Below are 115,343 nucleotides of genomic sequence, written 5' to 3' on the forward strand. Positions count from 1 at the left end.
GTTTTTATCAAACATATTAAAGGTCCCCTATTCTTCGGCTCTACTAGCGACTTTCAACAACTGGCCGAGCAGATACCAGATACAGCATCCACAGTGGTTATCCGTTTGGATCGCATGCAGTATATGGATCAATCAGGATTATATGCAATGGAAGATGTTTTACAGGACCTCAACAAAAGGGATATCAAAGTACTGCTTGTTGGTCTTCTCGATCAACCTAAATATCTGATGGAAAGAATCGATATTATTCCAGACCTAATTCCAAGGGAGGATATTTTTGAGGATTTTCAACCCTGTTTAGACTGGATTACAGCTAACATTGAAGATTTACATTAAAGCCCAAACAAAATTGGGTGCTATGATAATCAACCTGGTGCCCAAAATCTTTTATTATTTCCTCCAATTTCTATCATAGTCCATATTCAAAGACAATTTGCTAAATTTGTCGGCCAATAGCGCAGCCGACCATGATAGAGACTATTAAAGAACACTTGGCAGAAGTTGAAAAATTTGTTTCAACCTCTAAAGAGGAAATAGAGACTTTCCGAATAAAATATTTAGGGAAAAAAGGACTTTTGAACACCTTTTTTGCCGAGTTCAAAAATGTTCCCAACGAGCAGAAAAAAGAATTCGGTCAAGTCATTAACCAATTGAAAGGGGCTGCGACCGAAAAGGTAAATGCTCTTAAAACCTCACTTGAAAACAGTACGGAAACCAAAGGAAAATATGGCGACTTAACCCGTCCCGGGGAACCTATTGGTCTTGGTGCAAGACACCCTATTTCTATTGTAAAGAATCAAATCATCGATATCTTTTCAAGAATAGGTTTCAACGTTTCGGAGGGGCCTGAAATTGAGGATGATTGGCATAATTTTACGGCCTTAAACCTCCCTGAATACCATCCGGCCAGGGATATGCAGGACACTTTTTTCATCCAAACGGATCCGGATATTCTTTTACGCACACATACCTCGTCCGTGCAGGTGAGATATATGGAAGAGAATAAACCTCCGATTCGGACAATTTCCCCGGGAAGAGTCTATCGAAACGAAGCAATTTCTGCTCGATCGCATTGCTTTTTCCATCAAGTGGAAGGACTTTATGTAGACAAGAACGTCTCTTTTGCCGATTTGAAACAAACACTTCAATATTTCACCTCTCAGATGTTTGGAAAGTCAAAGATTAGGCTCCGTCCATCTTATTTCCCGTTTACAGAACCCAGTGCAGAAGTAGATGTGTATTGGGGATTGGAAACAGAAGCTGACTATCGAATGACCAAAGGCACTGGTTGGCTGGAAATAATGGGTTGTGGAATGGTCGACCCCAATGTGCTTAAGAATTGTGATATCGACCCAGAAGTATATTCAGGATTTGCATTTGGTATGGGTATTGACCGAATTGCATTGCTATTGCACCAAATTTCAGATATCCGATTGTTGAGTGAAAATGATGTTCGGTTTTTAGAACAGTTCAAGTCCTCTTTTTAGGCATCCTTTTTCTGTTTATATTTAGGTCATCAGCTCAATTTATTGAAAAACTACTTGTATGACCTATCGTTTGTTAATCTTTCTTATTTCGGTTGGAATTGGTTTCGCCCATGCACAAAAACCTGCAATAAAAGTTAACCAAAACCGTCTCGAAAACAGCATTTTTGAACTTGCAAAATTTGGAATCCAAGAAAATGGTGAGACTGAAAGGGTTGCATTTAGTGATGCCGATATTGAAGCTCGACAATGGGTGATTCAAACATTAAAAAATCAAGGTTTAGACGTTTCCATAGACTTTGCAGGGAATATTGTTGCGTTAAGAAAAGGCAAGAAATCCAACCTTAAGGCTATATCTTTTGGGTCCCACATTGATAGAGTCCCTAACGGAGGAAATTATGATGGATGTGTAGGTTCAATGGCCGCTTTGGAGGTTATTGAAACTCTAAATGAAAACAATATTACCACAAAACATCCACTTGAGGTTATCATATTCTCCAATGAAGAAGGCGGGGTTATGGGCAGTAGGGCCATGTCGGGTCATTTAGGAAACAGTGCCTTGCAAGTGGTCAATTCTACAGGATTTTCTATGGGTGAAGGTGTCATGCGATTGGGTGGTGATACAACCAGGATAACGGATGTGCAAAGAAATAAAGGAGATATGGCAGCTTTTCTGGAATTGCATATTGAACAAGGCGGAATACTTGAAAAAGAAAAGCTTGATATTGGAATTGTTGAAGGTATCGTCGGATTAAAATGGTGGGACGTGGTTTTCACCGGATTCGCCAACCATGCTGGAACAACTCCAATGAATGCTCGTCAAGATGCCTTGCTGGCCGCCGCAAAATTTATAGTCGCAGTAAACGAGGTCACTAACAGTTTTGAAGGTTCACAAGTCGGAACTGTAGGTCGAATCAAGGCCGACCCTGGTGCTCCCAATGTAATTCCGGGCAAGGTGGTCACCAGTTTGGAAATTCGCGATTTGTCCTCAGCTGTAATCGAAAAAGTCTTTCAGGCCATTAAAACCAAAGGGGAAGTGATAGCGGCTGAATCCAATGTTGGTATTGAATTCAGGCCTTTGGACACCACTGCAGCTCCCGCATTGACCGATACTACAATTCAAAAAGAAATTGAAAACTCAACAACCACTCTTGGGTTGACCCATAAATATATGCCAAGTGGCGCAGGACACGACGCCCAAGATATGGCAACCATTGCACCCACCGGGATGATTTTTGTTCCCAGTAGGGGCGGAATTAGTCATTCACCAAAAGAGTTCACATCAGCAAAGGACATGGCCAATGGTGCCAATGTGCTACTTCAAACAATTCTTGCCCTTGACAAAAAGTTAGAGTAACGGATTATTACATTAACTCTTTTTTCTCAAGATTAAAAAGCTTGCATTTGCAATTAAGGAAATACTCAACCAGTATGTGATCAAAATAACTAAGCCAGACAATTTAAAAGTGGTTTTAAACTTATTTATTGCAATGATGGTGTCAGAGAACATAAAAAGTAATACCGCAATCCCAATTAAGCAATATACTTTTTGTTGTTGTTTCAAAAACAGCCCAGTTCCCTGCCAAGCCATAAAAACAATTACAATAACGTAAACGCCCACTGGTATTTCCATCGATCCCAAATCGGGCCGTAGCCAGATAAATAGTCCCCCTCCTATAGTCATAAGAATAAATAGCAACGCCCAATGAAATTGAAACCCTTCAAGTTTGATAAATCCTGTCGCAAACAGCAAATGACCTATTAGAAAGGACCCAAGTCCAAATACAAAATATTCTTCTTTGAGGAGTAACACATCTCCTATCAAACAAAAAATTAGTGCAGCAATTATTATGTTCTTGAACTGCCACATCCGATTATTTGTCACAAAAAACAACAAAGACAGAATTAGCACGGTAGTCAAGGGTTTACATATGGAATAGAGGAATGTTTGGCCTAAATAATCGAAAATTATCGCCGCTAGGGCTGAAATCATGCTCAGGACATTTATAGTCTTTCTTAGGTTGGAAATTTCCATTACCATGCATTAAATGGTGTTTTGCTTAGCTGGGAGTTGTAATATTTAATCTCTCCCGTAACCTCTTTTCCCAGCCATTCAGGTTTCTCAAATATCTCATCCTCATGATTCAGTTCAATCTCTGCTATGATCAAGCCCTTATTCTCTCCGAAAAACTCATCTACCTCATAAACATGATTTCCAATAGGAACATGATATCGATTTTTTTCCAGAATCACCGCTTCGCATAAATCAATAAGGTTAACCGCTTCAGAAGCTTTAATTTCAGTTTCCCATTCGAATCGGGTAGTACCTGATTTATTACTCAGCCCCTTAACGGTTAAAAAGGCTTTGTCCCCTTTTATCCGGACTCTAACTGTACGTTCTGGGTCCGTATTCAAGAACCCCTGAACAATGCGGACTTGAGTACTTGCACTTTGCTTGTACCTATCAGATTTGACCAAAAACTTTCGTTCAATTTCCAAGTGTTCCATCAAACTAAATATACCCTAAATTTGAGTATGGACTTTGATTTTCCCTTACGAAAAATCATTCATGTGGATATGGATGCATTTTATGCTTCTGTTGAACAACATGACAACCCTGAATTGAAGGGAAAACCTATTGCTGTCGGCGGAGGTTCAAAACGCGGCGTAGTCTCCGCCGCCAGTTATGAAGCCAGAAAGTTTGGGGTACGAAGTGCCATGGCTGGTTATATAGCCAGGAAAAACTGCCCAGAACTCATCTTCGTAAAACCACGTTATGACCGCTACCAAGAAGTTTCCAAACAAGTCCACCGCATTTTTTTTGAATATACTGATTTGGTAGAACCATTGTCTTTAGATGAGGCATATTTGGATGTGACTGAAAACAAAAAGGGAAACCCTTCCGCTACATTGATTGCCAAGGAAATTCGACAGAAAATTTTGGATGCCACAGGTTTAACTGCTTCGGCTGGAATCTCAATTAATAAATTTATTGCCAAGGTGGCAAGTGATTACAACAAACCCAATGGACAAAAAACGGTGAATCCAGAGGAGGTTACAGCTTTTCTTGAAGATCTTGATATTCGAAAATTTTATGGTGTCGGAAAAGTTACTGCTGAAAAAATGTACATGCTTGGCATCTTTACTGGCAAGGATTTGAAACAAAAACCCATAGAGTTTTTAGATGAGCACTTTGGCAAAAGCGGAAAATATTACTACCACGTTGTTCGCGGAATCCACAATAGCCAGGTAAAACCGCACCGGATTCCAAAATCGGTTGGTGCCGAACGTACTTTTTCCGAAAACCTCAGCAGTGAAATTTTTATGTTGGAAAAGCTTGAAAACATAGCCATCGAACTTGAAAGAAGACTTAAAAAGTCAAAAATTGCAGGAAAGACCATTACGTTAAAAATCAAGTATAGCGATTTTACCTTGCAGACAAGAAGCAAGACACTTCAATATTTTATAGCAGACAAAGAATTGATATTGGAAACAGCCAAAGAATTACTGTATCAATCATCGATGGAAAACTCGGTTCGTCTTTTGGGTATTTCCTTGGCAAACCTCAATACTGAAAAAAAAGAGGAAAAACCTCAAGATGAATCCGTAATGGTGCAGCTAAAGTTTGATTTTTGAAAAGTGCCAATTAAGAATTCTCTATATTTTGTTCATCGAAATGGAAACGGTCCATACGAAAACGGAAGAGATAAAAATACCAATGGTATTTGCCCAAAATGCTTTCTTTTTTTCAATTCGGAATAAGTAAGAGGCGATGCTGCCGGCATATACTCCTGTTCCTGGTAAAGGAATCATCACAAAAAGCATTAGGCCAAAAAACCCAAATTTTTCAATTTTCTTTCCCGAGCCAGATTTAGCTCGTTTAGCAATAAATACTGCTGACTTTTTATAAAATCTCCATTTAATAAGATGACGGTTAATATATTCAAGAAAAAACATCATCAACGGAAAGACTGCCACATTGGCCAAAAAACAAGCCAGAAAAACCACATAGCTGTTAAGACCTTTCACAATACCGTAGGGTATACCAACCTTGGCTTCGCCAAAAGGAGATAAACTCCAAAGTATAGAGGTCAATAGATCCAACATTGCAACTTTTTTAGTTTGCAAAACTACGTGAAAACGGCATCACCCACTGTTAAAAAGACTTATAACTTCAGGTATTAGAGAGAGCATGCACGTTTTGATCCAAAATAACCCAGACAGACCAGTCTTTTTTTATCTTTACCCCATGGAAAAACCTACACTTCGCGAAAAAATTGTTAGTACAGCTGGTAACCTCTTCTATGCCCAAGGGTATAACTCCACAGGAATCAACGAAATTATTGATAAATGCAGCATCGCCAAGGCTACATTATATAGTCATTTTAAGTCCAAAGAAGATATTTGCATAGCATATTTAACCCAACGGCATGAAGATTTTTTGACGTCATTGAGGAGTTATGTTTCCAAACGTAAAAATGGGAAAAATCAATTATTGGCCATCTTTGATTTTTTACGGGATATGTACCGTGACGAAAATTTTCACGGCTGCTGGGCCCTTAAGACCTTAGGTGAACTTTCCCCAAAACAAAAAAAACTCCTGGGAGTCATTCAAAAACAAAAAAAGGAATTGTTGCTGTATCTGGGCGAGGTGGTGAGTGAAAATATCATAAACATTTCCAAGGCCGAAACTGAAAAGATATCGGGTGGAATCTATCTTCTTTACGACAGTGCCATAACAGAAAGTTACTTATTTAAAAATGATTGGCCAATTTATATGTCGAGGAGCATTGCTCCATCGCTTTTTGCAAATTCCGAATTGGTTTAAACAAAAAGAGCCCCTTATACAAGGAGCTCTTCGCTAACAAATCCACTTTCTTACTTTACAACCAAAGTATTGTCGGTGGAAGTTGGGTTTAATGGACAGAAGTATACGTACTCCCCTTTTTCCAGCTTTGTAGGTTTGGAAGTTTGAGATGTACCGGTTTTAACCGGTTTGGTCACATATGCCGTTTGGATATGGTTTTCCGGCTTGCTAACATCCTGACCTTTTTTTACCAATACAAAACCAACATCATGTCCAACACCATTATTGGTAATATCGAAAACATAGGTTCCAGCGGAAACCGTGATTTGCTTTTGGGTAAACTCACCTGTTGTTTGTTCCAAAGCTAAGGTTTTCACTGGTGCGTCCTTCATCATCCTATCTTGTGCGCTAGCTGAAAATACAACGCCAACGGCCAATACTAAAATTGCAATTACTTTTTTCATTTTTACTTTTAATTATAAATTATTGGGTTACTATTTTTATTAAGCCTCAACAGCTTGTAGAGGTTGTGCAACAGGAAAATCTACCGGAATGTCTGTTGTATTGTTTATATAGTTGGAAATGGTTTTGTCACCAACTAGAACTATAGTGTCAATTAAATTTTCCTTGGTCCATCCAGCAGCAAAGAAATTTTCTACCACAGCAGCTTCAGTAGCTCCCCTGTTTTCGGTGATGTTCTTTGCCAATCTGGCCAAAGCATCCAACTTATTGTCAAATGAAGCTCTACCAGATCTTAGTTCCAAGATTTGGTCCTCTGAGAATCCGTTCATTTTACTAATTGCCGTATGTGCGGACAAACAGTATATACATCCGTTTACTTCACTAACCGCCAGGTTTACTGCCTCTTTCTCCTTTGTCTTCAATGAAGTTTTAGCGTTTGAAAGATTCAAATAATTGCCTAAGGCATTTTCTGAATGCGCATAGGTTGCAAAAAGGTTGGGAACAAAACCAACAGCTTTTTCCAAATTGTCAAATATTGCCTGGTTAGCTTCGCTAACTTCTTCTCTTTTGGGAACATTAAATGTGCTCATAATTCTAAATATTAAATGTGTTGTTATAAGGGTTAAAAATTCGTTACAAATGGTTTTTCTGCATCACAATAGAAATCATGATGATGTTTTTGCTCGCAATGTGCTTCAGATATGATGGGTTGCGGCGCTGGTCTTTTAACCGTTCTGAAAATCTCAATGAGATTGAAAATTGATTTTTCCTTTGCTTTCATCTTTATCTTGTTTTAATTATGGCACAAAGATGTTGCAAAAGGGAAGGGAAGTGTTAGCAGGAATTTCCCGATGGCTTGCCTAAATTTCCTTTAGGCCATTTCCAAAGTGTTTTCGCGGTATTCTGAAGGTGTCATTTGGGTCATTTTCTTAAAAAAACGACTAAAATGGGCTGGGTCATTGAACCCCAGATCGAAAGCGATTTCTTGGTTTTGCTTATCCGTAAAATGAATAAGACGCTTCGCTTCTAGTGCAAGTCGTTCCAAAATAACTTGTTGAGGAGGTTTTTGATTGTAAATGTAAAACAAGTTGGACAGTGTTTTTGGGGATTTGAACAACATCTCGGCATAATCACTCACTTTCCGCTTTGTTTTATAGTGCATGTCCACCAAATAATTGAACTTTCTGATTACATCTATTTGATCGTTCTTAAGTGTTTTTACGATCAATTGTTCCTTGGCCAGCCGAGTGCTCATGATAATCAATCGCTTCAACAACATTTGAAGCATATCACCTTGAATATTATCTGGAGTCGAGAACTCTTCCACAAAAACATCAAACCAAAGGTTGAATTTCTTCAGTTGATTGTCCGGAACGGAAATGATGGGTAAATCTTGTGTTCCAAAAAACAAAATCCCATTACAAGAAACCTCACTATCATGATCGGAGATACAATAAAATTCTCTGTTAAAAAGGATTGCTGAAAGGGGTAAATGCGTTTTGGAAAAAGAAACATGTTGCAAGTAGGTAACAGTTACCAATTGATTTGGGTCAAGTTGCAGTTCCAAATCATCCACAATAATTGTTAGGGGTTCTTCATTTCTGTTCCAAAGAAACTTAATGGTGTTGACTGTAGAGGAGAACCTTAGATTATCGTTTTTTATGTCATCCGTGAGGCCAAGTATCGATCCTAGTTTGGGGTCTTTATATTCGTATCTCATTGGCTAAATCTTTCTTGCGCTTTCTTAAAAAATGTCTGTTTTCCTCCTATTAGTCCAGATATTCTGTTGATACTTACATCTAGTTAACACCCTAATACCGAGACAATCTTTAAACAATACTGTTAATTTTTAAGTCAGATTTTATCACCTATCAGACTTTTTATAGTATTGGGTATGGAAAAGTTAAAATATTATGATGAGGCCGCCTATAATTTCTATTCAAATTCAGAAATAAAAGGCTTTACTATAAACTCGCTGGATTTTCATGCAAGCAATTTCGATAAGGTTTGCAAAAATCTAAATGACGTTAAAATTCTTAGTGACCTTGCTGAGAAGGGAAGATGGCATGGAGAGCTTTCTTTTCGAAGCCAAATTTTGAAGAATGAGCATGTTGTTGTAGTAACTGATCCACATCTTAACATCGTCTATGCTTCTCAGAATATGTACGGCATGAATGGTTATCAACCTGATGAAGTATTGGGGAAAAAGCCTAATATGTTTCAAGGTGTTAAAACCAGCGAAGAAACCAAAAAAGTAGTTTCAACAGCAATAAAGCAGCAAAAAGCTTTTGAAGTTGTTTTACTGAATTATAGAAAAGACGGCTCCACTTATAATTGTTGGATACAGGGTTCCCCGATTTTTGACAAAACTGGTAAAGTCGTGAATTTCATCGCCTTTGAAAAAGAGGTTGCTTAATAGTATACCTTTTTCCTACTAGAAGTTGCAGGTTTCTATTTCGGTAACTCGGAGCGTATTCACCATTCCTTTTTCCTTTATTGGCATTGCGGCAAGGCTAATTAGCATATCACCAACTTCCAAAAAGCCTTTTTTACAAGCAATTTGGTTCACGTCGTCAATTGTCTCATCTGTTGAAACATAGCGGTCATAATAGAACGCCTTAACTCCCCACAAGAGGTTTAATTGAGTAAGAATTCTTCTATTTGAAGTAAATACGAGAATATGGGCGCTTGGTCTCCATGCGGAAATCTGAAATGCAGTATACCCGCTGTTTGTCAATGTAGAAATAGCCTTTGCCTGAATCTCATTGGCCATAGTGGCCGCATGGTAACAAACCGACTTCGTAATATATCTTTTGGTTCGAATATGCGGCGGAGTTTGCGGAACACTAATTAAATTGGATCCTTCTACACTCTCCAAGATACTTGACATTTTTTCAATGACTTGAACAGGGTAATTTCCGACTGAAGTTTCACCTGATAGCATTACTGCATCCGCTCCGTCCATTACAGAGTTGGCCACATCGTTCACTTCCGCTCGTGTAGGTGTCAAACTAGTAATCATAGTTTCCATCATTTGGGTAGCTATAATTACAGGAATTCGAGCTTTTTTAGCTCTCAGTACCAATTGTTTCTGAATCAATGGCACTTCGTGGGCCGCAACCTCTACACCAAGGTCTCCCCTTGCAACCATTAATCCATCACAGTAAGCAACAATTTTATCAATATTTTCAACGGCTTCAGGTTTCTCAATTTTTGCAATGATAGGAATCTTGTGCTCCGTATGTTTGCTTATGAGGTTCTGAAGGTCCATGAGGTCTTCACTGTGTCGCACAAATGACAATGCCATCCAATCCACCTCTTGACTTATGGCAAAAATGGCGTCTTTGATATCTTTTTCGGTAAGGGCTGGTAAAGAAATATCTGTATTAGGAAGGTTCACGCCTTTTTTAGACTTTAAAGGTCCTCCCTGAATCACAGTAGCCCTAACCTCATCTTTTCCATTGGTCGATTTAACCTCAAAAATCAATTTTCCATCATCCAACAAAATACGCTCACCCGGCTTAACATCCCTTGGAAAATTGGAATAGTTCATGTACACTCTTTGGGCAGTTCCTTCAAATGGCTCTCCAGTGGCAAAAGCAATCTCGTCACCAGGTGCAACAACAGCTTCTCCTCCCATAACCCCTACTCTCAATTTTGGCCCTTGTAAGTCGGCAAGAATAGATGTATTTACCTCCATTTCTTCATTGAGCTCCCGAATCATTTGGATTCGTTTGGCAACATCATCATGGGAAGCGTGGGAAAAGTTTATACGGAAAACATCAACCCCGGCCTCGATCATCTTTTTAAGCACATCTTTAGTGCTTGTAGCGGGTCCTAATGTTGCTAATATCTTGGTCTTTTTTCTAGTTGGCATTACTTAAAAGATTAAGTTTCTTTTCGATTTTAAAGTTTGCGCATTAACCTGATAAGCGGTTATTACACTAGGTATTTTGTTTATTAATTCTACATATGAATCAATAATTAATTCACATCCTGCATCCACTTTCAAAAAATAATCCACTTCCCTTTTTTCCTTTATCAAATAATCTGTCCTAATAGAAGAAGTGCTGTTTTCGAATAGACCTGAAGATGGCATTATTTCCATGATTGCACATTTATTGGCAATAAGGGTCCAATAGTTGTCACTTAGCCCATCTTCCCATTCAAACATTGAAAATGAAAGGCTTTGATTCAATTCAAGGTCGCTTTTCATTCGTTTCAAACGCAATCCACAAATGAAGTTTATTGCATAACCCATCGCATAGTCTTCCAAACCACAATGAATGGCAATAAGCTGAAAATTATCATCGTAAAAATCAGCAGATATCTTGTGCGTTGTCAACATGTTTCAAAAGCGAACCGTAAATATAGTCTTAATACCTTTTCTAGCCTAGTTGAAAGAAAACAATACGTGACAAAACCGAACGAAAACGTTTGAGTTTACACTTATTTAATGCTGTGGATTTTCAATTTTACTCTGTAATGCAAAATATGCTCTTTTGGAAGCTTTTTCCTCAGCCTTCTTTTTGGAAGTTGCCCTGGCCTTTGCGGTTATCTTATCTCCAATGGATAATTTTACACCAAAATGCTTGAGTTCATCATTCCCGGTATCCTCATAAACATCATAGCGAAAGGTTTTCTTTTGTTTTTGGCACCATTCAATAACCAAACTTTTATAGCTTATGACCTTACCTTCCAATTGTTCAATATCAACATAGGGGTCTATCACTTTCGCGTTGATAAATTTTTCGCAATACTGGTATCCTCTGTCCAAATAAATAGCTCCTACCAGAGCTTCGAACACATTTCCATGGATGTTTTCACCAAAATGCGATTTAGGAATCCTACTTTCCACAAAACGTAATAGTTCCAAGTCCTTCCCTAGCTCATTTAAATGCTTTCGACTGACTATTTTGGAGCGCATTTTGGTAAGATAACCCTCATCTCCTTCTGGGACTTCATTGTACAAGTGTTTGGAAATAATTGTACCTAACATTGCATCTCCCAAAAACTCCAACCGTTCGTAGTTCATTGGATTTCCCTCTGCATCCCGCTTGTTCACGGATCGATGTAAAAAAGCCTTTTTGTATATGTCAATGTCCTTTGGTTTGAAACCAAGAATTTTTTTTATCCCCGAAAAAAAATTCCCATCCGTTTTCGGATGGGAATTGAATATTTTGGAGGAAAATTTCATCGCTTACAAAACTACCCTATTTTTCTAAATAGAACACATGCGTTATGACCGCCAAACCCAAAGGTGTTGCTCATGGCCACATTCACTTCTCGCTCTTGCGCCTTGTTAAGCGTAAGGTTTAAAGTAGAGTCTATATTCTCATCTACAACGCTGTGGTTAATAGTTGGGGGCACCAAACTGTGTTCCATTGCTAATATTGAGGCAATCGCCTCAATAGCGCCTGCTGCACCTAATAAGTGCCCAGTCATGGATTTGGTTGAATTGATGTTGATATTTGGGGCGTGAGCTCCAAATACCTTGGATATTGCCTTTAATTCCGCTACGTCACCGAGTGGCGTAGAGGTTCCATGTGTATTTATCGCGTCCACATCTTCAGGATTCAGACCTGCATTCTGCAAACAGTTTTCCATTACTTTAACCACTCCTATCCCTTCGGGATGCGGCGCGGTCATATGGTGGGCATCACTGGAAAGGCCTCCGCCCAAAACTTCAGCATATATTTTTGCTCCACGTGCTTTTGCATGCTCGTATTCTTCAAGAATAAGTGCTCCAGCGCCTTCTCCTAAAACAAAACCGTCCCTAGTAGCATCAAAAGGTCTTGATGCAGATTCTGGACTATCATTTCTGGTAGATAACGCATGCATGGCATTAAATCCACCCATACCAGCAATGGTAACGGCAGCTTCACTTCCACCAGTTACAATTACATCACAATGCCCAAGTCTAATATAGTTAAGGGCATCTATCATGGCATTTGCCGAAGATGCACAGGCAGATACTGTAGTATAGTTGGGGCCCATAAATCCATGTTTAATGGATATGTTTCCCGGTGCTATATCTGCAATCATTTTTGGGATAAAGAAAGGATTGAACCTTGGTGTTCCATCACCACCGGCATACCCGATCATTTCATTTTGAAAGGTTTCAAGCCCTCCAATTCCAGCTCCCCAAACAACGCCAACCCGGAACTTGTCAACTTTTTCTAAGTCTAGACCCGAGTTTATTATCGCCTCATCTGAAGAAACCAAGGCATATTGGGCGAACCTGTCCAGCTTCCTGGCTTCTTTTCTATCAAAAAAGTCTTGAGGCTCATAGCCTTTGAGTTCACAAGCAAACTTGGTCTTAAACTTTTCGGTATCGAAGTACGTAATGGGAGCGCAACCGCTCTTCCCATTCTTAAGTCCTTCCCAATAAGCCTCTAAATTGTTACCAATAGGTGTAAGTGCGCCCATTCCGGTAACCACTACTCGCTTTAACTGCATTGAACTATTTTTTACCCTTTAGAACCTAAATTATAAAAAAATTATCCATGTGATGATCATCACATGGATAATTTATAATCTTTAGTAAAATATCATATATATTACTTCGCTTCTTCTATATAGCTAATGGCTTGACCAACAGTTGCAATGTTTTCTGCTTGATCATCAGGGATTTGAATATCGAATTCTTTCTCAAACTCCATGATAAGCTCAACAGTATCCAAGGAATCCGCCCCTAAATCGTTGGTAAAGCTAGCCTCGGCTACTACTTCATTTTCATCTACACCTAGTTTATCAACGATGATAGCCTTTACTCTTGATGCAATGTCTGACATAATTATATCGGTTTTAAAAATTTAATCGGGGCAAAAATATAAAACTTTGGATTAAATACACCATTTGTCGATAAAATGTGCCTCAAATTAAACATCTTAGGTCCTAGTATATTACTTTAGCCTTGAAAAATCAGATTTAAATTGAATCAATTTTATTGAATGAAACGCATAGTAATCTTAGCCTCTGGCAGTGGTTCAAATGCCGAGAATATTGCTTCGTATTTTAAAGGAAGTAGTACTGTGGAAATTACGGCAATACTTACCAACAAAAAGAACGCCAAGGTTTTGGAGCGTGCCGATAGACTTGGCATTGCTGCTTTCTACTTTAATAGAGAAGCGTTTTCAAATGGTGAAAGTCTTGTAGAAATCCTTAAAAGTCTAAAACCTGACTTAATAGTATTGGCCGGGTTTTTATGGAAAATACCTTCTTCATTAATTTCTGCTTTCCCCAATAAGATGATTAACATTCACCCTGCATTATTGCCTAAATATGGTGGAAAAGGCATGTACGGTATGAAAGTGCACCAAGCCGTAAAAGAAAATTCTGAGCCCGAAACTGGCATCACAATTCATTATGTAAATGAGAATTATGATGAAGGTGCCATAATATTTCAGGCCAAAACTGCTGTCAAAACTTCCGATAGTGCGCATGACATTGCGGAAAAAGTGCATCAATTAGAATATGAACATTTTCCTAAAGTGATTGAAAAACTCTTGAAATAACATGGGTGCCAAAAAAAAGTTTTATGTAGTCTGGAAGGGCAAACACCCCGGCATTTACGAGACATGGGATGACTGCAAAGCACAAATTGAAGGTTTCAAAGGAGCTCAATACAAATCTTTCCCAGAATTCAAAGAAGCGAAAAAAGCCTTCAACGGTAATTATTTGGAGTACAAAGGAAAATCCAAAAAGAAAAAAGAACTGTCACCAGAAGCGCTTTTAAAAATTGGACAACCCAATTACACTTCGATTTCGGTAGATGCCGCCTCTAGTGGTAACCCTGGCAAAATGGAATATCAAGGAGTAGACACGAAATCAAAAAAAGTTCTTTTTAAGCAGGGACCTTTTGAACAAGGAACTAATAATATCGGAGAATTTTTGGCACTGGTTCATGGTCTTGCTTTTTTAAAGAGTAAAAACAGTAATCGTATTATTTACTCCGATTCCAGGATTGCGATTGGCTGGGTCCGTAAGAAAAAGTGTGGCACCAAATTGAAAAAGAATGCCAAAAATGCCAAGGTTTTTGAACTTATCGATAGAGCAGAAGACTGGCTCAAAAAAAACCGTTTTAACACCCCTATTGTGAAATGGGAGACTGGTGCTTGGGGAGAAATTCCTGCTGATTTTGGAAGAAAATAAGCCCAATGAACCTTGTTTTATCTCCTTTGTCTTAAAAAGACTTACAGTTGCTTTAAATGGTATTGCTAAAGTGTATATTTGCAACAAATTTCAGGAATGGGCAAATTGTTGATTGTTGGAAGTGTGGCCTTTGATGACATTGAGACACCTTTTGGCAAGAGCGATAAAATATTAGGCGGAGCAGGAACCTTTATAGGTTTGGCGGCCTCACAGTACAATTTAGAATCAGCAGTGGTTTCTGTAGTAGGTGATGATTTCCCAGAACGCTACATTGACCTTCTTGCCGAACGAAATATAGATGTTTCAGGAATTGAGATTGTAAAAGGAGGAAAGACCTTTTATTGGAAAGGAAGGTACCACAACGACCTAAACTCAAGGGATACTTTAATTACCGAACTAAATACCCTGGCCGATTTTAATCCTATTGTTCCCAATGGTTTTAAAGATGCCGACGTTGTCATGCTTGGTAATCTCCATCCGAATATTCAAATGGGTGTAATCGATCAAATGAAAGAACGACCAAAGCTCATTATTCTGGATACCATGAATTTTTGGATGGACAATACTTGGGATGAATTGGTAAAGGTCATCGAGCGAATAGATGTAATTACCATAAATGACGAAGAAGCACGGCAAATGACCAATGAATATTCCTTGGTCAAGGCTGCTGCCAAAATCCAAGAGATGGGTCCTAAATATGTGGTAATAAAAAAAGGGGAGCATGGTGCTCTCTTGTTTCATAAAGATCATATATTCTTTGCTCCGGCATTACCTCTGGAAGAGGTTTTTGACCCAACCGGTGCGGGTGATACCTTTGCTGGTGGATTTGCAGGGTATTTGACAGAGACCAAAAATATTTCGTTTGAAAGCATGAAAAATGCTATTATACATGGTTCCAACCTGGCATCTTTCTGTGTAGAAAAATTTGGCACAGAACGAATGCTGACACTGGAAAAGCAAGAAGTGGATAACCGCTTATTGCAATTTAAAGAATTGACACAATTCAATATAGAGTTAACATAAATACCTGCCCTGATATATCGGGGCTTTTTTATTTTGGTTTGTTATGAGTGATGCGATTAAGCACGAATGCGGAATATCACTGATCCGTTTGCTTAAACCTCTTGAATACTACAAGGAAAAGTACGGTACAGCTTTTTATGGCGTAAATAAAATGTACCTGATGATGGAAAAGCAGCACAACCGAGGTCAGGATGGTGCTGGTTTTGCAAGCATCAAAATCGATATGAATGCCGGGGAGCGGTACATGAGCAGGGTGCGGTCAGCCAAGCAACAGCCCATTCAGGATATTTTTGCCCAAATCAATGATCGTATCAACACGGCGTTCATGGAGAATCCTGAATATGAAAATGATGTTGCTCTGCAAAAAAAGCATATCCCGTATATAGGGGAACTGCTTATGGGCCATGTAAGATATGGTACGTTTGGGAAAAATAGTATTGAGAGTGTTCATCCATTTTTACGTCAGAACAATTGGATGCACCGTAATCTTATCGTTGCTGGGAACTTTAATCTAACCAATGTCCACGAGCTTTTTGATAATTTGGTGAACCTAGGCCAGCACCCTAAAGAATTGGCGGATACCGTGACCGTAATGGAAAAAATTGGTCATTTTCTGGATGACGCCGTTGCCAAACTCTATAAACAGATCAAAAAAGAAGGTTATAATAAAAGAGAAGCTTCACCATTGATTGCGGAACGATTGAATGTCGCAAAAATTCTGAGAAAATCCTCCAAAAATTGGGATGGTGGTTATACTATGGCTGGTTTATTGGGGCATGGCGACGCTTTCGTTGTAAGAGACCCGGCAGGTATACGTCCAGCCTACTACTATAAAGATGATGAAATAGTTGTGGTGGCTTCTGAGCGCCCAGCCATTCAAACCGTATTCAATGTGCACTATGAAGATGTCCAGGAATTAGACCCAGGGCACGCTTTGATCATAAAGAAAAATGGAGGTACCCTCTTAGAGCAAATCAAAGAACCTGTGGAACGCAAGGCCTGTTCTTTTGAGCGCATCTATTTTTCAAGAGGAAGTGACAAAGAGATTTATCAAGAAAGAAAGTTACTGGGCAAACTTGTATTTCCACAAATTTTGAAATCCATTGATGGAAATTTGAGCAATACGGTTTTCTCATATATCCCGAATACCGCCGAGACTTCTTTCTTTGGAATGGTAAAGGAAGCACAGAATTATCTGAACAAACTTAAGGAGGAACAAATTTTGGCGCTTGGTCCAAATATTACTGGTGAGGAACTACATCGGATTTTAGATGTACGTCCACGTATTGAAAAAGTAGCCATTAAAGATGCTAAGCTTAGAACGTTCATTACCCAAGACAGCAGCAGAGATGATCTTGTGACCCATGTCTATGACATTTCATATGGATCGGTCGAAGAAAATGATAACTTGGTCATTATAGACGACAGTATTGTAAGAGGGACTACCTTAAAAAAGAGTATTCTTAAAATTCTTGACCGACTCTCTCCTAAAAAAATCATAGTAGTTTCTTCCGCTCCACAGATTAGGTATCCAGATTGCTATGGAATAGATATGGCCAAACTGGAGGATTTTGTAGCTTTTAAAGCTGCCCAAGCTTTGCACGAAGAACATGGAACTACTCACATTATAAAGGAGATCTACGAAAAGTGCCTTACGCAAACCGAAACTGATGATGCAGAAGTGGTCAACTACGTAAAGGAATTTTATAAGCCCTTCACTGCTGATCAGATATCCAAGAAAATCGCTCAGATTTTGAGTCCCGAAGACATTAAGGCAGAAGTTGATATCATTTATCAAAGCATTGAAAGTTTGCATGAAGCTTGTCCTAAAAACCTTGGTGACTGGTATTTTACTGGCAACTATCCAACACCTGGAGGTAATCGGGTCGTCAATAGAGCTTTCATTAACTTTTATGAAGGTAAAAATCAAAGGGCCTATTAAGGAATCTCTTTAAGAGGAAAATCAATAGTGCATTTCATCGATGAAATAAGCAGGTTGTCGGCTTTTTGTACAATAGGCAAATGTCGCGCCTACTTTAGTATTGCCATAGCATAAGTAGGTTAAGTTCATGGTAAGATTTGGGGCAAAAAAGGTGGAAGCTATTCCACCTTTTTTATTTTAAAGTAATCCCACTTCGTCCTCTCGTAATCCTTTTCTTTAATATTAGTACTCCCCTCCGTCAAGGTTGGCAATTCAACCAAATAAAAGGGGTTTCGTCTAAAAGCTTTTCAAATAACCTAGGCCTTGGCGTACATTTGGAGGACCATAGCATAAGTAGGTTAAGTTCATGGTAAGATTTGGGGAAAGAAGGCGGAGGCAACTCCGCCTTCTTTATGTTTGACTCCCAACCATTTATCAAATTTCCACTATCAATATCCACTTTACATTTGCTCTTAAAAGCAAAAATTTCCTCAAAAACTTTTGTTATTTCTCACAATACCAGTAATTTAGTTTTGCCATAGCATAAGTAGGTTAAGTTTATGGTAAGATTTGGGACGAAAAGGGTGAGGGCTTCCTCGCCCTTTTCTATTATATAAGTTTTATAAAACAAAAAGGCCGGGCTCCAAATGGAGCCCGGCCTTTTATACTATCAATTGGTGATTAACTATTTATTGGAAGCGTAGTTATCGGAAACTTTGTCCCAGTTGATTACATTAAAGAAAGCAGAAACATAGTCAGGCCTTCTGTTCTGATAATTCAAATAGTAAGCATGTTCCCATACATCCAACCCTAAAATTGGGTGACCAGTGCACCCTATTCCTGGCATAATTGGGTTATCCTGATTTGGAGTGGAGCAAATCTCTAACTTTCCACCTTTGTGAACACACAACCAAGCCCATCCTGATCCAAATCTTGTTCCGGCAGCGGCGCTAAATTGTTCCTTGAATGCATCAAAGGAGCCAAAAGCTTCGTCTATCGCTGCGGCCAAATCCCCGCTAGGGGCTCCGCCGCCATTTGGAGACATCACTTCCCAAAACAGGCAGTGATTATAAAATCCTCCTCCATTATTTCGAACGGCGCCATTGGACATATCCAAACCAGAAAGAATGTCCATAATCCCTTTTCCTTCTAGGTCGGTCCCTGCAATTGCTCCATTAAGTTTAGTGGTATATCCGTTATGATGCTTTGTATGGTGTATTTCCATAGTTCTAGCATCTATATGTGGCTCCAAAGCATCATATGCATAGGGCAATTTTGGTAATTCAAAAGCCATAATTATTTTGTTTTTAAGTTATTAATCGTTCTGTAAAAATACGCTTTTAAGCCATATATTCCTTCAAATACTTATTAAGTTCAGCAAGGTAATCCGTAATTTGCCAGAAAAACTTTTTGGAGGTTTCCAACTTTAAAATATACAATGCTTCTGCAGGTTCTGGAAAGACATATACCTTATCCAAAGCTTACCTGAAATTGCTATTGTCAGATGGTTCGCCTGCAAAGTTCAGACAGATTCTTGCCATAACCTTTACGAATAAGGCCGTTGCTGAAATGAAGAGTCGTATTCTTCAAAGTCTACATGACTTTAGCCAGATAGGTGGTTTCGAAAACCGAAGTAGTTTATTCCATGACCTGTGCAAAGAGTTGTCAATTGAACCAGCCCTACTTAAACAGCGCGCCAAGTTGGTGCTTAAAAGAATTTTACATAATTATTCGTTTTTTGAGATTTCTACCATTGACAAGTTCAATCACAAAATCATAAAAACCTTCGCTCGAGACCTTCAGTTGGCGCAGAATTTTGAAGTGGAATTGGACACGGAACTTTTGCTCGAGCAGGCAGTCGGGCAATTACTTGAAAGAGCAGGAAGTGACCAAGAACTCACCAACGTCTTAATTGCTTTTTCTCTTGAAAAAATTGACGATGACAAAAGCTGGAGCATTAATTATGATCTTGTTGAAATTGGAAAATTGCTCTTTCAGGAAAATCACTCCTCGCACATCAATAAATTGCGTTCAAAATCCATCAGTGAACTAAAGGATGTTCAAAAGAATATTCTTGAGCAAATCCAACAAATTGAAAAAAATACAGTTGAAAGGGCGACAGCCGTTCTTGGCGAAATTCAAAATTTAGGCTTTGCTCCTGAAGATTTTCCAAGACAAACATTGCCAAACCATTTTAAAAAGATTGCCGACAAGGAATTCAATATAAGAACGCTTTACAGTAATAAACTTGAACAAAACCTAAAAGAAGGTAAAATTTTAAAATCCAGCGATTCAAGAGATTCCGCTGAACTATCCAAATCGACCCTTTTTGGATATCTAGAAATTAAGAAAAGTCTATATCATCGCGCCTATCTCAAAAATATTTACGGGAATATTGTACCGTTGACTGTGCTAAATGAAATAGCAAAAGAGATAAAAAACATTGAGCTTGAACGAGACATTATTCCTATTTCAGCAATGAACGTCCTCCTTTCAAATGAGATAAAAAATCAACCCGTGCCCTTTATTTATGAAAGACTTGGAGAAAAATATCGCCATTATTTTATTGACGAGTTCCAGGACACCTCACAAATGCAATGGGAAAATCTGATTCCATTAATTGGCAACGCACTTGAAAGTGAGAACGAAAAAAAAGAGTACGGTACGCTTTTTTTGGTAGGAGATGTAAAGCAAGCCATTTATCGCTGGCGAGGCGGCAAGGCCGAACAGTTTTTGGACTTATTGAATCAAAAAGAACATCCTTTTGCTGTGCGACCAAATGTTAGTTCGTTGGACACAAATTGGAGGAGTCACAGCGAAATTGTCAAATTCAACAACAGCTTTTTTACATCGATAGCGCCCTTTCTAAAAAATCCAGACTATCAAAATCTGTTTTTGAAAAGCGGACAGCAAAACGCTAACAACAAAGAGGGGGGGTATGTTGAATTGTCGTTCATTGATTACACAGCAGAGAATAAATTGGAGGAATATTGCTCGCAAGTTCTGAATGCCATAGAAGAGGTGAAGTCCAAAAACTATACCTATTCGGACATCTGCATATTGGTGAGAAAAAACGACCATGGAATGCTTTTAGCCAATTTTCTTTCTGAAAACAACATTCCCATAGTATCCTCTGAATCCTTATTGCTAAAAAATAGTGATGTTGTTTCTTTTCTCATATCCATATTGAGGGTTATCGAGAATGAAATGGACAAGGAAGCTACCTATGAAGTGCTTGTGTTTTTGGGAAAGGATGCATCCAATATGCATGACTTCATTGGCCAATACATCAACAATGTAAAGGATATCCTTTCTGAGAATTACCAGTTTGATATTCATCGCATGAAAAGTCAACCGGTTTTGACCATTCTTGAAGCTGCGATTATTCAGTTTGATTTGGCGCAAATAGCCACTGCACATATCAATTTTTTAATGGATGAAGTATTGGAAGTTGAAAAAAGGCATGGCCCTGGAGTGCATTACTTTTTAAAACATTGGGAGCAAAAAAAGAAAGCCTTTCGCTAACCGCTCCTGAAGCCATGAATGCCGTAAAAATCATGACCGTTCATAAAGCCAAGGGATTGGAATTTCCGATTGTGATATTTCCGTTTGCCAATATGTTGATTGATGATAAACGCAAAAAGAAAAAATCTTGGGTAACCAAAACAAATGAAGAGGAAGATTTACATCTGGACGAATTTTTGGTCAATAACAATAAAGACATGTTGGAGTTTAACGAAAGAACTTCTTCAACTTATTTGGAAGAGGTGTCCAAAACAGAACTAGATGCTGCCAACGTACTTTATGTTGCGTTGACCCGCGCAGAAAAAGGAATGTACATTATTTCAGAAACCACACGAAGCACTCAACCCATTGAAAATGCAAGTTCCTATTCGGATTTATTTCAGCACTATTTGAAGGCGCATGGGGTTTCAGAGAACTCAAATGGAGCGTACACTTTTGGAGCACTTTTGGAGCAGGATTCCAATGCTTCATCCACTGCCCTAAAAAACCTTCCCATTCCATATACCACGAGGCAAAAAAATGAAAAAGGTTTTGTCATTTCAACAAAGTCCAGTGCATTGTGGGATGATGAGAAGAGAGAGGCAATTGAAGCCGGAAATTTGATTCATTTTGCAATGAGTTTGGTCAACTTTGTAGATGATGTTCCAAGTATTCTTGAAAAATTAAAATCGGAAGGACATGTTACCGAAAATCAAACGACCAACGTCTCAAACAAAATGGAGGCTATCGTAAAGCACCCTAGTTTAAAGCAATATTATTCATCTGACTGTAAAGTCATGAACGAACAGGAAATCCTAACTATAGAAGGCAAATCCATGAGACCGGATAGATTGGTGATTTTGAATAATGAGATTACAATTATTGATTATAAATCAGGAAAACCTAGCTATACACATAAGGAGCAGATTTTATCTTATTCCAAAGTCTTACAAGACATGGATTTCATCATAAAAGACACGATAATTGTCTACATTGAACCCGAAATAAAACCCCTTTTTCTTTAAACAAATACTATGTACGGAAAAATCAAAGAACATCTCGCACAAGAACTTCAGGCCATTCAAGAGGCTGGTCTGTTTAAAAAAGAACGGATTATTACCTCGCCCCAAGACGCAGTCATTAAAATTTCAACGGGACAGGAGGTCATTAATTTTTGTGCAAACAATTATCTGGGGCTTTCGTCACATCCAAAGGTAATCAGAGCAGCCAAAGATGCATTGGACTCCCATGGTTTTGGAATGTCATCCGTTCGATTTATATGCGGTACCCAGGATATCCACAAAGAATTGGAGCAAAAAATTGCGAAATTTTATGGGACAGAGGACACCATACTCTATGCAGCAGCTTTTGATGCCAATGGTGGGGTATTTGAACCTCTTTTGACAGCTGAAGACGCCATAATCTCCGATTCGTTGAATCACGCCTCGATCATAGATGGTGTAAGACTTTGCAAGGCAAAAAGGTATCGTTATGCCAATAATGACATGGACGACTTGGAAAAACAGTTGAAACAAAGCAAAGAAGATGGTGCTCGTTTCAGCATAATTGTTACCGATGGTGTATTTTCCATGGATGGTCTTTTAGCTCCTCTTGATAAAATTTGTGATTTAGCAGATCAATATGATGCCCTGGTTATGATTGATGAATGCCATTCCGCAGGATTCATAGGTGAAACAGGAAGGGGCACTTTGGAGGAGAAGGGAGTGATGGACCGTATTGACATCATTACCGGCACCCTAGGGAAAGCACTTGGTGGGGCAATGGGTGGATATACCACTGGAAAAAAGGAAATCATAGAAATGCTTCGTCAACGATCTCGTCCATATTTATTTTCCAACTCCTTAGCTCCAGCAATTGTTGGTGCTTCTATAAAAGTGTTTGAAATGCTGGACTCGGATACTTCACTTCGTGACAAACTTCAGCAAAACACAGAATATTTTAAAAAAGGAATGAAAAAAGCAGGTTTCGATATCATCGATGGAGATTCCGCAATCGTTCCAGTAATGTTGTACGATGCCAAGCTTTCGCAACAAATGGCCGATTTACTTTTGGAAGAAGGTATTTATGTCATCGGGTTCTTTTATCCAGTGGTACCAAAGGGTAAAGCTCGCATCAGGGTACAGCTATCAGCTGCCCATGAAAAACACCATTTAGACCAAGCTATAAACGCCTTTATCAAGGTAGGTAAAGTCCTCAAAATCGTTGAAATGCAATAAAAATCCCATGTAATGCACCAAAAAAAAAGAAAAATTGATTTTGTTAATAAGTCTTAACAACTTACATTTGCTGCTGATAAACACTTAAACTTAAAATTTTGAGCATGAAACATCTTAGCAAATTATTAGTTGTTGCCCTTGTTTTTGTGGGTTTTAACAATATACAAGCGCAAGACGAGAATAATCCATGGCAAGTTAGTTTCGGGGTAAACGCGATTGACTTTTATCCTACAAATGATGCTGACAACATTGCCTCAAGTACTACTTTATTTGATGAGTACTTCAATGTTTCTGATCACTGGAACATTTTGCCTTCTGTTTCTTACGTAGCCGTATCCAAGTACATTGGTGACGGTTTCTCTTTTGGAGCAAGAGGTTCTTTGAACAGGATAGAAAACAATGGAGATTTGTCTGTTGACGATCTTTCTCACTACGCTGTAGATGGTACTTTAAAGTACAACTTCCTTAAAAATACTACTATAGATCCTTTCGCTGAGATAGGTGGTGGTTATACTTGGGTTGATGAAATCGGTGCAGGTACCGTTAATGGAGGTATCGGTGTTAACATCTGGTTCTCAGAAAACATCGGTCTTACATTACAGACCCAATACAAGCATGCTTTCGAAGACTTCTTGATGCAACACTTCCAGCACATGGCTGGTATCAGTATCAAATTTGGTGGAACTGATACCGATGGTGACGGAATCTATGACAAAGACGATGCTTGTCCAGAGGTTGCTGGTTTGGAAGCTTTCAATGGTTGTCCTGATGCTGATGGTGATGGTATTGAAGACAGCAAAGATAGCTGCCCTAACGAAGCTGGTTCTAAAGAAATGAATGGTTGTCCTGATGCTGACGGTGACGGTATTGCCGATAAAGATGATGCATGTCCTAGCGAAGCTGGTATTGCTGCATTGAACGGTTGTCCTGATGCTGACGGTGACGGTGTAGCTGACAAAGATGATCAGTGTCCTAACGAAGCTGGTCCTGCTGAGAACAACGGATGCCCTTGGCCTGATGCTGATGGTGACAGTGTTCTTGACAAAGACGATCAGTGTCCTCAAGTAGCTGGTACTGTTGCCAACAACGGATGTCCAGAAGTAACTGAAGAAGTTCAAAAACAATTGAACGACTACGCTAGAACAATCTTGTTCGATACAGGTAGATCTTCTATCAAAGCTGAGTCTACTTCAGTAATGGTTGATATCATCCAAATCTTGAATGAGTATCCTAACGCTAAGTTTACTGTTGAAGGTCACACTGACAGCGTAGGTAGCGCTAAATTGAACCAGTCGCTTTCTGAAAAAAGAGCTAACGCGGTAAGAGATTTCTTGATTGACAAAGGAATCGGTGCTGCAAGATTGACTGCCATCGGTTACGGTGAAGACAAGCCAATCGCTACCAACAATACAAGAGCTGGTAGAACTCAAAACAGAAGAGTTGAAATCAACTTGATAAAATAATTAGAAAACAAACTGTTTTCTTTTCAAAAAAAGGCTCTGCAAATGCAGAGCCTTTTTTATTTTTAGTCCATGCATCAGCAGAGTTTTCTAGAATACGTATTGGATGATCTGAAAAAGAAGGAAATGCAAATTGAGCATTGCACCTTCATACTTCCAAGTAAACGCTCTGGAACCTTTTTAAAAAAATATATTTCCGAAAGGATTTCCAAAAACATTTTCGCACCAAAAATTTTGTCCATAGAAGACTTTATAGCAGATATTGCTGGTCTTTCTACCACTACTTCCATTGACTTATTACTGATTCTCTTTAAATCATATAAGCAGACCAAACTCAAAACTCACGACGACTTTAATTCCTTTTTAAAATGGGGTCAAACTTTAATCCAAGATTTCAATGAGATAGATCGCTATCTTATCCCAGCACATGATATCCTAAATTACCTTTCGGCCATTAAAGACATAAGTCACTGGTCCTTAAAACAAGAAAAAACCGAATTAGTCCAAAACTATTTAGCGTTGTGGAATCAATTGGAATCCCTTTATAATACGTTTACCACATCACTTTTACAACAGAACAAAGGATATCAGGGCTTGGTTTATAAAACGGCAGTGAAGCATTTAGACAGCTATACCGTAAATCGTGAAGATGGACCCCTTGTTTTTATTGGATTCAATGCACTTAATACAGCTGAATCCAGAATAATTCAACACCTACTGGAACAACCAAACACGGAAATCTATTGGGATATTGATTCACACTTTCTTGATGATAAAATCCATGATGCCGGGCTATTCATTCGAGATTATCAAAATGAATGGCCTTTTTACAAGCAAAACAAATTGCAAGGTGTTCACAATGATTTTTTATCATCAAAAAACATAACGATTACCGGAGTTCCTAAAAGTGCATCCCAAGCCAAATATGTGGGGAACCTGGTGGATGTTCAAACAAGCGAGATACATGAAGGGATTAAGAAAACGGCCCTCGTACTAGCTGATGAAGCTTTGCTCAACCCAATTCTAAAAGCCATTCCTTCCCACATAGAAGAAGCCAACATAACCATGGGGCTTCCACTAAACAATACAGTTCTTTATTCCTTTTTTGCTTCCTTTCTTGAACTCAGTATTGCACATTCCGATAAAGGTTGGTTTTATAACGATGTTCTTCAATTTGTTTCCAATCCATATTGTAAAAGTCTTGCACAATCCAAAGAATTCTCTTTTTTACAAAATCTGGATACCGACATCAAGAAAAACAATTGGATATACCTTAATCCTGCAATTATTTTAAAACATTATCCTTCGGCAGATAAGATTGACCTAGCATTCCCGGAGAAAACGATTTCTCCTTCACAATGGATTGATAATTGCTTGGCTCTGATCCAACTGTTGAAGTCCCATTTTCAAACCATGGACAACGCCATGGAGCTTGAATATTTGTACCGTTTCTATTCCCTATTCAATCAGCTACATTCCCAGCTGTCCGAAGTCGATTTTATAAAAGACTTAAAAACCCTAAGAAGCTTTTTCAAACAGTTAACGGCCAGTGAAACATTGGATTTTATAGGGGAACCTCTTTCTGGGCTTCAAATAATGGGAATGCTGGAAAGTAGAAATCTAGATTTTGAGACCGTAATAATAACCTCCGTCAATGAAGGTATTCTTCCCTCTGGAAAGTCAAACAACTCTTTTATTCCCTTCGATGTAAAGCGAGAATATGGCCTTCCGACCTATAAAGAAAAAGATGCCATTTATACCTACCATTTCTATCGTCTGATACAAAGAGCTAAGAACATTCATATCATTTATAACACAGAGCCCGATGTTCTGGAAGGAGGTGAAAAAAGTAGATTGATTTCTCAATTGCTTACTGATGATGCAATTTCTAAATATGTATCCCACCAAATAGCATCCCCCGAGGTCAAAATTAAACCCTCGAAGCAAATAGAAATAACCAAAACTCCCCTGCTTCAATCGGACATCAAAAACTTGGCCCAGAATGGGTTCTCACCAACTTCATTGACCAATTATATTAGAAATCCCATAGATTTTTATAAAAGAAATATTCTAAGAATAAACGATATCCAGGAGGTAGAGGAAAATATCGCAGCCAACACCTTTGGGACTATTATACATGATAGCCTTGAGCAGCTTTACAATCCGTATCTAGGACAATTCTTGACTGTTGAAAGACTTTCTGAAACCATTCAATCTGTTCCGAAAGTGGTCCGACAACATTTCAAAAAGCTATTGCCTGGGGCGAACCTGGAAAAGGGTAAGTTTCTTTTGGTTTTTAATGTGCTTGTAAAATATCTAGAAAAATTCATAGAACTGGAGAAGGGAATGTTGTCAAGACATCAGATTCGCATCTTGGAACTGGAAAAAAAGCATTCGATTGAATTGCATATTAAAGGATTGCCATATCCCATCAAACTTAAGGGAACCATTGATCGTGTTGATGAAGTCGACGGTGTAACAAGAATTGTAGATTATAAAACCGGAAGGGTAGATCCAAAAAACGTGAAAATTCCTCACTGGGATGAATTGATTGCGGATTATGACAAAAGCAAAGCTTTTCAATTACTTTGCTATGCGCTACTTTTTACTAAAGAAAAGAATGTGCAAAATCTGAACGCGGGTATTTATTCCTTTAAAAATCTTGGTCAGGGGTTTTTACCCTTTACCTCTGAAGGCACTTTGATAACCCCTGAAACTCTTGACAATTTTAAAACGTATTTGGAAAAACTCATTTTGGAAATCTGTAATCCAAACATTCCATTCACCGAAAAGGAACTCTAGTCTACTTTAAATCAGGTCGCGTAGGACGTACTTCTATTTTACTGGGCAATGTTCTAGGATGCATCTGCAATAAGTCGACTACAAGCTTTCCTATGTCTTCTGCTTGTATTTTCCATGCATCTTTCTCCGATGGTTCGTTTCCATTAAAATGTGTTGCTACAGAACCGGGCATTATGGTGGTGACTTTAACATTGTATTTTCTCAAATCCAGCATAGCCGCTTGGGTAAATCCAACCACCCCAAACTTAGTGGCATTATATCCCGCTCCCTGGGCAAAAAAATTGGTTCCTGCCAAACTGGCCAAGGTCATATAGTAACCTTCTGAAGATTTTAGGGCTTCAACCGAGGCTTTCAACGTATGGAACACCCCATTCAAATTGGTATTGATCATCTGGTTCCATTTATCAGCTTCCATTTCATCAACGGGTGCAAAATGGCCAACTCCGGCATTTGCTAGCACCACATCCAAACGACCCCATTTATCCAATATCTGTTGCACAGCACTTTCTTCATCTTCTAAAACGGTGACATCTGAACAAAGGCCTAACACATTTTCATTCCCTAAAGTTTTCATCGTAGCTTCGACACTTTCTATACTTCTTCCGCTAATTGCAACTTTCATTCCTTGTTGCAGCAATGATACTACAACTCCCAGTCCAATTCCTTTTGTGCCTCCGGTGATGTAGGCGACTTTATCTTTTAAATCCATCCAGTTTGTTTTAAAATCCAAAAATCGGTAACATTCGTCTGTAAACCAAAAAAACGAAGGGTCCATGTCCTTTGCAACCTATTGATTTTGAAATTTGAAAAAAAGTCACATCGCCTCAGACATTTTGTTTTAAAAACTATCTTGCAGATTACATAAAATAGTTAGGCTTGTTTCTGATAGATGAACATATATCCTTTAGTATCCTTGAAAATTTTCTAAGAGATAAAAATTGGTTGCAGGAAAACGAGCAAATTACATCTATTTCCAAAGCCGGGGAAGGCAATATGAATGTAGTACTTAGGGTCAAAACCAATATACGGAGCTTCATTGCAAAACAATCCAGACCCTTTGTTCAAAAATACCAACAGGTTCCGGCACCCTTGCATCGAATTGAAGTTGAGCAAAAATTTTACAAAGCCATACAAAAACCATCTCTACAGCAGCACTTGCCAAAAGTTATTGGATATGACACCAACTCATATATGTTGGTTTTGGAAGACTTGGGCCAATGCGAAGATATGAGCACAATCTATCAAGCTCGTTCCATTTCTGGTAACGTTCTCAAAAAACTAATTACGATAGTACAAGAGATTCACCAGGCCGAAGTTCCGAAAGGATTCCCTTCAAACCTTGAAATGCGGAACCTAAACCATCAACATATTTTTGAACTACCCTTCATATCGGAGAATGGATTTTCTTTGGACGATATTCAGGAAGGTTTACAAGAACTTTCTGAACCCTATAAAAAAGACCTCTCTCTAAAAAAGGAAATTGATAAAATAGGAGTCCGTTACTTAGAGCAAGGAGATACACTCCTTCATGGTGATTATTACCCCGGTAGTTGGATGACGACAGAAGAAAATCTATATGTCATCGATCCCGAATTTGGGTTTGTTGGGTTTCCTGAATTTGATTTAGGTGTAATGGCAGCTCATTTAATTATGGCCACTGGCAAACAACACTATTTGAACGAAGTAATAACTGCTTATACTAACGCGGTAGATGCCAAATTAACTGCACAAATAACTGGAATTGAAATCATGCGCAGAATTATAGGGTTAGCACAGCTTCCTTTGGAACGGACTTTGGACGAAAAAGAATATCTTTTACAATTAGGGCATCAACTTATTTTATCATGAGAACATTTTTTACAGTCTTAATTTTCGGAATACTGATGACGGGCTGCAAGCCCAAAAGTCAAAAAATTGATATCCCAGCGCCTAAAAACCAAGCCTACGTAGAGGACTTCTTGAATTTAAATGACACCGTTTACTATGATAAGGTCATGGGAGCTTTGGTAGGTTCGGCAATAGGAGATGCTATGGGCGCCTCAACTGAAATGTGGCACAGGAAAGACATCCAACTGCAATATGGATACATTAATGGCCTTACACCGCTTGTGCGTGATCAATCACCGGAAGGTCCATGGGCACATAATCTTTTGGCAGGCGCTACAACCGATGATACTCGATGGAAATATCTTATGGGCAAATACTTTCAAAGCCATAAAGAAGATCTATCAGCTTCAAATTTCGCCGCATTCATAAGTTCCTATCATAGCTCGTTGACCAATGAACTTGGAGAGAAGAGCATTCAAAAAAATCCAGATTCATTGGATGCACAAATTGAAAAAATCGACTGGATCAAGGAATGGGCTAAGGTTGCCACAGCTTTTCAAAAGGATAGCAAAACCTATGTGGAGGCGCAAAACAGATTTTATGGGGGTGAAATGTCATGTGCCGGACAATTGTACACCTCAATGTTTGGATTAATTGCCAAAAGTCCTTCTGAGGCTTATGAGCTAGCTTATCAGCATAGTCTTTTTGACATTGGCTATGCCAAGGACATCTCTAGTTTAGTATCTGTTTTGACTCACATGGCAATGCGTACCCAAAGCATGGATTCTATTCTTAATACCGTTGCTTTTGTCGATCCCAAGAGATATCAAGATAGCAGATTGATTGGTAGAATTCCTTATGCCTTGTTGGACAATGCGCAAAAAAGTGTACGTAGCATTAAACAGCAACTATTGGTAGATTCATTAATTGTCCAGGATTCAATCACATTCAAAATTCCCAAAGGATTTGAAGGTAGCCCAACTAACTGGGCAAGACAGGAGATGGTTTATCAAATGTTGGAAAAGGAACAAAGGGCCATTGCTTTCCATTCGGCAGAAATCTGGCAAATTCTGGTAACAGCCTTGGAATTTGGTCAAGGTGATTTTGAAAAAACTATGCAATTTATAGTCAATTATGGCAGGGATAATGATACAGTTGCCGCTATTGCCGGTATGATTCTCGGTGCAAAAGTTGGTTATCACAACCTTCCAGATGATCTAAAAGAAGAAGTGCTTCGGGTTAATAAAGAAAATCTTGGAATTGATTTAGAAGCTTTGGCCAGGGAAATAGCCTCGATAGAAAAATAAAAAAGCTCCCAATTTCTTGAGAGTCGTTCTTTTTTAAATCCGGAGAAGAACCCCAGAATCAAATCGGTGACCTCTTTTCCAATTGAAATGACTGTCTCAATATTTTTAAATCTAACCCTATTTAATCTATAGGTAATTTAAAGCTTGGCCATTTTGTATAAATATCGCCGATATTTTTATTTGTAGAGTCCTTCAAATATTGAAGCTTAGCTTTCTTTTGAGTATCGCTAATGATTAAATCATCTTTAACCGACCGAAGTTGATACATGTAATGATATATATATGATGCATATGCTTCAATAAGGTCAGGGTCATTTTTTCCTTTAAAATATCTCTTGGCTAATGCAAAAGCTGCAATAGCAAAGGCACAAATAATCGGAAAAACTTGAAAACCTGGCATGTTCAATGTAATTAGCTTCAAATTGTTAAGCGATAATAATATAGCGGCCGATAATCCAACCACTATTGTAACTGAATCAATTATAAGCTGCCAGCCTTTTAACTTCTCTTTTCTTTTACCAAGTAACCACCCTAATCTTTCACACTCATCAGCAAGTTCGGAGATTTTACAATGACTCTTCAAATCACTAATCTGTCCATTGAATTCTTTTCTGTTTTCCCCATTCTCATGCATCCTATCCCGATACTTAATGGCGGTTCCATTTTCTAATATTTTTTTTCCCATTTCTTTACTATTTATACATTCCAGGATTTCCTATTGAATCTATCCAGGTACACATGCAATAAAGAACACCCAACAAGACTAATTGCATAATTAAACGACTATGGTCTTGATGTCCAATATATCCCGCGTAAGAATTAAAAACTGGTATGAGGTAAAAGAAAAGGCACGTAATGATATAAGCAGCCTTAATTTTAAAGCTGGCTGAAGTGATGAGCTTTTTTAATCTTTTTTTCTGCCAAATAGAAAAAGAACCAAGGATCAAGAACGCGGCACAGGATTGCCAATCTAATCCAAAGTCAGATCTTAGTTTGTAGGTTAGATGTAAAGACCCTTCAATGGTAAAAAAATACTGTATTAATGATGGCCAAGTTTTGGGATGAAGAACGTAGTAAAGGATTTTTGATTTCATCTCGGTGTATTTTTAATACAGCCTTGACAAATCCACCCTATTTAAACGAGAAAGGCAATCTTCTCAATGGGGTTAGATCTAGCTTTTGGCTGTTGGTTAATCAATTCTTTTTGGGTCAATTGTAAATTCTCCTTTTCAGATAGCATTTCTGTTGTCAAATAATTAGTTTCTCGCTTCGATTTGAAATTCCAATCTTGATATTTCGGAATTTCTTGGGTTCTAGTAATTACCATAATAATATGATTGTTAAAATGTTATTTGTTTCAATATACGAAAAAGTTATATAACTTGTAACATTAATACTAAATATGAGTTAATAAATTATAATTATTAGCTATAACATTTAATAGAATTATGTTATTTTCATCGAATATTTATGTTAATTAACTATACGAAAACGTTTTCGTAAAGTTTTTTGCTTAATTTTAGAGCAGTAAGATCCAAACTAACCAATCACCAAAAAAAAAATTTATAATGACGCCCAAATACTTTTTATTCACCAAAATCCATTCCCATTTCGATGACAAACTGTTCAATGGTCAAACAGAGCTTGTTTCTTGTATCTTAGATGAAGAAGGAGTAATTAACGAACAAGAAAGGGCAGACAGAACTAAGAGTTTATATGTTATCCTAAACAGCGTGATTAATGGAAAAAGGAAACTTGGCAAAAAATTAGAACGCCCTTTCAGACGTGTTTTAGAATCTAAGTTTACTTCTCACCCTCAAGGCCAATCCAACATAGACCGTATTTTTACTTCTTTAGAAAAGGCTTATCAAGAAAATTCTGTTAAAGGCAAAAACGCTGAGAAGGATAAGGTCCTAAAATCTCTCGGCACATTTTGTGAAGCGGCAAATAATGCCTCTGAGATATTCATTGCAATTTCGCAACCCATTGAAACAACTGGCACCAAAATAGGTGCCAAATTTATTGAGTGCATATCGGAGAATTTAGCATTATACGATGATTCTGGCAATCCCAAGAAATATACTTATATCGTACCGCAACTTGAAAATGGCACCCATAAACAAGCTATCAATCTTTGGGGGGCTATTTATGAGGCCAATAAGGATATTGTCTCCTCTTTATATGACAAACTCAATAACTCTAATAACAAAGAGTATATAAGGGTTTTCTCTATTCCATTTGAGGAAAAAGCTTTTATGCTCCCCGCAGTCTGTTTTGATATGGATTCATTCCACGAACAGGCATGTACCGTCTATTTGGAAAATGGCCAGTTAGATATTACCAAGATGCATAATGAAACATTAGAAGTATGGAAGAGCAGCATACATGAGATTACATCGAGAAATTCTTATGAAAATTATGAATGTAAATTCGATGAAGCGTTTGAAACCTTATATGCCAAAGACCTGGCATATGCTTAAAGTTTTTTACTCCCCTGCTTCTCTATGACTACTTATATACATCTTTTGTTTAGGGTATTGGTCGAGAAATTCTATTTTTTGGGAGAAATAAAAAACGCCTCAGAAACGAAACTCCTCTGAGGCATCTTTTATATTAGTGGAGAATACCGGAGTCGAACCGGTGACCTCTTGCCTGCCAGGCAAGCGCTCTAGCCAGCTGAGCTAATCCCCCATAGAGCCCCGCAAAGGAAAGACATTTTTATAAAGTTTCAAAATCGAAGCTTCTTATCTTCTTGCTATTTTTTTACGCTCAATACCAAAACTGGAATAGGAACAAAAAATTCGGATTTTAACACGGTATTCTTTTCCCAAAGCTTTTTGAAAAAGCCTCGTTTTCTTCTAAAAACACACAATAGATCGGGTTGTTGTTTTTGAAAATGTTCCAACACTCCCAAATACGTTGTGCCCTGTTCAGTAATGATCAGCTGTTCACTAATATCCAAAAGTGCCGTGTTTACCTGAAGATCCTCCTCAGAATAGCCAGGCCTCTTCACCAATAACAGGTTTATTTTTGCCCTAAATTTATCCTTAATAGCAGCCAAAGGATTCAACACCCTATTTCTTTTAAGAATTCCAGACCCAAAAGCCGTCAATATACTTTTAATAGGTTTGAATATTGTGCCTTTTGGAACAATCAATGTTGGAATGTTGGTTTGTTTCACAATTCTTCCAGTGGTATTGCCTAGATAAAGCTCTTCCTTAATACCGTTACTTCGAGGTGCTATAATAATTAAATCAATGCCGAGCTCATTGTTTATATCGTTCAAACCATCAATAATATCACCGTTATATGTAGCTATCTTAAGTTCTACATTATTGGCGTTTACCTCATCTATAAGTTCTTTGATATGTTCCTTACTACTTTTAGCTACCTTTTCTTTGACATTTGCCAAACTGCCCGCGGATGAAGTAACTGAAAACACGTCCATAACAAAAACCTTTGCTCCAAAATTGGATGCAAAATCAATAGCATATTGAAGTGTCTCATTTGCGTTCGGTGACGTGCCTATGGGTACCAGTATATTATTCATTGTTTGGTGGTTATGATTATAGTTTAAATTTACAATTTAATTGAAACCAATCCATGATTAGATATGCAAAGATATCCGAAATCGATGATATCATGACCATTACACGTGCTTGCGCAGATAAAATGATTCAAAACGGTATTTACCAATGGAATGAGCATTACCCCACCAAAAGTGCGTTTTTGAAAGATTTGGAAAGAAAAGAGCTTTATGTAAAACAATATGAAGGTAAAGTCATCGGAGCAATAGTAATTTCCACACATATGGATGATGAGTATATGCCGATTGAATGGCTCACACCAAATGGAAATAGCACCTACATCCATCGCGTCTGCATCCATCCTGATTTTCAGGGAATGGGATATGCCCAAGAGCTTATGGATTATGCAGAAGCATATTCTCGCGAAAACAACTTCAAATCAGTTCGTCTGGATACCTTTTCCCAAAACAAACGAAATCAACGGTTTTACGAACAACGAGGGTATCAACGATTGGGTGATATTTTCTTTCCAAAACAAAGTACTCATCCTTTTCATTGTTATGAATTAGTGCTGTAACTTGCACCGACTTTGAAGACCGTAGTTAACTTTAAATCCATAAACCAGCTTGCAATTCCGGCAACAATTTCTGGTATTGCGGAACCCATTCTTTCCATTACCGATACGGCAATTGTCGGGAATATTCCAGTAGATGGACTTGAGTCCTTGGCCGCAGCTGGAATTGTAGGTTCTTTTCTATCCATGCTCATATGGGTTTTGGGACAAACACGAAGTTCTATCTCGGCAATAATTTCCCAATATCTGGGAGCTGGAAAGTTGGAAGAAGTAAAAAATCTACCCGCCCAAGCCATTTTTTTCAACATCTTATTAAGTATTGTGCTATTGCTGTCCACAATTTTTATTGTCGAAGAAATTTTTAGTCTGTTCGAAGCAAGCGGGAAAATTTTGCAATACTGTATCTCCTACTATTCCATTCGAGTATGGGGGTTCCCTCTCACGCTGTTCACTTTTGCCATTTTCGGTATTTTCAGAGGACTCCAAAACACTTTTTACCCCATGGTTATCGCCATTTTGGGTGCAGTTCTAAATATTATCTTGGATTTCATCCTTGTTTATGGTGTTGATGGACTTATTCCAGCTATGTACTTGGATGGAGCTGCATGGGCAAGCTTGATAGCCCAGGCAATAATGGCCATTCTAGCCTTTATTCTATTGTTAAAGAAAACGGACATCAGTCTAAAGCTTGTTTTTCCTCTAAACAAAGAGCTTAAACGATTGGTCTTTATGAGTCTTAACCTGTTTGTCCGGGCATTGGCTCTAAATGCGGCTTTGATCATTGCCGTCAGAGAGGCGACTGCCTTAGGCGATAAATTTATCGGAGCCCATACCATTGCAATCAACCTATGGCTGTTCGCCGCTTTTTTTATTGATGGATATGGAGCCGCAGGAAATAGCATGGGAGGCAAATTGTTGGGAGCAGGTGATTACAAAGGACTTTGGAAGTTGGCTAAGAAAATCATCACTTATGGCATGATTGTAAGTCTTATTTTAATGCTTTTCGGATTTGTCTTTTATAGGCCTATCGGGCACATTTTTTCAAATGAGACGATTGTTTTGAATACGTTTTATGGAATCTTCTTCATTGTCATTCTAGGACTTCCCATGAATACCCTTGCCTTTGTTTTTGACGGCCTTTTTAAAGGATTGGGCGAGATGAAATATTTAAGAAACGTACTACTTACTGCCACTTTTTTGGGCTTTATCCCAACCTTGTATGTTGGCAAATATTTTGGTTGGGGATTTTATGCCATTTGGATTGCATTTGTAGTTTGGATGATGATTCGAGGACTGGCTTTGGTGTGGAAATTCAGAAGAAAGTTCAAACCCTTGGTACAAAACAGTTAATTTAGTGTTTTAAAGAATTGATAACCACAACTAATGCCTACGGACAGAACTAACGGAAGCCTCTATACCAAAATCGAAAATCGAATTGCATTTGTTGAGTTTGGGCATCCGGCCAGCAACTCATTCGTTTCAGAATTATTGGCTCGTTTGGCCAATGAATTTGATAAACTATCCGAAGACAAAGAGGTTTCATTGATTGTATTGAAATCTGAAGGAGAGCGTGCTTTTTGCGCAGGAGCATCCTTTGATGAATTAGTGGCTATTTCTAATCTTGAGGAAGGAACTGCCTTTTTCAGTGGCTTTGCCAATGTAATCAATGCTATGCGAAGATGCAGTAAACCAATTTTTGGAAGAGTTCAGGGCAAAGCAGTAGGTGGAGGAGTCGGATTGGCTTCGGCTTGCGATTATGTATACGCCACAGAGGCGGCATCCATTAAGCTATCCGAAATTTCTATCGGTATTGCACCCCTGGTCATTGCACCTTCCGTGGAGCGAAAAATTGGAAAGGCAGGATTGGCAGAACTCTCTTTAGCCCCAACGGAATGGAAAAATGCCTATTGGGCAAAAGAAAAAGGATTGTTTTCCAAGGTATTTGATTCCATAGCAGAAATGGATAAAGAGCTAGACTTCCATGTCCAAAAATTAGCGTCAAATAATCCAGAAGCTCTCATCAAAATGAAAAGAGTGCTCTGGGAAGGAACCGAGCATTGGGATTCCTTGTTGGTGGAACGCGCTGAGGCTTCAGGTAGACTTGCTTTATCCCCAAATACTAAAAATGCCCTTGAAAAATTTAAGAAGTAATATTTATGGACATACTTTCTTTGTTAAACAGTGATATTGTTTTTCCATTATTGGCCCTTTTGGTCATCGTAGTTTATATTGTTACAAGAATCAGAAACCGCAGAAGGTTTAAAAGATAAAACAGTGTCAGTTTCCAACATCAATCTTCCAATTAACAAAAAGGTCTACTTTGCCAGTGATAATCATTTGGGCGCACCTACTTCAAAAGATAGTTTGCCAAGGGAAAAGAAGTTTGTAGCTTGGTTAGATGCTATAAAAGAGGATGCAGCAGCCATTTTTTTGATGGGTGATCTTTTTGATTTTTGGTTTGAATATAAAACTGTCGTCCCCAAAGGGTTTACTCGAACATTGGGCAAGCTTGCGGAGCTATCCGACATGGGTATCCAGATTACTTATTTTGTGGGCAACCACGATTTATGGATGAACGGTTATTTTGAAGAAGAGCTCAATATTCCAGTGTATCATAAACCGCAACAATTTACCATCAATAACACTTCATTCTTTATTGGACATGGTGATGGTCTTGGGCCAGGAGACAAAGGTTTTAAACGAATGAAAAGAGTTTTCACCAATCCATTGTCCAAATGGTTGTTTAAATGGTTGCATCCTGATTTAGGAGTGCGTTTGGGGCAATATTTGTCCGTAAACAATAAAATTATTTCCGGAGATGCGGATGCCTCTTTTTTAGGAGAGGATAAGGAGTGGTTGATTCTTTACGCCAAACGAAAACTGGAAACCCAGCATTACGATCATTTCATATTTGGACATCGACATCTTCCCATGGAAATAAAACTCAATGAGACATCTACCTATACCAATTTAGGGGATTGGATTTCCTATTTTACTTATGCCGTTTTTGACGGAGAGAAACTATCCTTGCAAAAACTGGAAGACTAGTCTTTTTCATGTTCCTCAATATCTTTTTGTAAATCCAACTTTCTGAATTTGGGTGATGCCAATGCAGTTGCTCCCACCGTTAACAAGGTCATACACCCTCCAAAAACCACAGCCGGAACTGTTCCCAAAATTTTAGCGGCCAATCCACTTTCAAAAGCACCCAATTCATTGGAAGACCCTACAAAAATCGAGTTCACTGAAGCCACCCTTCCTCTCATATTGTCGGGCGTCTTTAGCTGTAAAATCGTCTGACGAATAATCATAGAAACACCATCCACAGCCCCACTTAAAAACAGCGCAGCTACCGAGACCCAGAACAAGGTGGAAACCCCAAAAACAATAATACAAATACCAAAAGCGAAAACCGCCAACAATAATTTTTTACCAGCTTTCTTATGCAATGGAAATCTTGTGGATCCCAACATGGTTATGGATGCCCCTACCGCAGGTGCCGCACGCAAAATACCGAACCCTTCGGAACCTACATGCAAAATATCTTGGGCATAAATTGGCAATAGTGCAACAGCTCCTCCAAATAACACTGCAATCATATCCAAGGTTAGGGCACCAAGAATAGCGTTGCTGCTAAACACAAACTTTAGACCATCTTTCAAACTTTTTAAGACAGGTTCCCCTATGTTTGGATTCAGGATTGGTTTCCTTGAAATCTTTAAAAGAAAGAGCAACGCCATGAGCGAAAATGCAAAAATGACGCACATAGACCAATGCACCCCAATCCAACTAATCAAAAATCCTGCACATGCTGGACCTACTACCGACGCCAACTGCCATGTGGAACTACTCCATGTCGCTGCGTTTGGATAAATTTTCTTGGGTACAATCAATGCAATCAATGAAAAAATTGTTGGACCGATAAATGCTCGAACCAATCCACCTAAAAACACTAAAAAATAGATACTGTACAATATGGTCGACTGACTGACGGAGGCTTCCAAATCGGGGTCGCTTATCAAAAACAGCCCAAGACTTATCACAGAGAATCCTAAAATACATTTGATCAATAGGTTTCGTTTTTCTTTTTGGTCCACCACATGTCCCGCAAAAAGGGCCATTCCAACAGCCGGAATTATCTCCATCAATCCAATGATTCCTAATGACAAAGGGTCTTTGGTCATGGAATACACCTGCCACTCTATCACAATAAATTGCATGGACCATGCAAAGACCATGGCAAAACGAACCACTAAAAAAATATTGAACTCTTTATAACGTAAAGCTGCGTATGGATCCATGAATGACTATCGAATATCTCTGAGTTTAAGTTGCAAATTTACTTGTCCGTTCCATTCATTTTCATCCAAGGAAAAAACAGCATCAAACGAATTTTTGTTTTTGATTTTGTCCAATTTTCCTCCTAAATTAAAACCAATGGCCCCAATGGCGGTAGATCCTTTTTGAAAAGCAGACAATTTTAAATGTTTTTCATCCTCCCCTACACCCTTGGCGTACCCCGTATCCTGAATTTTCTCAGCCATAAATATTGGTGTCATATTTCCAGGACCGAAAGGTGCAAACTGTTTTATGATTCGCATAAGCTTATCATCAATTTGGGGTAGCTCAATCTGTGCATCAATGGAAAGTTCTGGTTCCAACAGTTTTGGATCTATAGTTTCGGAAACCACCTTTTCAAACTTGGCCTTAAAATTTTCATATTGTTCTTCGGCCAATGTCAATCCTGCTGCATATTTATGTCCTCCAAACTGCTCCAAAAAATCGGAACATCTTTCTAAAGCATTGTAAACATCGAATCCTTTTACTGATCTGGCGGAAGCGGCCAACTTATCTCCACTTTTGGTAAATACGAGTGTTGGGCGATAGAAGGTTTCAGTAAGTCGAGAAGCCACAATTCCAATGACACCTTTGTGCCAGTTTTCATTGTATACTACGGAAGTAAATCGGTCTTCCTCTCCATTTTCCTGGATTTGTTGTAACGCTTCCTCAGTTATTTCTTTATCCAGGTTCTTCCGATCTGCATTAAACTGTTCTATTTCTGAAGCAAACTGTTGTGCGACTGCTAGATCTGTTTCTTTCAAAAGGTTTACAGCGTGTTGTCCATGTTTCATTCTTCCGGCAGCATTAATCCTTGGAGCAATAATAAAAACGACATCTGTTATGGTAAGTCTATTTTTTTTGATTTGATCTATAATGGACTTAAATCCAATTCGTGGGTTGCTGTTGATTACTTGCATGCCATAATATGCTAGAACGCGGTTTTCGCCAGTAATCGGAACAATGTCTGCTCCAATGGCCGTGGCCACCAAATCTAGATATGACGCTAAATCTTCTATGGTTTTCCCACTTTTTGAAGCTAAGGCTTGAATCAGCTTAAATCCTACTCCGCAACCACAAAGTTCTTTATAGGGGTACTCACAATCCTCTCGTTTAGGGTCGAGAATTGCCACAGCTTCTGGCAATGTTCCCCCAGGTCTATGATGATCGCAAATTATAAAGTCTATCACCTTTTCTTTGGCATAAGCTACCTGTTCAATAGCCTTTACGCCGCAGTCCAAAGCGATAATCAAAGAAAAATCGTTGTCCGAAGCAAAGTCAATACCTTTCAAGGATACTCCATACCCTTCAGTATAGCGGTCGGGAATATACGTGGCAACATTGGGATAATTTTCTTCCAGAAAAGAGGATAAAAGCGCAACGGCGGTGGTACCATCCACATCATAATCGCCGTACACCAAAATATTCTCGTTGTTCGCAATAGCAGCATCAATCCGCTCCACTGCTTTATCCATGTCCTTCATCAAAAAGGGGTCATGTAGATGTGAAAGTTCAGGACGGAAAAAGTTTTTGGCTTCTTCGTATGTGGTTATTCCACGTTGTAACAACAATTGAACCACTGTGCTATCAACCTTCAGTTCAGCTGAAAGTCGGTTAATATTCTCTTGGGCAGGTTTGGGTTTTATGGTCCATCGCATGGTATTTTCTGATTTGGATAAACGTCAGTTCGAGTGTTTCGAACTTGCTTCGAAATGTATCGAGAACAAGTTATCGAAATTTCTTTTTAGCTAGGTTTGGGAGTGAATTATAATTTTCTTGAATCAAAGCTTCCTTTTTCGCTCTTGACCATTTCTTTAGTTGCTTTTCCTTTTCAATGGCCATTCTGATATCACTAAATTCAGCATAAAACACCAATTTAACAGGTCGTCTTGAATAGGTATAGCTCTTTACGTGTGTTCCAGTTTTATGTTCTTGAATCCGCTTTTCAAGATTGGAGGTAACTCCAGTATAATACGTGTGGTCGGAGCATCTGAGCATATAGACATAAGAAACTTTCATTCTATGTCTCAAAAACTTCTCGATACAATTCTGACCATATCAGAATCACTCGAAGTGACATTAGCGATGTTAACTGAAAAATCCGAAGGGAATCCCTTGCAAAATAAAGCGATACTAGCTACCAACTCAACAAACCTATCCTCTAAATCAAACTTTTTGTCGTTCATAATTTCTATGATTTGATTTTGAGGTTGAAATTGTAATTAAATGTAAGGTTATTTCTTTTACTTGAATTTAATATTTAAATCACCTTTGATAAAGGCATCAATATATTGGGCAATTTCTTCTCCTTTTTCTTCCTGTAGAAAATGACCGGCGTTTTTAATTATAATTTTTTGTTGCTTATCCGAAGAAGGAATTAATTTATAAAAGAATTTCTCCAGTCCACCCAATATTTTGTCCTTATCAGAAAATAAAACAAGTGCAGGTTTATCCCATTTTGACAATACCTCCCTGGCCTTTTTCATAAACGGAACAGCTGGATTCTTTTTATTCCCTGGAACCAAAGAGGGAAAAGCTCTTGCTCCTGCTTTGTATTTTCTATTCGGATAAGGTGCGTCATAGGCTTTCAATACTTCTTTTGGCAAGGCTTCATGACTTGCATATTGAATTAGTTTTCCAACCGGAAGCGATGGATGGTATCGCGCGAACCAAACCCAAATTTTAAACGGAAGTTTCAACTTTTTCCCGATAGGCAAAAAAGTATTCAATATCACCACTCTTTTAAACCTTTCGGGTTGTTGCCCAAGTAATCCAAGCCCCAATAATCCTCCCCAATCCTGAACTACTAGCGTAATGTTGTTTAGCTGAAGTTTATCACAAAAATTTACCAGCGAGTCCAAATGAAGCTTATAACTGTATTCTTTCCAATTAACGGGTTTATCTGATTTTCCAAAACCTAAAAAATCAGGAGCAATAAATCTATAGTTTTTCAACACCGGTATAAACTTTCGGTATAAAAAACACCAGCTCGGCTCTCCATGCAATGCCAGAATCACCTCACCTTCTCCTTCGTCAAGGTAGTGCATCCGCATATTCTGAAAATCAACATAGTTTTCTTTAAAATTGAAATCAGGTAGATTTTCAAATCGGTCCGAAGGTGTTCTTATGGCTTCCATAACTACTGCTTATGATGAAAAATCGTTTTGATTTCCATTTTTGCAAATCTTCGGAACATTTCCATTACCCCACAATATTTTTCAATAGAAAGATCAACTGCTTTTTTAAGCTTCGCCTCGTGTAAGTTTGATCCGTGAAAATGGTATTCTATGGTCACGGCATCATAGTATTTTGGATGCTCATCAGTTAAATTGGCAATGGTTTCAATGGAAAAATCATCCACCTCCAACTTCATTTTTTTGATGAGTGAAGCTACGTCCAATCCTGAACAACCGGCAAGTGCAGAAAGCATCAATGCCTTTGGACGAAAACCTTCTCCGTTACCTCCGCTTTCTGGGCCGGCATCAATCTTTAAATTGAGTCCTGAGGGGTTATTACTTTCAAAGGCCATTTCGCCTAACCATTTGGTGGTGATATGATTTGTCATGCTATTAAATTTTTGTTTCTTGTAGCCTTCAAAAATACGATATAAAACCGCACCTATGGCATTAGTAAATCCACTTGACCCCAACTACGACCCAGAGACAAAAAAGCTTGCCGAATTCTTTAACGAAACTCTTGGATTTTGTCCGAATTCGGTGCTGACCATGCAATATCGGCCCGCGATTTCCAAGGCATTTGTCAATATGAATATGGCCGTTATGGCCAATGAGGGACGAGTAACATCTGCCCTAAAACGTATGATTGCCTGGGTGAGCAGTAATGCTACCGGATGCCGTTACTGTCAAGCGCATGCAATTCGCGCCGCGGAACGTTATGGAGCAGAACAAGAGCAATTGGACAATATCTGGGAATACCGAACCCATGCTGCTTTTTCTGATGCGGAACGTGCAGCCTTAGATTTTTCATTGGCCGCCTCGCAGGTTCCAAATGCGGTTGATGCAGATATCAAAGCACGTTTGTACGAACACTGGAACGAAGGTGAAATCGTAGAAATGCTTGGGGTGATCTCATTGTTTGGATACCTCAACCGTTGGAACGATTCAATGGGTACTTCCATCGAAGATGGTGCCGTAGAAAGCGCAGAACAATATTTGGGAAAAACCGGTTGGGAAAAAGGGAAGCACGACGGGAGTAAATACTAGATGTTAGAAATATAAAACTACCACAATGCCTTTAGATGAAATTCGTCAGTTTGAGTGAATTTCATCCATCAAATGAGTGAAATTTGTATCGAAAACAAGAATTTCATCTCAAAAGTGGTTCTCGATACGATTTTTCATTCCTCAAAATCACTCGAACTGACGTTTTATAATGTTTTGGGTTAAAATGGACTACGGGTTGTTATATATCATTTCTTGATTTGCATCAACGTTTATTACAGGGCTATAACTGAACTTTGTTTCCATCAAAAAACGAATAGTTATGGCAAGCTTAATCCTTACTTCTGAAAATCAAATTCAGCGTTTAAACCATATTTTACATAAGGTAAAATCGCTTCAGGAATTAGATGCTTCGCGATTAACCACTCCTCCGCATTCAAAAGCATGGAATGTTGTTGAGGTCATCGCGCATTTGAATATTGCTTATGGAATCTACATTCCCAAACTGGATGAAGCTTTTACCAAATTGCCCGATGTTGATTCTGGTGCTTCTGAATTCAAGGCACGGGCATGGCAAAAAATTGTAATTGCCGGCCAACGACCCAAAAATGGGGTGCGGAAATGGAAAATGAAAACCCTTAAACGGTTTGAGCCTTTGCTAGACAATCAGAGTTTGACCCAAGAAAAAATAGACGCGATATTCGAAGTCTTCTTTGAGCGTCATGCCCATCTTAAGGAGGCTATCCTGAAAAGCAGAAATAAGGATGTAACCCAGGTAAAGATTACCTCGGCCATCGGCCCTATTGTCAATTTTTATTTGCCGGAGTGTTTTGAGTTTTTGCTTTGCCATTTGGAACGACATATGGTACAGATTGATGAGATTTTGAGACAACACTGTTAAAAACAACCCGTTTTCTATTGCACTTATCGGCCAACTATCATCCGTAAGCTGGACTTTTCAAATTTCTACTAAAGTATCTTATAGTACCAGTCTTTGCAAATAGCTCGGTTAGTGCGGCCGGCTAGGCTTATGGATGATAGTGTCTGTTAGCTGCTGGTTTTTGTCAAAAAATTATAATTTTTTGACAGGAACGCAAATATCGACTTTAAAAACCCCGTCTTCAGGCTCTTCAGGATACAATTCGAAACAAGCTCTGTCATCGGGTTGATATCCGCTTATTGGAAACCACTTTCCCATAAGCCAATCCCAAGCCTGTTGAAATTCATCGGCTTTTACTGTGAATCTTGCAACTACATATTTTCCTTTTTCAAGAACCATTTTTCCAATCTCTCCATCAACCGAAGTGTTTTCTGGTGCAGTTAAACAAACACTTGTTCTTAATTTACTTTTGTCAGCAACATTTACATCGTCGTGATAAACAATGGCCGTTTGGAAATCTCCGTTGTCTAAAATTCCTTTTGGCCCAGCCCAAGCAAACAGTTTACTGAATAATCTTTCGAATAATTCCGAATCTCCTTGATAAGGTCCAATGTGTCTTAAATAAACCACGGGAATGTTCGGTAATTCCTTTATTTCAATACTTTCGTTATTTTTCATATCTACTTTCCATTTAATTGATTTCGTTTGGTTACAAATGTAAATGGAAGGTGTGCCAACGCTTTTATCTTTCGTGCTATTCACTTTATTCAAATTGCTATTTTTCTTTTTGAATGAAGTTGCAGAATCGTTGAAATGTGACTTAAAGTTTTTTGAGAATACAGGCAAACTTTTAAATCCACATTTGAAAGCTATGTCAGAGATTGTATCGTTTCCGTGAATTAATAGCGATGCTGCTTTTTCAAGTCGAAGTCGAAGAATCAGTTGAAATGGTGTTTCGCCTGTAATGCCTTGAAATATTCTGCTGAAATGAAATTTTGAGAAGTTGGAAATCTTTGCTAATTCCGACAATGAAAAATCGTTGTCCAGATTCTTTTCGATATGGTCAATTACATTGTTTATTCTGTATTTGTATTCATTGTCAATCATTGTGTTATTCCAACTTGCAGGTAACGTTTAAGATATTGCTCGTTTTAATGAGTTATATCGACCGATAAGTGAAGTTCGGGAAATTTTACCTAAGATTCAAGCACAACTTGATGGGTGCCAATTCTGGTTTTATAAACAATTTCTTTTCTTATACACCTCTTCCTAAAATTTGGGATGACAACCAAAAAAGGAACAATTTGGATTATTTTTGAGAAAACCTTCTTTCCCGAATGGATGATGAAACTTTTCTTCGCCTAAAGGCATTTTTCCCTCAGGTCGCTTTGACCGAAAAAGAAGAACATCATTTTAAATCGGTTTGGTCCGTAAAGACTTTTAATCAATACGACCTCATCACGGAAGCCGGAAATATTGAACGCTATTTCTATTTTGTGTTGGAAGGGGTCCAGGCCATTTACATTTTAAACGAGAAAGGGGAAAAAGTGGTTCTTGGGTTTTCGTATTCGGGAAGTCCCTCCGGAGTGTTTGATTCATTTATCAACAAACAACCTTCGTATACTTTTTTAGAAGCACTAAAACCATCGCAAATGTTGGCGATTTCATTTAAAGACTATCAAGATTTGTTTGAAAAGTACCCCGGCTTTTATAAGTGGGGTCATGAATTTTTTCAGCAGATCTTATTTGGAAGGTTAAGTAGAGAGGTAGAACTTTTAACCCTTTCTGCCGAACAGCGCTATATCGCTTTTATGCAACGGTGCCCTGAAGAGCTAAAAGTGATTCCTCAAAAATATTTGGCCTCCTACCTTAACATGAAACCCGAAACTTTTAGCCGATTACGATCCGGTACTTCGTATTAAGGGTTCAATTGTTTTGAAATATGCTCCTGCAGTTTAGGGATAACCTCAACTTCAAACCAAGGATTCTTGCTCAACCAAAATCGATTTCTGGGAGAGGGGTGCGGTAATACAAAATATTCAGGTGCGTAGTTGTCATAATTTCGAACTGTTTCGGTCAAATTCTTTTCCATTTTGTTGCCTAAATAATGACGTTGGGAATATTGTCCGATTAAAATTGTCAATTTTATGTTAGGCATTTTATTCAGTAGTAATTTATGCCATAAGGGCGCACATTCTGTTCTTGGTGGTAAATCACCAGTTTTTCCCTTTCCGGGATAACAAAACCCCATCGGCATTTGGGCTATTTTGGTTTCGTCATAGAAGATTTCATCAGTAACACCCATCCACCTTCTCAATTGCTTGCCGCTCTGATCATCCCACGGAACACCGGTTTGGTGCACTTTAGTGCCTGGAGCATGACCAATAATCAAAATTTTGGCCTCGGGGTGCCCAGCCACTATAGGCCTTGGACCTAAAGGAAGGTGTTCTATGCATACTTCACATTTACGAATATCCGAGAGTAATTGTTTCATGTCTGTTAAATGTATAAAAAAGCCAAGAGTAATTTTAAACCCCAAAGCACATCAATCCTAAAATCGATGTGCCCGGAGCCATAACCAACCAAAATCCTTAGTTGTTTTATGTGAACATGGTGTTACCCTAATCTACCATGTTCTGGTGCTAAGCACTTACTTCTGCTTTATGAAGGCTAACTACGGTTAGCACGGCAATTCCATTTATCCAATAGTAATAGGCGTCTATTCCTTGAAAAGACAGTATAAAAGGCGCCAGAATAAATACTATGGCAACTATAAAGTCAACCAACAAATGAAACTTATAGGGAATAACTTTAAAAGCTCCCAAGTGATGATCTGTTAACAAGGTCAGCGCAAATGCTGCAATTCCTGTTGCTACCGAAAGTTGTAAAGCCAACGGGTTAGAATCACCCAACCCTAGTAAGAAGGGTAGTACTATTAATGCAACAGCCACAGGATAATCTAAAAATGCGTGAATTCTTTTGGTTATGAATTTCATGACTAAAAATTTTAGCGATTATTAAAATGTTCTAGTTATGCGTCTTACCCAATTTCTTCCAATTGGTGTCAGCAACACTTTTTAATTTTGCATGGTTGTTTTCTGCAAGCCAAAGTTGTTTTGCATCCAACTCTACATTGTTCAAATACAAGTAGTATTTTCCATCTTTTACAATGAATTTAGTTGGGTCTACTCTGAATTTTGCTCCGGCATAGGTACCAAATGCACAGAAACCACCATATTGAGGTAAATACTTGGAAGGATTTTTATCAAAAGTTGCCTTTTGCTCTTCTGAAGTGAAATAATAAACCACTTTTTTGTGCTCAGATTTATACGCTTTGTTCCCTCTCTGGGCCAATCCCAAATCCAAGTATGATACAGGGCTATAACCTGCAAGTGCAATATTACTATTGTCAATATTATTGGCCATTTTGTCTTGAGCCGATAAATTTGTAGCAAATGTTAGTGCTACCATTACTATAGATAATTTTAAAATTTTCATTTTGCTTTTCTTTAAATATTTATTTGTTTGTTTTATTTAATATGTCTTTATCCCTACTGATATTTCTTCCCTTCAATCCTAATTGATAATACCATCTGGACCTAATAAAAAGGGCGCCAAAACTGGCATCACTAATACCACGTAATCGAGTTTTAGGTTTAATATCAGGGAAAGACGGGAACATTTATTGGGCGTTGAAATATTCTTCTTGAACTACTTCTCCGTTGTTGTTCCATACACGACGAATGATTTCGTGCCAGTAGATTTTGCTATCGTCCTTCATATTGAAATCAAAAGTGAATTCCGAAGCTGATACATTTCCATCTACAATAGTATGGTGATGGGTAATCCCATTTACTTGAGCGATTGCTCCCGCGAAGCCTTCCATTTTTTCGACCATTTGTTGTTTGTTTGTGGTCGCTAGTCCATTATAGTCAGACGTTGTGGCGTCTTCTGCAAAAAATTGTTTTACTGCATCTACAATGGCTCCTTTGCCTACAATGCCATCCATTTCGGTGGCTAGTGATTTAATATCCATTACTTTTATTTTTAATGATTAAACAAATTTTAGTTTGTAATTACATTGCAAATTTCAGAATGGAATGCCCTCTAAGAGGTACAAAAAAGACGCTAAAAATTGTACTTTTTGATTTTGTAATCGGTAGGAGTACTTCCTGTATAATTTTTAAAGAAGTTTGAAAAATGGTTCGCCTCTTCAAATCCAAGTTTGTAGGCAATGTCCTTGACGGAAGCTTCTTGGACAAGTAGTTTTTTTGAGGTAGAAATCAACTCGTTTCGAATCAGCTGACCTAAAGAAGCGTTCATTTTTGCTCTGGTTTTTTTGGAAAGTGCCTTGACGGAGAGATTCATTTTGTCAGCATAAAACTCAAGGTTTCGCTGCTCAGCATGATGATTTTTTAGTAATTCGATAAGGTTCTTGGTGAAGGTATCGCGGTTTTCATAATCGAAATCGTTTCGAAATTCTGATGGGGTCTGTCCCGTAGTATTTTTAAATACCCTGTTAAAATATGCTGGATCTCGATACCCTGTTTCGTAAGAGACTTCTTGAATGCTTTTGTCCGTAAATGCTATTTTCTTTTTGCTCTCCATTAATCTTTTATTAGAGAGCAAAGCTCTAATAGATAGACCTATCTTATCCTTCACAAGCGCTTGGGCATTGTATCCGTTTTCCAACATTAATGCCGACAGGTCATTGTTGTTGAAATTGCCATAATATTCCTTATCGATAATCTCCTTAACATCAAAAATTATCTGATATTCTTGTTTGCTTGCCTGAAAAGGATTTTGCCAATACCATTGTTTGGAAGAAATATCAATAATTTCAGAAGTATTCTCTGAAAACACCGTGTTGGATAAATACCTTTTGCACTCCTCACATTCGTTGAAGTTGATATATCCCAACGAAATTAGATGTTTGAAGAGCACCCGTACTTCTTTCTTTTCAAAAATGGTCTTGTTTGGAAATTCTATTTTTCTGACAACGAAATCATCCGAAAAGAACTTTATGTATTGTCCTTTCTCTAGGTAGATGGCCTTATCTTCCCAATCTGTATAGTTTTTAAAATCAACCTCGATGGTTCCTGAACCAGAAATAATATGAAGTAGGGTATACTTGTTTATAAAGTACACCTTGTTTATCTCAGGAAGTAATTTCTCTACCACTTTGGCTTTTGGTTATTACCAAAGTATGTCGGAAATATTGGTGTTTACTAACAGTTTAGGTTTTACCGCCCACTACGATAACAAACTCACCTTTAGGTGGTTTAGCGTTAAAATGTTCCAAAACCTCAGCAACAGTTCCTCTTACTGTTTCTTCGTACATCTTGGTCAATTCGCGGGAAACAGAAACAGGTCTATCCGCTCCAAAATATTCGACAAATTGAGTCAAGGTTTTGATTAATTTATGAGGCGATTCATAGAACACCAATGTGCGCGTTTCTTCAGCAAGTTGCTGCAATCTTGTTTGGCGGCCTTTTTTAATAGGAAGAAATCCCTCGAAAATAAATCGATCATTTGGGAGTCCACTGTTCACCAGGGCAGGTACAAAAGCCGTGGCTCCTGGCAAACATTCCACCTCGATGTTATTTTGAACGCAGGCACGGGTCAATAAAAATCCTGGATCTGAAATTGCTGGGGTTCCAGCATCTGAAATCAAGGCTAACGAAGTCCCTCCTTTCAATTTTTGTAAGGTGGCATCCAATTGTTTGTGCTCATTGTGCATGTGGTGACTTTGCAAGGGGGTTGCAATATCAAAATGCTTGAGCAGTTTTCCGCTAGTACGGGTGTCTTCAGCCAAAATCAAGTCAACCTCCTTTAAAACCTTGATGGCTCGTAAGGTGATATCCTCTAAATTTCCAATTGGTGTTGGAACCAAATACAGCTTTCCCATAGGCCAAAGTTACGGCCTTACTTGCTTTCCCGTAAAATAAGAAATCAAAACAAAAACAAACATCAAAACGGCACCCATATGTTGACCATCGCTTATCATGTAATGTGCAAAAAAAGCCAGTATAGCATTAAAGAAAAAACCAGCATAAGCCCATTCTTTCAACCATTTGGAGAAGTTACCCCATATGGCCAATAATCCCAAGATTTTAGCTATTGCAAGTGGATAAATAATATAAGTCGGGTATCCCATGGCTTCAAAGAAACCTACAATAGTCTCGTGATTGAAAAAGTAATTATAAACAGAAAAGAACATAATAGCCGTCAAAAGTGCTGTTGACAGCCAATAACCTATCTTTTTAATTTTCATGTTGATGTTATTAGGATGAATGCTCCTAAAAATATAAAAAGTAAATGGAAAAGTGTCTATGCAAATCTGCGTTCGACCAAAGCAACAAGCCTAGCTTCATAATCTTCTTTACCCTCCCAATTGTTATATTCGGGCTTAACCATATTGTTAATGAACGATATAGAACGCTCTTCGGTGTCAATGGTATTCAGTTGGGACAGCACTCTGTTATAGTCGTTCATATTATCATCAAACAGGTGTTTTACAAAAGCCAGTTTATCGTTGAGTCCAACTTGGAGGTCACGAACAAGTGTATCGTTCAAGGATTTTGATTTTGCATTTTCTGTTGGAGAAAGAATTTCCTTTTCATTCTTCATAGTATCCGGTTTGGCTACAAACTCGGTAAAAACTTGCTCCAAAGCAGCTTCGGTGGGCATTTCAGAGACCATGTCTTTTATAGTGTCCATTCCCGGGGTAATTAAATCATCCTCGTCTTCATGTGGGTTGCTTTCTGGTACTGCAATATTCCCGCTCAAAACAGCATTCGCCATTTTTTCAAACCTTGAAGCAATCACATTTTTAGACACATCAACCTCTATATCACTTAACTTTTCATCTATAAACTTCAGTACGGCCAACTTCTCATAAATACCTTTGGCCTTATCGTACAATTCAGTCAACTCTTTATCTTCTCGCGCGGTTATAACATCCGTGGATAATTTTATCAACTCTTCCCTTAACTTCCTTATCATCGCTATTAGTCTTTACTATAAAAATAAAATCATTTTAAATATGCCACTACGAACAAAAGGTTAAATTTTAATCCAAAATTGGGGCATATTTTTTTAGTAGTTTTGTGCTTTCCCATAATAAAAACGAAAAAACCACACAATTTCGTTTAAAAGTACATTATGTTTCTCGAAAACACAGTAAACCCTAAGGAACAATTTGGATGGATAGAAGTTATCTGCGGTTCCATGTTCTCTGGAAAGACTGAGGAACTTATTCGAAGATTGAAGCGCGCACAATTTGCCAAACAAAAAGTGGAAATCTTTAAACCTATAGTTGACACACGATATAATGAGGAAATGGTGGTTTCCCATGATGCAAATGAAATTCGTTCCACCCCTGTTCCGGCCGCAGCAAATATCCGATTATTGGCTGACGACTGCGACGTGGTAGGTATTGATGAAGCCCAATTTTTTGATGATGAAATCGTAACGGTTTGCAATGACCTCGCCAACAAAGGTGTAAGGGTGGTGGTCGCCGGACTGGACATGGATTTTAAGGGAAATCCTTTTGGACCGATGCCTGCGTTGATGGCAACAGCCGAATATGTAACCAAAGTACATGCCGTTTGCACCCGCACCGGAAATTTGGCAAACTATAGTTTTAGAAAGTCTAAGGATGACAAACTAGTTCTCCTTGGCGAAACTGGGGAATACGAACCTTTGAGCAGGGCAGCTTTCTATAAGGCCATGTTAAGGGAAAAGGTAAGTCAGATGGATGTGGAAGCTGAAGAAGTTGAAGCAAAAAAGAAAACCGCCAATGGATAAAGTCGGTGAAACTACCCTTCAAATAGATCTGACCGCTTTAGAACACAACTACAGATTTTTAAGGTCGAAATTAACTTCCAATACCAAATTTTTGGCCGTTGTAAAGGCTTTTGCCTATGGAAGTGATATGATTACCGTTGCCAAAAAAATGGAAAGTCTCGGTGCTGAATATTTGGCCGTTGCCTATGTGAAAGAAGGTGCCTTACTGCGAAAAGCTGGCATAAAACTGCCCATCTTGGTGCTTCATCCCCAATCGATCAACTTTAATGAGCTTATAGAAAACAAACTGGAACCAAGTTTGTACTCCGCTCATGTGCTCAAGCGCTTTTTGGAAGTGGCTGCTTCCCAAAAGCTAAAAGACTATCCGGTTCACATTAAGTTCAATACTGGCTTGAACAGGCTTGGATTTTGGGAGAATGATGTAGACTACATCATAAAACAATTACAAGGACGAAATGAATTGAAGATTCTTTCAATTTTCTCACATTTGGCCGCTTCTGAAGATTCTAGTGAACAAGAATTTAGTACGACTCAAATCGAAACCTTCAAAAAAATAAGCGAGGATATTACACAAAAATTAGGACATGCTCCATTTCGACATATGTTGAACACCTCCGGAATTATCAATTATCCTGAAGCTCAATTCGAAATGGTACGCAGTGGAATAGGCTTGTATGGTTATGGGAATAATCTGAAAGTCGATGCCCAACTTAAGCCAGTAGCCACGCTCAAGACCATCATTTCCCAAATGCATAAAATTGAGCCCAATGAAAGTGTGGGCTATAATCGGGCATATACCTCTGAAGGATATCGAACTACAGCTACGCTACCCCTCGGTCATGCCGATGGTATTGGTCGGCACTATGGAAATGGAAAGACCCATGTATCCATCAACGGACAAAAAGCTCCAATAATTGGGAATGTCTGCATGGATATGATCATGGTCGACACTACCGGAATCGATTGCAAAGAAGGAGATGAAGTCATTGTTTTTGGCGGCAAATGCTCTGCAGAAGATTTTGCCTCTTCCGCCAATACCATCTCCTATGAAATTCTCACCGCCATTTCACCCCGGGTAACTAGAGTGGTAATCCAGTGATTTTTGGGTGTCCCGATTGAAAAAAACCCTTTTTTTGGTTAAATTGTAAGCATATTAACCAGTTAAACTATATAAAATGCTTAAAGAGTTCAAAGATTTTGCAATGAAGGGGAACCTAGTGGATATTGCCGTAGGTTTCGTTATGGGTGCTGCCTTCAACAAGGTGGTTGCCTCATTTACAGGTGGAATTGTATCCCCCTTGATTGGTCTTATTTTCAATGCAGATTTCAAAGATTTAAAATATACAATTACTGAAGGAACCATGAATGATGCAGGAGAAAAAGTAGGAGAAGTTGCCGTTATGTATGGTGAATTCTTAACCAATGTTATTGATTTCATTATTGTAGCATTTGTAATGTTCATGATTGTAAAAGGAGTGAACAAAATGAAAAAGAAAGAAGAGCCGGCTCCCGAAGCTCCAAAAGGTCCTACTACAGAGGAATTGCTGACTGAAATCAGAGATGCCTTGAAAAAATAAAAATCGTTTGCCCATAAGGGTGACCGCTACATCACAGTAGTACTCATAAAAACCGTCAGTTTGCATCGCTAACAAGCTGACGGTTGTTTTATTTATAACATTTTGTTAATTTATGATTATAGTGTAATAAAATGCTTGCTTAAACGCTATTCTACAGTAACTTTGTTCTCTCAAAAAAGAAAATATACAAATGAAAGTAGCAGTTGTAGGGGCCACTGGAATGGTTGGCGAAGTGATGTTAAAGGTATTGGCAGAGCGTAATTTTCCAATTACAGAGTTATTGTTGGTAGCTTCTGAACGTTCGGTTGGCAAAAAACTGACCTATAAAGGTGAAACATTTACCGTAATCGGACTTGACGATGCTATTACCGCGCAGCCTGATATAGCCATTTTCTCCGCTGGCGGAGGAACCTCTTTGGAGTGGGCTCCTAAATTTGCCCAGGTGGGTTCAACAGTAATTGATAATTCATCCGCTTGGCGTATGGATCCGACCAAAAAATTGGTGGTTCCAGAAATCAATGCACACGAATTGACCACTGAAGATAAAATTATCGCAAATCCCAATTGCTCCACCATTCAAATGGTAATGGCTCTCGACCCATTGCATAAAAAATACCAGATGAAGCGTGTAGTGGTTTCTACCTATCAATCTGTTTCTGGAACAGGGGTTAAAGCCGTGCAACAATTGGAAAATGAGATTGCCGGTATAGAAGGTGAAATGGCATACCCTTATCCTATTGGCCGAAATGCCTTGCCGCACTGCGATGTATTTATGGAAAACGGATACACAAAAGAAGAAATGAAACTGGCTCGCGAGCCACAAAAGATATTGAACGACCGAACTTTTTCCGTTTCAGCAACCGCTGTAAGAATTCCAACCGCTGGTGGCCATTCAGAATCAGTGAATGTTGAATTCCATAATGATTTCGACCTGGATGAAGTGCGAAAATTATTGAGTGAAACTCCAGGGGTTACTGTTCAAGATAACCCAGACACCAATACGTATCCCATGCCTATTTATGCGCATGACAAAGATGATGTTTTTGTGGGCCGTATCCGTCGTGATGAAACCCAACCCAACACTTTGAACATGTGGGTGGTCTCCGACAATCTTAGAAAAGGAGCTGCAACCAATGCTGTTCAGATAGCGGAATATTTGGTGGAGAACAGTTTGGTTTCTTCCACGTCAGAAGCCATTTCATAGAAAACGCGAAACATTAGCTACTCTTTACATTACCAAAAATTTATTTATGGTATTTTTATCAGAATCAATCTGAAAAAATGCGAAAAATAAGTCTAATTGCTGTTGTAGCCATATTGGCTGCCTGCGAAACCACAACAAAAAGAGAGCCCATTTCCGTGAACTATCCCACTACCCAAAAAGTTGATACGGTTGACACCTATTTTGGAACCGAAGTCAAAGACCCTTATAGATGGTTGGAAGATGACCGAAGCCCCGAAACAGAGGCTTGGGTCAAAGAACAAAATGCAGTAACCTTTGGTTACTTAGATCAGATTCCTTTTCGAGAAGATTTAAAGAACCGTTTGGAAAAACTATGGAATTATGAAAAATTAGGTTCACCTTTTAAAGAAGGAGACTACACTTATTTCTATAAAAATGATGGTCTGCAGAACCAATATGTGGTCTACAGAAAAAAAGAAGATGGTGAAGAAGAAGTGTTCTTGGACCCTAATACTTTTTCTGAAGATGGAACCACTTCCTTAATGTCATTGAACTTTACAAAGGACGGTTCAAAAGCAGCTTATCTTATTTCTGAAGGGGGAAGTGACTGGCGCAAGGGAATTGTTATCGACGCCGAATCTCGTGAGGTTGTTGAAGATACTTTGGTAGATATTAAATTCAGTGGTATTTCATGGAAGGGTAATGAAGGTTTCTTTTATTCCAGTTATGATAAACCAAAAGGAAGTGAATTATCGGCCAAAACTGACCAGCACAAATTGTATTACCATAAACTGGGAACACCTCAGGCCGAGGATAAAATCATTTTTGGAGGTATCCCGGAAGAAAAACACCGCTATGTTGGAGGGTCTGTTTCCGAAGATGAAAAATACTTGTTCATAACAGCATCGACATCTACATCAGGAAACAAATTGTTTTTGATGGATTTGACCCAGCCTGATAGTGGTCTAGTTACCGTTTTGGATCATACCGATTCGGATACTTATGTTATTGAAAATGTAGGTTCCAAGCTTTATCTGGTTACCAACATGGAGGCCCCAAACAAAAAAATTGTCGTTACCGATGCAGCTACACCTACTTCCGAGAACTGGACCGATTTCATTCCAGAAACTGAGCATGTACTTACCACCGGAACTGGAGGCGGTTACTTTTTTGCGGAATATATGGTAGATGCCATTTCGAAGGTGCTTCAGTATGATTATGATGGCAAGTTAGTCCGCGAAGTTGAGCTTCCAGGAGTTGGCAGCGCCAATGGTTTTGGCGGCAAAAAAGATGAAAAGGAATTCTATTTTTCATTTACCAATTACAATACGCCAAGTTCTTCCTATAAATACAACGTGGAAAGCGGGGCTTATGAGCAATACTGGAAACCGGAAATCGATTTCAATCCTGAAGACTACGAATCCGAGCAGGTTTTTTATACTTCTAAAGATGGAACCAAAGTCCCCATGATCATCACCTATAAAAAAGGAGTGGAACTCAATGGTAAAAATCCAACTATCTTATACGGGTATGGTGGTTTCAATATCAGTTTGACACCCTACTTTAGTATCGTAAATGCCGTATGGATGGAACAAGGAGGCGTCTATGCTGTACCTAATCTTCGAGGTGGTGGAGAATATGGTAAAAAATGGCATGTCGCCGGGACCAAGCAACAAAAGCAAAATGTTTTTGATGATTTTATAGCCGCTGCTGAGTACCTTATTGAAAACAAGTATACGTCCAAGGAATATTTAGCCATCCGCGGAGGCTCAAATGGCGGACTTTTGGTAGGGGCAACCATGACCCAAAGACCCGACTTGATGCAGGTTGCACTACCTGCCGTGGGTGTTTTGGATATGCTTCGTTACCATACCTTCACCGCAGGTGCCGGATGGGCGTATGATTATGGGACTTCAGAAGAAAGTAAGGATATGTTCAATTACCTCAAAGGATATTCCCCTCTCCACAATATTAAAACCGGAACGCCTTATCCAGCCACATTGGTTACAACCGGCGACCATGATGATCGTGTAGTTCCAGCACATAGTTTTAAGTTTGCTGCAGAACTTCAGGAAAAGCAAGCTGGGGATAATCCAACATTGATCCGAATTGAGACCAATGCAGGACATGGAGCAGGTACACCTGTCAGCAAAACGATCGAGCAATATGCCGATATTTTTGGCTTTACCTTTTTTAATATGGGATATGACAAGCTGCCGAACCAAGCAGTATTAAAAGAATTCAAGGATTGAGGATACTTCAATCGGTCTAAAATCCGTTTCAATAGAAGCGGATTTTTATTTTTGCCGACAATATGCTTAAAGTTCATATCGATTCCTTTGCCTACGATTCCAAAATCATCTTAAAGGGTATTTCTTTTGAGGTGAACAAAGGAGACCATGTAGCTTTAATGGGTGAAAGTGGCTCTGGAAAGAGTACCTTATTAAAAATCATTTATGGCCTATTGCATATAGAAAGCGGTACTATCTTTTGGGATGATAAGCAAATTCTAGGGCCCAATTTCAATTTGATTCCCGGTGAAGCATACATGAAATATCTTTCCCAGGATTTTGATCTGATGCCATTCACCACAGTTGAAGAGAATATTGGGCAACATCTTTCTGTATTTGAAAGAGAAAACCATTCACAGCGTATTAATGAGCTTTTGGAGCTCATTGAACTACAGGATTATACCAAAATAAAGGTCAAAAATCTAAGTGGTGGACAACAACAACGTGTTGCTTTGGCTCGAGTACTCGCACAGGAACCCGAGCTCATTCTATTGGATGAACCCTTTGGACATATTGACAATTTTAAGCGTACTTCCCTTCGAAGAAACTTATTTCAATATCTAAAAGAAAAAGGAATCACCGTACTTACGGCCAGCCATGACCCAAACGATGTTTTGCCATATGCCGATCGAACAGTTATTTTGGAAAATGGTGAGATAATAGCAGACCAAAAAACCAAAAAGCTCTATAAAAACCCTCCTAATTATTATACGGCATCCTTGTTTGGTGAAGTGAATGAAGTCCCCATCAAACTATTGAAATCTTATGCTGCCATAAATAAATCAGTATTGGTTTATCCACATGAATTTCAACTTTCCGATAGTTCAGGCTTGGAGGTTTTGGTAAAAACTTCCTTCTTCAAAGGAAGTCATTATCTTAATGAAGCCACCGCAGAAGATGACACCGTATTGTACTTTGTTACTTCCAAAAAGCTAAAGCAGGGTGACACTGTTTTCCTTAATGTATCTTTGGATACCATCAATGCCCGTCTTCAAGTTGAACAAAGAACAGATTCTTAAGGAACTCCGATTTAAGGCCATCCGAAGTAGTGGTGCAGGCGGACAACATGTAAATAAAGTGTCCTCCAAGGTAGAGTTATCATTTGTTGCACAGTTATCCGAAGGTCTCACCCATACCGAAAAGGAGCGATTGCTCTTAAAATTAGGCAACCGTCTCAATAAAGAAGGGGGCTTTATTTTGCAATGCGATGAAGCTCGAAGTCAGCATAAAAACAAGCAAATTGTAATTAAACGCTTTTTTGATTTATTGAAAAAAGCTTTAGAAGTCCCGAAAACCAGAAAGCGGACCAAACCATCAAAGTCATCCGTTGAAAAGCGGTTAAAATCCAAAAAAATCGATTCCAGTAAAAAGGCAAATCGTAAAAAACCGGATTGGGATTGATCGCTGTCAAATAAAAAATATGGTTGCACTTATCGTGTTTGTGTATGAGTAGTAGCGGATTTCTACTCACAACCCTTTCGGTTTTGCACTGACCTTTGTTTTGTGTTTACACTTTGATTTTATCACTTAAACCGCTATTACTTATACACATTGTTCTCTGCTGACTTAGAATAATACACTAGTTTCCTTTCTTACTTTAGTTCCCCAATTGCACAGTTTTTTTAATACAGGAACCAATTCTTTTCCTGCTTCTGTTAAATGATATTCTACACGAGGTGGAACGGTTTTAAAGTCTTCTCTAATAATCAAACCCTCTTTTTCCAAATCTTTTAAACGTTGGGTTAGCATTTTTTCTGAAATCCCTGGGATATTTCGTTTGATTTGTCCATATCGATTTATGCCTTTGGAAAGATTCCAAATGACGTTTACTTTCCATCTACCGTTTAACAACTCAACAGCATAGGTAAGTCCACAAGACATTTCTAGGATTTTCTGATTTTCTACATTGGTAGAGTTCTCTTTTCTCATGACTACGAACTAAATTGTATGTACCATAAAAATGGTATGGTACAAACATAGTAAATAAGTTTGCGGTATTAATATTAAAAACCGTAAAAATGAATTTAAAAAAAATCAACGTAGTACTTTTTTCAGTACTATTATCAGCAGGTCTATACGCACAAAAAAAAGATTGTGCGAAAACTTGTATGCACATTAACAAATCGACAAAAGTTACTTTTAAGAGTAACAAGGTTTATGAATTTGCTTACGCCACAGTGAACCCAGAAAAAGCTGAAATATTGGGTGAATACATTCAAAAATTAATTCCAATTGCTGCAAAATATGGTGGGAAACCATTCACTTCATTCTCGGTTGTAAAATCGGAAAGCGAAAAATTTCAGGTAAATACGGTGGCCATTTTTGAATGGGATAGTCCACAATCTCGTTTAAATCTTTTGGCAGATAAAGACTACCAAAAAATCACACATCTTAGAGATGCTGCGATTCAAGATGAAATGCAATTTGGTTGGTTTAATGTAAGCCAAGATTCACCTATTGAGTTTAAATCGGATAAGATTTATGAGATTGGAACAGCAAATCTTGTAAAAGATGGCGGGGAAATTTTGCAGGAATACAATCAAATTGCAGAACCCATTAAACGCAGTTATGGTGGTGATTATCCAGAGTTTAAAATCGTATTTCAGAGTTTAAAAGACAGTAGAGGTCAGGCGACATTCAGTCCGCAAATGCAGTTTATTGTTGAGTGGCGAAGTCTTGAAGACAAGGACAAGCTTTTTGCTAATCAGGATTTTAAAACCAAGGCTGTTCCTGTTCTTATGAAAGCCATTCATACGTTTGATCCTGTATTTACAAAAATTAATATTCAATAATTTAAGAAATGAGACTAGAAAACAAAGTAGCGGTAATTACAGGCGGAAATAGTGGAATTGGCTTAGGTATAGCTCAAGAGTTTAAAAATGAAGGTGCGAAAGGTGTAATTGTAGGTAGAAATCCTAACAAAATGGAAAAAGCACTGGACATTTTGGGTGATGATTTTATTGGAATTAAGGCAGATGTTACCAATACCACCGAGTTAGAAAACCTTTTTACCACGACTGCTGAAAAGTTTGGGAAATTAGATGTTCTTGTAGTAAATGCAGGTGGGGCAATTGGAGAAGGTTCGTTAAGTACCATTCAAGAAGCTAGTGAGTTAGACTACGATAGAATGATGGATTTAAACTTAAAAAGTGTTTTTTTTACCGTGCAAAAAGCGCTTCACTATCTAAAAGATGGTGCTTCCGTGATATTGGTTGCCTCAATTGCCATTCATAAAGGGATGCCCGGATTAACGGTGTATTCTGCTGCAAAAGCTGGTGTTCGTTCTTTTGCTCGTACATTTTCCAAAGATTTACTGGATAGAAAAATAAGGGTAAATGTACTGAGTCCAGAAACCGTTGATACGCCATTGTTTGAAAACCTTGGGATTCCCGAAGAACATTCGGTTCACGCAAAACAATCGTTTACAGAATTAATTCCAATTGGAAGAATTGGTAAGTCTACTGATATGGGTAGGGTGGCAGTTTTCTTAGCTTCAGAGGATTCTACCTTCATTTTGGGCGAAGAAATTATTGCCGATGGTGGTGTCGTGAATTTGTAGGATTATTTTCAATTGGTATTATTAAGAGTCGATTTTTTTTATGTCGACTTTTTTAGTTTGCAGAGAACGTGTTTGTGTATGGATAGTTACGGAAAATCAGTTAGGATTTTCCGACGTTGATCTAAGTTAATTATACATATAGTTGGCAAATGTTTATCACGGGTAATTGAAGAACAGTTCCACAAAAACACCAAGCACAGCACTAAAAAACGCGGCTAAAATAGATAAGCGTTTCAATTTATAAGCATTTGAAAATGCCAACCACAGACATAGCAGTGCACAAATCGATAAAATTATAGTTCCGTATAAAGGCATGATGCTGTTAAAAAGCCCTATTTGATTAAAAAAAGGATCTAGCACAGCAGTAAAACCAAAGAGAGCCAAAGTGAAATTTGTCTTTTTATGTCCAATAAATAAGTAATAACTTGCAATTAATAGTTCAACACTTATTGCTAAAGGACCAAATTGGTTATAATATTCTCTTTTAAAATATGTCTCGAAACTTTGGGGAAATTCAATCTTCATTATAAAGGCAATACTAAGAGCAATTCCGATAATCAAAAGTAATAATGCAATTGTCTTTCTTTTTTTCATGAGGTTTTGCTAAATGTTTGCCTACGTTAAAGATATCGCTTGTTTTAATGAGCTATATCGACCGATAAGTGAAGTTCGAGAAATTAAGCCAAAGATTCAAGTGCTAAAATGATATCTGCAGATTACGGGTTGATAAAAACAATCAATGGATAATGAGCTGTTCTCCTTTTCCTTCGGAAAGTTCTGGATAACATTTGAGAAAGGAGTAGCTGAAAAATCATTGTACCTCAAGAACCTCAATTTCTTTCCCATTAAAAACAATTTTATCTCCCTTCTGCTTTCCCAATAATAATTGGGCGATTGGTGCTCCAGGCGAAATGCAAAAAATACTGGTTCCTCCATTTGTGTACACTCCAGTAGAAACGGCAATGAAATAATCTGCTCCTGAGGTTTTAACAAGACTTCCCAATACAGTTTTTGAAGACTCTTTGGCAATATCTACCTTTTGAAGAATTGCTTTGGTCTTATCCAATTCTACAAGTTGGTTTCCCAATTTCTCTTGTTCCAATTGCACCATTGCCCGACCCGTTTCATGTTTGTCTCCTGCGCTGCTCTTGGTTTCGGAACCCAGAGATTCTTGCAGTTCGGCACTTCGTTTTTTTAGTCGTGTTGTTTTTTCATCAACACTAGCCCAACAGAATTCTAAAAGTTTTTCTTTGATGCCTGCCACTTCGTTTAGTTGAACGTCAATCTAAAAACTGTTTCTCGATTTGGAATGGAGTGCACTTTTAAATTTCCTCCATGCATTTGCATGACCCTTTTGGAAAGGCTTAGGCCAATCCCTGTGCCTTCTTTTTTTGTGGTGAAAAAAGGAACAAAAATCTCATCCATCAATTCCGGTGAAATTCCAGGTCCATTGTCCCTGACTTCAATGTACTTTATTCCCTCGTCATCCGTTCCAGCAATCATACGTACCTGCCCATTTTCTGTCTCATTTACAGACTGAATTGCATTTTTCCCAAGATTGATCAATACCTGGGTTATCTGCTTTTCATCAATAAAAAACTCAAGGTCCTTTGGAAAACAGGTCACAGAGAATTTTGTTTCAGCGTTCAGCCGAGCTGACATCAATACGTCTATCTTCTCTAACAATCCAACACCATCAATAATGGCTCGGTTCGGTTCTGGAACGTTCAATAGGCTTCGGTACGACTGTACAAAATCCATTAAGTCTCCCCCTTGCTCCTTAATAACTTCAAGTCCCTTCAGGGTGTTTTTTATCTGGCTTTCACCCAATTTTTCCATCGGAACTATCTCCCCATTATTCCGATAATATTTGATAATAGAGTCCGAAATTGAGGCTATAGGAGTTATCGTATTCATAATTTCATGGGTCAGAACACGTATCAATCTCACCCATGATTCTGTTTCTTTTTCATCCAGTTCTTGATGAATATCCTGCACTACAACAAGGAGTAATGATTTTCCATCCAAAGTCAAGGGTGTAGATTTCAATGCTAATTGAATCTGTTCGCGTTCATTGGTCAATTGGAAAAGCTTTCGCTCAAAGGGTTGAAATGATTTAAAGACCTCATATAACTTTTCATCCACCTGGGATAGCTGTTTTATATGATTCAAAGGGGTGTAGTTCAGTAATTTTTCCAGTGTTGGGTTCGCAAAAAGAATATGTCCCTTATCATTAAAAGTCATTATTCCGATACTGGCCTGCTTTAAAATTTCCTGATAATATTGCTCCTTAATTTGCAACTGCAAATGCACTTCTTGAATTAAATCATTTACCCGGTTAAGACTTCTATTGAGTTCCTTAAACGATTCAATGGATACCCGTTCTGGAAATCGAAGTGTGAAATCCTCGTTTCGAATGGCATCGAAAAAATAAGCAATCTTGCGATTTGTACTATTAATGAACTTAATTAGATAGTATACTTGTGCCCCAAGAAAAAAGGTAGAGAAGACTAAGGTAAAATACCATTTCCAGACAATGGAAAAAGCCAGAGCAACCGCCGTTAAAGCAATCAAAAGTACCCTGAAGATTACCTTGAAGTAAAAATTTCTACTGGCCATTTATTTATTCTTTTTCTTCAATTTATTATAAAGTGTCTGTCGGGAAACTCCCAGTTGTTCGGCTGCCGCACTATAGTTGCCATCATGCAAGTCCAAAGCCTTTGAAATCATTTGCTGTTCCATTTCGTCCAAGGTTGCCGGGCCGTGCTCAAAAGATTGTGAAGGCTTGCTATGCAATAAAAAATCAGAAGGTTTTAACACGTTTCCTTCAGAAAGGATTACGGCTCTCTCCATAGTATGTTGCAATTCCCGCACATTCCCGGGCCATAAATACTCCATAAGTTTTTCCTGGGCCAAATTATTGATACGCAATCCTGGTTTGTCATATTTATTCGCAAATCGTTTAAGGAAAAAATCAGCCAAAATAAGGATGTCACCATCTCGATCGCGTAACGGTGGAACTTCGATATGAATGGTGTTGATTCTATACAATAAATCTTCCCTGAAAAGTCCATCGACTACCATTTGCTCCAAATTACAATTGGTAGCACATATCAATCGAATATCCACTTTTACGGGTTTATTTGAGCCCACCCTGATCACGGATTTATTCTGAATTGCAGATAATAATTTGGCCTGCGTCTGTAAAGACAGGTTCCCCATTTCATCCAAAAACAAGGACCCTTGATTTGCCGCTTCAAACTTGCCGGCTCTATCTTCCTTGGCATCTGTAAAGGACCCTTTAATATGCCCAAAGAGTTCACTTTCAAATAGGTTTTCGGCTATGGAACCCATATCTACCCCAATAAAGACCTCATCTTTCCGTGATGACAGGCGATGCAATTCTCTTGCTATCAACTCTTTCCCCGTACCATTTTCACCGGTAATTAGAACATTGACATCCGTTTTTGCCACTTTTCTGGTAAGGTTTAGCACTGATGTCAAAGCCTTGGAGTTCCCTATGATAAAATTCTTATCGTCATTTATCACTTGTTTTAGATGGCTTTCCTTCTTTTTAAGTTTATGAATCTCCTCTTTGGATTTACGGTATTCATAAGCTGATTTAACTGTGGTCAATAGGCGCTCATTGTTCCAAGGTTTTAAAATAAAATCGGACGCGCCTTGCTTTAACGCGGTGACTGCAAGATCTACCGCTCCATAGGCCGTCATCATAATTACCGAGGTGTTGGGAGATTTTTTCTTTATCTCATTCAACCAAAATAGCCCTTCATTTCCAGTATTTACCCCCGCGGAAAAATTCATGTCCAGCAAGACAATGTCAATTTCATTTAGATTCGGAAAAGAGGAAATCTGATTTGGGTTAAATATGGTTTGAACACTATTGTACTCAAACTGCAACAAGATTTCCAAAGCGCTAAGGACGCTTTTATTATCATCTACCACTAAAATGTTGGCGTTAGTCATGGGGTTTCAAGTCTTACAAGTCCTAAAACTACAAATTGATATATTATCCTTTTCAACAGTGTAAAAAAATTGGACAAATTTTGTACAAATATTTTACACTCGAATTTGATTTCCCACTTAAGGAACAGTTTAATCAATTGTTTTTCAGCGATTTAATAATTTGGCATGACAATGGTAAATAGTTTGGCACAGCATAAAAACTATGACGTTAAAAACATATATAACTGCATTTATTTTTCTACTATCCCTTGCCGGATTTTCCCAAAAGGTTTGGACGTTGGACGAATGTGTTGCCTATGCCATTGAACATAACCTTCAAGTAAAAAATACATCCTATGCCAATGACGCCGGTAGAGAAACCTATAGGCAATCCATAAGGGATTTGTTGCCCAGAGTAAATGGGTATACCGATTATAGGATACAATTTGGACGGTCCGAAGATCCCAATACCAACGATTTTGTAAATACCGAATTCTTTAGAAACAACTATTCACTGGGAACCAATCTGGATGTATTTCAAGGTTTTCAAAAATTGAACGCCATTAAAGCTTCAAAGTTCATTTATAAAGCTACCCAAGAAGATGTATTACAGGAAAAGTTTCTGCTAGCGTTCCGGGTTATGAGTGCTTTTTATGATATTAAGTTTTACGAGGGTTTAGTGGCAAACTCATTAGAGCAGCAAGAAATTTCGCAATCCAACTATGACTTGGTACAAAAACAAGTGGAATTGGGTATGATGGCCGGTGCAGATTTGTATGAAGCAGAATCCAATCTTTTGGGAGATAAACTTTTGGTCACTCAAAACAAAAATTTGCTTGCCATCGCTAAGCTTACTTTACTTCAGGAAATGAACCTGAACGAAGAAAATGATATTGATCTGCAACCGAGTTTGGATGATGCAGAAGAACTCAGCAACCAAGAAGTAGGTCTAGATTCTTTATATAATGTGGCGCGAGGTTTTGTACCCTTAGTAAAGTCACAGGAGTTTCGTATGAATGCTGCAAAAAAACAACTGCATTCCATTCGGGGAGGTCTTTATCCATCCCTTGCGTTAATTGCTGGAATAGGAACCAGTTATTTTGAAACCAATGTGGACGACAATGGAAATCTTATTCCCTTTAGAACACAATTCAAGGATAACACTTCAAAGTTTGTAGGTGCTGAGCTTAATATTCCTATCAGCAATGGCTGGTCCAATCGATCACGTGTAAAGCAGCAAAAAATTGCCTATTTACAAGCCAAAAACAATCTTGAAATCCAAGAACAGGAGCTTTTTCAGCTTTTGCAACAATTGGTACAAACAAACCGGGCTTTGAAAGATGAGTTTGAGCAGAGCAAAAAAAAGGTGCAAGCACAAGAGTTAGCGTTTGCCATTGCGCAAAAACGTTATGAAAAAGGATTGATAAATGCCTTGGACCTTTTCCAGGCCAAGAACTTATTCGGCGTTGCACAAAATGAAAACCTACAGGTGGGCCTAAGACTGAAAGTAAACAAAAGCACTATCGATTTTTACAACGGACTGCCCATTTTTAACATCAACTAAAAAGAATCATGGATATACAATTAGAAAAGAAGAAAGGACTTAAACCAAAACACTACGGCTACATAGCTGTGGGCTTGTTGGCCTTGTTCACCGGGTATAAGCTCCTCTTCGCAAGTTCAATTTCTACTTATAGAACAGAGAAAGAACGTCTTTCCATCTCCCAGGTGACAGAAGGTAAGTTTGACGATTATATTACCATTAATGGTAATGTCGCTCCCATAGCCACCATCTATATGGATGCTTACGAGGGAGGGCGAGTTTCTGAAAAACTGATTGAAGAAGGCACCATGGTCAAAAAAGGTGATATCATCCTTAAGCTGGAAAACATGGGGCTATATGAGCAAATCTTAGCAAGCGAAAGTAACCTTGCCTTAAAACAAAATGATCTTCGCTCCACTAGACTCACTTTCGATTCTAGACAAGTTGAAGGACGGAGATCTTTGGCAACTGCCGAATATGACCTTCAACGCTTAAAACGAAACTACGAACAGAACGAAGCTTTGTACCAGGAGGAACTTGTATCCAAAGAGGAATATCTTTTGTCCAAAGAAAATTATGAGCTTTCCAAAAAACAACATGAGATTGTAAAGCTCCAGACTGAACAAGATAGCGAAATGAGGAAAACCTCATTGGCTGGGCTTGACACTGACCTCACCCGAATGAAAAAAACCTTGTCCATGGTATATGAGCGCTTAGATCATCTAAATGTGCGAGCTCCCGCCGACGGACAGTTAGGTTTTTTGGATGCAGAAATTGGGCAGAACATTTCACAAGGTGAACGCATAGGTCAAATAAATGTCCTTACCGACTTCAAAATTGAAGCAGAAATAGATGAACATTATATTGATCGTGTAAAAAGAGAGCTTTCAGCAACCTTAGAACGAAATGAGAAAGAGTATGGGTTACGATTGCGAAAGGTTTATCCCGAAGTGCGTAGCGGTAGGTTTAAGGTTGACTTAGTTTTTACCGGTGAAAAACCCGAAACTATTCGAGCTGGTCAGAGCTACAATATACGATTACAGCTGGGCGCGTCAAGTGATGCTCTTTTATTGCCAAAAGGTGGTTTTTTCCAAAGCACCGGCGGGCAATGGGTTTTCGTAGTTGGAACTGATGGTAATGAAGCGCTAAAAAGAAACATCAGAATCGGGAAACAAAACTCTAGATACTTTGAAGTTTTGGAAGGGCTACAACCAGGTGAAACTGTAATTACCAGCAATTACGACAGTTTTGGAACAGCAGAAAGAATAGTATTAAAATAAAAGACTGTCACAGAATGCACAGTCCAGATGTCTTTAAATATATAAATCAAACAGGATAACAATCAGAAAATGATACAGATAAAGCAACTTAAAAAAAGTTTTAGAACCGAGGAAGTAGAAACTCTGGCACTTAATGGTGTAAACCTTAATGTTGCCGAAGGAGAATTTGTGGCTATTATGGGGCCTTCCGGATGTGGAAAATCTACATTGTTGAATATTATAGGTATGCTCGACAACCCTACAGAAGGAAGCTATCAATTTGCCAGCCATGAAGTCAGCGGACTTAAAGAAAGTCAGCGCACACAACTGCGAAAAGGAAACTTGGGCTTTGTTTTCCAAAGTTTTAATCTCATCGATGAACTTACCGTTTACGAAAATGTAGAGCTACCATTGATCTACCTAAAGATGAGCAAGTCTGAACGAAAAGAAAAAGTCCAGGCGGTTTTGGAACGTATGAAAATAGCACATCGCGAAAAGCATTTTCCACAACAACTGTCAGGTGGCCAGCAACAGCGTGTGGCCATATCAAGAGCGGTCGTAACTAATCCCAAACTGATTCTTGCGGATGAGCCGACGGGTAATTTGGATTCCAAAAACGGAATAGAAGTCATGAATCTACTTACCGAACTGAACCAAGAAGGAACCACTATTGTAATGGTTACCCACTCTGACAGGGATTCGCACTATGCACATAGAGTAGTGAACCTATTTGATGGTCAAATAGTAACTGAAAGTAAGAATCGGGAGATAGGCGCCATGGTATAATCGAGTTTATTCATCAATCACAATCAAAAAAACGCAGCCATGTTTAGGAATTATATCAGAATTGCTTGGAGAAACCTTTTAAAAAGGAAGGTGTTTACTGCCATTAATATTTTAGGCTTGGCCATAGGCTTTGGCAGTAGTGTTCTCATCTATTTGTTCTTAAGCTATCACCTTTCTTTCGATAATTTCCATGCAAATTCTGATAGAATCTACAGAATGGTAACGGAGGAACACAGGGATTTAGTTGAATATGAAGCCAGTGTTCCTCCTGCATTTGCCAAAACTTTTCGTGAAGATTACCAATACGCTGAAAAAGTTGCAAAAATTGTAACGCAACACGGGTTCGTATTGCATTCCAAAAAAAATGGCTCTGTCGACAAGTTTAAAGAAAATGTGGCCTTTGTTGAAGATAATTTCTTCCAAATCTTCAATTATCCTTTATTAGATGGCAGCAACAAAGTATCCTTATCTGCACCCAATACGGCAATCATTACGGAAGACCTTGCGCAAAAAATGTATGGTAAAACGGAAGTGGTTGGGGAAAGTTTTGTTTTGGAAAACGACAAGACAATCCAGATAACCGGAGTTTTGAAAAATCTTCCGAAAACCACTTTCCTGGAAACGGAAGTCTTCGTCTCTTTTAAAAATCTAGAAGACTTTTTTGAATTCGCCGCCAAGGAAAGTTGGAATGGGATTACTTCCAACCTACAATGCTTTGCATTGTTAAAACCAAACCAAAATATTGGTCATATTGAAACTGCGCTTGCAGAACTTCCAAAAAAACACCGAGCAAAAAACAAGAATAAACATGTCTATAGACTTCAGGCCTTATCAGCGATGCATTATGATCCACGTTATGGCGGGCTTGACCCGGTTTTACTATGGGTTTTTGGAATCATTGGACTCTTTCTCATCGTTATAGCCTGTATTAATTTTATCAATATTTCAACCGCACAAGCTTTTTATAGATCCAAGGAAATTGGGGTTCGAAAGGTGTTGGGAAGCTTTAAACAACATTTGTTTTGGCAATTTTTGTCGGAAACATTTGTCATCAGCCTTTTTGCAATTCTTATTGGCGTTGGTCTTGCAGTTCTATTTCTCCCCTCTTTCAACGATCTCTTTCAGATAGAGTTGTCCGCATATCATTTATTGAATATACGATTCTTTACATTCCTGATTTTGGTCTTAGGTATGGTTTCCTTTTTATCTGGAAGTTATCCTGGGATATTGATGTCACGAATTGTTCCCGTATTGGCCCTAAAAGGAAAACTAAGTCATAATGATACGGGAGGCAACACTACACGAAAAATATTGGTTGTTGCCCAATTTGCAATTTCCATTACCCTTATAGCCGCAACTTTAATCATATCAAGACAGATTGATTATGCGGTAAATACAGACCTAGGTTTTAACAAAGAATCTATTGTAATGGTAGATATCCCAGAGAATATAGAACCCGTGCAATTACAAGGGCTTAAAGACCGATTTAACCAAATTCCGGGAGTGCAAAACACTACTGCCTGTCTGAGCAGTCCTGGGGGGGCGGAAAGTCGCTGGGGCACTAATATAAAATATCACAACAAGCCAGAAGATGAAGAATTCAATATTCAAATTAAAGCTGGGGATATCGATTTTATCAAAACATTTGATATTTCCTTGATTGCGGGGAGAAACTTTTTTAAGAGTGATTCACTTACCGAAGTTTTGGTCAATGAAAGACTTGCCCAAAAACTGGGGTTGGCATCTGTTGAAGAATTGCTTGGTAAAAAAATAGAAGCTAGCGGCGGGAGTGTCAAAGCCACTATTGTTGGTGTCGTAAAAGACTTCCATGACACTGATTTTACGCAACAAATAAATCCAGTTTTCATCGGTGCAAACAACGATTGGTATAACGAGCTAGCTTTTAAAGTTAATATGAACAATACCAACGCTACGCTTAGCCAGATTGAGCAGGTTTGGACCGACACTTTTTCGGAATACGTCTATGAGTATAAGTTTTTGGATGAAAGAGTCGCCCAACAATACGAAACGGAACAGCGTTATCTCTCGCTCTCCAAAGTTTTCTCTGGTCTTGCCATCTTAATTGGGTGTTTGGGGCTATATGGCTTAATTCTATTTTTTGTTGGTCTACGTACCAAAGAAATTGGCATTCGAAAAGTGTTGGGAAGCAACGTTGGCAATATCCTGGCACTATTTACTGCGGATTTTTTCAAATTGATTCTGATTGCAGGAGTTTTTGCCACTCCGATTGCATGGTATTTAATGGAACAATGGCTTCAGGGTTATACCTATAGAACGGAAATTCATTGGTGGGTATTTGCATTTGCCATACTATCGATAATGGTCATCACATTATTAACCATAAGTTATCAAACCTTAAAAGTGGCCGTGGCCAGTCCGGTGAAAAGTTTACGAACCGAATAGTCAACCAAAAAACGAACAATCATGATAAAGAATCATTTAAAAATAGCTTGGCGTAGTCTTAAAAAGCAGCCTTTCTTTACATTTTTGAACACTTTTGGACTTGCCATAGGTATGGCAGGGGGTCTGCTTATCTCTTTATATATCTATGACGAACTAAGTTTTGACAAAATGTTCGCAGATGCAGACCGCATACATCGAATAGATGTGGATGTCAAATTTGGGGGCAAAGAAAGTAAAATGGCCGAAGTATCAGCACCCATGGCAAATGCTGTGGTGACGGATTTTCCACAAGTGGAACTTGCTACGAGGTTTAGGAGAAATGGCAGCATACTTATTAGAAAAAGTAATACAAAGCAAAATACAAAAGAGAGCAATTCAACTTTTGTGGATGCCTCCTTTTTTGAAATGTTAGGGTTACAACTATTGAAAGGGGACATTAATAGCGCTTTAAAAGAACCCAATACTTTAGTGCTGACCAAAACAGCTGCAGAAAAACAATTTGGAACATCCGAAGCTCTGGGTCAAACTTTAGTTTTGAACAATGGGGGCACCCATACAGTCACAGGCATTATCAATGATATGCCAAAAAATTCCTTTCTTAGAGATTACAGTGTTTTTATGGCTATGGCTGGTTATGAGGATGCTCTGAGTACAGAATGGACCAGCCACAACTATTCCACGTTTATTAAACTAGCTCCAGGGGTAAATTCAGATGACTTTCAAGAGCCCTTACAGTCTATGTTCAACACATATGTTATACCGTATGCGCAAAGGTTTTTCCCTGGTATAACAGAAGAGCAGTTCAAAGCTTCGGGCAACCACTACTATTTAAGTTCAATACCACTTACCAAAATTCATTTGCATTCCGATTTAGAATCGGAAATGAGTGCCAATAGTAGTATGCAAAACATATATATATTATCCTTTATTGGGCTCTTTTTAATTGTACTGGCCAGTGTTAATTTCATGAACCTATCTACAGCACATTCTTTAAAAAGAAGTAAAGAGGTAGGTGTTAGAAAAACTTTGGGCTCCACAAAAGCAAATCTTTTACGTCAGTTTTTAATGGAATCTGGCTTAATCACATTTATTTCTCTTGTTCTTGCAATACTCATAGCAATTATTGCGGTTCCATTTTTTAATGATTTAGCAGGCAAGGCTATTTCAATTCCTTTTTCCAATCCATTTTTCTGGATTGCTTTAGTTGCAGCCACCTTTTTCTTGGGAATATTTTCAGGAGCATATCCGGCCTTCTTTATGTCAAGGTTCATGCCGGTCGCAGTACTTAAAGGCTCTGGAGAAAAAAGTATTGGTGGTGGAAAAGTTAGAAATGCTTTGGTCGTTTTCCAATTTGCAATTTCTGTTTTCCTCATTGTAAGCACAATTGTCGTCTACCAGCAGTTGGATTTTATTCAAAGTAAGGATCTTGGTTTTTCTAAGGATCAAGTATTAATTATTGAAGATGCATACGCAGCAGGAGATAACGCACAAGCGTTTAAGGAAGAAGTTGCAAGCCTTGGGCAAGTAGAAAGTGCCTCCTTATCTGGTTTTCTTCCAACACCCTCTTATCGGGGCAATACTTCCTTTTTTAAGGAAGGCACCAAAGATCAAGAAAATACAATAAACATGCAGATATGGCGGATAGATCATGATTATCTCCCTACTCTAAATATGGAACTAGTTTCTGGTCGAAATTTTAGCAATCAATTTGTTGCTGACTCAACGGCCATCATTTTAAATGAATCCGCAGTATCTATTTTAGGGGTTTCAACAGAAGAAGTTCTTGGAATGCGCATATCTAGGGATTTAGGTGAACAAGATGCTACCTTTTTTACAGTTGTCGGTGTGGTTAAAGACTTTCATTTTGAATCGTTAAAAAAAGATATTAGTGCACTAAGTCTAACACTTGGTAATTCAATTGGCTCAATGGCGGTAAAGCTTAATGCTGGGGATTTTTCCAGTTCCGTTTCTGCAATAGAAAAAATATGGGACCAGATGGCCCCGGGGCAGCCTTTTAACTATCGGTTTATGGATGATGCCTTTAATACTACATATGAGGCGGAACAAAAACTGGGGCAAATTTTTGTCGTGTTTACTGTGCTATCCATATTAATAGCATGTCTCGGACTCTTTGGATTGGCTGCTTTCAATGCAGAAAAACGAACCAAGGAGATTGGGGTAAGAAAAGTATTGGGAGCCAGCGTAAGCCAAATTACATATAGACTGGCTATAGACTTTCTTAAGCTAGTTAGTATTGGAGTGCTTGTTTCATTACCAATAGGTTGGTATGCAATGAATACCTGGCTGGAAGATTTTTCATACCGTATTGATATTGGCTTTGAGGTTTTTGTATTAGCTACATTTTTAGCTGTGACAATTGCAATATTGACCGTAAGCTATCAAAGTATAAAGGCGGCAGTTGTAAATCCTGTAAAAAGTCTAAGAACTGAATAGCCAATCAAAAAACGAACATCATGTTAAAGAATTATTTAAAAACCGCTTGGAGAACACTGCTCAAAAACAAAGTGTATTTATCCATTAATACAATTGGCTTATCCATTGCAATTGCGGTTTCCTTTTTAATGTTGCTTTGGGTTTTTGATGAATCTGGTATGGACAAGTTCCACGAAAAAGACGACCAGCTTTTTTTGGTGAAAAGAACCATTCCATTAGAAGAGGGTATTTTGGATGTTTATAGTGGCATATCCTATCCTTTGTTGAAAACTGCCAAAGAACAACTTCCAGAAATTGATGAATATATTACTCTTGGAAGGACTTTTGACGATAACCTGCGCATTCAGAATACAGATTTTAGAGCGCCTGGGGCATTTGCCAACGCTGCCTTTTTCAACTCTTTCTCTTTTCCTGTACTTGCTGGGGATATTAATGCATTGGATGAAAAACTGGAAGCAATTGCGATATCAGAAAGTTTGGCTAAACGGTTTTGGGGTGATGAATGGCCAATAAAAGCTTTGGGAAGTCCCATTCATATTTATGACAATGGCGATTTTGCTGTGGAAGCAGTATACAAGGATTTTCCAACACAATCTTCCATTCAAAACGATTTTTATTACGGCTTTCAACGTCACCTAAGCCAGAATGACTGGATGTTGGAATGGGGAAACAATGGAATGCAAGGTGCATTTTTGTTGCGTAAAGATGCTGATGTAGCTGCGGTTGCAAAAAAGACAGAGCAACTCTTTCGGGAAAACATCTCTGGTGAGTTCAAGGAAGGCATTCTCATGCAGAAGTTTTCTGAAAATTATCTTTATAACCGTTTTGATGAACAAGCAAAAGTATCCGGCGGACGTATTGAGTATGTGAGAATATTTACTTTGGCAGCCATATTTCTTCTAATTATTTCTTGCATTAACTTTATAAACCTTTCCACAGCATATGCGACCAAAAGATCTGGAGAAATTGGAGTACGAAAGGTTGTAGGTGCAAAGAAGAATATGCTGGTTGTGCAATTCTTTATGGAAACTACTATAATAACCTCACTTGCCTTTCTCGCAGGTTTAGTAATATCGGCATTACTTTTACCTTCTATAAATACCCTTACCGGTAAACAGCTCGCCATAGACATAACAAGTCCGCAACTATGGATTATCGTTTTTGCGGTTTTCGCTTTCACAACGCTTCTATCTGGAGCTTACCCTTCGCTGATTATTTCATCATTTAAACCTATTGAAGCCCTTAAGGGAGCCGGCAAGGAACAGAAAAACACCATCTCTTTGCGAAAAGGATTGGTCGTGTTGCAATTCTCACTGTCTATCTTATTGATCATTTCGGCCTTGGTCATTCAAAATCAGATAGATTTTGTGAATAAAAAGGATTTGGGCATTGCCAAAGATCATATCATATCCATACATCAAGACCAAGTGATTACTGAAAAATATCAGGTCTTAAAGAGTGAATTGACAGCTTCTGCTGGTATTGAAGCTGTTACTTTGGTTGGACCTTCTCCCTTGGCCACCCCGGCTTCCAGCAGCGGTGTCAGCTGGTCAGGAAAAACCCAAGAGCAAGAAAATATTGAATTTGCCCTTTTATGGACTGCCCACAATTTCCCAAGCGCTTTTGATATTCCTCTCAATGAGGGAGATTATTACAGGGAAGGCTCACAAGACACTTTGAACTTGGTTGTCAACCAAACAGCCGCGGACATGATGCAACTAGGTGCAAATCCCATTGGAAAAACTGTTCAATTATGGGGTGCACAACGGCAAATAATAGGGGTGCTAAAAGATTTTCACAACAGATCACTTTATGAGCCTATACAACCCACTGTCTTCTTATTGGAGCCTGAAAATGCAGGTGAGTTGATGATTAAACTAGATGGGGGACAAACTGAAGAAGGATTGGCCTCGGTGCAAAACGTTTTTGAAAAAGTATTGCCAGACACACCATTGCATTATGACTTTCTTGATGAGCAATATGCTGCAAATTATAAAACAGAAATGTTGACGGGCACTTTGGCCCGTTATTTTGCTATAATTTCAATCCTATTGTCCTGCTTGGGGCTATTTGGTTTGGCCACTTTCATGGCCAAACAGCGCACTAAGGAGATAGGTATCAGAAAAGTATTGGGGGCAAGTATTAACAGTATCACCTTTTTAATCTCAAAAGATTTTTTAAAGTTGATTGCTATCGCAATATTGATTGCATCGCCTTTGGCCTATTATTTTATGAATCAATGGCTAAGTGATTTTGCATATCGAATAAACGTTCCGGCTTGGGCGTTTGGGTTGGCTGGAGCTTTAACCTTATTGGTCACCTTGATGACCATTGGATTTCAAGCAATAAAATCAGCTATGGCCAATCCTGTAAACAGTTTAAGGACAGAATAATACAAAAACGAACATCATGTTAAAGAATCATTTTAAAATAGCTTGGCGTAGTCTCAAAAAACAGCCCTTCTTCACATTTTTGAACATTTTTGGGCTTGCGATTGGTATAGCAGGAAGTCTCTTGATCTCACTTTATATTATTGATGAACTCAGTTATGACAAAATGTTTGCTGATGCGGATAGAATCCACAGAATCAACAATGACATAAAGTTTGGCGGAGAGGACCGGAAATTTGCAGTTAGTCCTGCACCAATCGCCGAGGCCTTAGAAAACGATTTCTCTGAAGTGGAACTTGCCACCAGGTTTCGTACCCGAGGCAGTGCACTTGTAAAACGAACAGGCACAGAAGTTAATGTCAAAGAACTACAGTCCACCTTTGTTGATTCGACCTTCTTTAAAATGTTTGGCATAAAGTTATTGGTTGGTGATATTAAAACCGCCTTGACTGCTCCAAACACGGTGGTGTTGACTAAAACAGCAGCAGAAAAGCATTTCGAAATCAATGAGGCATTAGGGCAGACCCTAGAGTTGAACAACTCCCAAACATTTACAGTCACTGGCGTCATAGATGATCTGCCAAAAAATTCCTTTTTGAGAGAACACACGGTTTTTATGGCCATGGCAGGTTATGAGGATTCTCGAGTTGTAAATTGGGGAAGTAATAACTATCAAACTTTTATCAAATTAATTCCCTCAGCCAATATCGATGATATCCAAGAACCACTGCGAGGCTTTTTGGGCAAGTATGTAATTCCAGGGGTGCAACAATTTATGCCAGGAATTACCGAAGAACAATTTAAGGCCGCAGGCAATCATTTAATTTTTAGCACAATTCCTTTAACGGACATTCATTTAAATTCCGATAGGATTGCCGAAATAAGCCCCAACAACAATATTCAAGGAATCTATATTTTAAGTTTTATAGCCATTTTTCTTCTTGTTTTGGCCTGCGTTAATTTCATGAATTTATCAACCGCGCATTCTTTAAAAAGAGCCAAGGAAGTTGGGGTTAGAAAAACCTTAGGTTCAAATAAAACCGATTTGGTACGGCAGTTTTTAGTGGAATCTGGTTTGGTTTCCTTTGGAGCGTTATTACTTGCTTTGGTCGTAGCTATTATAGCACTTCCATTCTTTAATCAATTGGCTGACAAGGATATTTCCATGCCTTATTCAAATCCTTTATTCTGGCTGATTTTATTCGTTTCTGGTATTTTTCTTGGCCTCTTTTCTGGAAGTTATCCAGCTTTCTTTATGTCAAAATTTATTCCTGTTGAAGTCCTTAAAGGGTCCAACAGCAATAGTATAGGCGGAAGCAGAGTCAGAAATGGATTGGTTATTTTCCAATTCGCTATTTCTGTATTTCTTATTGTGGGAACTCTAGTGGTGTATCAGCAATTGCAGTATATACAGAATAAGGACTTGGGCTTTTCTAAAGATCAGGTGTTGATAATTGATGACGTATATGCCTTAGGCGATAAAAGACTTGCATTTAAAGAAGAGGTAAAAAAACTAGGTTACGTTAAAAATGTGACTTTAAGCAGTTATTTTCCCACACCTTCCTCGCGAAGCGATAGCACATTTGCCCCCGAAGATGGGCTAACCGATCAAGAAAGTGCGGTATCCATGCAGACCTGGGGTGTTGACCATGATTATATCTCCACCCTTGGATTTGAAATTGTTGCCGGCAGAAATTTTGATAAAACATTTAAAAATGATTCTACCAGTATTATTATAAATGAATCTGCCGTCGCTACCATAGGTCTAACCCCACAAGAAGTCATTGGCAAAAGATACACCTCTGATCTTGGCCAAGAAAATCCTCAATTTCTAACCATTATCGGTGTTGTCAAAGATTTTCACTTTTCCCCTTTCAGAGATGATATCGAAGCCCTAAGTCTTGGGTTGGACAAATTTGCCGGTTCGATGGCTGTCAAGCTAAGCACGGCTGATTTTCAGACCGCTTTAACCGGTGTTGAAAGTGTGTGGAACAAGCTTGCTCCCGGTCAACCTTTTGATTATTATTTTATGGAGGATTCCTTCAACAAAACCTATAAAGCCGAGCAACGCTTAAGTAGTATATTTTTCATTTTTACTTCACTTTCCATATTAATTGCCTGTTTGGGTCTATTTGGTTTGGCTGCCTTTAATGCAGAGAAAAGAACCAAGGAAATTGGGGTAAGAAAGGTACTAGGTGCCAGTGTCGGTCAAATTACCTATAAGTTAACGCAAGACTTTCTAAGATTGGTTGCAATTGGCATATTGGTGGCCCTTCCCATTGGTTGGTTCGCAATGGATAAATGGCTCCAAGATTTTTCTTATCGCATATCCATAGGTTGGGAAGTATTTATAATAGCGCCTTTATTGGCTGTAACCATCGCAATTTTTACTGTTAGCTACCAAAGTATAAAGGCAGCAGTGGTTAATCCTGTCAAAAGTCTAAGAACCGAATAAACTATTACTAATGAGAGAATCATGCTTACAAATCACATTAAAATTGCATTTCGTTTTTTCCTGAAGAACAAGCTTTTTACTGGAATCAACATTCTTGGTTTATCCATTGGGATAACCGCTTTTATGCTGTTAGCGCGTTATATTGCATTTGAAAAAAGCTATGATCAATTTATTCCACATGTCGATGATCTTTATCGTGTAACCCTTACTTCCAATTTAGGAGATAAGGGTTTTGCCACAATTGCTACGAATCACCCGGCCGTAGGACCGGCAATGAAAAGAGATTTTGCTGAGGTGGAAAGCTATGTCCGAATTGTTGATAAATCCATTGTCACTTCCGGTTCTATAATTCTGTCCTACGTAAATGCAAATGGTAATTTGATTAAGTCGGGTGCTAATGACGATCATATTTACTTTGCCGACAATTCCATTTTGGAAATGTTCGATATTCCTTTACGCGTTGGAAATCCATCTAATGCCCTTGCCGAACCCAATACAGCCATTTTAACCAAAGAAATTGCCGCACGTTTTTTTGGGAATGAGGATCCTTTGGGGAAAATCATTAAAATAAATAATGGTTTTGAACTCAAAATAAATGGTGTTTTTGATGACCTTCCCAAGAATTCGCATTTACCTTTAGGCATAGTCATATCCTATGCCACATTTCCAAAAGAAGGTGATTTTGACAATAGTTGGGTCTGGCCTGAATTTTACAATTATGTTCGTTTGAAACCAGGCACTGACCCCGAAATATTACAATCTAAATTTCCTGCCTTCGTCCAAAACTATCTTAGCGACATTATGAACGAGCATGGTTTTGAAGCTCGTTTTGACCTGCAGCCGGTAAAAGATATTCACTTAACATCCAACATTGACAAAGAGATTTCTGCCAATAACAGTCGTGGAACTTTGAACTTTTTACTTATAGTAGCTGGCTTTATAATTGCAATAGCGCTTATTAACTTCATAAATCTATCCACAGCCAAATCCATGGAAAGAGCAAAGGAAGTGGGTCTAAAAAAAGTAGTCGGCGCAAACAAAAGAGCTTTGGTGCAACAATTTTTATACGAATCTCTTTTAATCAACTTTTTGGCTCTGCTCTTGGCTTTCCTATTCATAAGCTTATTGATGTCTTCTTTTAACACGCTAGTGGGAAATGAAGTATTGGACTTCTCAATGTGGACTAAACGCGAAGTGTGGTTTACCGTACTGGGAATATTTCTAGGGGGAGGGATTTTAGCTGGCCTATATCCTGCCTTTGTCTTATCTAATTTTATTCCAATCGAGGTCTTAAAGGGAAAATTTCATCATGGAACTAAAGGTAACTCCTTGCGGAAAGCCCTTGTTATAACTCAATTTGTTATCTCAATTGCACTGATAGCCGGTACGTTTATCGTTTATAATCAGTTTTCCTACATGCAAAATCAGGATTTGGGGTTTAAGGCAGACCAAAATTTGGTGCTGGCAGCTCCTATTTATTCTGATTCTACCATGCAAAGTAAGATTATAGCATTTAAAAGAGAGCTAATGCAAAATCCAAAGATTGGAGGTGTAGCACTATCCAATGAAATTCCAGGCAACCAGGTTTCATGGAGCAATCTAATTCGGAAACCCCAAGACCTTAAGGAAACTGCATCCGGAGCAAAATATGTAAGTATTGATCAAGACTTCTTCAAAACATATGATGTTGATCTGCTCGCGGGACGGGATTATGTACAACAGGATGCCAATTTCTACAACGAGGAGGCCAATGCCCAAAATTCCAAAGCCAGTAGAGTAATCATTAATAGGTCGGCAGCGGAAATTTTAGGTTTTTCAAATCCTGATGAGGCCATAAACAAACCCATGATCTTTGAACTAAGAATAGAAAGAAATGCCGAGATAATTGGAGTGGTCGAGGACTACCATCAACAATCTCTTCAGAACGAGTATGAACCAATGGTCTTTCTTTATTTTGACTACTATAATGCGGATTACATAACAATTAACATTCTTGCGGGTAATAATGTAAAAGAGACTATTTCAGATATTGAGACAACTTACAAGAATTTCTTCCCTGATGACCTTCTAAAGCACTTCTTCGTTGATGAGTATTTCAACCAACAGTATCAAGCTGACTTAAAATTTGGAACCATATGTCTACTCTTTTCCATTTTGGCGATTTTTATTGCAACTCTTGGGCTTTTTGGAATGGGGTCCCATATGGCAATGCAAAAAATCAAGGAAATCAGCGTGCGGAAGGTCTTAGGTGCTTCAGTAGGACAGGCATTGCTAATAATACCCAAAAAACTATTGAGCTTAGTATTAATCTCAAGTGTAATTGCCCTACCCTTAATTTATTTTCTAACTAAAAAATGGTTGGAAAATTATGCCTTTAAAATTGACATGGGGCTTTGGATGTTTATTGTTCCACTATTGATTGTGCTTCTTATAGCAACATTATCAATCTTGGCGCAATCCCTAAAAGCTGCCTTGATTAATCCTGCTGAATCTTTGCGAACCGAATAATCAAATCAAAAAACGAGGAATCATGTTAAAAAATCATATTAAAATCGCTTGGAGAAACTTACTTAAAAACAAGGTTTATTCATTCATAAATATTGGTGGTTTGGCTATTGGCATTACCGCATGTTTTATGATTCTTCAATATGTTTTCTTTGAAATGGGCTATGATGAGTTCCACGTAAACAAAGATCGTATTTACAGAATCCAACAAGATCGCTATGACAATGGGAAACTTTCAACGCAGTGGGCGGCAGGAGCATATGCTGCAGGTAATGTTTTCGCTGAAGAAATTCCTGAAATTGAGAATTTTGTAAAGGTCATCCCGGCAGGTGACATCATTGTTGAGGTAAATAATAATCCATTAAAAATTGATAAGGTCTATTACTCGCAAACCTCGTTTTTTGAAATTTTTTCTTACCCCCTTATTTATGGTCAAACCGAAGGAATTTTGGATCAGCCAGACACCGTGGTAATCTCTGAGTCAACTGCCAACCAAATATTTGGGACAACAGATGTCGTGGGTAGAGTAATAAATGCAAACGGAACTAACGATTACACCATCACTGGTGTCTTTGAAGATATGCCTAGAAATACTCATCTCAAGAGTAAGATGCTCGTTTCCTATCCCACTTTTTTGAATAATATCGGGAATAACACCCCAGATACCGCTTGGGATTGGGATGGATGTTTGACTTATGTTTTGTTAGCTGAAGGTGCTATTCCTGCTGAAGTAGAGGACAAGTTTGTCCCTATCGCCGAAACACATGTAGGTGAACTTTTAGAGAGATTCAATGCAGCCGTAACCTATAATTTGCAGCCTCTAACCGATATTCATCTTACTTCCAATTATATGGAAGAAGCAGAACCCAACGGAAATAAGGATATGGTCTATCTACTTTTGGGAGTTGCTATCTTCATAATTATTATTGCCTGGGTAAATTATATCAACCTAGCAACCGCCAGAGCCGTCAATAGGGCAAAAGAAGTTGGGGTAAGAAAGGCTATTGGGTCTTTAAGAAAACAATTGATTGTACAATTCTTTTGCGAATCTGCCTTGTTCAATGGTCTTGCTTTAGTCTTTGCAATTTTGTTCATGCTTGTTTCGCTAACAAGCTTTAATGCACTTTCAGGACAACAAATGTCTGTTACCTTATTTGCTAGACCACTATTTTGGGTGGGGCTAATAACAGTTTTTACACTAGGGGTAATTCTTTCAGGTTCTTACCCTGCATTTGTGTTATCCAGTTTTAAGCCTGTTGAGGTCTTAAAAGGCACTATTACCAGTTCAAACCAGGGTCAGACATTACGGAAATCTTTAGTGGTGTTTCAATTTGCAGCGTCACTGTTTTTGCTTATTGGATCATTTGTGGTCTATAAACAAATCAATTTTATGCGTGATCAATCTCTTGGCATCAACATTGATCAAACGTTGGTTATTAAACCTCCCATTGTGGCAGATTCGACCTTTGTAAATCGCAAAGAATCTTTTAAAACAGCTTTGACTCAGTTCCCTTTTATCGATATGGCTGCTGTTTCTTCTACTGTTCCAGGGCAAGATGGTGGCATCAACGCAGGAGGCATTCGTCTTGTTACGCAAAGTGACAGTGAGCAAAAGCAATACCGATTTATGAGAGTGGACCATGACTTTATGAGTCTTTATGGTATGGAACTAATTGCTGGGCGCAGCTTTTCAAAGGATTTTGGGGCCGATAAAAGCACGGTGGTGTTTAATCGAAAGGGTGTTCAACAATTAGGTTTTGATAATCCGGACGAAGCTATTGGAAAGGAAATCGAATTTTGGGGCAATCAATATATAATTGTAGGGGTTATTGAGAATTTCCATCAACAATCATTACATCAGTCCTATGAACCGCTGATATTGTGCTTGGTTCCCGATGTTTATGGTTTTTTCTCCCTGAAAGTTCAGCCACAACAAGTAGCTCAAACAATGGCGGTTGTACAAGACCAATGGGAAAAGTTTTTCCCAGGAAATACTTTTGAACATTTCTTTCTTGATGATCATTTTAACGCTCAATACCTGCAGGACAGACAATTTGGAAAGGTCTTCAGTCTATTTACGATTTTGGCTATCCTTGTAGCTTGCCTTGGTCTTTTTGGATTGGCTTCTTTTACCACACTTCAAAGGACAAAGGAAATCGGAATTAGAAAAGTACTTGGCGCATCAGTGGTTAATATTTTAAGACTCCTGTTTACTGAATTTAGCACTCTATTGATAATCTCATTTGCTATTGCCATTCCGCTCTCATGGTTTATGGCGAATCATTGGTTAAAAAGTTACGCTTTTAGCATTTCCATTCACTGGAGTTTCTTTTTATGGCCTTTTCTTTTGCTTTTAGTTATTGCAATGCTCACTGTAAGTTTTCAATCGTTGAAGGCATCATTGGCAAACCCTATTAAGAGTCTTCGAACTGAATAAATCAAAAAACAACAATCATGTTAAAGAACTATTTGAAAATTGCCTGGAGAAACCTCTCAAAAAATAAGAGCTATACCATCATCAATGTAGGTGGACTGGCATTGGGGATGGCAGTTACCCTCATCATTGGTCTTTGGATGCATGATGAGTTATCCCATAACAATCATTTCTCGAATCATGATAAAATTGCCCAAATGATGCAGTCCCAAACTTTCAATGGGAATATTGGCACAGGACCGGCAATTCCAAGACCGCTGGAAAATGCCTTGCGAGACGGCTACATGGACAACTTTGAACACTTGATTATGTCTTCATGGACCAATGACCTGTATTTAAAGTATAACGAGACCAGTATTTCCAGACCAGGAAATTATATGCAGCGTGAAGCTCCAGAATTTCTTGAACTACAAATAGTAAAGGGAGATAAAGATGGGCTTCGCGAGATAAATTCAATTATGCTATCCGAATCCGTGGCTGAAGCTCTTTTTGGAGCTGAAGACCCTATTGGAAAAGTGGTAAAAGCAAGTAACCAACATGATTTAATGGTTACCGCTGTCTATAAAGATATTCCCTACAATAGCTCATTTAGCGACACAGAATATTTAATCCCTTGGGACCACTATGTTTCTATCAACGAATGGGTTCAAGAAGGAGAGGACAATTGGGGCAACAATTCCTTTCAGCTCTTCGTGCAGCTAGCTGAAAATGCCAATTTGGAGAACGTAAATAGTATTATTAGAGACGTAAAAAAAGATCTGAACGAGGATACTGCGGAATTCAATCCACAGCTTTTTCTTTTGCCGATGAAAGATTGGTATTTGCGTAGCAATTTTGAAGGTGGCAAGCAAGTTGGAGGTCGTATCAAATACGTGTGGTTGTTTGGCATTATTGGCGCATTTGTTTTACTGTTGGCCTGTATCAACTTTATGAACTTGAGTACGGCAAGGTCAGAAAAAAGAGCAAAGGAAGTTGGTATCCGAAAATCTATTGGATCACAGCGCAATCAATTGATAAATCAATTTTTAGGGGAATCCTTCTTGGTGGTTTTATTTGCCTTTACCATTGCATTGTTGATCGTATTGGTTTCTTTAGACGGTTTTAATGAACTTGCTCGCAAGGAAATCTCATTTCCATGGGGCAGCCCAGTTTTCTGGCTGGCTTCAGTCGTCTTTATTCTATTAACTGCTTTGTTGGCGGGAAGCTACCCTGCATTGTACCTGTCCTCTTTCAATCCTGTCGATGTTTTAAAAGGCACTTTCAAAGCAGGAAAGCATGCCGGTACCCCTCGAAAAATTCTCGTTGTTTTTCAATTTACAGTATCCGTTGCTTTTATTATTGGAACTGTAATTGTGATGCAACAAATTAACTTCGCCAAAAACAGGCCCGTTGGCTACGACAAGGAAGGACTCATTCAAGTGCCCACTTTTAGTCGTGATTTTATTGGTAAAACGGATTTGATGAGGGATGAGTTCATAAACTCCGGGGCCGTAGTTGAAATGTCTACCTCCAGTAGTCCAACCACAAGAATTTGGTCTAACAGAAGCGGTTATACATGGGAAGGTAAGCCTGAAGGTTTTCAAGAGGACTTTGCATGGACTGAAGTTTCTCCAGAATACGCAAAATCATTGAATTTAAAAATAGTTCAAGGAAGAGATTTTTCCAGGGAATTTGCATCGGATTCACTCGGAATACTTATCAATGAAACTGCGGTAAAATATATGGGTGTAGAAAACCCTGTCGGAATGCTTATTCGAGGTACAAACGAAGAAGACCCTGGTCCGACTCGCACAATTGTTGGAGTTGTTGAAGATATCATTGCCCAATCTCCCTACGAGCCGGTAAAACAAGGTTGGTATGTATATGATCGCGACAATAATTTTAGTTACTATAATCTAAGACTAAATCCCACCCAAAGTGCAACACAGAACATTGCCGCCATTGAAGGTATATTTCGAGAGCATTTCCCTGATATCCCATTCGAATACCAATTTGTGGATGAACAGTACGGCAAAAAATTTGCCGCTGAAGAGCGGGTTGGACGACTTTCTGGAATCTTTACAGCTTTGGCCATAATCATAAGTTGTCTTGGTTTGTTCGGCCTCACCTCTTTTGTAGCCGAACAGCGGACTAAAGAAATTGGTGTGCGAAAAGTGTTGGGGGCTTCCGTATTTAATGTTTGGAATATGCTTTCCAAAGATTTTCTAAAACTCGTAACGGTATCCTGTTTTATCGCCGTACCCATTGCTTACTATGTAATGAATGGTTGGCTACAAGAATATCCTTACCGCGTTATTTTGGAGTGGTGGATTTTTGCCTTAGCCATGATTGGGGCCATGTTAGTCACGGTAATCACAGTAAGTTTTCAGGCCATAAGGGCAGCAAATGCCAATCCGGTCAAAAGTCTCAGAATGGAATAATCAAAAACGAAAAATCATGTTCAAGAACTATTTGAAAATTGCCTGGCGAAATTTTATTCAGCACAAATGGTACTCCTTATTAAACCTAGGCGGATTAGCCATAGGAATGGCTTGTAGTATCCTAATTCTACTATGGGTCCAAAATGAATCCAGCTACGACACCTTTCACACCAATTCAGATGAAATATATAGGTTAACTGCCATAGCAAATGAAGATTTCAAAGCTGCGGTAAGTCCTGCGGGTATGATTGAGCAGATTCCCGATCAAGTGTCAGAGATAACATCTAGTCTTCGCTTAAGCGCGCCCTTCGAGGCTTTGGTGGAGATAGACAATCAGAAATTCAAGGAGGAGCCCATTTTTTACGCTGATTCCAATTTTTTGGATATGTTCACCTTTCCACTCATCGAAGGAAATGCAACAACCGCGCTTGCCAAACCAGATGGTATCTTGATTACAGAAAAAACAGCGAAAAAATTCTTCGGATCGGCAAACGCCTTAGGGAAGACCATTAAAATAGACAATCGTGACATCTTTACCGTTACTGGGGTAATGGCCGATGTCCCGCCCAATTCACATTTGCAGTTTAATATGATCATGCCAATGGCATATCTCGCAAAAACTGATAACGACCTCATCAATAAGGTATGGGACAGCTTTAATTTTTATGGATATTTCCAATTCGAAAAAGGCGCTATTTCTTCCCAAGACGATGTAAACATAGTAATCGAAAAGATTAATCAAATCTATGCCAAAAGACAACCCGAGTTTGTAATCACATTCAATTTACAAGCTTTAAAGGATATTCATTTAAGGTCCAATTTGCAGATAGATCTTCCAGGACACGGAAATGTTTTATATGTAAACATCTTTTTTATTGCTGCCTTCATTATCTTAATCGTAGCCTGTATTAATTATATGAACCTGGCAACTGCACGCTCCGCTAGAAGAGCTAAAGAAGTTGGTTTGAGAAAAGTAATTGGTGCTGGACGTCGTCAGTTAATATTTCAGTTTTTAGGGGAATCGCTTATGATTTCATTTATTTCTCTAATCCTAGCGGTTGGTATCGTGTATTTATTTCTACCGGCCTTTAATAATCTTGCCCAAAAGGAACTGTTGTTTAGCTTAGGCGATAATAATCTTTGGGTTTCCCTTTTAGCTATTGCCCTTATCACCGGTTTAATCTCTGGCAGCTATCCTGCATTATTTTTATCGGGGTTCAAGCCGATCAAAGTTTTAAAAGGTAGACTGAAGCTTTCCAAGTACAATCTTGTTTTTCGAAATGGATTGGTAATCACTCAATTTGTAGTATCGGTTTTACTGCTGATTGGCACCATGGTTATTTACAACCAATTGAATTTTATAAAGAATAAAAATCTAGGGTACGACAAATCCAATCTTATCTACGTGCCAATGGAAGGTGAAATGTGGGGAAAGCAGGAGGCCCTAAGATCAGCTCTCAACCAGAACCCATTAACCAGCAATTTCTCTATTGTGGCCGATTTGCCAGCTAATTTAATAACTGGGGATTTTGATATTCATTGGGATGGCAAAGACCCTGATTCGCAAGTACTTTTTCCAAGCTTGGTCACAGATCAAAATTTTCTGGATGTTTTTCAAATGAAACTGGCCAACGGAAGAAGTTTTTCGAAGACCTCCACAGAAAACAACGACTATTTAATTAATGAAACCGCCGCAGACATTATGGGGTACGATGCGGAAACTGCAGTTGGCAAAAGCCTAACTTTTAGAGAAGACAAAGGCACTATAATAGGTGTTGTAAAAGATTTTAACTACAAACCTCTTCAATATGCCATAGAGCCCCTTCTGATACAAAATAAAGAGTTTGGTTCTATTGCCGTAATTAAAGCCGCTCCCACAACAACCGAGAGCACCATTGCCGCTTTGAAAGATATTTACGGTCGCTTAAATCCCGCTTATCCGCTCACTTATAATTTTGTGGATGGCGATTTGGATGCCCAGTACCAAAGTGAACAACGTATGGGGACCATTTTTAATGTATTCGCTCTCCTTGCGATTTTCATTTCATGTATGGGCCTTTACGGTTTGTCAGCATTTATGACCGAACAACGTTTTAAAGAAATTGGTATAAGAAAAGTCTTAGGTGCCAGTGCCGTACGCCTGGTCAATATGCTTTCCAAAGATTTCTTAAAATTAGTATTCATTGCATTTATAATAGCAATACCGATTGCCTGGTTCGGAATGAACCAATGGTTGCAAGAATTTGCATTTCACATAGAAATTCAATGGTGGGTATTCCTTGCAGCCGGATTTATGGTCTTGTTCATTGCTTTGTCAACCGTGAGCTTTCAATCTATAAGGGCATCATTGGTTAACCCCATAAAAAGTCTACGAACAGAATAAGCTAAAACCAAAGAACAATGTTGAAATTATATCTAAAAATTGCCACAAGATATCTGCTTAAAAATAAGCTATACTCATATATCAACATTTTTGGGTTGACCATTGGCATTGCTTCTTTTGTGCTTATCATGCTCTACGTAAATTATGAGAGAAGCTACGACAAGTTTGAAGGTTCCGAGAACGTTTATCGTGTCTTTATGGATTATTTTGAAGGAGGGGAATATGTGCCCGGAGATGCTAATTCATATATCGTAAGCGCACCGACCTTAAAGGACGAATTTCCTGAAATCGAAAGTTTTGTTCGGTTTAGACGAATTCGAAATTTAGTGGTAATGCATAATAATACCCCATATGATGGCATCATAGGATCTCTGGCAGATTCCGAATATTTTGATGTTTTTGACCATGGTTTAGTCAAGGGTGATGAAGCTACTGCACTCAATGAACCGTATTCTGTGGTGCTAAGCACACTAGTTGCCCAAAAACTGTTTGGCAGTAGGAATCCCATTGGACAGTCTATTAAAATCGCAGGAGATGACTCCGTAACTTTTACGGTAACCGGAGTCATGGACAATACCAATCGAAACACCCACATTAAAAATGACCTACTTGTTTCCTTTAAAACATTTTATACCTGGAAAATATTTGAGAACGATTGGAAATACACCTGGAACCAAAATGAATATTACACTTATGTAAAGGTTGCGTCAAATACTGATGCGGAGCTGCTAAATCAAAAAATAATGGCCTTTGTGCCTGAGGGATTTGAGTTCAAGGAAAGGCATCATATGGAACCCATTGAAGATATTCACTTGCATTCTAACAAGCCTTATGAAGCTGAGGCCAATGGTAGTGCCAGTAGCGTTAAACTTTTGGCAATTATTGCTTTTATCACCCTCGTGCTGAGCTGGATAAACTATATGAACCTTTCCACCAGTAAATCGTTGGAGCGGGCCAAAGAAATTGGCATTCGTAAAGTTGTCGGAGCTAAAAGGCCGCAATTGGTCTGGCAATTTTTACTGGAATCCGCTTTAATAAACACCATAGCCGTTGTATTGGCAATTATGGCTGTTTATATTTTACTTCCCAGTTTTAATAGGTTTATCGAGCAAAACTTAGGTTTTAGTTCCTTAGAGCTAAAGTCTATGCTGCCCTATTTTGTTGTTTTGGTAGCGGGAGTTTCCTTGGCAGCTTTTTACCCAGCGTTTGTCTTGAGTAAATACAGTCCCTCCAAAGTATTGAAAGGCAAGGCACAGACTTCAAAAAGCAGTCTCAATTTTAGGAAAGGCCTCATCGTATGCCAATTTATTGCAACTATTGTTCTTTTGGTGGGCACTTTTGTAGCCAACAAGCAGATTCAACATTTAAAAAACCAACCTATTGGTGCAAACCTCAATCAGATAGTAGCATTGAACGGCCAGGTATTGGACCGAGCTTACGATTCAATATATTATAAGGATTTTGATGTACTGTTGGAGGAACTTAAAAGAAATCCTTATGTAGCAGACGTTAGTGTAGCTCGCACATATCCTGGAGATGATTTCTCCAACATGAGTTCCAATATTGAACTTACCTTTCCAGATGGACATACTGATAAAACCCACATTTGGTACAATTATGGGGCACACCCCGATTATTTTAGTCTGATGGGAATGGAGTTCGTGGCTGGGGGTACCTTTCTACAAACCTCAGAAAAGTGGAGTCATAATGTGGTGGTCAATGAAGAGATGGCTCGTTTTATGGGTGTCGTAGATGTGAAGAATCTTGTTGGCAAGACTATCAAATTTTGGGGTCAAGATTGGACCGTTAGCGGAGTAGTTGAAGATTACAATCATCTTGGAATGAAGTCTGCCGTTGTTCCCATTATTATTAGACACAGCAGAAACACCCAGAATATTCTTGTAAAGTTGGATAAAAAGGCCAGTACTATGGCTGGGGCCGATAAGGCGTTAGCTGAGCTAGAGCGTACATGGTATCAAGTTTTTCCTGTTAGCACATATAACTACACCTTTCTGGATCAGAAGTTCGAGGCATTGTTCGACGAAGACCGAAAGTTCGCTAAGGCTTTTCAGATATTTACCATTTTGGCTATACTAATTGCTTCATTAGGCCTATTCGGGCTAACATCCTATACCTGCATCCAGCGAAAAAAAGAGATAGGTGTTCGAAAGGTCAATGGGGCAACAATTACACAAATTCTACAATTGCTCAATCAAGATTTTGTGAAGTGGGTAGGGTTAGCTTTTATTATATCAATACCGATATCGTGGTTTGCTATGCATAAATGGCTGGAAGGTTTTGCCTATAGAACAACCATGAGTTGGTGGATTTTTGCTTTGGCAGGCTTCACTGCTCTCAGTATTGCCCTTCTAACAGTTAGTTGGCAGAGCTTTAAAGCTGCTATTGCCAATCCTGTAGACTCTTTAAGAGATGAATAATCTCTCTAGATTTTGACCATCAATCAAAAAAATCAGAAATCATGTTAAAGCACAACATCAAACTTTTTTTTAGGAACATCAAAAGAAATCTAAGTTCTTTTTTAATCAATATCATTGGGTTGTCAACAGGATTGGCCTGTGCTCTGTTCATTGCTCTTTGGGTAAATGATGAACTAGGAGTAGATAAGTTTCATGAAAATCATGATCGAATTTATCAAGTAGCCGAAAATCTTCAGTTTAGTGATGGTATTCAAACCATGGTCGAATCTTCGGCTCCAATGGCCGAGTATTTGGTGGCACAAATGCCAGAAGTTGAATATGCGGCAGTTACGATTGACCCAAGTTGGTTTGGCAAACACGCCTTATCGGTAGGAGATCAAAATCTAAAAGCATTAGGACAGCTAGTAAGTAAGGACTATTTTAATATTTTCTCCTACAATTTAATCCAAGGGGATAAGAACCAGGTAATAGCAGATCCAAACTCCATCGTTATTTCCAAAGGTTTGGCGTTAAAACTGTTTGGTACCGTCGAGAACGTCGTAGGTAGGTCAATAGAATATGAAAAAAGTAGACAATTCCAGGTTTCAGGAATTTTTGAAGACGTGCCACCCAATTCCACAATGCAATTCGATTTTGTGCTGTCGGATAAGGCTTATAAAGATGAAGCTCCTTGGAATTCCATAAACACAGACCATTGGGGTAGCACCGGCCCCCAAGTTTATTTGACGGTGAAAGAAGGGACCAACATTGATGCACTTAACGCCAAAGTGGCAAAAATCAGAAACGAAATAAATGAAAATGACCTTAGAAAATCAATCTTGATTCCATTTTCAGAACATTATCTTCATGGAACCTATAAAAACGGAAAACAGGTTGGAGGTCGTATTGAATATGTTGAGTTGTTCTCAATGATAGCGATTTTAATATTGATTATCGCATGTATTAATTTTATGAACTTGTCTACAGCAAGGGCGTCCAAAAGACTAAAAGAGATCGGGGTAAAGAAAGCGGTTGGGGCAAAACGAAAAACGTTCCTGTTCCAGTTTCTTAGCGAATCTGTTTTAATGTCAGTTATGTCATTATTGGTCGCCCTTTCTATAGTTGTTTTACTTCTTCCTCGGTTTAATACTATTGTCGGAAAACAATTGACATTATCATTTGATCTTAATCTTGTTTTGCTAACACTGGGCATTACTTTCATTACAGGTCTTTTGGCGGGCAGCTATCCTGCTATTTATCTTTCAGGGTTCAATGCGGTAACCGTCCTTAAAGGTAAACTCAACAGATCTTTAGGAGAGTTATGGACTAGAAAGGGATTGGTTGTTGTACAGTTTGCGCTTTCCATTATTTTGATTGTTTCCGTTATTGTAGTTTACAATCAAATCCAATTTGCCCAAAACCAAAATTTAGGATATAGCAAGGACAACATTGTCTATTTTAAGGCAGAAGGCAAGGTAAAGGAACAGTTGCCAACATTTTTAGCCGAACTGAAACAATTACCTGGAATTAAAAACGCATCAAGTACTACCCATAGCATGATCGGTCACAACTGGAGTACTTCTTTAGAATGGGAAGGAATGGATCCAGACAGTGAAATAAATTTTCAAATTGTGGGCGTGGATTACGACTTTATTGAAACAATGGATATGGAAATAGTGGAAGGTCGTGGATTTAATAGAGCGTTCGGTGACAGCATTGGAATGATATTTAACGAAACGGCAATAAAGGCAATGGGACTGGAAGATCCGATTGGCAAAATTGTAGAGGGTAGAATAGAAATAATCGGAGTTGTAAAGGATTTTCATTTTAAATCGTTGCATGACAAAGTTGAACCCCTGTTCATGGCTATTATGCCTCAAGTGAACAAGGTAATGGTCCGAATTGAGGCTGGAAAAGAGAGGGATGCTATTGAACAAATTCATAAGATTTATCAATCTTTTAATCCAGGGTTTATATTCGAGTACGAATTTTTGGACGACAACTATAAAGCACTTTATGCATCGGAACAGCGTGTTGCCACCCTATCAAAATATTTTGCGGGAATGGCTATTTTAATTTCTTGTTTGGGTCTTTTTGGTTTGGCCATGTTCACAGCCGAAAGAAGAAAAAAAGAAATCAGTGTGCGAAAAGTTCTTGGGCAAACTGTTGCTGAGGTGACTGTTATGCTTTCAAGCGATTTCGCTAAATTGGTATTGGTTGCCATTTTAATCGCCTTGCCCATTGCCTATTTAGTCACAAATAATTGGCTTTCAAGTTTTGCCTATCATATTCCTTTGCGGTTTTGGTATTTTCTGGCAGCTGGTGTAACAGCGCTTGCCGTAGCCATGTTAACAGTGGGGAGTCAAGCAATACAGGCGGCAAATAGAAATCCAGTGGATGGATTACGGGAGGAGTAATCTTCTAATTAAAAATAAAATAATAAGACAATGCTACTACAATTAAACAATATTTTCAAATGGGTGAACTCAGGCGGACAACGTATTTTTCTGCTAAAAGATATCAACCTCACCGTTGAAGAAGGGGAATTTATTTCCGTAATGGGACCTTCGGGTTCTGGAAAATCAACATTGCTCAATGTCATTGGCATGTTGGATGGATTTGATGAAGGAGAATACCATTTTTTGGATGAATCGGTTCATTCCATAAAGGAGAAACATAGAGCCAATTTATATAAGGAGTATATCGGTTTCGTTTTTCAATCATACCATTTATTGGATGAACTCACAGTAAAGGAAAATCTAGAAATGCCTTTGCTTTATAAAAAATTCAAAGGGTCTGAACGAAAAGCTATGGTGGCGGATATGCTCGATAGATTCAATATAGTGGGGAAAAAGGACCTATTCCCAGCTCAACTCAGCGGAGGCCAACAACAGCTCGTTGGTATTGCGCGAGCATTAATTTCAAATCCCAAACTAATTTTGGCTGACGAGCCTACAGGAAATCTAAATTCGGCACAGGGTGAAGAAATTATGTCACTTTTCAAACAACTTAATGAAGAGGGAGTCACCATTATCCAAGTGACGCATTCTGAAAAAAATGCATCTTATGGTTCCAGAATTATTAATCTATTGGATGGGAGAATGGTTTAAAAAACACGCACTTATCGGTCCATATAGCTCATTAAAACGAGAAATATCTTAATCGTTACCTGCAAGCAAACAACAACCCATAATTAGCGCTCAAATGAACATTAAAAAGATTACATCAATTCTTATTTTATCATTTTTATGCTTTATTCAATCAATACAAGCACAAGAAACTTACAAAGAAGTTTTAGAAACTGAATATACTCCGATAAATAAAGAACTATATAATATTATTGTTGCTTTAGATAAAGAATATTTTGATGCCTATAACTCATGTGATATGGAGAAGCAAAAATCACTATACTCGGAAAATCTTGAGTTCTTTCATGACAAAGGAGGTGTCTCTACTTCAAAACAAGATGTGCTTGCAGCGATTGAAGAAAATATTTGTGGAAAAGTTACCAGAACTTTACTTGAAGGAAGCATTGAAGTTTATCCAATAAAAGATTATGGAGCAATAGAAATTGGATATCACAAATTTTATAATAATCAAGAACCAAATGCTAAGTCAAAAGCAAGTAAATTTATTTTGGTTTGGAAAAATGAAGATGGAAAATGGGTAATTACAAAGGTAATCAGCCTTCATTGACTTAATTTAGTCTAATAGCAGCAGGTAATAAAGTATATAATTAATAAGACTCAAACGCCCATAGACTGGTAAAGATTATAGGTTCAGGAAAACCGCCATGGATTGTAATCAGTTGCTTCTCTTTTACTTCAGTCTGATATTTTGGTAGGAAGGGACTCAGGATTATCCTTAATCGGCCAATTCGGCCAATTCTTTGCCTATTAAACTGCCCAAGGCAACGCCCATACCTCCCAAACGAACTCCGCAATACACATTGTTGGAAATAGGTTTTACAATGGGGGTTTTCTGCATGCCCACGCCCATAATTCCACTCCAGCGATGCTCTACTTCAACTTTTTGGTTGGGTGAAATTACGGTTTGAAGTAGTTCCTCTAGCTTATTCTGTATTCGTTCTGTTTGTCCAAATTCCGTGGTTTCCTCTGTTTTCAAATCAAGGTTTCGACCACCACCGAGTAAAATACGATCATCAATATTTCTGAAATAATAGTACCCTTCATCCAAATGAAAAGTACCTTTTACTTTTAATTCCTTTATGGGTTTGGTCACCAATACCTGAGCCCTAGCAGGAAGAACGGCTTCATTTTTGAGCAGCTTTGCTGCAAATCCATTGGTAGCCACAAAGACCTTTTTACTTTTAAAAGAAAAAGCGTCGGTATGAATTGAAACCTTGGCATTTGAATCATTAAATTCTATAACCTCAACTGCGTTTAAAATGTGAATGCCGAGGTCTAGCGCTTTTTTAAGCAAGCCGTTCATCAGCATTCCGGTGTTTAACTGAGCTTCAAACGTCTGGGTAATAAAAGTGTCATAGATAGTTTCAAAGCCAAAGAAGTTTGTAGTTTTTTGAAATGGTTTTTCACCAAAGATTGGTGCTAACAAATTATTTAGTCCGTCAATCCCTTCTAAACATCGCTCGTACAATGCTACGTCGTTATTCAAAAAAAGTTCATGACCTCCGTGTTGGTGGAACCCAATGGTTTTATCTCCTAAAAGTTGGCGTGTTAGCTGAATTCCTTGCCATCGCTTTTTCACCAAACCGAAGACCTCTTCCTCTGTATGCTTTTCAAGATCTGACAAAAGTTCTGAAATACTTCCAAAGCATGCAAAACCCGCATTCTTTGTGCTAGCGCCTTGGGGCAATACTCCTTTTTCCAGGATAAGAACTTTACAATTGGGGTGTTTTTCTTTAAGATGTAGGGCACAATTAAGTCCAACTATTCCACTGCCAATCACAGTGAAATCTACATCTGATAACCAGGTTTTATATTCCCAATAGCTTAGTTCCATAAAACAAAAACCCCGACTTTCATCGGGGCTAATTTAATCTTGATATTTTGGGTCGATTTCAAAATCTTCCATAAACTTGGTGGTATAGTTTCCAGCCAAATAATCTGGATGTTCCATTAATTGTCTATGAAACGGAATCGTTGTTTTTATTCCTTCAATAACAAACTCGTCCAAAGCTCTTCTCATTTTATTGATAGCCTCTTCTCGTGTTTGGGCTGTGGTAATAAGCTTTGCAATCATGGAATCATAGTTAGGTGGGATTCTGTATCCACTGTACACATGCGTATCCAAACGAATACCATGTCCCCCTGGAGTATGAAGTGTTGTAATAACTCCTGGTGAAGGTCTAAAATCATTGTAAGGGTCTTCCGCATTAATTCTGCATTCAATGGAGTGCAGTTTTGGGAAGTAATTTTTTCCTGAAATCGGAACTCCTGCAGCCACCAAAATCTGCTCACGTATTAAATCGTAATCCACAACTTGTTCGGTAATAGGATGCTCTACTTGAATACGGGTATTCATCTCCATGAAGTAGAAATTTCGGTGTTTGTCCACCAAAAACTCCACGGTTCCGGCACCTTCATACTTAATATATTCTGCAGCCTTTACAGCAGCTTTCCCCATTTCTTCGCGCAATTTGTCGGTCATAAATGGAGACGGTGTTTCCTCAGTAAGCTTTTGATGTCTACGTTGAACGGAACAATCTCTTTCCGACAAATGGCAGGCTTTTCCGTATTGATCCCCTACAACTTGGATCTCGATATGGCGAGGCTCCTCAATCAACTTCTCCATATACATTCCGCCATTGCCGAATGCCGCAGTTGCCTCTTGGACCGCACTTTCGAAATTGCTTTCCATTTCTTCCTCAGCCCAAATAGCACGCATTCCCTTACCTCCACCACCTGCTGTAGCTTTGATCATAACAGGATAGCCCATTTTTTTGGCTGTCTTTTTAGCATCGGCTACATCCTTCAATAGACCGTCTGATCCGGGCACGCATGGTACTCCGGCTTTTTTCATGGTTTCCTTGGCCGTAGCCTTGTCTCCCATTTTGTCAATCTGTTCTCCGGATGCACCAATGAATTTTATTTCGTGTTCTTTACAAATCTTTGAGAATTTGGAATTCTCCGAAAGAAATCCATATCCAGGATGAATCCCATCTGCATTTGTAATTTCTGCTGCCGCAATAATATTGGGTATTTTTAAATAGGACTCATGACTTGGTGCTGGTCCAATACATACAGCTTCGTCCGCAAAACGTACGTGAAGACTTTCTTCATCAGCTTTTGAATACACAGCCACAGTTTTGATGCCCATTTCCTTGCAGGTTCGAATAATCCGAAGTGCAATCTCTCCCCTATTTGCAATCAATATTTTTTTAAACATAATACCTTGAATTTTCAATGCTCAATTTCCAAATTCCATACGATATTCAATGGTAATTGGAACTTGGGTATTTAATTTGAATTAAGAGGGGTCAACCAAAAACAGAGGTTGGTCAAATTCTACCGGAGATGAATCGTCAACCAAAACCTTTACAATTTTACCAGCAACCTCAGACTCAATATCATTGAAAAGTTTCATTGCTTCAATTACGCAAAGTACATCTCCTGGTTTGATGGTGCTTCCTACCTCAACAAATACTGGTTTATCTGGAGAAGGTTTTCTGTAAAAGGTTCCAATGATGGGAGATTTAATAGTAATATATTTTGAATCCTCAGCTGAGTCCGCAGGGCTTTCCTCCTTAGCCGGAGCCGCCTGTTCTGCGGCAGGAATTTGTGCAACGGGTGCGGCTGGGGCTTGCGCCATTGGAATTTGTTGTACAATTGTAGTTTCTGGAGCTGATGGTGCACTTCCTGTGCGAATCGTTATTTTAACGTCCTCCATCTCAAGCTTTACCTCGCTGGCACCAGACTTGGCCACAAACTTGATTAAACTTTGAATTTCCTTAATGTCCATGGAATATGATTTAGTCAGTTAGTTGTTAAGTTAAGAATTATATGCCCATTTTAAATAAATGGAACCCCAGGTAAATCCTCCTCCAAAGGCAGCAAAAATAAGATTGTCTCCCTTTTTCAATTGCTTTTCGTAATCGTGAAGCAATAGAGGTAGCGTTGCCGAGGTAGTATTTCCGTATTTATAGATGTTCATCATCACCTTATCGTTGTCAAGTCCCATTCGTCTGGCTGTGGCATCAATAATTCGCTTGTTAGCTTGATGTGGTACCAACCAATTCACATCTTCATGGGTCAGTCCATTACGTTCCATAATCAAAGCTGAAACATCTGCCATATTTGAAACTGCAAATTTGAACACGGATTTTCCATCTTGAAATACAAAATGCTGTTTGTTTTTTACCGTTTCTTCAGATGCCGGAAGGATAGATCCTCCTGCTTCTATCTTCAAAAATTGACGTCCTACACCGTCAGTGCGCAAATGCTCATCCTGAAATCCGAGTCCTTCTTCATTAGGCTCAAAAAGAACCGCTCCGGCACCATCTCCAAAAATTATACAAGTTGTTCGATCTGTATAATCAATTATAGATGACATTTTATCAGCGCCTATTAATAATACTTTCTTATACCTTCCAGATTCAATATAACTCGACGCAGTGGACATTCCGTATAGGAAACTTGAACATGCTGCTTGCAGGTCATAAGAAAAAGCGTTGACCGCACCTATTTCTGAAGCAACAAAAGCTGCTGTTGCTGCGACTGGAAGATCAGGAGTTGCAGTGGCTACCAAAACGAAATCAATTTCGGCTGCATCCACCCCACTTTTCTGTAGTAAATCTTCTGCGGCCTTTATGGCCAAATATGAAGTCCCTTTGTTTTCACCTTTTAGGATTCTACGTTCTTTTATTCCAGTTCTCGTAGTAATCCATTCATCATTGGTATCCACCATTGTCTCCAACACTTTATTGGATAAAACGAAGTCGGGAACATAACCTCCTACAGCTGTAATTGCTGCTGTTGTTTTTTTCATATTAGTGTCTTTTTTTGTCAAAAACGCCCATATTTGACGCAAAAGCGGTGAAAATTAGTCATTTTATATGACTTTTGACCAAAAAATGGATAGTTTTTGAAATTAACCTAATTCCATAAAAAAACTCCCGTTAAATAAAAAACGGGAGTCGAATATTGTTTGAAGTGCTTTGAACTAGGCAGCAGTTTCTTCCTCTGTCTTGTCAATCAAAACCTGTCCTCTGTAGTACAACTTTCCTTCATGCCAATGTGCTCTATGGAACAAGTGCATTTCACCTGTCACAGAATCTTTGGCAATTGTAGGCGCAGTTGCCTTGTAATGAGTTCTTCTTTTATCCCTTCTGGTTTTGGATATTTTTCTTTTAGGATGTGCCATTATAAACCTATTTGTCCGTTAGTAACTTTTTTAAATCGTCCCATCTGGGATCTGTACCTTCTGTTTGTTCTTTGCTTTCTTTTGGCTGTAATTCTTCCAGCTTGTCTAAGATTTCTGACTTCAACGTTCCGTCAGATACCCCAGGATGTACCCTTTTTTGAGGGACGGCCAATACCAACATTTCATAAATGTATTGTGCAATGTTGATTTGGTACTCGCCGTGGGGAATGATTAAAATTTCATCATTTTCATCATTGTATTCTTCCCCGAATTTTACAACAAGATGTAATTTTGCGCTAACAGGTTGGTCAAAAGGTTCCCCCGTTAAATCACAATCTACATTTACCGTTCCGCTAGCTTCTATATCCAACTCCATCATATTGTTCAATTTTTCCAATATGGCGGTAGCGCTTATAGAGGCAGCATTAAATTCTCGGTATTCAAAAGATTCAAAGAACGTATTGTCAACTTGATACCCAAACTCATGCTTCCCTAATTTTAGTCCCGTAAACGGAATAAAAAATTCCTTCAGCTTCATCATTTCTACACTTAAGGTTTGTGTACCAGCCTCTAAAGGCGGGGGCAAAGATACTACTTATTTGGAAAACTCCAATCCAATTTCAATAATTCTGACGCTAGTTAGCTAACTTTTCGCTGGCTTTTTTAATTTTTGCTTTTGCAATGGATTTTTATTGAGTTCTATATGATCTTCTCTATTCTTAAAAATCTGAATTGCAGCAAATACCGCTTCTTTGAACGAGCCAACGTCAGCTTCGCCTTTTCCAGCAATCTCATATGCCGTGCCATGGTCTGGAGAAGTACGTACTTTGTCCAGTCCCGCTGTGTAGTTAACACCTTTTCCAAAGGAAAGTGTTTTAAAAGGTATAAGGCCTTGATCATGGTATGCTGCTAGAATGGCATCGAAATTCTGATGAGAATTGGAACCAAAAAAACTATCTGCCGAATAGGGCCCATATGCTAAAATGCCATTATTGAACAATTCCTGGACGGCAGGTTTAAGAATCTTATCGTCCTCTTCGCCAATAGTTCCGTTATCTCCACTATGTGGATTTATGCCAAGCAAAGCAATCTTTGGTCGTCGTATGCCAAAATCCATTTTTAAGGATTTCTCCATGGTCATAACTTTGTCCCTAATAAGCTTGGGGGTTATTGCCTCAGCTACATCTTTTACCGCAATATGATCAGTAAGCAAGCCTACCCTTAAACTGCCTGCGACCATGAACATGAGACTTTCACCATTTAGTTCTTGGGCAAGAAAATCCGTGTGACCGGGAAAGTTGAAATCCTCTGACTGGATGTTATTTTTATTGATTGGGGCCGTGACCAGGACATCTATCTTGTCATTTTTCAATGCAGTGACGGCAGCACGCAAAGAACTAATCGCAAATTTTCCGCCATCATCTGTAGCCTCTCCATATTGAATTTTAGGAGCATCCTTCCAAACATTTACAACATTGATCTTTCCTTCGGTAGCCAGGGAAGCTTCTCGAATTCCGTTAAATGCAATATTAACTCCCAAATCGGATTTTTGTTGAGAGATTGTCTTATTCGAAGCAAATATAATTGGGGTGCAAAAATCCAACATCCTTGGGTCTTCAAAAGTTTTCAATGCGACCTCACACCCAATTCCATTTAAATCCCCTATTGAGATTCCGAGCCTAATTTTTCCTTTTTCTTTCATATAATCACTGCCGATATGGCTACATTTACACTGCAAAACTACTTAATTAAAAAGATTCATGTTCACAGGCATTATTGAGACTTTAGGCAAGGTGACCAAGTTGGAAAACGATGGAGGAAATTTGCATATAAGCATCACCTCCGAAATCACCCATGAACTTAAAATAGACCAAAGTGTCGCGCACAACGGGGTATGTTTGACGGTGGTGGCTATGGATGCTGATTCTTATACGGTGACTGCCATCGAAGAAACCCTGAGCAAAACAAATTTGGATGACCTAAGGCATGGAGATTTGGTCAATTTAGAGCGCGCCATGAAATTGGGGGCTCGATTGGATGGGCATATAGTGCAGGGACATGTGGACCAAACCGCAAATTGCATTTTAGTTGAGCAAAAAGATGGAAGTTGGATCTACAGTTTTGCTTATGATTCCTCTTTGAACAATGTCACGATTGAAAAAGGATCTATTACCGTTGATGGGGTTAGCCTCACGGTGGTTGATTCAAAAAAGGACAGTTTCAGTGTGGCTATTATTCCATATACACAGGAACATACTCGATTTCATTCTTATAAAGTAGGCACAAAGGTAAATCTAGAGTTTGATGTGATTGGAAAATATGTGGCGAGGCTTATAGAAGTCAAACAATAGTTAGTCACTACCAAAGAAAATTGAAATGAGTGTTATTGATAAATTGGCATCATCACTTGATCGAAGAGATGAAGTCCCCAATCAAGAGTTAGCCAAAGAAATTGTATCATCACAGGATAAGCAAGCCGTCAAAGTATTGTTTGAAAACCTTTCCAATAAAAAAGCCATTCAAAATGATTGTATCAAGGTGCTTTATGAAATAGGCGAACAGGAACCCAACCTTATTTCTAACCATATCAATGAGTTTATTGCTCAACTATCTAGCAAAAACAATAGGCTTCAATGGGGCGCTATGATGGCACTCGGCACCATTACACGGAATCGTCCAAAAGAAATTTATAAAGAGCTTCCTGTCATACTTTTAGCAGCGGACAAGGGTTCTGTTATCACTAAAGACCATGCCGTGAACATTTTAATAACACTGTGTTCCATAAAAGATTATGCAGAAAACACTTTTCCTCTGTTGATTGAACAACTTCTGAAAAGCCCCACAAATCAACTGCCAATGTATGCCGAAAGGGCAATGCCAATAATCAATGACCAGAATAAAACTCTTTTTATAGAAATGCTTATATCAAGGTTGGATGATATTGAGAAAGAAACAAAAAGAAAGCGGGTAGAAAAAGTAATCAAGAAATTTGACTAATAGCCAAATGGACTAGCATCTCAATACCCTGATCCTACACTTTTATAAAAATCTTCCTTTTATATAGAACATAGGCTAACAAACAATAAAAAGCCACTACGCTTAGTCCATAGAGCAAAGATGAAAATTCCATAGATATAAAATCATGGACATAAATCTTATTGAAGAGCCATCCGTGCAATGAGGTATCTCCATCAACTTTTATGGAATAAAACAGTTTGGTAATAAAACTGGAAAGGAAATACACTACTATGGCATTCGCTCCAGCATATCGGAATATACTTCCGAACTTTATCCCTTTGACATCGGTCAAATAATAAATCAAAGCCAATACCACATTGGCCCATCCGGCAGTTACCAATACAAAACTGCTTGTCCACAACGCTTTGTTGATTGGAAAGAACAAGTCCCATAGATGTCCGACTATTAGAAGTGAACCTCCCAATCCAAAAAGTATCATGGTCTTTTTTTCTTGTTTCGAGGTCAAAATAAGTCCGGTAAAAATGCCCAAAATAGAACTGACAATGGCGGGAATTGTGCTCAATAGGCCCTCTGGGTCGTAATCAGGTTTATAATTATGTGTTCCGAATACGTTTACATCCAAATAATTTGCGAAGTTGTTCGGTGCTCTTTCTAGGGTCGATGCAACTCCTTCCACGGGAACGAATACCATCAAAAGCCAATATCCTATTAAGAGAATGATCGCGGTAACGACCAGTTTTTTCCAATCAAGATTCAAAAAAAGAATGGCAGCAAAAAAGAACACGACCCCAATTCGTTGAAGCACGCCAGGGAATCTAATTTGTGCAAACTCTTTTATAAATGGAAAACTGATTGTAAAGGCCCCTAAAAAAAGCCCCAATCCAATTAGTTTTAATGCTCTTATGGATATCTTTTTATAGGTCGTCGCATTTGCTTCCTTGTTTTTATAAGCAAACACAATGGATGTCCCAACTATAAAAAGGAAAAAAGGAAACACTAAATCGGTAGGGGTATACCCATGCCATTTTGCATGCAACAAAGGTGCATAAACATTGGACCACGTTCCTGGGGTATTCACCAAAATCATTAAAACAATGGTGGCTCCCCTAAAAATATCTACAGATAATACCCTATTTTTCATAGTGCGCTATAATACGTTGTCTTTTATTCTATTCCATGCCCTAATGAGCAAAATTCCAGAAATAACTGATACCCCAGTAAGAATTAGTGCCAAATTAGTTTCGCCATAAATCCAATATCCGGTTGCGAACATTATGGAATAAATTAGCACAACACCTAGTAGCATTGCCGTAATTCCCGAAGGTACACTCCATTTTTCGTTGGATTCAACAATTTGAACATTGTCCATCTCAGCTTCATCAACAACTTTTGACCATCCTGGACCTCCTGGTTGTATTTTCTGGTAAAAACTTCTTAATACTTCTTTAGTTTCAGGTTGTGTTACAAAGGTTGCAGTTAACCATATCACGGTGGTCACTATCATTATAAATGGCAGTTCACCCCAATCTGGCAATAACCCGGATTCGACGCCAAAAAGAACTTCTCTCAAGGAAGTGGTCTCCAAAAGAATCGCCAATATCCCAGACGCGAACATTGCCGTTATCTCACTCCATGCATTGATTCTCCACCAGAACCATCTTAAAATAAAGATTAGGCCAGTACCCGCACCAAATGAAAGTAACAAATTGAAAATTCCCATCGCATTTTGCATCGCAAGGGCTAGAAAAGCACTCAATACCATCAACACAGCAGTTGAAATTCTACCTACAGCCACCATCTGCTTTTCGCTTGCATTAGGATTTATCTGCTGTTTATAAAAATCAAAAACGATATAGGATGACCCCCAATTTAATTGGGTCGAAATTGTACTCATATATGCGGCAACCAATGAAGCCAAAACAACACCCAACAATCCACTTGGCAGTTTTGTCAGCATTGCGGAATAGGCCAAGTCATGACCCAATTTATCCGCGGCAACATTTGGAAAAGCTTCGTGTATGCTTGCAATATCAGGATAAACCACTAATGAAGCCAAAGCAACCAAAATCCATGGCCAAGGCCTTAGGGCGTAATGCATGATGTTAAAAAAGAAGGTGGCCCCAATGGCATGATTCTCATTCTTTGCAGCTAACATTCGCTGGGCGATGTATCCACCTCCTCCTGGTTCCCCGCCAGGATACCAAGAACTCCACCATTGTACTGCAAGAGGTATTACCAGGAGGGTTATGACAGCCTTTGTGTCGCTCATATCCGGCAGAATACTCATTTTATCCTTAACATTCTCATTTTCGATAATAGCCTGAATTCCCCCTACTTCAGGTAGGTTAACTAAATAGTATGCTGCCCCAATTGCACCCGCCATCGCCACAAAAAACAACAAGAAGTCGCTATAAACTACTCCTTTAAATCCTCCGAGAGCACTAAATATTACCGTAATCAGACCTGCTGCGACCACAGTCACCCATGGTTCGAGGCCCAACATAACGCCTCCAATTTTTATTGCTGCAAGCGTAACCGCCGACATAGTGATCACATTAAAGATCACCCCTAAGTAAACCGCTCTAAACTTGCGTAAAAAACTAGCTGCTTTTCCACCATATCGCAACTCGTAAAACTCCAAATCGGTTTTTACATTGGATTTTCTCCAGAGTTTGGCATAAACAAATACCGTTAACATTCCAGTGACCAAGAAACACCACCAGCCCCAATTTCCTGAGACCCCATTCGTACGAACCAGATCAGTTACCAAGTTTGGTGTGTCCGTTGAAAAAGTGGTAGCCACCATGGAAAGGCCCAATAGCCACCATGGCATTGTTCGACCAGATAAAAAATATTCAGATGAGCTTTTTCCTGATGTTTTTGAAACGTAGATTCCTATGAAAAGTACAATTGCAAAGAATCCGAAGATTATTACATAATCTAAAGTTTGAATGTCCATGTTGGTTATTAATTGGTAAGTTACTAAAGGTAAAGTTTTTTTGAAATACCTTTGCTTTTTGTTCGCTAAACACCTGCTTTGGTTATACATATGACTTCTGAACCTACGTTTGTTGCATGGATATTGGGCGCAACAGCGGCTTTTTTAATGGGGACATCCAAAGCGGGCCTAAAAGGCCTTGCCACCTTCAACGTAACACTTTTGGCTTTGGCTTTTGGCGCTAGGGAATCCACGGGTTTAATAATGCCGCTTTTACTTGTTGGTGATATTGTTGCCGTGCTGTACTATAATCGGCATACGCAATGGAAATACATTCTGCGTTTTCTCCCATGGATGATTTCCGGAATTTTAATCGGTGTCTTTATAGGTAAAGATTTGCCGGAAAAAGAATTTAAGTTAGGCATGGTTATCGTCATTTTTATAAGCTTATTCTTATTGATCTGGTGGGACAGACGAAAATCTACCAACATTCCCACACACTGGGCGTTTGCAGGTCCTATTGGAATTGTGGCAGGAGTGTGTACCATGATCGGTAATTTAGCGGGTGCTTTTACCAACATTTTCTTTTTGGCCATGCGCCTACCCAAAAACGAGTTCGTAGGCACAGCTGCTTGGCTCTATTTAATCACCAATGCATTCAAACTACCCTTTCACATTTTTGTTTGGAAAACGATTTCTATTGAATCTTTACTGATAGATTTAAAGCTTTTACCTGCTCTTGCTTTAGGACTTCTCTCCGGAGTTTTTATTGTGAAAAAAATCAATGAACGAAATTACAAAAGGTTCATTCTAGTTGTTACTGCGATAGGAGCGATAGTAATTCTATTTAAATAGTATCCCTTCGCTGTGCTGTAAAATTCACGATGTAGATATAAAAATCCGTGACCTCGACGCGGTTTAATAAATTTTTTACCTGTTTGTAAATGTCAACTTACGTCGGATAATCTGTAAATCCGCATGGGCGTTATCAGGTACGCATTTCGATTTCTATTCTTTTACGTTGCAATTGTAAGGTAGGACGGTGAGATGTCTTACCATTTAATGACGAGCGACTATCCAAAATAAAGTTTTGTTCTCATTTTTTGATTATTTGAATTAGCTATTCCTTAAGCTTCTTCCTCCTACCTTTCTCAGTTGCGCTAACTCATTAATTACTAACAAAACTTTTTATTTATGAAAGTAAAGAAACTAGTGCGACCGTTGGTTCTGGCATTTTTCTGTGCCATATCGGCATGGTCCCAAAACAAGCAGATCACTGGCCAGGTCATTGATCAAGCGGGTTTGCCGCTTCCAGGTGTTAACATTGTTGTTCAGGGTACCAGTAACGGAACCCAAACAGATTTCGACGGTAACTACAGCATCCAAGCCGCAGAAGGGCAAACACTATTGTATACCTATATAGGTCAACGCGAAGAGCGTAGATCTGTTGGGTCTGGAAGTGTTATCAACGTGCAAATGCGTGAGGATGCGCAAGCCCTTCAAGAAGTGGTTGTTACCGCCCTTGGAATCCAAAAAGAGAAGCAGGCTCTTGGATACGCAGTTGCTGAAGTAGGTTCGGAACAATTGGAGCAAAAATCAGAGGGTGATATTGCAAGAATCCTCACCGGAAAGGCTTCGGGTGTACAAATCAATCAGCAAAGTGGACTTTCAGGCTCCGGCACAAACATTATCATTCGAGGATTAAACTCCTTTAGTACCAGTAATCAAGCATTGTTCATTGTAGATGGCGTGCCATTTAGCAATGACACTAATCCTCAAGGAACCTTTATTAATGGAAATAATGGATCTAGTCGTTTTTTGGACTTGGATCCAAATAATATTGAAAGTGTAAACGTGTTAAAAGGCCTTGCAGCTGCAACTCTCTATGGTTCGCAAGGAAAGAACGGTGTAATTCTGATTACCACCAAAGGTGGTAAAGCTTCACAAAGTGCTTCCAAAAAATCTGAGATTACGGTAAGTACTTCTCTTTTCTTTAACGAAATAGCCTCTCTTCCCGATTATCAAAATGAATATGGAAATGGTTTTGACCAATCTTTTGGGTGGTTCTTTAGTAACTGGGGCCCAAGTTTTAATAGAGGTGGTGTAGATGGTTGGGGAAATGATAGCTCCTTTGATCAACAGGGGACCCTTCCACATCCTTATTCAACAGCGGCTCCAGCAACAGGAATTCCGCAAGCCTTTCCAGAATTTGCAACTTCTCGATACGAATGGCGGCCTTATAATAGTGTAAAAAACCTCTTCAAAACAGGTACGGTACTTAATACCTCTATTAACGCACGGGGTTCTTCAGAAGATGGAAAAATCACTTATAATGCAAACTATGGACATTTAGAGGATCAAGGATTTACACCCGGAAACTCGATAATTAGAAACAATCTTTCCATAGGGGGTTCTGCACAGCTTTCGAACAAATTCACGATTTCTGGAACATTGAATTATTCCTTGACCAAGTTTAAATCGCCTCCAGTTGCCCTTAGTAATGGTAACGGGGCTACCGGCACAGGTTCTTCTATTTTTGGAGATTTATGGTTTACCCCTAGAAGTATAAATTTTGATGCGCTTCCCTTTGAAAATCCCATTACAGGCGGATCAGTTTATTATAGACAAGACAACAGTATTCAGCATCCTTTATGGACTATTGCGAATTCGGGAACCGATCAAGCAACCAACAGAGTGTTTGGAAATGCGAGTATTAGCTATGATATCAATGATCATTTGAACATAAACTATCGTGTTGGACTGGATAATTACAGTGAAAACAATTTAAACTTCCAAAATAGAGGTGGGGTAAACAGTAATAGTGGAGATGCAAGACTGTTGAGCGGAGTCTACTCCACTTGGAACAACACCAATACCATTTGGGATCATAACCTTGTATTAACGGGTAATTACGATTTAACCACCAAAGTTGGATTCGCATTCAACGTTGGGGGGACTTCCCGAAGAGAAGTGTTTGACCAAAATGGAATTGCCAGTGATGGTCAGCAAGTATTTGGTGTGCTGCGGCACTTTAACTACTTAAACAACAATGAAATCCAATTTTTCACCGAGAGAAATCTGGTAGGGGTTTATGGACAGTTAGACTTTGATTATGACAACTTCCTTTATCTAACATTATCAGGCAGAAATGACTGGGCTTCCAATTTCTCCAAAGAAAATAGAAGCCTCTTTTATCCAAGTGCTAGTTTATCATTTATTCCAACCGAAGCTATAGATGGCTTAAAGAGTCAAAATGGTTTAAATTACTTAAAGCTAAGGGCTGGGTATGGAACCTCAGCAGGTTTTAACACCTTTAATCCTTATCCAATAGCATCGACACTTGTTTTGGTGACCAACGACAACCAAACAGGAGGTGGAACGAATATAGTGAGCAATACCTCAGGCCAAACTTTAGGAAACCCTGGCCTACAACCAGAAACAGTCTCTGAGATCGAGCTTGGAATCGAGTCTGCCCTTCTTGATAACAGAATCACCATTGATGTTTCTGTATATAAAAGAATCACCAAGGACCTTATTGTAAGAAGGCCATTGGATCCTTCAACAGGTTTTACTTTTACAGATACCAATGTTGGTGAAATTGACGGTGAGGGTATTGAGGCAGATTTAGGGGTGACTTGGATAAGAAGCAACGATAAGGGCTTAAACTGGAATACCAATTTAAACTTTACCGCATACGAAACCACTGTAACTGATTTAGGTATTGATACCGATCAAGTTATCTATTCTGGTTTTGCAAACTTGGGTAATGCAGCTATTCCAGGAGAACCATTAGGTGTTTTCTTTGGGTCACAAGTTCAACGTACCGCTAATGGAGAATTGGTCATTGACGCTCAGGGAAATTTTCAGCAAGACCCAAACAATGGTGTAATCGGTGATCCTAACCCAGACTGGGTGGCGAACCTACAGAACACCCTCTCTTTCCACAATTTTACCCTTGGTTTTCAAATGAACTATACTCAAGGTGGTGATATCTATTCCAGTACTATTTCCACTTTATTGGGAAGAGGGTTGATCCCAGAGACCTTAAATAGAAGAGAGTCCTTTGTCTTAGACGGAATAGGTCCGAACGGGCAACCGAACAATATCCAGATAAACAACTCTGATTTTTACTTTACCAATGTCCTCTTTGGTCCAAGTGAACTTCAAGTATATGACGCTACCACTATAAGGCTACAAGAAGTTTCTTTGGCTTACAGCATGCCTGAAAAATTCTTAGACAAAACACCTTTTGGCTCGTTGGTTTTTACTGTTTCGGGGCAAAACCTTTGGTATGATGCTATCAACACTCCAAATGGTGCAAACTTTGACCCAAATACGTCAGGTTTAGGTGTTGGAAACGGAGTTGGGTTCGATTTCCTTAATGGACCAAGTTCAAGAAGGTATGGTCTAAGTGTAAAAGCCACATTCTAATAAATATGAAAAAGATGAAAACAACAAATAGATATATACTGATTCCATTGGCCGCTTTAGGGCTGTTTATAGGTGGATGCGAAAGTACAGAGCTAGATATAACTCAAGACCCCAATGCCCTAGCACCAGAGCAGGCAAGTGTTGATTTCTTTTTGAATTCCATTCAGGAAGATTTTGTAAGACAGTTGGAAGGTAACGCCGACTTTGATGTAAATGATAACTGGGTTTCTGGAGGCGCCACTAACGGCGATGGTTTTAACCTGCATGGTATGGAATTGACCAGAACTGGGGCATTATACAACGGTAATTCTCAAAACTATCAATCGGTTTATCAGGATTCTGATTTCACAGACGAATGGACAAATGCTTATACTGGCATCCTTCAAGATATAAATATTATGAACGGATTGGCTGAAGAAGCCGGTCAAACTCATCATATCGCTATAGCACAATTTATTGAGGCATATCTTATCGTGAGCTTGGTAGATTTCTTTGGAGATATACCATATAGTGAAGCATTCAAGGGTGAAGAAGGTATCCTTAATCCAAAACTTGATTCAGGAGCAGAGGTATATCAAGCGGCACTGGATTTAATCGATGAGGCAATAGTAAATTTTGGAACTACTGCAAGTGATGAGCCAAGTACAGATGTTTTTTATGCCAATGATTATGGTATGTGGATAAAGGCTGCTAATACCCTGAAGTTGAAAATATACTATCAGACACGTTTGGTGGATGCAAATGCCATATCAAGTTTTAATGCCATTATCGCCTCCGGAAATTACATTACCGACTCCTCTGAGGATTTTCAGTATTCGTGGCCAGGGACAAGCGCATCCAACCCAGATACGCGTCATCCTAGGTACGGCTTTAACTATACCCCGACCGGCGCTTCTGATTTTGTCTCTAATTGGTTGATGAATGAAATGCAAGTCTCGAATGATCCGCGAATTCGGTATTACTTTTATCGGCAGACAGCTGCTGTGCCAGGGCAGGAGATTCCACCAAACCAAGAAACCATTAGATGTTCAACACAATCTCCTCCACAACATTATATTGATGGTGGGTTCACCTTCTGTAATCTGCCAAACGGATATTGGGGAAGAGACCATGGACAAAACGATGGTCGAGATCCTGATGCATTCTTTGTGACCATGTGGGGAGTTTATCCTTTCGGAGGTCGCTTTGATGACGATACATTTCAAGGTATTGGTCCTGGACAAGGTGGCCTCGGCGCAGGAATATCACCTATTTTGACTGCATCTTGGGTAGACTTTATGATAGCTGAAGTACGTTTAGCTAGTAACGATTTAACCGCAGCCAGAGCAGCATTGCTGGAAGGCGTCAATAAATCGATAACCAAGGTTCAATCTTTTAGTTCGTTAGATCCAAGTGCGGATTTTTCATTTGCTCCCGATCAAGCGACTGTAGATTCATTTGTATCCTCAATAGGAGCAGCCTGGGACGCAGCTACAGCTGATGGTAAATGGGATGTTTTGGGAGAACAATTTTTTATAGCCTGCTTTGGTAATGGAGTTGAGCCTTATAATTTTTATAGAAGAACAGGTTATCCAACAACCGTGCAAGCCAATAGATCTCCAAATCCAGGGGATTTTCCAAGATCAATGTACTACCCTTCAAATGCGGTAAATACAAACTCAAACATTAGCCAGAAGCCCAATCAGGCCCAGCCAGTGTTTTGGGACAATAATCCAAGTGGTCCAATAGCTAACTAAATACTAATTTCGATATGAAAATCATATATAAATATTCTTTTTTATTAGTGGCCCTGTTTTTCTTTTCGTGCAGCGAGGATGACAAACTATCAGGGGAAGTACTAGATGATGTGATTCGCGGGGCAATCTTGCGCACAGTAAATGTAATAAGTCCTGCAATGGATGTTCTCGACCCATCTGCTGTTTGGGGAGTGGAAATTGAAGCCCAGGATTTAGAAAATGGTGCTTTGATGGAGGAGGTTCGGCTATTTGCCAAGCTTATTGACAATACTCCTGAAAATGGAACTACAGATTCTGGTGAGGTTCAGATACAAACCTTTTCTCCTTCTGACTTTACTAATGGCCCTTTCGGCTTGCCTAGAAGAGAGGTAACTTCCACGCTAGGAGAGCTTACCGGAGCTCTTGGATTGTCAGCGGGCGAATTTAATTGTGGTGATCAAATTGAACTTCGTTTTGAAATGGATCTTACCACAGGTCAAACATTTACGGGTGGAGACCAAAACCCGAACATTAGCGGAGGCGATTTTTTTAGCTCACCATATGTTTACCGAGCTACCTTGATTGCTTTGCTTCCTTCAGATGAACTGTTTACAGGACAATACCAACTTACAACGTTGACTCCAGGTATTTTTGGTATAAATGATTACCAAGATGGAGTTTACACCATAGATGCCGTGGGCAACACTACACGGCTTATTAGAAATGTTCCTACATTTCCTGCCTTTGGCCCTTTTGGTCCGGTAGATTTTGAGTTCCAGTTTGTGTGTGGGGAAATCATTGTAACACCGGCCCAAAGTGTTGGAGCCGGTTGTGTTGGTTTAATTGCTTCAGGAACCGCCTCGGTGAATACCACATATGATCTAAGTAATCCGGATGATAGTTCCTTTATAATCAACTTTACCTCTGATGAAGCAAACGATTGTGGCACAGGGTCGCCTCAAGCATCATTTCAACTTACTAAACTATAGTAAACAATAAATAAGGCGCACAAAAACTGTGCGCCTTATTTATCAATCTAAAAAAATAATGTCATGATGAAAATGAAATTTTTACCCGTCTTTAGCTTCGCTGTTTTGGCAAGTTTTACTTGTTCTGCCCAACAAGCAAAGAACTTTGGAAGTGCAGTAGGCACGAACAACCTTCAGGATTTTACAAGCATACAAATGCGAGAATCTCTTGTAAATGCCATTGTAAGTAACGCTCAAAAATCATCAAGTAATGCTGATTTATCCACTATAGAAGGCTCTCCATATTATCTTGATACTTTTAAAAAGGGTAACCTTTATTATAAGAACGATCTTTTGGGTTCCTTCTATTTAAGATACAATGCCTTTCAAGACCAAATGGAAATCAAAAACTCGGATTTGTCCGAGGAGCAATTCCAGTTTTTGGTACAGTCCAATGAAATCAAGACTGTTGTTGAGGGCAAAGAGATACAATATTTTTCATACGTAAGCGCAGATGGGTTGCAGGGCGACAGTTATTGTATAAAAGAATTTACAGGGGATACTTACGTCTTGTATTCCAATAAGCGCAAGAAATACTCTCCAGGTAAATCCTCTACAAACTCTCTGGCCCAATCTATTCCAGCAAAGTTTATCGATGATGTTTCCCTTTTCTATGGATTAAAAGGTGATGCATCTCTGGTAGCTATTCCGAAAAAGAAAAAGGACTTCTTGAAAATTTTTCCGAGCGCTTCCAGAACCGCGGTTAAAAAATATATTCGGGACAAAAGACTCAGACCGGCTAAGTTGAGTGATCTTAAGAGTATCTTTATATACGCAGAAAGATTATAAAGGTAAATACTCAATCTCTTTTTAAGAATGGGATGTTCATATCCGAGTACCCTTGATCTTGGATATGGTTTTTAAACTTCCATCTTCTTGTCGAACATCCCATTTCCAATCAAATGAGTCTTGCTTGATATTATAAAAATGTATTTCAAAGCTTTTCTTGTCATCCGTCATCATAATGGTACCATCATCTTTTGTGTTGGCCGTCCAAATCTCTGAAATTGAATTATTCTGATCGTTGACCCAGGCATTCATCCAGCTTCCGGTTTTAGGATTAAACGTTCTTATATTGATTCCTTTCATGGTGGGCGACTCCCAATAATCTTGAATAACTTTTCCATTCAGAATAGTTTTCCATTCCCATTTAGCATTAGCCTCTTTCCAATTACCGTCTTTGTCCAAGTTTGATACGATACAGTTCCAATTTCCAATCAAACTTGTGAAATCGGGTTTTTCGGGAGACAAATTGCTTATTTTATCTTCCTGTATTCTGGTATAAAATATTTGCCAGTTCTGCTTCCAAGTTTTACCTGCATCGATGGATGCTTCCCAGTCCCATGTAAACGAATCTTTTTTGATGTCATGAAAAACCATCCTGAGTATAACCTCCTTTTCTTTGATTTTGATTGGTTCTGTTTTAAAAATTCTTCTATCCCCCTCAAACTCACCTGTAAAGTCATAATAACTTTGAGTGTTGTCATTCCATGACTGCTTCCATCTTTTTAAAAAAGGAACGTACATGGACATACTTACTCCCTTAAATCCTTTTTGCGCACCTTCAGTAACAACAAAATTCTCATGGATAGACTTGCCGTCGAGGGTTACCGTAACAATATTAATTCCCTTTCCCTGTTTACCATCACCTTCATCCCAAGTAGCATTCCATTTGCCGATCCAAAAATCAAAATATTGTTCTTTTTCCTTTGAGGTTTCTGTTTGTCCAAATGTATTCGCATAAATTACTAGCAAAAACAAATAAGCAAGTTGTTTAATCTTCATTCTATTTAAGTTTAGTGATAGTTAAGTGCTCCATGTTTATAAGTAAACTGTTATTTCATCAACTCTTTCTGGTAGCGTGTATCAACTGGTTGATTTGCCACACCTTTCTATCCTCGTTGAATACCTCCTGTTGCCACTTAAATGTATTGTCTTGAAAATCAAAATAGGTAATTCTTATTTTTTCGTCTTTTTCATTTGTTTCAATCAATATAATCTTTTCATTTGTTGATATGGCTTCTCCCGTATCCATTTGCTTATTTGAGGTATCCATGTACGCTGTCTGCCATTTATTTAGTTTCTCATTGTAAATTCGTAATCCTATTCCATAAAATGAGTTTTGATCTTTGGCGTCTTCACGTTTTGGCAAAATAAAGACATCTTGAATCGCCATTCCGTTCATTACATAAAACCAATTCCATTCGCCATTGAAACTTTGTGTTATCTCACCTGAAGAGTTGACTATCTCCACCTCGATATCCCAATTGCCCACCAATTGCCCCCAATGATCCGTCAAGGTTGGGGCAGTTTTATTTATTTCCGTTGCTAATAGACCAGTATCTTCCAAGGTGTCTTGGCCAATTATAGCCCCGTTCGTTAGTAAGCCCAATAACAGACAACTTACAGTTTTACCGGTTCGTTTTAAAACCATATTTATATCCATAATTCAGTATTTATAATTTAACAAAATGTATATGTGCCATATTCAACACATCCAAAATTGGTGCAACTGCACCATTATGGGTATGTCTTTAAATTTGTTTGGGTCCGCTAAAAATAAATGTTTACGTGGCTGTGTTTTGTAAATCTGCGTCGGAATTAGCTCCGAAAAATAAGAGGGGAATTAGTTTTAAGAAGCCATATTTTGGTTTCGAAACTCAGTGGGGGTACTACCAATATATTTTTTAAAGGCATTGTAGAAGGAAATACGGTTATTAAACCCCGCCTGATAAGCAATGTCCGTAATGTTCATTTCTAGACTTTTGTCCTCTACCAAAAGTCTTTCGGCCTCTTCAATTCTATATTTGTTTACAAACTCATAAAAGGTCATTTGAAAACACTCATTAATAATTTGAGAAGTGTTGTGTCTAGAAAGATTTAGCATTTTGGCCAAATCAACAAGTTTTAGTTCATTTTCCAAATAGATTGCCTCCGTTTCCATAAGATTAACAAGCTTTTCCTTGTAGTCGTTCAGCACATTCTTAGATAGTCCCGATTTCTGATATTTAATCACCGGAAATACCCTTTTTAATGGTTTTCCATTAAAAATACTCACATGGTAGAACCCGAAATACGATGTAAGCCCAACAAAGAAACACATGGCCGTGGTGATAACAAAATCTTGTGTGAAGTCGAGTACTCCCGCCTTCAGTAAAACGAAAAAAGTAAACCATGATCCTGTAAAGCAACCAAATGTTGTGATGGTCAACTTAAGCCATAGTTTCATCTCATTATCTTCAATATAGCTTTTACGATTTATCCTAAAGGTCCAAATCGTATAGAAGAAAAGACTACACAGCAATATTATAAATACCGTACTTGAGGGAACAAAAACATAGTTTCCCACATTGATCGCACCGCTATTTATACTTCTTTTGATTGCAACTGGCTGTATATAATATCGAGCAAAGTTCAATACTACCAATACTGTCAGAATAAAATGTGGTAGAATGGTTTTCCAGGTAATTCTCTTTCCTTGAACCAAAGTCCTTATATATAAAAAGAACAAAGGACCATATAATGAAAGTAGAATAAGGTATATATAAGTTATGGCATTTGATATATCG

105 protein-coding genes and 1 tRNA gene (2 of these 106 only partly in view) are annotated in these 115,343 nt (G+C 38.7%); 56 read left to right on the top strand and 50 right to left on the bottom strand.

Going from position 1 to position 115,343, the window contains the following annotated elements:
- The 3 genes from ACOKFG_RS02125 to ACOKFG_RS02135 all read left to right on the top strand — a co-directional run.
- Positions 1-336, top strand: partial view of a SulP family inorganic anion transporter gene (locus tag ACOKFG_RS02125; RefSeq protein WP_422861775.1) — the 3' end only. It extends 1,518 nt beyond the left edge of the window; only the last 336 of its 1,854 coding nucleotides appear in the window; the start codon falls outside the window, past its left edge; the stop codon is at positions 334-336.
- A 131-nt stretch (positions 337-467) separates the two neighbouring features.
- Positions 468-1,487 (top strand): phenylalanine--tRNA ligase subunit alpha, encoded by a 1,020-nt coding sequence (pheS, locus tag ACOKFG_RS02130; protein ID WP_298792452.1) that lies wholly within the window; start codon positions 468-470, stop codon positions 1,485-1,487.
- Between the two features lie 58 nt (positions 1,488-1,545).
- Positions 1,546-2,841: a Zn-dependent hydrolase gene (locus tag ACOKFG_RS02135; RefSeq protein WP_422861776.1), complete on the top strand. Its 1,296-nt coding sequence runs from the start codon at positions 1,546-1,548 to the stop codon at positions 2,839-2,841.
- Between the two features lie 12 nt (positions 2,842-2,853).
- On the opposite strand, the gene ACOKFG_RS02140 is transcribed toward ACOKFG_RS02135, so the two are convergent.
- Together ACOKFG_RS02140 and ACOKFG_RS02145 are read right to left on the bottom strand one after the other, a co-directional pair.
- The gene (locus tag ACOKFG_RS02140; protein ID WP_422861777.1) at positions 2,854-3,525 is read right to left on the bottom strand and encodes a lysoplasmalogenase; all 672 of its coding nucleotides are present in this window, start codon (positions 3,523-3,525) and stop codon (positions 2,854-2,856) included.
- Entirely contained in the window at positions 3,519-3,992 is a 474-nt protein-coding gene (locus tag ACOKFG_RS02145) for a CYTH domain-containing protein (protein ID WP_298792458.1), read from the bottom strand. The genes ACOKFG_RS02140 and ACOKFG_RS02145 overlap by 7 nt, the downstream gene beginning before the upstream one ends.
- 27 nt (positions 3,993-4,019) lie before the next feature.
- Between ACOKFG_RS02145 and dinB the strand changes: the two genes are divergently transcribed.
- Positions 4,020-5,120 carry a DNA polymerase IV gene (gene dinB / locus ACOKFG_RS02150; protein ID WP_299487255.1) on the top strand — a complete coding sequence of 367 codons (1,101 nt, stop codon included), beginning with the start codon at positions 4,020-4,022 and terminating at the stop codon, positions 5,118-5,120.
- A 21-nt stretch (positions 5,121-5,141) separates the two neighbouring features.
- On the opposite strand, the gene ACOKFG_RS02155 is transcribed toward dinB, so the two are convergent.
- Complete coding sequence (locus tag ACOKFG_RS02155; protein WP_298792461.1) at positions 5,142-5,591, bottom strand: small multi-drug export protein; 450 nt, start codon at positions 5,589-5,591, stop codon at positions 5,142-5,144.
- Positions 5,592-5,733: 142 nt separating this feature from the next.
- Here ACOKFG_RS02155 and ACOKFG_RS02160 point away from each other — a divergent pair, with 142 nt between their 5' ends.
- The gene (locus tag ACOKFG_RS02160; RefSeq protein WP_298792463.1) at positions 5,734-6,312 is read left to right on the top strand and encodes a TetR/AcrR family transcriptional regulator; all 579 of its coding nucleotides are present in this window, start codon (positions 5,734-5,736) and stop codon (positions 6,310-6,312) included.
- Positions 6,313-6,362: 50 nt separating this feature from the next.
- On the opposite strand, the gene ACOKFG_RS02165 is transcribed toward ACOKFG_RS02160, so the two are convergent.
- The 4 genes from ACOKFG_RS02165 to ACOKFG_RS02180 all read right to left on the bottom strand — a co-directional run bounded on the left by ACOKFG_RS02165 (position 6,363) and on the right by ACOKFG_RS02180 (position 8,473).
- Positions 6,363-6,755, bottom strand: coding sequence for a plastocyanin/azurin family copper-binding protein (locus ACOKFG_RS02165; RefSeq protein ID WP_299487253.1), 393 nt, complete (start codon positions 6,753-6,755; stop codon positions 6,363-6,365).
- 39 nt (positions 6,756-6,794) lie between these two features.
- Positions 6,795-7,343: a carboxymuconolactone decarboxylase family protein gene (locus ACOKFG_RS02170; RefSeq protein ID WP_299487250.1), complete on the bottom strand. Its 549-nt coding sequence runs from the start codon at positions 7,341-7,343 to the stop codon at positions 6,795-6,797.
- A 32-nt stretch (positions 7,344-7,375) separates the two neighbouring features.
- Positions 7,376-7,534, bottom strand: a complete 159-nt coding sequence (locus ACOKFG_RS02175; RefSeq protein WP_298792469.1) for a hypothetical protein — start codon at positions 7,532-7,534, stop codon at positions 7,376-7,378.
- Positions 7,535-7,624: 90 nt separating this feature from the next.
- Positions 7,625-8,473, bottom strand: a complete 849-nt coding sequence (locus tag ACOKFG_RS02180; protein WP_299487248.1) for a helix-turn-helix domain-containing protein — start codon at positions 8,471-8,473, stop codon at positions 7,625-7,627.
- Between the two features lie 174 nt (positions 8,474-8,647).
- On the opposite strand from ACOKFG_RS02180, the gene ACOKFG_RS02185 reads away from it, so the two are divergent.
- Positions 8,648-9,169 (top strand): PAS domain-containing protein, encoded by a 522-nt coding sequence (locus tag ACOKFG_RS02185; protein ID WP_298792472.1) that lies wholly within the window; start codon positions 8,648-8,650, stop codon positions 9,167-9,169.
- Positions 9,170-9,187: 18 nt separating this feature from the next.
- On the opposite strand, the gene pyk is transcribed toward ACOKFG_RS02185, so the two are convergent.
- The 5 genes from pyk to ACOKFG_RS02210 all read right to left on the bottom strand — a co-directional run bounded on the left by pyk (position 9,188) and on the right by ACOKFG_RS02210 (position 13,547).
- Positions 9,188-10,630 (bottom strand): pyruvate kinase, encoded by a 1,443-nt coding sequence (gene pyk / locus ACOKFG_RS02190; protein ID WP_298792474.1) that lies wholly within the window; start codon positions 10,628-10,630, stop codon positions 9,188-9,190.
- Between the two features lie 3 nt (positions 10,631-10,633).
- Positions 10,634-11,101, bottom strand: a complete 468-nt coding sequence (locus tag ACOKFG_RS02195; protein ID WP_298792476.1) for an IPExxxVDY family protein — start codon at positions 11,099-11,101, stop codon at positions 10,634-10,636.
- Between the two features lie 105 nt (positions 11,102-11,206).
- Entirely contained in the window at positions 11,207-11,950 is a 744-nt protein-coding gene (gene rnc / locus ACOKFG_RS02200) for a ribonuclease III (RefSeq protein WP_298792479.1), read from the bottom strand.
- An 11-nt stretch (positions 11,951-11,961) separates the two neighbouring features.
- Positions 11,962-13,212: a beta-ketoacyl-ACP synthase II gene (gene fabF / locus ACOKFG_RS02205; protein WP_298792481.1), complete on the bottom strand. Its 1,251-nt coding sequence runs from the start codon at positions 13,210-13,212 to the stop codon at positions 11,962-11,964.
- Between the two features lie 101 nt (positions 13,213-13,313).
- Positions 13,314-13,547: an acyl carrier protein gene (locus ACOKFG_RS02210; RefSeq protein ID WP_009778413.1), complete on the bottom strand. Its 234-nt coding sequence runs from the start codon at positions 13,545-13,547 to the stop codon at positions 13,314-13,316.
- Between the two features lie 159 nt (positions 13,548-13,706).
- Here ACOKFG_RS02210 and ACOKFG_RS02215 point away from each other — a divergent pair, with 159 nt between their 5' ends.
- The 4 genes from ACOKFG_RS02215 (at position 13,707) to ACOKFG_RS02230 (ending at position 17,872) form a co-directional block, all read left to right on the top strand.
- Positions 13,707-14,270 carry a phosphoribosylglycinamide formyltransferase gene (locus ACOKFG_RS02215; protein WP_298792482.1) on the top strand — a complete coding sequence of 188 codons (564 nt, stop codon included), beginning with the start codon at positions 13,707-13,709 and terminating at the stop codon, positions 14,268-14,270.
- 1 nt (position 14,271) lies between these two features.
- The gene (locus tag ACOKFG_RS02220; RefSeq protein ID WP_298792483.1) at positions 14,272-14,907 is read left to right on the top strand and encodes a ribonuclease H family protein; all 636 of its coding nucleotides are present in this window, start codon (positions 14,272-14,274) and stop codon (positions 14,905-14,907) included.
- A gap of 96 nt (positions 14,908-15,003) precedes the next feature.
- Entirely contained in the window at positions 15,004-15,930 is a 927-nt protein-coding gene (locus tag ACOKFG_RS02225; RefSeq protein WP_299170743.1) for a PfkB family carbohydrate kinase, read from the top strand.
- A gap of 43 nt (positions 15,931-15,973) precedes the next feature.
- Positions 15,974-17,872 carry an amidophosphoribosyltransferase gene (locus ACOKFG_RS02230; protein WP_422861778.1) on the top strand — a complete coding sequence of 633 codons (1,899 nt, stop codon included), beginning with the start codon at positions 15,974-15,976 and terminating at the stop codon, positions 17,870-17,872.
- Positions 17,873-18,536: 664 nt separating this feature from the next.
- On the opposite strand, the gene ACOKFG_RS02235 is transcribed toward ACOKFG_RS02230, so the two are convergent.
- Positions 18,537-19,145 carry a superoxide dismutase gene (locus tag ACOKFG_RS02235; RefSeq protein WP_422861779.1) on the bottom strand — a complete coding sequence of 203 codons (609 nt, stop codon included), beginning with the start codon at positions 19,143-19,145 and terminating at the stop codon, positions 18,537-18,539.
- 116 nt (positions 19,146-19,261) lie between these two features.
- Between ACOKFG_RS02235 and ACOKFG_RS02240 the strand changes: the two genes are divergently transcribed.
- From ACOKFG_RS02240 to ACOKFG_RS02260, 5 genes are all read left to right on the top strand, one after another.
- On the top strand, positions 19,262-21,376 hold the full coding sequence (locus ACOKFG_RS02240; protein ID WP_422861780.1) for a UvrD-helicase domain-containing protein: 2,115 nt from the start codon (positions 19,262-19,264) through the stop codon (positions 21,374-21,376).
- Positions 21,346-22,380, top strand: coding sequence for a 3'-5' exonuclease (locus ACOKFG_RS02245; RefSeq protein WP_422861781.1), 1,035 nt, complete (start codon positions 21,346-21,348; stop codon positions 22,378-22,380). The genes ACOKFG_RS02240 and ACOKFG_RS02245 overlap by 31 nt, the downstream gene beginning before the upstream one ends.
- A gap of 9 nt (positions 22,381-22,389) precedes the next feature.
- Complete coding sequence (gene kbl / locus ACOKFG_RS02250) at positions 22,390-23,592, top strand: glycine C-acetyltransferase (RefSeq protein WP_298792491.1); 1,203 nt, start codon at positions 22,390-22,392, stop codon at positions 23,590-23,592.
- A 104-nt stretch (positions 23,593-23,696) separates the two neighbouring features.
- The gene (locus ACOKFG_RS02255) at positions 23,697-25,055 is read left to right on the top strand and encodes an OmpA family protein (RefSeq protein ID WP_298792493.1); all 1,359 of its coding nucleotides are present in this window, start codon (positions 23,697-23,699) and stop codon (positions 25,053-25,055) included.
- A 69-nt stretch (positions 25,056-25,124) separates the two neighbouring features.
- Positions 25,125-27,854 (top strand): PD-(D/E)XK nuclease family protein, encoded by a 2,730-nt coding sequence (locus ACOKFG_RS02260; protein ID WP_299487231.1) that lies wholly within the window; start codon positions 25,125-25,127, stop codon positions 27,852-27,854.
- Between the two features lies 1 nt (position 27,855).
- On the opposite strand, the gene ACOKFG_RS02265 is transcribed toward ACOKFG_RS02260, so the two are convergent.
- Entirely contained in the window at positions 27,856-28,563 is a 708-nt protein-coding gene (locus ACOKFG_RS02265) for an SDR family oxidoreductase (protein ID WP_298792497.1), read from the bottom strand.
- A gap of 167 nt (positions 28,564-28,730) precedes the next feature.
- Here ACOKFG_RS02265 and ACOKFG_RS02270 point away from each other — a divergent pair, with 167 nt between their 5' ends.
- Positions 28,731-29,702, top strand: coding sequence for a phosphotransferase (locus tag ACOKFG_RS02270; RefSeq protein WP_298792499.1), 972 nt, complete (start codon positions 28,731-28,733; stop codon positions 29,700-29,702).
- Entirely contained in the window at positions 29,699-30,988 is a 1,290-nt protein-coding gene (locus tag ACOKFG_RS02275) for an ADP-ribosylglycohydrolase family protein (RefSeq protein WP_299487227.1), read from the top strand. Before ACOKFG_RS02270 ends, ACOKFG_RS02275 begins: the two co-directional genes overlap by 4 nt.
- A gap of 121 nt (positions 30,989-31,109) precedes the next feature.
- Here the strand turns inward: ACOKFG_RS02275 and ACOKFG_RS02280 are convergent, their stop codons facing one another.
- Both ACOKFG_RS02280 and ACOKFG_RS02285 read right to left on the bottom strand, forming a co-directional pair.
- Complete coding sequence (locus tag ACOKFG_RS02280) at positions 31,110-31,673, bottom strand: hypothetical protein (RefSeq protein ID WP_299487224.1); 564 nt, start codon at positions 31,671-31,673, stop codon at positions 31,110-31,112.
- A gap of 450 nt (positions 31,674-32,123) precedes the next feature.
- A complete protein-coding gene (locus ACOKFG_RS02285) occupies positions 32,124-32,315 on the bottom strand; it encodes a hypothetical protein (RefSeq protein WP_299487221.1) in 192 nt (63 codons plus the stop codon).
- A gap of 241 nt (positions 32,316-32,556) precedes the next feature.
- Between ACOKFG_RS02285 and ACOKFG_RS02290 the strand changes: the two genes are divergently transcribed.
- A complete protein-coding gene (locus ACOKFG_RS02290) occupies positions 32,557-33,468 on the top strand; it encodes a hypothetical protein (RefSeq protein WP_299487218.1) in 912 nt (303 codons plus the stop codon).
- A 137-nt stretch (positions 33,469-33,605) separates the two neighbouring features.
- On the opposite strand, the gene ACOKFG_RS02295 is transcribed toward ACOKFG_RS02290, so the two are convergent.
- Together ACOKFG_RS02295 and ACOKFG_RS02300 are read right to left on the bottom strand one after the other, a co-directional pair.
- Positions 33,606-33,679: transfer RNA gene (locus tag ACOKFG_RS02295), tRNA-Ala, on the bottom strand.
- A 64-nt stretch (positions 33,680-33,743) separates the two neighbouring features.
- On the bottom strand, positions 33,744-34,538 hold the full coding sequence (locus ACOKFG_RS02300) for a universal stress protein (RefSeq protein WP_298792504.1): 795 nt from the start codon (positions 34,536-34,538) through the stop codon (positions 33,744-33,746).
- Between the two features lie 53 nt (positions 34,539-34,591).
- On the opposite strand from ACOKFG_RS02300, the gene ACOKFG_RS02305 reads away from it, so the two are divergent.
- From ACOKFG_RS02305 to ACOKFG_RS02320, 4 genes are all read left to right on the top strand, one after another.
- Entirely contained in the window at positions 34,592-35,092 is a 501-nt protein-coding gene (locus ACOKFG_RS02305) for a GNAT family N-acetyltransferase (RefSeq protein ID WP_422861782.1), read from the top strand.
- Between the two features lie 12 nt (positions 35,093-35,104).
- Positions 35,105-36,439, top strand: coding sequence for an MATE family efflux transporter (locus tag ACOKFG_RS02310; RefSeq protein WP_298792508.1), 1,335 nt, complete (start codon positions 35,105-35,107; stop codon positions 36,437-36,439).
- Between the two features lie 33 nt (positions 36,440-36,472).
- Positions 36,473-37,240: an enoyl-CoA hydratase/isomerase family protein gene (locus ACOKFG_RS02315; RefSeq protein ID WP_422861783.1), complete on the top strand. Its 768-nt coding sequence runs from the start codon at positions 36,473-36,475 to the stop codon at positions 37,238-37,240.
- A gap of 138 nt (positions 37,241-37,378) precedes the next feature.
- Positions 37,379-38,137: a UDP-2,3-diacylglucosamine diphosphatase gene (locus tag ACOKFG_RS02320; protein ID WP_298793536.1), complete on the top strand. Its 759-nt coding sequence runs from the start codon at positions 37,379-37,381 to the stop codon at positions 38,135-38,137.
- On the opposite strand, the gene ACOKFG_RS02325 is transcribed toward ACOKFG_RS02320, so the two are convergent.
- The 6 genes from ACOKFG_RS02325 to ACOKFG_RS02350 form a co-directional block, all read right to left on the bottom strand.
- Positions 38,134-39,390, bottom strand: a complete 1,257-nt coding sequence (locus tag ACOKFG_RS02325) for an MFS transporter (RefSeq protein WP_298792512.1) — start codon at positions 39,388-39,390, stop codon at positions 38,134-38,136. The two genes, ACOKFG_RS02320 and ACOKFG_RS02325, sit on opposite strands and share 4 nt — an antisense overlap.
- A gap of 6 nt (positions 39,391-39,396) precedes the next feature.
- Complete coding sequence (gene recJ / locus ACOKFG_RS02330; RefSeq protein ID WP_422861784.1) at positions 39,397-41,085, bottom strand: single-stranded-DNA-specific exonuclease RecJ; 1,689 nt, start codon at positions 41,083-41,085, stop codon at positions 39,397-39,399.
- 70 nt (positions 41,086-41,155) lie between these two features.
- Entirely contained in the window at positions 41,156-41,446 is a 291-nt protein-coding gene (locus ACOKFG_RS02335; protein WP_422861785.1) for a GIY-YIG nuclease family protein, read from the bottom strand.
- 8 nt (positions 41,447-41,454) lie between these two features.
- The gene (locus tag ACOKFG_RS02340) at positions 41,455-41,613 is read right to left on the bottom strand and encodes a hypothetical protein (protein WP_422861786.1); all 159 of its coding nucleotides are present in this window, start codon (positions 41,611-41,613) and stop codon (positions 41,455-41,457) included.
- Between the two features lie 57 nt (positions 41,614-41,670).
- Positions 41,671-42,564 (bottom strand): haloalkane dehalogenase, encoded by an 894-nt coding sequence (locus ACOKFG_RS02345; RefSeq protein ID WP_422861787.1) that lies wholly within the window; start codon positions 42,562-42,564, stop codon positions 41,671-41,673.
- A 2-nt stretch (positions 42,565-42,566) separates the two neighbouring features.
- A complete protein-coding gene (locus tag ACOKFG_RS02350) occupies positions 42,567-42,992 on the bottom strand; it encodes an OsmC family protein (protein WP_422861788.1) in 426 nt (141 codons plus the stop codon).
- Between the two features lie 55 nt (positions 42,993-43,047).
- Between ACOKFG_RS02350 and ACOKFG_RS02355 the strand changes: the two genes are divergently transcribed.
- Together ACOKFG_RS02355 and ACOKFG_RS02360 are read left to right on the top strand one after the other, a co-directional pair.
- Positions 43,048-43,650: a carboxymuconolactone decarboxylase family protein gene (locus ACOKFG_RS02355; protein WP_422861789.1), complete on the top strand. Its 603-nt coding sequence runs from the start codon at positions 43,048-43,050 to the stop codon at positions 43,648-43,650.
- Positions 43,651-43,930: 280 nt separating this feature from the next.
- Positions 43,931-44,509: a DinB family protein gene (locus ACOKFG_RS02360; RefSeq protein ID WP_422861790.1), complete on the top strand. Its 579-nt coding sequence runs from the start codon at positions 43,931-43,933 to the stop codon at positions 44,507-44,509.
- A 171-nt stretch (positions 44,510-44,680) separates the two neighbouring features.
- On the opposite strand, the gene ACOKFG_RS02365 is transcribed toward ACOKFG_RS02360, so the two are convergent.
- Positions 44,681-45,595: an AraC family transcriptional regulator gene (locus ACOKFG_RS02365; RefSeq protein ID WP_299170817.1), complete on the bottom strand. Its 915-nt coding sequence runs from the start codon at positions 45,593-45,595 to the stop codon at positions 44,681-44,683.
- Between the two features lie 230 nt (positions 45,596-45,825).
- Here ACOKFG_RS02365 and ACOKFG_RS02370 point away from each other — a divergent pair, with 230 nt between their 5' ends.
- The gene (locus ACOKFG_RS02370) at positions 45,826-46,410 is read left to right on the top strand and encodes a Crp/Fnr family transcriptional regulator (protein ID WP_298792530.1); all 585 of its coding nucleotides are present in this window, start codon (positions 45,826-45,828) and stop codon (positions 46,408-46,410) included.
- On the opposite strand, the gene ACOKFG_RS02375 is transcribed toward ACOKFG_RS02370, so the two are convergent.
- The 8 genes from ACOKFG_RS02375 to ACOKFG_RS02410 form a co-directional block, all read right to left on the bottom strand.
- Positions 46,407-46,982, bottom strand: a complete 576-nt coding sequence (locus ACOKFG_RS02375; RefSeq protein ID WP_299170821.1) for a uracil-DNA glycosylase family protein — start codon at positions 46,980-46,982, stop codon at positions 46,407-46,409. The two genes, ACOKFG_RS02370 and ACOKFG_RS02375, sit on opposite strands and share 4 nt — an antisense overlap.
- Before the next feature lie 148 nt (positions 46,983-47,130).
- Positions 47,131-47,484: a hypothetical protein gene (locus ACOKFG_RS02380; RefSeq protein ID WP_422861791.1), complete on the bottom strand. Its 354-nt coding sequence runs from the start codon at positions 47,482-47,484 to the stop codon at positions 47,131-47,133.
- A 31-nt stretch (positions 47,485-47,515) separates the two neighbouring features.
- Positions 47,516-47,986 carry a YHS domain-containing (seleno)protein gene (locus ACOKFG_RS02385; RefSeq protein WP_299170825.1) on the bottom strand — a complete coding sequence of 157 codons (471 nt, stop codon included), beginning with the start codon at positions 47,984-47,986 and terminating at the stop codon, positions 47,516-47,518.
- A 184-nt stretch (positions 47,987-48,170) separates the two neighbouring features.
- Complete coding sequence (locus ACOKFG_RS02390; RefSeq protein ID WP_298923666.1) at positions 48,171-48,524, bottom strand: hypothetical protein; 354 nt, start codon at positions 48,522-48,524, stop codon at positions 48,171-48,173.
- Between the two features lie 92 nt (positions 48,525-48,616).
- Positions 48,617-49,669 (bottom strand): helix-turn-helix domain-containing protein, encoded by a 1,053-nt coding sequence (locus ACOKFG_RS02395; RefSeq protein ID WP_422861792.1) that lies wholly within the window; start codon positions 49,667-49,669, stop codon positions 48,617-48,619.
- Between the two features lie 55 nt (positions 49,670-49,724).
- A complete protein-coding gene (rsmI, locus tag ACOKFG_RS02400) occupies positions 49,725-50,396 on the bottom strand; it encodes a 16S rRNA (cytidine(1402)-2'-O)-methyltransferase (RefSeq protein WP_298792539.1) in 672 nt (223 codons plus the stop codon).
- Between the two features lie 9 nt (positions 50,397-50,405).
- Positions 50,406-50,762, bottom strand: coding sequence for a DoxX family protein (locus tag ACOKFG_RS02405; RefSeq protein ID WP_298792541.1), 357 nt, complete (start codon positions 50,760-50,762; stop codon positions 50,406-50,408).
- A 56-nt stretch (positions 50,763-50,818) separates the two neighbouring features.
- Positions 50,819-51,493 (bottom strand): hypothetical protein, encoded by a 675-nt coding sequence (locus tag ACOKFG_RS02410; RefSeq protein ID WP_298792543.1) that lies wholly within the window; start codon positions 51,491-51,493, stop codon positions 50,819-50,821.
- 159 nt (positions 51,494-51,652) lie between these two features.
- On the opposite strand from ACOKFG_RS02410, the gene ACOKFG_RS02415 reads away from it, so the two are divergent.
- From ACOKFG_RS02415 to arfB, 7 genes are all read left to right on the top strand, one after another.
- Entirely contained in the window at positions 51,653-52,297 is a 645-nt protein-coding gene (locus ACOKFG_RS02415; protein WP_298792545.1) for a thymidine kinase, read from the top strand.
- Entirely contained in the window at positions 52,290-53,396 is a 1,107-nt protein-coding gene (alr, locus tag ACOKFG_RS02420) for an alanine racemase (protein WP_298792547.1), read from the top strand. The genes ACOKFG_RS02415 and alr overlap by 8 nt, the downstream gene beginning before the upstream one ends.
- A 76-nt stretch (positions 53,397-53,472) precedes the next feature.
- Positions 53,473-53,874 (top strand): large-conductance mechanosensitive channel protein MscL, encoded by a 402-nt coding sequence (gene mscL, locus ACOKFG_RS02425; protein WP_298792549.1) that lies wholly within the window; start codon positions 53,473-53,475, stop codon positions 53,872-53,874.
- Between the two features lie 190 nt (positions 53,875-54,064).
- Positions 54,065-55,078 carry an aspartate-semialdehyde dehydrogenase gene (locus ACOKFG_RS02430; protein ID WP_299170832.1) on the top strand — a complete coding sequence of 338 codons (1,014 nt, stop codon included), beginning with the start codon at positions 54,065-54,067 and terminating at the stop codon, positions 55,076-55,078.
- Positions 55,079-55,155: 77 nt separating this feature from the next.
- Entirely contained in the window at positions 55,156-57,309 is a 2,154-nt protein-coding gene (locus tag ACOKFG_RS02435; protein ID WP_422861793.1) for a prolyl oligopeptidase family serine peptidase, read from the top strand.
- 62 nt (positions 57,310-57,371) lie between these two features.
- Positions 57,372-58,367: an ABC transporter ATP-binding protein gene (locus ACOKFG_RS02440; protein ID WP_422861794.1), complete on the top strand. Its 996-nt coding sequence runs from the start codon at positions 57,372-57,374 to the stop codon at positions 58,365-58,367.
- The gene (gene arfB, locus ACOKFG_RS02445; protein WP_298793537.1) at positions 58,345-58,749 is read left to right on the top strand and encodes an alternative ribosome rescue aminoacyl-tRNA hydrolase ArfB; all 405 of its coding nucleotides are present in this window, start codon (positions 58,345-58,347) and stop codon (positions 58,747-58,749) included. Before ACOKFG_RS02440 ends, arfB begins: the two co-directional genes overlap by 23 nt.
- Positions 58,750-58,914: 165 nt before the next feature.
- On the opposite strand, the gene ACOKFG_RS02450 is transcribed toward arfB, so the two are convergent.
- Positions 58,915-59,277, bottom strand: a complete 363-nt coding sequence (locus tag ACOKFG_RS02450) for a winged helix-turn-helix transcriptional regulator (RefSeq protein ID WP_299170839.1) — start codon at positions 59,275-59,277, stop codon at positions 58,915-58,917.
- An 89-nt stretch (positions 59,278-59,366) separates the two neighbouring features.
- Between ACOKFG_RS02450 and ACOKFG_RS02455 the strand changes: the two genes are divergently transcribed.
- Positions 59,367-60,140: a DUF1330 domain-containing protein gene (locus ACOKFG_RS02455; protein ID WP_299170840.1), complete on the top strand. Its 774-nt coding sequence runs from the start codon at positions 59,367-59,369 to the stop codon at positions 60,138-60,140.
- Positions 60,141-60,148: 8 nt separating this feature from the next.
- Positions 60,149-60,907, top strand: coding sequence for an SDR family oxidoreductase (locus ACOKFG_RS02460; RefSeq protein ID WP_422861795.1), 759 nt, complete (start codon positions 60,149-60,151; stop codon positions 60,905-60,907).
- A 156-nt stretch (positions 60,908-61,063) separates the two neighbouring features.
- Here the strand turns inward: ACOKFG_RS02460 and ACOKFG_RS02465 are convergent, their stop codons facing one another.
- The 4 genes from ACOKFG_RS02465 to ACOKFG_RS02480 all read right to left on the bottom strand — a co-directional run bounded on the left by ACOKFG_RS02465 (position 61,064) and on the right by ACOKFG_RS02480 (position 64,891).
- Positions 61,064-61,501, bottom strand: coding sequence for a hypothetical protein (locus ACOKFG_RS02465; protein ID WP_299170842.1), 438 nt, complete (start codon positions 61,499-61,501; stop codon positions 61,064-61,066).
- Between the two features lie 217 nt (positions 61,502-61,718).
- A complete protein-coding gene (locus ACOKFG_RS02470) occupies positions 61,719-62,171 on the bottom strand; it encodes a 3-oxoacyl-ACP synthase (RefSeq protein WP_299170843.1) in 453 nt (150 codons plus the stop codon).
- 5 nt (positions 62,172-62,176) lie between these two features.
- Complete coding sequence (locus ACOKFG_RS02475) at positions 62,177-63,526, bottom strand: sensor histidine kinase (RefSeq protein ID WP_422861796.1); 1,350 nt, start codon at positions 63,524-63,526, stop codon at positions 62,177-62,179.
- Positions 63,527-64,891 carry a sigma-54-dependent transcriptional regulator gene (locus ACOKFG_RS02480; RefSeq protein WP_299170844.1) on the bottom strand — a complete coding sequence of 455 codons (1,365 nt, stop codon included), beginning with the start codon at positions 64,889-64,891 and terminating at the stop codon, positions 63,527-63,529.
- A 202-nt stretch (positions 64,892-65,093) separates the two neighbouring features.
- Here ACOKFG_RS02480 and ACOKFG_RS02485 point away from each other — a divergent pair, with 202 nt between their 5' ends.
- From ACOKFG_RS02485 to ACOKFG_RS02555, 15 genes are all read left to right on the top strand, one after another.
- Complete coding sequence (locus tag ACOKFG_RS02485) at positions 65,094-66,434, top strand: TolC family protein (RefSeq protein ID WP_299170845.1); 1,341 nt, start codon at positions 65,094-65,096, stop codon at positions 66,432-66,434.
- Between the two features lie 8 nt (positions 66,435-66,442).
- Positions 66,443-67,693, top strand: a complete 1,251-nt coding sequence (locus ACOKFG_RS02490) for an efflux RND transporter periplasmic adaptor subunit (RefSeq protein ID WP_298792571.1) — start codon at positions 66,443-66,445, stop codon at positions 67,691-67,693.
- Positions 67,694-67,762: 69 nt separating this feature from the next.
- A complete protein-coding gene (locus tag ACOKFG_RS02495) occupies positions 67,763-68,458 on the top strand; it encodes an ABC transporter ATP-binding protein (protein WP_298792573.1) in 696 nt (231 codons plus the stop codon).
- Between the two features lie 39 nt (positions 68,459-68,497).
- The gene (locus tag ACOKFG_RS02500; RefSeq protein ID WP_422861797.1) at positions 68,498-70,882 is read left to right on the top strand and encodes an ABC transporter permease; all 2,385 of its coding nucleotides are present in this window, start codon (positions 68,498-68,500) and stop codon (positions 70,880-70,882) included.
- 21 nt (positions 70,883-70,903) lie between these two features.
- Positions 70,904-73,336, top strand: coding sequence for an ABC transporter permease (locus tag ACOKFG_RS02505; protein WP_422861798.1), 2,433 nt, complete (start codon positions 70,904-70,906; stop codon positions 73,334-73,336).
- Positions 73,337-73,356: 20 nt separating this feature from the next.
- On the top strand, positions 73,357-75,729 hold the full coding sequence (locus tag ACOKFG_RS02510) for an ABC transporter permease (protein ID WP_298792579.1): 2,373 nt from the start codon (positions 73,357-73,359) through the stop codon (positions 75,727-75,729).
- A 16-nt stretch (positions 75,730-75,745) separates the two neighbouring features.
- The gene (locus tag ACOKFG_RS02515) at positions 75,746-78,181 is read left to right on the top strand and encodes an ABC transporter permease (RefSeq protein WP_422861799.1); all 2,436 of its coding nucleotides are present in this window, start codon (positions 75,746-75,748) and stop codon (positions 78,179-78,181) included.
- A 21-nt stretch (positions 78,182-78,202) separates the two neighbouring features.
- The gene (locus ACOKFG_RS02520; protein WP_298792583.1) at positions 78,203-80,689 is read left to right on the top strand and encodes an ABC transporter permease; all 2,487 of its coding nucleotides are present in this window, start codon (positions 78,203-78,205) and stop codon (positions 80,687-80,689) included.
- A gap of 22 nt (positions 80,690-80,711) precedes the next feature.
- Positions 80,712-83,123, top strand: coding sequence for an ABC transporter permease (locus ACOKFG_RS02525; protein WP_298792585.1), 2,412 nt, complete (start codon positions 80,712-80,714; stop codon positions 83,121-83,123).
- Between the two features lie 17 nt (positions 83,124-83,140).
- Complete coding sequence (locus tag ACOKFG_RS02530; RefSeq protein ID WP_422861800.1) at positions 83,141-85,540, top strand: FtsX-like permease family protein; 2,400 nt, start codon at positions 83,141-83,143, stop codon at positions 85,538-85,540.
- A 16-nt stretch (positions 85,541-85,556) separates the two neighbouring features.
- Complete coding sequence (locus tag ACOKFG_RS02535; protein WP_422861801.1) at positions 85,557-87,923, top strand: ABC transporter permease; 2,367 nt, start codon at positions 85,557-85,559, stop codon at positions 87,921-87,923.
- A gap of 17 nt (positions 87,924-87,940) precedes the next feature.
- Complete coding sequence (locus ACOKFG_RS02540; protein WP_422861802.1) at positions 87,941-90,361, top strand: ABC transporter permease; 2,421 nt, start codon at positions 87,941-87,943, stop codon at positions 90,359-90,361.
- Between the two features lie 41 nt (positions 90,362-90,402).
- On the top strand, positions 90,403-92,757 hold the full coding sequence (locus ACOKFG_RS02545; protein ID WP_422861803.1) for an ABC transporter permease: 2,355 nt from the start codon (positions 90,403-90,405) through the stop codon (positions 92,755-92,757).
- A 30-nt stretch (positions 92,758-92,787) separates the two neighbouring features.
- Positions 92,788-93,450, top strand: coding sequence for an ABC transporter ATP-binding protein (locus tag ACOKFG_RS02550; RefSeq protein WP_299170867.1), 663 nt, complete (start codon positions 92,788-92,790; stop codon positions 93,448-93,450).
- Between the two features lie 94 nt (positions 93,451-93,544).
- Positions 93,545-94,036, top strand: a complete 492-nt coding sequence (locus tag ACOKFG_RS02555) for a nuclear transport factor 2 family protein (RefSeq protein ID WP_422861804.1) — start codon at positions 93,545-93,547, stop codon at positions 94,034-94,036.
- A gap of 168 nt (positions 94,037-94,204) precedes the next feature.
- Here ACOKFG_RS02555 and ACOKFG_RS02560 read toward each other — a convergent pair whose 3' ends face one another.
- The 7 genes from ACOKFG_RS02560 to pdxA all read right to left on the bottom strand — a co-directional run bounded on the left by ACOKFG_RS02560 (position 94,205) and on the right by pdxA (position 100,385).
- A complete protein-coding gene (locus ACOKFG_RS02560; RefSeq protein ID WP_422861805.1) occupies positions 94,205-95,323 on the bottom strand; it encodes an NAD(P)/FAD-dependent oxidoreductase in 1,119 nt (372 codons plus the stop codon).
- A gap of 33 nt (positions 95,324-95,356) precedes the next feature.
- The gene (accC, locus tag ACOKFG_RS02565; protein ID WP_298792602.1) at positions 95,357-96,709 is read right to left on the bottom strand and encodes an acetyl-CoA carboxylase biotin carboxylase subunit; all 1,353 of its coding nucleotides are present in this window, start codon (positions 96,707-96,709) and stop codon (positions 95,357-95,359) included.
- An 81-nt stretch (positions 96,710-96,790) separates the two neighbouring features.
- Entirely contained in the window at positions 96,791-97,282 is a 492-nt protein-coding gene (gene accB, locus ACOKFG_RS02570; protein WP_422861806.1) for an acetyl-CoA carboxylase biotin carboxyl carrier protein, read from the bottom strand.
- Positions 97,283-97,312: 30 nt separating this feature from the next.
- A complete protein-coding gene (locus ACOKFG_RS02575; protein WP_298792606.1) occupies positions 97,313-98,308 on the bottom strand; it encodes a beta-ketoacyl-ACP synthase III in 996 nt (331 codons plus the stop codon).
- Between the two features lie 174 nt (positions 98,309-98,482).
- Positions 98,483-98,683: a 50S ribosomal protein L32 gene (gene rpmF / locus ACOKFG_RS02580; protein WP_097044276.1), complete on the bottom strand. Its 201-nt coding sequence runs from the start codon at positions 98,681-98,683 to the stop codon at positions 98,483-98,485.
- Positions 98,684-98,690: 7 nt separating this feature from the next.
- The gene (locus ACOKFG_RS02585) at positions 98,691-99,224 is read right to left on the bottom strand and encodes a DUF177 domain-containing protein (RefSeq protein WP_298792611.1); all 534 of its coding nucleotides are present in this window, start codon (positions 99,222-99,224) and stop codon (positions 98,691-98,693) included.
- A 102-nt stretch (positions 99,225-99,326) separates the two neighbouring features.
- Complete coding sequence (pdxA, locus tag ACOKFG_RS02590; protein ID WP_298792613.1) at positions 99,327-100,385, bottom strand: 4-hydroxythreonine-4-phosphate dehydrogenase PdxA; 1,059 nt, start codon at positions 100,383-100,385, stop codon at positions 99,327-99,329.
- 58 nt (positions 100,386-100,443) lie between these two features.
- Between pdxA and ACOKFG_RS02595 the strand changes: the two genes are divergently transcribed.
- Both ACOKFG_RS02595 and ACOKFG_RS02600 read left to right on the top strand, forming a co-directional pair.
- Entirely contained in the window at positions 100,444-101,034 is a 591-nt protein-coding gene (locus ACOKFG_RS02595; protein WP_298792616.1) for a riboflavin synthase, read from the top strand.
- Between the two features lie 25 nt (positions 101,035-101,059).
- A complete protein-coding gene (locus ACOKFG_RS02600; RefSeq protein ID WP_298792618.1) occupies positions 101,060-101,680 on the top strand; it encodes a hypothetical protein in 621 nt (206 codons plus the stop codon).
- 34 nt (positions 101,681-101,714) lie between these two features.
- Here ACOKFG_RS02600 and ACOKFG_RS02605 read toward each other — a convergent pair whose 3' ends face one another.
- Together ACOKFG_RS02605 and ACOKFG_RS02610 are read right to left on the bottom strand one after the other, a co-directional pair.
- Positions 101,715-102,803, bottom strand: a complete 1,089-nt coding sequence (locus ACOKFG_RS02605) for a DUF5009 domain-containing protein (RefSeq protein WP_298792620.1) — start codon at positions 102,801-102,803, stop codon at positions 101,715-101,717.
- A 6-nt stretch (positions 102,804-102,809) separates the two neighbouring features.
- On the bottom strand, positions 102,810-104,621 hold the full coding sequence (locus ACOKFG_RS02610; protein ID WP_299487136.1) for a sodium:solute symporter family protein: 1,812 nt from the start codon (positions 104,619-104,621) through the stop codon (positions 102,810-102,812).
- Between the two features lie 78 nt (positions 104,622-104,699).
- On the opposite strand from ACOKFG_RS02610, the gene ACOKFG_RS02615 reads away from it, so the two are divergent.
- The 5 genes from ACOKFG_RS02615 to ACOKFG_RS02635 all read left to right on the top strand — a co-directional run bounded on the left by ACOKFG_RS02615 (position 104,700) and on the right by ACOKFG_RS02635 (position 112,563).
- On the top strand, positions 104,700-105,455 hold the full coding sequence (locus ACOKFG_RS02615; RefSeq protein WP_299487134.1) for a sulfite exporter TauE/SafE family protein: 756 nt from the start codon (positions 104,700-104,702) through the stop codon (positions 105,453-105,455).
- A 339-nt stretch (positions 105,456-105,794) separates the two neighbouring features.
- The gene (locus tag ACOKFG_RS02620; RefSeq protein WP_298792626.1) at positions 105,795-109,031 is read left to right on the top strand and encodes a SusC/RagA family TonB-linked outer membrane protein; all 3,237 of its coding nucleotides are present in this window, start codon (positions 105,795-105,797) and stop codon (positions 109,029-109,031) included.
- A 14-nt stretch (positions 109,032-109,045) separates the two neighbouring features.
- The gene (locus ACOKFG_RS02625; RefSeq protein ID WP_299487131.1) at positions 109,046-110,767 is read left to right on the top strand and encodes a SusD/RagB family nutrient-binding outer membrane lipoprotein; all 1,722 of its coding nucleotides are present in this window, start codon (positions 109,046-109,048) and stop codon (positions 110,765-110,767) included.
- Between the two features lie 14 nt (positions 110,768-110,781).
- Positions 110,782-111,735: a hypothetical protein gene (locus ACOKFG_RS02630; protein WP_298792629.1), complete on the top strand. Its 954-nt coding sequence runs from the start codon at positions 110,782-110,784 to the stop codon at positions 111,733-111,735.
- A gap of 63 nt (positions 111,736-111,798) precedes the next feature.
- Entirely contained in the window at positions 111,799-112,563 is a 765-nt protein-coding gene (locus tag ACOKFG_RS02635) for a hypothetical protein (RefSeq protein ID WP_298792631.1), read from the top strand.
- Positions 112,564-112,599: 36 nt separating this feature from the next.
- Here the strand turns inward: ACOKFG_RS02635 and ACOKFG_RS02640 are convergent, their stop codons facing one another.
- From ACOKFG_RS02640 to ACOKFG_RS02650, 3 genes are all read right to left on the bottom strand, one after another.
- Positions 112,600-113,559: a hypothetical protein gene (locus ACOKFG_RS02640; protein ID WP_298792633.1), complete on the bottom strand. Its 960-nt coding sequence runs from the start codon at positions 113,557-113,559 to the stop codon at positions 112,600-112,602.
- A gap of 58 nt (positions 113,560-113,617) precedes the next feature.
- Positions 113,618-114,220, bottom strand: coding sequence for a hypothetical protein (locus ACOKFG_RS02645; protein WP_422861807.1), 603 nt, complete (start codon positions 114,218-114,220; stop codon positions 113,618-113,620).
- 186 nt (positions 114,221-114,406) lie between these two features.
- Positions 114,407-115,343: the 3' portion of a helix-turn-helix domain-containing protein gene (locus tag ACOKFG_RS02650; protein ID WP_298792636.1), read on the bottom strand. Its footprint extends 176 nt past the window's final position; the window shows 937 of its 1,113 coding nt (coding positions 177-1,113); the start codon falls outside the window, past its right edge; it ends in the stop codon at positions 114,407-114,409.

The sequence above is a fragment of the Flagellimonas rhodophyticola genome, assembly GCF_049332665.1.
In the GTDB taxonomy this organism is placed as follows: Bacteria; Bacteroidota; Bacteroidia; order Flavobacteriales; family Flavobacteriaceae; genus Flagellimonas.

Excerpts from the sequence above, each read along its gene's own strand:
- pheS (WP_298792452.1), top strand. The coding sequence starts at position 468 with ATGATAGAGACTATTAAAGAACACTTGGCAGAAGTTGAAAAATTTGTT.
- ACOKFG_RS02135 (WP_422861776.1), top strand. The coding sequence starts at position 1,546 with ATGACCTATCGTTTGTTAATCTTTCTTATTTCGGTTGGAATTGGTTTC.
- ACOKFG_RS02140 (WP_422861777.1), bottom strand. The coding sequence starts at position 3,525 with ATGGTAATGGAAATTTCCAACCTAAGAAAGACTATAAATGTCCTGAGC.
- ACOKFG_RS02145 (WP_298792458.1), bottom strand. The coding sequence starts at position 3,992 with ATGGAACACTTGGAAATTGAACGAAAGTTTTTGGTCAAATCTGATAGG.
- dinB (WP_299487255.1), top strand. The coding sequence starts at position 4,020 with ATGGACTTTGATTTTCCCTTACGAAAAATCATTCATGTGGATATGGAT.
- ACOKFG_RS02155 (WP_298792461.1), bottom strand. The coding sequence starts at position 5,591 with ATGTTGGATCTATTGACCTCTATACTTTGGAGTTTATCTCCTTTTGGC.
- ACOKFG_RS02160 (WP_298792463.1), top strand. The coding sequence starts at position 5,734 with ATGGAAAAACCTACACTTCGCGAAAAAATTGTTAGTACAGCTGGTAAC.
- ACOKFG_RS02165 (WP_299487253.1), bottom strand. The coding sequence starts at position 6,755 with ATGAAAAAAGTAATTGCAATTTTAGTATTGGCCGTTGGCGTTGTATTT.
- ACOKFG_RS02170 (WP_299487250.1), bottom strand. The coding sequence starts at position 7,343 with ATGAGCACATTTAATGTTCCCAAAAGAGAAGAAGTTAGCGAAGCTAAC.
- ACOKFG_RS02175 (WP_298792469.1), bottom strand. The coding sequence starts at position 7,534 with ATGAAAGCAAAGGAAAAATCAATTTTCAATCTCATTGAGATTTTCAGA.
- ACOKFG_RS02180 (WP_299487248.1), bottom strand. The coding sequence starts at position 8,473 with ATGAGATACGAATATAAAGACCCCAAACTAGGATCGATACTTGGCCTC.
- ACOKFG_RS02185 (WP_298792472.1), top strand. The coding sequence starts at position 8,648 with ATGGAAAAGTTAAAATATTATGATGAGGCCGCCTATAATTTCTATTCA.
- pyk (WP_298792474.1), bottom strand. The coding sequence starts at position 10,630 with ATGCCAACTAGAAAAAAGACCAAGATATTAGCAACATTAGGACCCGCT.
- ACOKFG_RS02195 (WP_298792476.1), bottom strand. The coding sequence starts at position 11,101 with ATGTTGACAACGCACAAGATATCTGCTGATTTTTACGATGATAATTTT.
- rnc (WP_298792479.1), bottom strand. The coding sequence starts at position 11,950 with ATGAAATTTTCCTCCAAAATATTCAATTCCCATCCGAAAACGGATGGG.
- fabF (WP_298792481.1), bottom strand. The coding sequence starts at position 13,212 with ATGCAGTTAAAGCGAGTAGTGGTTACCGGAATGGGCGCACTTACACCT.
- ACOKFG_RS02210 (WP_009778413.1), bottom strand. The coding sequence starts at position 13,547 with ATGTCAGACATTGCATCAAGAGTAAAGGCTATCATCGTTGATAAACTA.
- ACOKFG_RS02215 (WP_298792482.1), top strand. The coding sequence starts at position 13,707 with ATGAAACGCATAGTAATCTTAGCCTCTGGCAGTGGTTCAAATGCCGAG.
- ACOKFG_RS02220 (WP_298792483.1), top strand. The coding sequence starts at position 14,272 with ATGGGTGCCAAAAAAAAGTTTTATGTAGTCTGGAAGGGCAAACACCCC.
- ACOKFG_RS02225 (WP_299170743.1), top strand. The coding sequence starts at position 15,004 with ATGGGCAAATTGTTGATTGTTGGAAGTGTGGCCTTTGATGACATTGAG.
- ACOKFG_RS02230 (WP_422861778.1), top strand. The coding sequence starts at position 15,974 with ATGAGTGATGCGATTAAGCACGAATGCGGAATATCACTGATCCGTTTG.
- ACOKFG_RS02235 (WP_422861779.1), bottom strand. The coding sequence starts at position 19,145 with ATGGCTTTTGAATTACCAAAATTGCCCTATGCATATGATGCTTTGGAG.
- kbl (WP_298792491.1), top strand. The coding sequence starts at position 22,390 with ATGTACGGAAAAATCAAAGAACATCTCGCACAAGAACTTCAGGCCATT.
- ACOKFG_RS02255 (WP_298792493.1), top strand. The coding sequence starts at position 23,697 with ATGAAACATCTTAGCAAATTATTAGTTGTTGCCCTTGTTTTTGTGGGT.
- ACOKFG_RS02260 (WP_299487231.1), top strand. The coding sequence starts at position 25,125 with ATGCATCAGCAGAGTTTTCTAGAATACGTATTGGATGATCTGAAAAAG.
- ACOKFG_RS02265 (WP_298792497.1), bottom strand. The coding sequence starts at position 28,563 with ATGGATTTAAAAGATAAAGTCGCCTACATCACCGGAGGCACAAAAGGA.
- ACOKFG_RS02275 (WP_299487227.1), top strand. The coding sequence starts at position 29,699 with ATGAGAACATTTTTTACAGTCTTAATTTTCGGAATACTGATGACGGGC.
- ACOKFG_RS02280 (WP_299487224.1), bottom strand. The coding sequence starts at position 31,673 with ATGGGAAAAAAAATATTAGAAAATGGAACCGCCATTAAGTATCGGGAT.
- ACOKFG_RS02285 (WP_299487221.1), bottom strand. The coding sequence starts at position 32,315 with ATGGTAATTACTAGAACCCAAGAAATTCCGAAATATCAAGATTGGAAT.
- ACOKFG_RS02290 (WP_299487218.1), top strand. The coding sequence starts at position 32,557 with ATGACGCCCAAATACTTTTTATTCACCAAAATCCATTCCCATTTCGAT.
- ACOKFG_RS02300 (WP_298792504.1), bottom strand. The coding sequence starts at position 34,538 with ATGAATAATATACTGGTACCCATAGGCACGTCACCGAACGCAAATGAG.
- ACOKFG_RS02305 (WP_422861782.1), top strand. The coding sequence starts at position 34,592 with ATGATTAGATATGCAAAGATATCCGAAATCGATGATATCATGACCATT.
- ACOKFG_RS02315 (WP_422861783.1), top strand. The coding sequence starts at position 36,473 with ATGCCTACGGACAGAACTAACGGAAGCCTCTATACCAAAATCGAAAAT.
- ACOKFG_RS02325 (WP_298792512.1), bottom strand. The coding sequence starts at position 39,390 with ATGGATCCATACGCAGCTTTACGTTATAAAGAGTTCAATATTTTTTTA.
- recJ (WP_422861784.1), bottom strand. The coding sequence starts at position 41,085 with ATGCGATGGACCATAAAACCCAAACCTGCCCAAGAGAATATTAACCGA.
- ACOKFG_RS02335 (WP_422861785.1), bottom strand. The coding sequence starts at position 41,446 with ATGAAAGTTTCTTATGTCTATATGCTCAGATGCTCCGACCACACGTAT.
- ACOKFG_RS02340 (WP_422861786.1), bottom strand. The coding sequence starts at position 41,613 with ATGAACGACAAAAAGTTTGATTTAGAGGATAGGTTTGTTGAGTTGGTA.
- ACOKFG_RS02345 (WP_422861787.1), bottom strand. The coding sequence starts at position 42,564 with ATGGAAGCCATAAGAACACCTTCGGACCGATTTGAAAATCTACCTGAT.
- ACOKFG_RS02350 (WP_422861788.1), bottom strand. The coding sequence starts at position 42,992 with ATGACAAATCATATCACCACCAAATGGTTAGGCGAAATGGCCTTTGAA.
- ACOKFG_RS02355 (WP_422861789.1), top strand. The coding sequence starts at position 43,048 with ATGGCATTAGTAAATCCACTTGACCCCAACTACGACCCAGAGACAAAA.
- ACOKFG_RS02360 (WP_422861790.1), top strand. The coding sequence starts at position 43,931 with ATGGCAAGCTTAATCCTTACTTCTGAAAATCAAATTCAGCGTTTAAAC.
- ACOKFG_RS02365 (WP_299170817.1), bottom strand. The coding sequence starts at position 45,595 with ATGATTGACAATGAATACAAATACAGAATAAACAATGTAATTGACCAT.
- ACOKFG_RS02370 (WP_298792530.1), top strand. The coding sequence starts at position 45,826 with ATGGATGATGAAACTTTTCTTCGCCTAAAGGCATTTTTCCCTCAGGTC.
- ACOKFG_RS02375 (WP_299170821.1), bottom strand. The coding sequence starts at position 46,982 with ATGAAACAATTACTCTCGGATATTCGTAAATGTGAAGTATGCATAGAA.
- ACOKFG_RS02380 (WP_422861791.1), bottom strand. The coding sequence starts at position 47,484 with ATGAAATTCATAACCAAAAGAATTCACGCATTTTTAGATTATCCTGTG.
- ACOKFG_RS02385 (WP_299170825.1), bottom strand. The coding sequence starts at position 47,986 with ATGAAAATTTTAAAATTATCTATAGTAATGGTAGCACTAACATTTGCT.
- ACOKFG_RS02390 (WP_298923666.1), bottom strand. The coding sequence starts at position 48,524 with ATGGATATTAAATCACTAGCCACCGAAATGGATGGCATTGTAGGCAAA.
- rsmI (WP_298792539.1), bottom strand. The coding sequence starts at position 50,396 with ATGGGAAAGCTGTATTTGGTTCCAACACCAATTGGAAATTTAGAGGAT.
- ACOKFG_RS02405 (WP_298792541.1), bottom strand. The coding sequence starts at position 50,762 with ATGAAAATTAAAAAGATAGGTTATTGGCTGTCAACAGCACTTTTGACG.
- ACOKFG_RS02410 (WP_298792543.1), bottom strand. The coding sequence starts at position 51,493 with ATGATAAGGAAGTTAAGGGAAGAGTTGATAAAATTATCCACGGATGTT.
- ACOKFG_RS02415 (WP_298792545.1), top strand. The coding sequence starts at position 51,653 with ATGTTTCTCGAAAACACAGTAAACCCTAAGGAACAATTTGGATGGATA.
- alr (WP_298792547.1), top strand. The coding sequence starts at position 52,290 with ATGGATAAAGTCGGTGAAACTACCCTTCAAATAGATCTGACCGCTTTA.
- mscL (WP_298792549.1), top strand. The coding sequence starts at position 53,473 with ATGCTTAAAGAGTTCAAAGATTTTGCAATGAAGGGGAACCTAGTGGAT.
- ACOKFG_RS02430 (WP_299170832.1), top strand. The coding sequence starts at position 54,065 with ATGAAAGTAGCAGTTGTAGGGGCCACTGGAATGGTTGGCGAAGTGATG.
- ACOKFG_RS02435 (WP_422861793.1), top strand. The coding sequence starts at position 55,156 with ATGCGAAAAATAAGTCTAATTGCTGTTGTAGCCATATTGGCTGCCTGC.
- ACOKFG_RS02440 (WP_422861794.1), top strand. The coding sequence starts at position 57,372 with ATGCTTAAAGTTCATATCGATTCCTTTGCCTACGATTCCAAAATCATC.
- ACOKFG_RS02450 (WP_299170839.1), bottom strand. The coding sequence starts at position 59,277 with ATGAGAAAAGAGAACTCTACCAATGTAGAAAATCAGAAAATCCTAGAA.
- ACOKFG_RS02455 (WP_299170840.1), top strand. The coding sequence starts at position 59,367 with ATGAATTTAAAAAAAATCAACGTAGTACTTTTTTCAGTACTATTATCA.
- ACOKFG_RS02460 (WP_422861795.1), top strand. The coding sequence starts at position 60,149 with ATGAGACTAGAAAACAAAGTAGCGGTAATTACAGGCGGAAATAGTGGA.
- ACOKFG_RS02465 (WP_299170842.1), bottom strand. The coding sequence starts at position 61,501 with ATGAAAAAAAGAAAGACAATTGCATTATTACTTTTGATTATCGGAATT.
- ACOKFG_RS02475 (WP_422861796.1), bottom strand. The coding sequence starts at position 63,526 with ATGGCCAGTAGAAATTTTTACTTCAAGGTAATCTTCAGGGTACTTTTG.
- ACOKFG_RS02480 (WP_299170844.1), bottom strand. The coding sequence starts at position 64,891 with ATGACTAACGCCAACATTTTAGTGGTAGATGATAATAAAAGCGTCCTT.
- ACOKFG_RS02485 (WP_299170845.1), top strand. The coding sequence starts at position 65,094 with ATGACGTTAAAAACATATATAACTGCATTTATTTTTCTACTATCCCTT.
- ACOKFG_RS02490 (WP_298792571.1), top strand. The coding sequence starts at position 66,443 with ATGGATATACAATTAGAAAAGAAGAAAGGACTTAAACCAAAACACTAC.
- ACOKFG_RS02495 (WP_298792573.1), top strand. The coding sequence starts at position 67,763 with ATGATACAGATAAAGCAACTTAAAAAAAGTTTTAGAACCGAGGAAGTA.
- ACOKFG_RS02500 (WP_422861797.1), top strand. The coding sequence starts at position 68,498 with ATGTTTAGGAATTATATCAGAATTGCTTGGAGAAACCTTTTAAAAAGG.
- ACOKFG_RS02505 (WP_422861798.1), top strand. The coding sequence starts at position 70,904 with ATGATAAAGAATCATTTAAAAATAGCTTGGCGTAGTCTTAAAAAGCAG.
- ACOKFG_RS02510 (WP_298792579.1), top strand. The coding sequence starts at position 73,357 with ATGTTAAAGAATTATTTAAAAACCGCTTGGAGAACACTGCTCAAAAAC.
- ACOKFG_RS02515 (WP_422861799.1), top strand. The coding sequence starts at position 75,746 with ATGTTAAAGAATCATTTTAAAATAGCTTGGCGTAGTCTCAAAAAACAG.
- ACOKFG_RS02520 (WP_298792583.1), top strand. The coding sequence starts at position 78,203 with ATGCTTACAAATCACATTAAAATTGCATTTCGTTTTTTCCTGAAGAAC.
- ACOKFG_RS02525 (WP_298792585.1), top strand. The coding sequence starts at position 80,712 with ATGTTAAAAAATCATATTAAAATCGCTTGGAGAAACTTACTTAAAAAC.
- ACOKFG_RS02530 (WP_422861800.1), top strand. The coding sequence starts at position 83,141 with ATGTTAAAGAACTATTTGAAAATTGCCTGGAGAAACCTCTCAAAAAAT.
- ACOKFG_RS02535 (WP_422861801.1), top strand. The coding sequence starts at position 85,557 with ATGTTCAAGAACTATTTGAAAATTGCCTGGCGAAATTTTATTCAGCAC.
- ACOKFG_RS02540 (WP_422861802.1), top strand. The coding sequence starts at position 87,941 with ATGTTGAAATTATATCTAAAAATTGCCACAAGATATCTGCTTAAAAAT.
- ACOKFG_RS02545 (WP_422861803.1), top strand. The coding sequence starts at position 90,403 with ATGTTAAAGCACAACATCAAACTTTTTTTTAGGAACATCAAAAGAAAT.
- ACOKFG_RS02550 (WP_299170867.1), top strand. The coding sequence starts at position 92,788 with ATGCTACTACAATTAAACAATATTTTCAAATGGGTGAACTCAGGCGGA.
- ACOKFG_RS02555 (WP_422861804.1), top strand. The coding sequence starts at position 93,545 with ATGAACATTAAAAAGATTACATCAATTCTTATTTTATCATTTTTATGC.
- ACOKFG_RS02560 (WP_422861805.1), bottom strand. The coding sequence starts at position 95,323 with ATGGAACTAAGCTATTGGGAATATAAAACCTGGTTATCAGATGTAGAT.
- accC (WP_298792602.1), bottom strand. The coding sequence starts at position 96,709 with ATGTTTAAAAAAATATTGATTGCAAATAGGGGAGAGATTGCACTTCGG.
- accB (WP_422861806.1), bottom strand. The coding sequence starts at position 97,282 with ATGGACATTAAGGAAATTCAAAGTTTAATCAAGTTTGTGGCCAAGTCT.
- ACOKFG_RS02575 (WP_298792606.1), bottom strand. The coding sequence starts at position 98,308 with ATGAAAAAAACAACAGCAGCAATTACAGCTGTAGGAGGTTATGTTCCC.
- rpmF (WP_097044276.1), bottom strand. The coding sequence starts at position 98,683 with ATGGCACATCCTAAAAGAAAAATATCCAAAACCAGAAGGGATAAAAGA.
- ACOKFG_RS02585 (WP_298792611.1), bottom strand. The coding sequence starts at position 99,224 with ATGATGAAGCTGAAGGAATTTTTTATTCCGTTTACGGGACTAAAATTA.
- pdxA (WP_298792613.1), bottom strand. The coding sequence starts at position 100,385 with ATGAAAGAAAAAGGAAAAATTAGGCTCGGAATCTCAATAGGGGATTTA.
- ACOKFG_RS02595 (WP_298792616.1), top strand. The coding sequence starts at position 100,444 with ATGTTCACAGGCATTATTGAGACTTTAGGCAAGGTGACCAAGTTGGAA.
- ACOKFG_RS02600 (WP_298792618.1), top strand. The coding sequence starts at position 101,060 with ATGAGTGTTATTGATAAATTGGCATCATCACTTGATCGAAGAGATGAA.
- ACOKFG_RS02605 (WP_298792620.1), bottom strand. The coding sequence starts at position 102,803 with ATGAAAAATAGGGTATTATCTGTAGATATTTTTAGGGGAGCCACCATT.
- ACOKFG_RS02610 (WP_299487136.1), bottom strand. The coding sequence starts at position 104,621 with ATGGACATTCAAACTTTAGATTATGTAATAATCTTCGGATTCTTTGCA.
- ACOKFG_RS02620 (WP_298792626.1), top strand. The coding sequence starts at position 105,795 with ATGAAAGTAAAGAAACTAGTGCGACCGTTGGTTCTGGCATTTTTCTGT.
- ACOKFG_RS02625 (WP_299487131.1), top strand. The coding sequence starts at position 109,046 with ATGAAAACAACAAATAGATATATACTGATTCCATTGGCCGCTTTAGGG.
- ACOKFG_RS02630 (WP_298792629.1), top strand. The coding sequence starts at position 110,782 with ATGAAAATCATATATAAATATTCTTTTTTATTAGTGGCCCTGTTTTTC.
- ACOKFG_RS02635 (WP_298792631.1), top strand. The coding sequence starts at position 111,799 with ATGATGAAAATGAAATTTTTACCCGTCTTTAGCTTCGCTGTTTTGGCA.
- ACOKFG_RS02640 (WP_298792633.1), bottom strand. The coding sequence starts at position 113,559 with ATGAAGATTAAACAACTTGCTTATTTGTTTTTGCTAGTAATTTATGCG.
- ACOKFG_RS02645 (WP_422861807.1), bottom strand. The coding sequence starts at position 114,220 with ATGGATATAAATATGGTTTTAAAACGAACCGGTAAAACTGTAAGTTGT.